This is a genomic window from Bacteroidales bacterium, assembly GCA_035299085.1.
Taxonomy (GTDB): Bacteria; Bacteroidota; Bacteroidia; order Bacteroidales; family UBA10428; genus UBA5072.
In genome coordinates, this window is record DATGXG010000048.1 from 57,672 (window position 1) to 173,014 (window position 115,343).

Here is a 115,343-nt window from a genome sequence, read left to right on the forward strand (position 1 = left end):
TTTCTTTTGCCTCCCCGGCTGTAAAATTGCGGCCGGTAAGAAGGTATTCGCTTATTTTACCAGGGCCTGTTTTAGCCGTGACATAGGGCATAATTGTGGCAGGCACCAATCCAAGCAATACTTCGGAAAAAGCAAAGACTGAATTATTTTCTGCAAGTACAATATCAGAAGCAGCAGCAAAGCCATTCCCGCCCCCCATGCAAAACCCGTGAACCTGGCTTATAATTATTTTCTTACTGTTGTAAATTTCATGAAAGCAGGATGCAAGTATCTCACATTCAACATAGTTCTCCTCGATTGACAAGCTCAACGAGTTTTGCATCCAGTTAAGATCGGCTCCTGAGCAAAATGAATTCCCTTTTCCGCGGATAGTAATGATTCGTATGGATGGAACGTTGTTCAGGTGAAGTATAGCCTGAAGAAATTGTGACAGCATTTCAATATTCAGTGCATTGTGTTTTTCAGGCCTGTTAAGCCATATAACAGCCGAATTTCCGCTTATTTCTGTGAGAACGGGAGTTTCTTTTACCATTTGACACAATTGTATTACATGCGATAGATCCCATTTTCAGGATCAGCGAATTTTTTGTTCATTGACATGGCGATGCCCAATCCAAGCACCTTCCTGATATCCACGGGATCGATGATCCCGTCATCCCACAACCGGGAGGTGCTGTAATAAGGAGATCCCTGCTTTTCGTAAGTTTCAAATATTGTGCTTCGTTTGGTTTCTGCCTGGAGTACTGCTGCAGAGCCATTATTGTGTTTTTCGCCTATAGTAACCAGCACATGCGCGGCCTGCTCGGCTCCCATCACTGAAATACGTGCACCCGGAAGCATGAATAAAAGCCGTGGGTTAAAGGCTCTGCCAGACATAGCATAATTCCCCGCCCCGAATGAACCGCCGGTGATTATTGTGAATTTAGGAACCACGGATGTAGCAACTGCATGTACCATTTTGGCACCGTCGCGGGCTATTCCGTTATGTTCAGCCTCCCTGCCCACCATAAATCCGGTGATATGCTGAAGAAAGACCATGGGAATCTTACGGTAATTGCAAAGTTCGATAAAATGTGTTCCTTTTAAGGCCGAGGATGCATGGATTACACCGTGGTTAGCGAGAATTCCGACTGTATAGCCCATTATCCGCGCAAATCCGGTGACCAGGGTTTGGCCATATTCCGTCTTGAATTCCTGGAAACGGCTTCCGTCTACAATCCGGGCAATGATCTCACGGGGATCAGGATTTTCCCTGACTGATTGAGGAAGAAGGCCATATAATTCGTGGGGGTCATATAAAGGTTCTTCAGGGGTAGCTTGCAGGTTGCTTTGCTTTTCAGGCCGGTGAAGCGTTTCAAAAATGTTCCTGCAAATATGGAGCGCATGCTCATCGTTGACTGCAAGATGGTCAGCCACACCCGAAATACCTGTGTGAACTGCAGCGCCACCCAATTCTTCAGCTGAAATTTCTTCACCTATTGCGGCACTAACAAGGGGCGGACCTCCTAAAAAAATAGTACCCTGGTTCCTGACGATGATCGTTTCTTCACACATGACGGGTATATAGGCCCCGCCTGCTGTGCAGGAGCCCAAAACAACAGCAACCTGTGGAATGGCGGCGGCAGAAAGAACCGACTGGTTATAAAAGATCCTTCCGAAATCATTCTTGTCGGCAAAAACCCTTGCCTGTTCAGGAAGATAAATACCACCCGAATCGACAAGATAAATACAGGGCAGGTTGTTTTCGAGTGCAATTTCCTGGGCCCGAAGGTGTTTTTTAATCGTTTCAGCCACATAAGTGCCGCCCTTGATGGTTGCATCATTCGCAATGATAACTGTTTCACGGCCGTGGATGATTCCAATGCCGGTTACAATGCCTGCACCAGGAAACTTATCTTCATATTGTCCGAAAGCCGCCAGAGGAGACAATTCCAGGAATGCGCCCGAGGTGTCGACAAGAAGGTCTATGCGTTGCCTTGCAGTTAGTTTTCCTTTTGATGTATGATTCCGGATGCGTTCAGGATCACCGCCACGGGTATACTTCCGGATGTACTGCCGGAGTTCGGCAACAGACGACTCATATGATTCCCTTCGGATCCTGAATTGTTCATTACCCGTTTTAATATTTGATTTGAGAACATCCAAGGTATTTCAATGCTTTGCAGATTAACACCATCCTTTAATAATTGTTCATAACGCAACCATTTGAATGTGTTTAACGTAAACGAGCTAAAAATCAAACATGTCCGGCAAACTGATCCAGAAACGCGGCCAGAAGAAGTACAATGTACCGGTCATTGGCCATTTCGGTGACAAAAGTGTGCGCTTTAAATCAATCCTTCAGGCTGAAAGGCTTGTCGGAATCAACTACAACCTGATTTTCGAGGCCTGCATCGGTAAGATTTACAGGGCCGGTAATGTTTACTGGGAATTTGAAAGAGGAAATCACTACATTAAATACAAGGCCTATTACTTAAGGGCCAAGGAAAAGATTAAAGAGCTGGAAGAGAAGCACGCAGGCTGAACGTCGGCCGTCATTGCGAGGAGCCACACATACCAATGAGTTTACCAAAATTTCAAGCGACGAAGCAATCTGCCTGAACAGGAAGGACGCTGCAAAGTGATACTTATTCCAATTATTTTTGTCTTGGTAATGTTCTGCCTGTGCTGACAGATTGCTTCGTCGCGATAGATTCTGCCATAATCATAATTTTTGTTTGCTCCTCGCAATGACGATTTTCATTTTTTCCTATATTTCGGCTACAAATTTTTCCAATGGGAATATCTCAACCGCCGGAATCCCAGATAACAGGGCAGCCACAGAACACATGGGTTTCAGAACCAAACCCAAAAGCGTATACCCCTTACCTGAAGAAAGCCTGGAAAATAGCAAAATGGAGCGCCATTGGTTTCTTCGGTTCAACCATCCTTGCAGTTCTTCTTTTCTCCTTTATCAATCCTCCCCTAACACCCCTGATGCTTCAAAGAGCGTTTGCAAAAGATTCCAAAGGTCATTTTGCCGGTATCCATAAAGACTGGGTTTCATACCGGCATATTTCTCCCAATATGATACAGGCGGTTGTAGCTTCGGAGGACAACCGGTTTACAGAGCACTTCGGAATCGATATGCAGGCTGTAGAAAAGGCTGTAGATTATAATAAAAGGCACAGGAGAAAGCATGGCGCCAGTACAATCAGCCAGCAGGTGGCTAAAAATGTATTCCTTTGGCCGGCACGGACCTGGATAAGGAAAGGATTTGAACTTTATTTCACGGTGATGATTGAAACCGTCTGGAGCAAAAAAAGGATAATGGTTGTATACCTCAACGTGGTTGAAACAGGCAATGGAGTATACGGCGTTGAAGCGGCCTCGCAAAAATACTTTCATAAACCGGCATCGCGTCTCACCCGGGGTGAGGCGGCCCTAATAGCCGCATCCCTGCCGAATCCGAGGAAAAGAAACCCCTCCCAGCCTTCGGCTTACATGCTCCGAAGGCAGGCGAAGATATTGGATATCATGAGAAAGATAGGGAAGGTGGAATTATAAAATACCACGTCATTGCGAGGAGCAAGAACAATTATTGATTATAGAATAGATTTTATGCGACGAAGCAATCTGCCCGAGCAGGTAAGACCTTGCAAAGAGAGATACTTCCGTTGTTTGTCTTTCTTGGTTAGGCCATTCCTGTGCCGGCAGATTGCTTCGTCGCGGCAACATCCTGCTATAATCAGAGTTATGGCTCGCTCCCCGCAATGACGAACTATTACATCAGCACTGCCTTCGCGAAATTCACACAGTTCTTTACTTCTTTCACAGCGTCTGACCAGGGTTTTACATCGTATTCAAGCTCTATATCACAGAATATGGGATATTTCTGTTTCTGTACAAATGTAAGTACTTCGGCAAGCGGCATTTGTCCCTGTCCCCAAACCTGGTTTGTATTCGCCGGATCAACATTCGGACCGGTCTTGTCTTTGATATGCAGGCTTACAATCCGGTCGTGGTATTTCTCAATAAATTCATTCGGATGTTTACCTGTCGAACCGAAATAATGTCCTGAATCAAAATTGAGCATGACACTGGGCGAAACGGCGAGGAAAGGATCCACGCTGAAGCCCGGAGTGGCAAACTGCATATGGTTATGAAAAATGGCATACAGGCCATGCTTTTCAGCAAACGGGGCGAGTTTTTTCACAGCTTCCTCGCCGATTTCTTCTGTTACCCCTTTGGCACCAATTGCCTTTGCGGCTTTAAAAGCATAATCGATTTCTTCATCACTCCATTTAGACGGCGAAAATTTGATGATATGAACGGATATTCCGGCATCATCAAATTTCTTTTTTACATCGGCATATTTACTGATCGGTAGTGCAAGCCGCCATGCTTTTACATCCTGGTTGTATTTCTCCATGGCTGCCTTTTGCTCGGGTGTCAGTTCAAATCTGCGTGGAGGAGGCGGAGGAGGCGCAGCAGGCTGAGGTGTTTTTGGCTGAACATCAGTTGCTGGTGCGGGTGGCGGAGGAGGCGGTGGAGGAGGCGCATTCCTGAAAAAGGACATCATCGGATTCTCCGGGGCACCAAGATATTCTTCCACATCGCCGCTCATCAGCTCGATCGTGCTGATGCCGGTTTCAGTGCAATATTTGATAATGTTGTCCACACCGCCGGGCATACTTCTCCAGCTATAGGTGATGGCGCCGATATTTACACCATTGAAATTTGAATCGGTCAATTGGAAAGATGAAGCGGGTGATTTACCCAGGGCACTTTTCAACGGAACCATTGAAAATGCAGCGACGGCAGCGGTACTTCCAATAAAGCGCCTGCGCGAAAACCCTTTGCTTTTGTTGATTTTGTTATCCATAATCGTTGATTTAGTTTTCAGAAGATTATTAAAATTAGGATAATTCAATTCGGAAAACAAACACAATCTACGAATAGGGAGAAAGTATGGATAAAAAGCCCGGACTGAAGTCCGGAGCAATTCATACGACACCGGTTAATTTTCGTATTACCGGGTTGAGCATTTGGGACATCCGGTGCAACCGGTTTTCTTCTTCGGGGAAAAACACATTGAATATACGCTGTAAAAGGTATACCCAGCTGAAACACAAACTGCTGTATAGGTAAGAATATCCTGTATCATGGCTCAGACAAATAAAACGGCAATGTTAAAAGTTATAAATGAGGCGATCCACGCCAGTGCGGTAGTCATGGTAAGCGAAAACAGCGGCCATTTCACCGATCCGGTTTCATTGTAAATTGCCGTAAGGGTGGCCAGGCAAGGAAAATAAAGCAATGTAAACACCAGGAATGAAAGGGTGGCTGGTATTGTGAATTCCCCTGAAGCGCTGATTCTCTGTTCAAGCGAAACAGACGAATTGGCATGATCGTCAGAATAAATCACACCCATTGTACTGACTACTATTTCTTTGGCAGCAATACCGGTAATCAGGCAGACGCCCATTTTCCAATCGAATCCCAGCGGGGCAATCACGGGTTGAACTGTTTTTCCGATTCGGGCAATATATGAATTCTGCACCGAAGAGGTTTGCTGTGCCTGTTTTTCTGTCTTCTGAACCGGAAAATAACCAAGTGCCCAAATTAAAACAGAGGCAATAAGAATGATTCCTCCCATTTTCCTGAGATATTGTGATGCCTTCATCCACATATGCTTTGTCACCGACCTGATTGTCGGCAATCTGTAGGGAGGAAGTTCCATTACAAACGGTGCATCGGAAGATTTAAAAAGAGTCTTTTTAAAAACAAGCGCGACACCCACAGCCATAATTATACCGATAAGGTAAATGGAAAACAGCAGGGTTCCCTTGAATGAAGGGAAAACGGCCCCTATGAGCAGTATGTAAACCGGCAATCGGGCACTGCACGACATAAACGGATTAATCAGGATAGTAAGCAGGCGATTGCTCCTGTTTTCGATTGTCCGCGTTGCCATGATGGCAGGAACGTTGCACCCGAATCCCATAATCAGGGGAATGAATGACTTGCCATGCAGGCCTATCTTATGCATCAGCTTATCGGTTATAAAAGCCGCCCGTGCCATATAACCGGTGTCTTCCATTATGGAAATAAAGAAAAACAGGATCAGAATATTTGGTAAAAACACAATTACGCCTCCCACACCACCGATTATCCCGTCAGTCAGCAGATCCTTGAATGACCCGGCCGCCATGTGTTCATTAATGAGTGAGGATAACAACGCCACGCCGTTTTCAATCCATTGCTGCGGATAAGCGCCCAAATTAAATGTAGCCGAAAACATAACCCACATAAACAACAGGAAAACCGGGAAACCCAGGTAACGGTTGGTCAGAAGGTTATCAATGCCGTCCGATACCTTGCGCCGGTTCAAAGTTCCTGGTTTATAGGTTTCCTTTAGTGCCCCTGAAATGAAACCATACCGGGCATCCGTAATCACACTTTCAACGGTATCGCTCATCAGGTGTTCAATCCTGGCGGATTCTTCGCGCGCTGTAATTGTAAGGGATTCATAAACCGGGCTGTTCATCATCAGGTCTTCAACATGACTGTCGCGCCCGAGAAGCCTAAGTGCCAGGAAACGTGGTGACAGGTTACCATCATAGCCGCCTGTCTTTCCGGAGTTGAGTTTACCGGTTATACGGGTGATGGACTGTTCTATTTCAGTGCCATAGTTGATTTTCACATATCGCTGAGAAGTTTCCCTGCCATTGTAAACATCAATCACCTTTCTGAACAGCTTGTTAATTCCCTTACCCCTGGCTCCGATTGTAGGGACAAACGGAATTCCGAGCATACTTCCCAGGGTGAGGTAATCAAAATGATCGTGAAGTTTCAGCAATTCATCGAACATATTTAGCGCCACAACCACTTTTACATTCATGTCGATCAGCTGGGTGGTGAGAAAAAGGTTCCTTTCAAGGTTTGCCGCATCGATTACATTTACAACGACATCGGGTTTGCTTTCGACGATGAATTCTCTCACAAATAATTCTTCAGGTGAATACGCCGAAACCGAGTAGGTTCCCGGAAGGTCAGTGAGGTGAATCACTGTGTCGTCAACCTTAAATGTTGCGGTTTTCGAACTTACAGTGACACCGGTATAGTTGCCGACATGCTCCCGCGATTTCGAAGCGTAATTATAAATAGTTGTTTTTCCTGAATTCGGGTTTCCGACCATGGCAACCCGGATAATCCTGTCTTGCCTGTTAATTTCAGGGGCTTCCTGCAAAAACTCAGGATGGATCTGCTCATCGTGAATTCCTTCGATTTTGTCGGTACTGACTTCAATAAGTGAGGCTTCATTCCTCCGCAAGGAAATATTATATCCAAGGATGCTGAATTCTATCGGGTCATTCAGCGGAGCATTTTTTACAACGGTAACTCTTTTCCCCTTCACAAAGCCCATTTCGCCGAGCCGCTGCCTGAACGCCCCTTTGCCTTTAACAAATATTATATAAACCGATTCACCTGTTTCAACTTCCGATAATTTCAAATGGCTGTTCATATAGAAAATTTCACGGTGTAATAATATTTATAATATGTGCCGTGAACAATACCAACATATTGTGAATTTATTTAAAGGGTAACAGGGAAATAAACCTCTTTTTTCCTTATTATTTCATTAAAATTCATATCTTTAATACTAGAGTTTCAGAAATGGAATGCTGCGATAACATATATGATAAAATCCAGGAACTGCTGGGCAGCATTCCCGGAAATGTCACCATTCTCGAAGAGCAGATTGATGCAGATATACAAACTGAATACTACGAATATTCAAAAAATATCGGGAAAAGTTTTGACAGGGATAAGGTATTAAAAGAAAAGGAAAATATATTTCTGAGCGATATTGATGAAGGGCAAAAGAAGCAGATGCTTGCCCAGTTGGCCTGTATTGACAGTGTTGAAGCTTACAGAACCCTTGAAAGGTATATCGAAAATAAAGAAACCGGCTTAAAGGATTGGGCTACACTGGCTTTTAAGGAAAGCAGGCTGTTGATAGAGAGCAAACTACTTGATGAGAACCAGGTGCTGATATCAACCGGTCTGGGCGGAAAAGGTCTCAGGCTGCGTTATTATACTGTGCTGTTATCCGAAGGACAAAAACCGTTTACTGTTTTTGAACAGGAAACGATTAAAAAGGAACTTGAATACTCTTTGAGAAAGTATGGAGGGGAGCCTGAAAAGATCAATTTCGACAGGGAACTCTGTAGCGTTCTTACAATAATACCTTTGCAGGCACCAGTTCAGCGGCTGTTTGATGAAATAGTAGCCGAGTGTAACCAATACGGGAATTTCCTTAATTCGGAATATATAATAACCAATGTCAGGGTATTCTCGAACCAGGAGATAAGGGAAATGATCAACCAGTAAATAAAAAAAACCCGGAGTGAATTACCCCGGGTTTATTTTTTAGCGTTTGAAATTTAATTCTGGATCTTTTCTTCATCAAATTCAACGCCTTCAAGATCGTCAAAATCAACGTTGGTGTAGTTGTCGGTTAATTCTTCGCCTTCCTGGCCATTACCATCGGTTTTAACGGTTTTAATAAATTCAATCACTTCCTGGAATCCTTCGGCGAATTTGTCGAAATCTTCTTTATACAGGAAAATTTTGTGTTTCTCAAAGAAAAAGCGTCCGTCTTTCTGAAACCGCTTCTTGCTTTCAGTAATCGTCAGGAAATAGTCATTTCTTCTGGTGGCCTTAACATCAAAAAAATAGGTTCTTTTTCCTGCTCTGACCGCCCTCGAGAATATTTCCCGGTGATCTGAATCTTCGGCGGTCCGGCTTTTTTCATTCCGATCTTCAATCATACGTCAGGGGTTTTTAGTAGAGTATTTTAGTCATTTCAAAAATAGGAAAATTTCCTTTGCAAGCTCAATAAGGACTGCGAAAAATTTGTTTTTTTAAGAAAATTGCGTTATATTATGAATTTTGCAATTTCATCTTCCTGATTTGAAAAAATGCATTTATTTTGCAATCTCAAATCAATTGATTTATTATAGCACCGGAAACACAGCACGTTCTTTATATATGATCAGCCGAAGGATTTTAAGAATTAAGATTTTACAGCTCCTGTACGCCTACTTCCAGGGAGCTGACTCTGCAATGGCAAAGTTTGAGAAAGAACTGTTTTTCAGTATACAGAAAACCTATGATCTATATCACTACCTTCTTTTGTTGATCATTGATGTTGCTGATTATGCAAACTCCCGTATTGAAATAGCCCTTCAGAAAAAAATTCCCACACGCGAGGACCTGAATCCCAATACCAAGTTCGTGGACAACCAGGTCATTCAGCAATTGCGGGTAAACAGGCAATTGAACCAATACCTGAATACAACCCGGCTTTCGTGGGTAAATTCACCAGAGCTTATAAAGAAACTTCATAACCGGATCAGGATGACTCAGTATTTCAAAGACTATATGGAACATCCCGAGAGAAGTTATGAAGAGGATAAGAAGCTCATCATTGAGATCTATACAGGTGAAATCATCAATACCGAGAGTATATACCAGACGCTTGAAGAACAAAGTATTTACTGGAACGACGAAGTGGAATTTGTGATCAGCATGATTGCAAAAACAATAAAGGATTTTAAGGAAGATGACCAGGAGACAGCGGAGTTGATGCAGTTATTCAAGAACGATGATGACCGCGATTTTGCCCGTGACCTGTTCAGGAAATCCGTTGTACATAAGGAAGAATATATTAAGCTTATTGAATCGTATACCGAAAACTGGGATGTGGAAAGGATAGCTTTCCTCGACATGCTGATTCTTGTCATGGCAATCACCGAAGCTGTGGCTTTCCCTTCCATACCTACGCGGGTTACAATTAATGAATATCTTGAAATCGCCAAATTCTACAGTACCGAAAAAAGCAGTGTTTTTATAAACGGCTTGCTTGATAAAATTTTCAAGCATCTGAAAGACAACCAGAAGATTGTTAAGACGGGACGGGGGCTGATTGGGGAAGTATGATGCCGTCATTGCGAGGAACGTGCCAAATCATTGATTATAAGACAATTTCATGTCGACGAAGCAATCTGCCTGAACAGGAAGGACGCTACGATGAAAAAGGTACCTGAATGCTGTTTTCTGGTGAAGTCCTGCATGTGCTGGCAGATTGCTTCGTCGCTTTAATTCCTGCTAAAATCAGAAATATTTTCTGCTCCTCGCAATGACGGGAAAAAATTCTAATTTTGCAGTGAATTCTTCTAATATTAAATAATAAAAAAGATCAAATGAGCAATTTTTTAAGTGTTGTTTTAATGGCTTCACCAAACGGCCAGGGTCAGTCGAATCCCTTATCTTCCCTGATTCCCCTTTTACTGATCATGGTTGTATTTTATTTTTTCCTGATCCGCCCCCAGATGAAAAGACAGAAAGAGCTGAAAAATTTCAGGGAGAGTCTTAAAAAGGGTGATCACATTATCACTGCAGGTGGTATATACGGTAAGATCAACAACATCCAGGATAACGTCATTACTATCGACGCCGGCAATAATGTGTTGCTGAAAGTGGATAAAAGCGCCGTTCTCAGAGACACCTCTGATGTTCAAAATCAGCAGCAATAATTGTTTGAATTAACAGCGTTTAAGGTATATTTGTTATATACTTTAAACGTCTGTTGTTGAGTGAAAGAACTAACATAAAGCTGTTGTCCGTATTTAAAAAATACATGCAACGCATTTCAGGGTCTTCTTTCATGCAGGAAAGGAGATTCATCACATTCTTCTTTTTTGTACTTCTTTCAGCTGCCTTCTGGTTTATCCGGTCACTGGGCGAACAATACGAATCCAGGATTGATTACCCTGTCCGTTATATCAATTTTCCTGAGGACAAGGTGCTTGTAGGGGATGTTCCATACAAACTTCATCTGACAGTAAGGGCAAAAGGCTTCAGCATTTTGCGCAGCAAACTCAACCTTGACCTGGTTCCTCTCAGGTTCGACATTAATTCGTTTTCACTTGACAGCAAAGGCGTGGATACTTTTTTTGTAGTTACTGAATCGGTTAAAGATATACTATCGGCTGAACTGAAGGAAATGACGATTCTGAATATTGCCCCGGATACCCTTTTCTTCAAATTAACAGGAATAGAAGTAAAGAAAGTGCCTGTAAGGCCTGTGCTGGCAATGAACAACAAGTTTTTCAGGCAGCAGTTCATGCTCAACGGCCGGATATCTGTTGATCCTGATTCGATTATCATAAGCGGACCGGCTCTAATAATTGACTCTGTCAATCATGTTGAAACTGTTCCTATCAGTTACACCAACCTGGCTGATACTGTTACAACCCGTGTAAATCTGAAGTCGCTGAATATGATTACTTTTTCTCAGCAGAAAGTGGCAGCCACCATTCCTGTTGACCGCTTTACAGAGGTTGAACAGAGGCTTACAATTGTTCCGGTGAACGTGCCTGATTCGCTGAATCTTATTGCCATACCGGGCCAGGTTTCGGCCACTTTCAGAATTACCCTGAGCAACTACAATAAAGTAATCAATATGCCGCTGGTTCCTATGGTCGATTATAAATCAATAACCGGGAACTCGCAGCCACGGCTCACTGTTTTTCTTGATGATACGCCGGATTATGTTATCAACCTGCGGTTTAACCCAAAAGCCACTGAGTTCATTATCACCCGAAAATGAGGAAAATTGGTGTCACCGGAGGTATAGGAAGCGGAAAATCATTGATTTGCAAAGTATTCTCCCGCTTCGGCATTCCTGTATATTATGCGGATGACGAAGCTAAAATTCTTTCGGATACTCATCCTGAAATAAGAAACACGCTGATTTCATGGTTTGGCAATGAAATTTATGCCGGTGATGTACTAAACCGTCCTATGCTGGCAGATATCATTTTTAAAGACAGAGAATGGCTGAGCCGGGTAAATGGTCTTATCCATCCCAGGGTTGCAGAGCATTTCAAATCGTGGTGCCTTAAATTTCAGGGTTCACCATATATTATTCATGAAAGCGCCATACTATTTGAAAGCGGTGCCTGGATGAATTTCGACGCCATTATCGGGGTAACGGCTACTGAAAGCACGCGATTAAAAAGAGTAATGAACAGGCCTCAGATGTCACCTGGAAAATTCAGGATGATCATGCAAAACCAGCTACCTGATAATGAACTGGCTGAAAGGTGCAATCATATAATTGTTAATGATGATCATACCCTTGTAATCCCGCAGGTGATGAAATTACACAAGACTTTCATTTCAGATTGAAACTATGAAAAAAATAAGCAAATGGATTGGTGCCGGTCTGGGCTGGACACTTGGCGGTCCTATCGGGGCGATCCTCGGATTTGCGTTCGGCTCCTATGTGGATAACTCCGATCCGGATACATACTACAGGAAGGAAACAAAGACAACAACAGGCGACTTTGTTGTAAGCCTCCTGGTTCTTATAGCTGCCGTAATGAAAGCTGACCAGAGGATCATGAAATCGGAGCTCGACTATGTGAAAAACCATCTTACCCGTTACTTTGGCGCCGAGGAAGCTGCCAACCAGATCCTGATGCTCAGGGATATTATAAAACAGGATATCCCGGTACGCGATGTAACCCGTCAAATCCATTCAAAAATGGATTATCCCTCGCGACTGCAACTGATGCACCTTATATACGGAATTGCATTGGCTGACGGCACTATTTCCGAATCCGAAACTATACAGCTTGAACAGATAGGTGCTGATCTTGAGATCAGCCAGGCTGATCTCAATTCGTTGAAAAATATGTTTGTGAAAACAACTGACTGGGCATATAATGTTCTTGAAGTTTCACCCTCTAATACAACTGAAGAAATTAAAACAAAGTACAGGCAAATGGCGCTTAAAAATCATCCCGATAAGGTTGCTTATCTCGGAGAGGAAGTGAGAAAACAGGCTGAATCCAAATTCGTAAAAATCCAGGAAGCCTGGGATGCCATAAAAAAAGAACGGAACATAAATTAACCTGACTTTTCATACTATCCCGGATTTAAACTTTTGATTATTTTTGCAGCACATTAAACACCAATTACAATGGATTTAAAGGAAATCATGTCGGTTTCAGGACACAGCGGCCTATTCAGATTTGTATCACAGGGACGGAACGGTATTATTGTTGAATCGTTTGCCGATAAAAAAAGGATGTTCGTGACTACTTCTCAAAAAGTAAGTTCATTGAATGATATTGCCATTTTTACTGACGGGGAAGAAGTTCCTCTGAAAAATGTGCTGAAAAACATTCATGAGATGCTGGCCGGTACGGATGCCCCTGATTCCAAATCATCACCTGATGAACTGAAAAAGTTTATGGAAAAGGCGCTTCCTAATTATGACCGGAACCGTGTTTATGTTTCCGACATAAAAAAACTGGTAAGCTGGTATAATACCCTTCTTTCTATGGATATGCTTAAGTTTGATGAAGAACCGGCTGAAGAAAAATCAGAGAACAAAAACCAGGTTGCTGAAAATCCGGAAAAGAAGGAAACCAAAAGCGTACCCGCAGAAAAAAAGACTCCTAAAAAAGCCAAAAAATAACGTCCGTTACCGGACAGATAGTGTTTGAATTCAGACACTTTCAATCTACTGAAACGTTACCCCTGATGCCTGTAATTATTTGTAATACAGGCATTTGGCGTCTTTGGCATACATTGTGATTCATAGGAATCAAATCTATAATTCTGATACCATGAATAAACAATTGAGCATCCGCGGTCTTAAAATTCTGATCGTTACAGCAATTGTTGCCGGTACTCTCAATTTCACACTCCAGGCTCAGAACACCCGCAACAATGAGCTGAATGCAGCACTTGCATCGCTGGAAGAATTTATTTCAAACAGCAGGCAATCTCTGAAGTATGTGGCACCTGTGGAAGATGTTACCCCTCAGGAAGAACAGGAAGCCTTTAAGAATCTCGAAGAAATAACGGCATCCATGAATACGGATATCATTTATAAAGCACCCGTTTCCGATGGTATTGAAAAATCAACTGAAAACCGGGCGCTTGCAGCTCTGCCCTTAAACAGGAAACCTGTAAAGATTGAAGTAAATAATTCCCGTGAACAATGGCTGATCAATGCCGGATATTATAAATCGAACCGTACACCGGCCTGGAATAAGATCAAAAACGTTCTTTCATCCAGACCTGATGACAAAGTTTATATGAATGCCCTGTAGACAAAAACCTTATTAAAAGTGCCAGAAATGCGAACAATTCCTGTTCGCATTTTTTATTTTCCACTATTTTTGTAAATACACTAATGAATACTGTCTTATGGAAAAAGGGCTGAGGAGCTTACTTTGTGCATTTATCCTTATCACCGGTACCAACCTTTTTTCTCAGCCACCCGACAGCCTGATACCGTTTGACCAGGCCTACAAAAGATCCTATTATACAACCCGTATTCAGAGTGCAGTGCCTGTTATAGACGGCAAACTGGACGATGCATGCTGGGCAAACGATGGAAAATGGTCTCAGAATTTCATCCAGAACACCCCTGTCGAAAGAGGAATACCGACCTATCCTACCCGCATCAAAATTCTTTTTGATGATAAGAATATCTATTTCGCTCTCAGGGCCTGGGATCCGGAACCAGGAAAAATTAACCGTTTTGTTAACAACAGGGATGACAATTCGGTAGGCGACCTGATCAGCGTTGCCTTTGACACTTACCATGATTACAGGGCTGCCACTGAGTTTAACATTAACGCCGGCGGTAATAAAACCGACCTGATCGTAACCGATAATCTCTCTGTTAATCTAAACTGGAACGCAGTATGGGAAGGAAAAACCGACATAAACGATTCTTCATGGACTGCTGAATACAGGATACCGCTGAACCAGCTAAGATATAATCACAGTGATACCGGCATGGTGTGGGGGCTTCATGTTCGCAGGATCATAAGGCGCACCCAGGAAGTCGACCAATGGAGCCTCATCCCCCGTAAAAACAGTGGCCATGTATATTCTTTCGGAACCATGTACGGTTTAAAAGGAGTTCAGAAACCAAGGCTGGTTGAATTTTTGCCCTATGCTTCTGCTAAAATAACAACCGAACCAGGCATTGCGGGTAGTCCTTATGCTACAGGATCACGATGGAACGGCAATGCAGGAATTGACGCAAAACTGGGTATCGGCGATTTCACCATGGATATTACAGTGAATCCGGATTTTGGCCAGATTGAAGCTGACCCATCCGTCATGAATCTGACAGCTTTCGAAACCTTCTATGAAGAAAAACGGCCGTTTTTCCTTGAAGGAAAGCATATTTTTGATTTTACAGCCGATCAGAATCTTATGTTTTATTCAAGGCGAATTGGTCATGCCCCTTCCTGGCAGCCTGGGGCTGATAACATCAATTCTTTTCAGAAGGTACCCGAATTCACCAATATAATCAATGCCGTTAAGCTGAGCGGTACTACCCGGAATGGCGTATCAATCGGGATTATGCAAAGTACAACGCAGGAAGAACGGGCCCGGTACACAAACAATGACATTGAGACCAGGCCGGCTGTTGAGCCTCTTACAAGTTATGTTGTCGGCAGGTTGCAGAAAGTTGCCGATAAGGGGAATACACAGGCAGGGGTTATGTTTACGTCTGTCAACCGGTTCATCAATGATGTGCAGCTTGAAATTCTGAATAAGAATGCCTTTGTGGGCGGGATCGACTTTCTGAAATACATGAGGAATCGTGAATACTTCATCGATTTCAAAGGAATGGTAAGTCATATCACCGGAGAACAGTCTGCCATGATGGCTCTTCAGCGGAATGCCCTTCACTATTTCCAGCGTCCGGATGCCCTCAATTACCTGGGCGTGGATTCAACAATCAGGTCGCTCACCGGCAGCGGCGGCTATATCAGTGCCGGTCGGCAGGGCAATAAAAAATTTATATTCTCTGAACGCGTTAGCTGGTCATCACCCGGTTTTGATCTGAATGATGCCGGATACCTATATATGGCCGACATTGTACTCAATTCGACAAAGCTTGCCTTCAGGCAGACTGATCCCGGTAAAATATTCCGGAATTACACGTTAACCATGGGACAGATGAACGGCTGGAATTATGGCGGAAGAACAACGTACAACGATTTGAATGTACAGTTCGTTTCAGTGTTCCATAATCGCTGGGAGCTTAGTTTCCAGGAAACATACGTTCTTTCTGAATTAGGAACACGGATGCTGAGGGGCGGACCGGCATTCCGCCTGTCACCTTACTGGAAAAGCGTTCTGATATTCAATACCGATAAATCAAAACGGGTAATGTTCAGGATTCAGAACACGAGCCTCATCAGTACGGATGGAATTACAAGGAGCAACATTGCCGAGCCTTCACTCACATTCAGGGTAGGAAACCACTTTTACATCTATGGCGAATTTGAGTACCAGTTTAATTCAGACAACTATCAATATGTAACTACATTGCCCGATGAAGAAGATTTTCAATATATAATGGCTCGTATACGTCAGAATACCTATAACTTTACCCTGAGAGTCAACTATAATATAACGCCCGATATTTCGATCCAGTATTACGGTAGTCCATTTATGTCGAGTGGCAGGTATAACGACTTCAAGTATGCGCTGAATGCAGCTTCAAAGAATGAAGAGGATAAAACAGCTCCCTATGCTTCAACCGGGTTGAATCCTGATTTCAGTTTCAGGGAATTCAGATCAAACCTTGTTGCACGCTGGGAATACAGGCCCGGATCAACGATTTACCTTGTATGGTCGAACCGCCGCCAGAACCGCGAGAACGCTTATCACCCGTCGCTCGGACATAACCTGAGTCAGATGTTCGATACCGACCCGGTAAATATTTTTATGGTTAAGATGAGCTTTTGGCTTGGATTGTGAGTAGGAAGTAGGCAGTAAGGAGTAAGGAGTATGGAGTATGGAGTATGGAGTATGGAGTAGTGAGCAAAGACCTGATTCAGAGTCGGAGTATGATGTTTGATGTTTGAAAGATTCTAAAAACCCAATACAATGAAAAAAACCGTTATTCTTTTCGTTCTGACAATATTCACACTGGTCCCCATGATGGCTCAGCGTGATACACAAAGCCTTTATGAGCACAAAGTTAAAGTGTACTCGAGAATGAGTAAAACCGGATGGATATTAACCGGAATTGGCAGTGGATTTGCCGTGGGCGGTGCTGTTGCGCTGGCTACCGTTCCGAATGAGTTTTGGCATGATGACGACGATTATTATGATGATTTTGATGGCGATTACTATGGTGAAGGAATACAAGCTGTTGCAGGCATTATCTCACTGGGTATTGGCATTGGCATGTTAACCGGTGGAATTGTTATGGGCAGCATAGGAACCCATAAAATGAAAGCCTACAAAAGCAAACTCGACAACATATCGTTCACACCGGTTGTAACACCCCGGGTCCAGGGATTTTCGCTGGTTTACCGGTTTTAGCTTGAACTGACGATATCAAAATTGAATGTTCCGTTTCCGCGGGTCATCATTACCCTGAGCCAGAGCGGAAGAATCATTTCCATGCCCCTTGAGGCGGATATATCACCCAGATCAACGATCTTTTCCTGTTTCCAGCCGAATTCAGACAGGAGTTGAACGACAGTAGATTTGGCGCTTACCGAATTCCCGCAAAGGAAAACATTGTGATTTCCGTCGGCTATCATTGAAGGATTGATCATTAATCCGCACCACATGGTATTCAGGGCTTTGACAACATTGAGCTTTGGAAACGAACGCTGTATTTCCTCGCCCAGCGATGTGGTGTTGCACATGGAAGGTATCAGTACCGGGGGCATACCCTTTGATGAGTCCAGGGGATTCGCTACGTCAATCAATACTTTGCTGTTCAGGGGTGCCACACCGGCCATTTTAAGAGCCGACAGGGATGCACTTCCGCTGGTAGCATTGATCACGATTTCGGCAAAAGCAGCAGCATCGGCATAGGTCGCTACCTTTATATCATTATTGGTCCTGTACCATTCTGAAAATGTCGGTCCCCCATAGGAATCCCGCGTATTCCGCGTCATGGTGTTTTCAACATTCCGGGTTCCTACAATTACCTGGTGTCCAAGTGTATGGAAACGTCCGGCCAGAGTCTGACCCACCACGCCAGTACCAAAAACTGCAATTTTCATAGATTAGGTTTTATGCCATACGAACACCCGAATGCCATATTAAGTTTAGCGGTTAGTAATTACAGCCGTGATCCTTGTATTCAGAATGGTTAAATAGTTAATTTTACCTAAAATTGCTTCAATTTGAAAAGGCTTTTCCATATTGCGGTTGCCCTGCTTTTCCTGGGCTCGTGCACATCATCGATATCTCCCCCGGTTAATGAACTTTACAGTGTTACCCGTGTTGTGGACGGGGATACGTTCTGGGCGTACAATCCGCAGGAAGGTGAAATTAAAATTCGCCTCATAGGCCTTGACGCGCCCGAAATTCATAAAACAGCCAAAAAAAATATCGGCTATTATGGAACAGAATCAACCCGTTATTTAGAGCAATTGGTAGGTGGCAAAAATGTAAGACTTGAATTCGATGCCGGAAAATATGACAGGTATAAACGGGTGCTCGCTTATGTATATCTCGAAGACGGTACGTTTGTGAATGCAGAATTGATCAGGCAGGGATATGCAACCGTCCTGACCGTTCCTCCCAATGTTAAATATGCAGATGAATTTGTAAAGCTTCAGAGAAAAGCCCGGAGAAGTGGCAGGGGTATGTGGGGAAAAAGTTGACGTTGATTAAAGTATTAAGGAGTATGTCTCTTTTAAAAAGAATATTTGGCAAGCCGGAGGGTAAGAATGAAAAGCTCGTTCCGGTTTCCCCGGTTCAACAGGATGGTCAGGAGGAAGACGACCCACGGTCGTTCCTTGATGTGATCAGCGATTTTGCCAGCCAGGTTAATGAAAGTAAGCATCAATCGTATGGCGGCGAAATGCACGGGGAACTGCCCGATCTTAAGGCGCATGATTTTCCTGAAGCGCTAATGCCGGAGGATACGATCAGAAAAATAAATGAACTTCGCCTGATCATCAGGTCTATTGAAAGCAGGCCTGTTTCCGATACTGAAATTACACTTTCTCGCCCGTATAAAATAAATTATACGGCAGAACTCAACCGGGCTCAGCTCGAAGCGGTGACTTCCATAAATGGTCCGGTGCTTGTAATTGCGGGTGCCGGGAGCGGTAAAACACGCGTTATCGTATACAGGGTTGCCTATATGATTGAAAACGGTGTTTTCCCCCAGGATATTCTATTATTGACCTTTACACGAAAAGCAGCCGCCGAAATGATTGGCCGTGTTCAGGAAATCCTTAAAGAGAACAGCGTTCAAAAGATCTTCGGAGGAACTTTCCATTCATTTTCAAATTATGTTCTCCGGAAGTACGCGAATATGCTTAACCTTTCATCAAACTTTACCATTATCGATACGGAAGATTCGGCAGACACTATTGATCTGATCAAAAGTGAACTGAAAATGGTAAAGAAAGACAAAGCTTTTCCGAAAAAACACCGGATACAGGATATCATTTCTTCATCAAGAAACAGGAATCTTACTATTCGTTATGTTATAGAAAATGAATTTTCAGGATTGAATGATTTTATACCGCAGATTGAACTGATTGCACAAGCCTATGAGAAATACAAAAAGATTTGCAATCTCTTCGATTACGATGACCTGATGGATGTTCTGCGTGATTCACTGCGGGATAACCTGCAGTTCAGGATAAAAATGCAGCAGGAATACAAGTATATTATGGTGGATGAATACCAGGATACAAATGTTGTGCAGAAGGAAATCGTTGAATTGTTGACCGGAAGGCAGCAGAATGTAATGATCGTGGGAGACGACGCCCAGAGTATATACTCGTTCAGGGGTGCCAATTATGAGAACATTTTGCGTTTTCCCCAACAGTATCCTGATTGCCGGGTGATAAAAATTGAGGAGAACTATCGCAGCAATCAGAACATTCTTGATTTTACGAACGATATTATCCGCAATGCCCACATCGGTTACAAGAAGAAGCTTTATTCAAGGATCGCCAGGCAGGGACTTCCTTTCGTAAAGAAATTCTATGATCAGCAAACCGAAGCTGATTATATTGTGACCAAAATTCTCGAATTCCGTGAAAAGGGAATCAGTCTGAACCAGGTCGCTGTTCTGGTAAGGGCCTTCTGGCATGCCCGCTATATTGAAATCGAGCTGAACCGAAGGGGAATTCCTTATGTGGCCGTCGGTGGTCTGGCTTTCAACGAAAGAAAGCATGTTAAGGATATCATTTCGTACCTGCGGATCGTTCAGAACCCTTATGACGCCGTTGCATGGCACAGGATCCTGAAATATCTGCCGGGAGTGGGACTTATAACAGCCAGGAAGATCATTGAAAGGATAAATGCCGAGAAACAGTTTACTATCAGTTCGTTTGAAAACAGCAAATTTGCCGAAGGCCTGAAGGAGCTCACCTCCATGCTCAATAAAGCATCAAGGCCGGAGTTATCAGTGTCTGCAAGAATTGAAATAATTAAAGAATATTACTCGCCTATATTGCAGGCCACTGAACATGATTACCAGGTGCGACTTCTCGATATCGATGTCCTGATTGACCTTTCGTTAAAATACGAATCACTGAACCGGTTCCTTACAGATTTTGCGCTGGATCCTCCGTCGAAGAAATTCGGCGACAGGTCTACTCCTCTCATTGATGAAACTGAGGACAAACCATTGACTATTTCAACAATTCATTCGGCCAAGGGGTTGGAATGGTATGCCGTCATCATTCCGCATGCGCTGGACGGGCTTCTGCCATCGGTGAGGGCGTTAAAGAATATTGAAGAGCTTGAAGAGGAAAGAAGGCTCTTTTATGTAGCCTGCAGCCGTGCAAAGCAGGAACTTCTTATCACCATGCCATCATATGTAGCCACTTACCAGGGCTTCCTCTCCTACCCCAGCCGGTTTCTGGTGGAGATTGAAAAAGGGAAGTATAGTTATGAGTAATGTGCTAATGAGTTAATGTGCCAATGTGCCAATTTGAAAATAGTGAGATATTAATTAGCACATTGGCACATTGGCACATTGGCAAATTAGCACATTATAATTAATTCGTATAAAACACAACTGCGGCCACGGCAACAGCAGTGAGAAACAATCCCATAGGCAACAGCAGTTTTAATTCGGTCATTGGCTTCAGGTCATGATTTTCAAAGCTTCGTTGCAGGTTTCTTAAACTCAGGAATAATCCGGTCAAAATTGCAATGGCCTGGATCCAGGGAATATATTGCGGTATGAGCTGATGCCAGGGTATGTTAGCTGTTCCGAAGAAATCCCATCCCCAGCCGAACGGATCCGAAAGTGACTGTTCAATAAAAGTAACATTCACAAAAAGCATAGGGATTACAAAAGAGATCCACAACATCAGTCCCAGTGGCAACAGCGATCCCGAAAAATGAAGAAAAGTGATCTTCCTGCCTGAATCTTTTTCAGACAATCGTATGCCTGCTTCAGCAGCCAGCCAAACAAGGGCCGGCACGATAAGCAATACGAACACCCACATGATTACTGAATAGATTCCGAAAAGATCCCAGTTCTTTTTATCGATAATATTGATGAAATCCCTTATGCCGGGCCAATGACCTTCATATAAAATACTGTATACAATCGAAAGGGCAAATATGGCTATAGTCTGCCAGGCCTGTGCAAGACTACGGGTTGACAACTCATTGGCAAAAGGCCTTGTGTAGATGGTCACATTATCATAGGCACAGCTTCTTGTACATTCCAGGCAAAGTCCGCAATCCGAGCCTTCTTCAATTTTTCCTGCATCCAGACCATATGGACATGCCCATCCGTAATCACTTCCGTTTTTGCATGATTTTTTCCTGCATTTGCTGCATACTGAACCCGACCTGGAATGCAGGACGATTTTACTGGTTCTGGAAAAAGGTCCTACAAAAACACTAACGGGACAAAGATACCGGCAAAAAGCGCGATGTTCCCAAATGAGTGCTAAAACCGTAGGAACAAGAAGAAGAAGGAACACAGTAACTCCTGAGGCAAAAGGTACTGCAACCAGGGTAGTTGAAAAGGTGGCAAAAACCATAAAGACGAAGAGCTTCGGCCATTCGTTGCTGAGCCGTTCAGGCCATTTGATCCATAACCCGTGCCTTTTGCCCTCATTTCCGTTATCGGGTCCGAAGAACGTATGCCTCTGAAACCAGTCGCCGAAAAACGGCAAAGGGCATATGGTACACCATATCCTGCCGAACAGAGGGGTCAGAACGGCAACAAGTACGAAAAGCCAGACAGCCCACATAAGAAGAACACCCAGGTTGCGCCCTGAAACCTTAGTCCCCAATGCCGTTGTCAATATCACTATGTAAATCATCACCATGGCCAGGATGGTCAGGATGAACTGGGGCCATCGTGATACGACCAGGTTACGTATGAATTTACTTTTCAGCAGGTCTCTGCCGTTATCAGTGCCGCCTGATACCAGTTTTAATGAAGGTTTTCTGAAAAAGCCGTATATCCATAAAAACAGGACAGCGGCAAGGCAGCCCAGGCTGAAGAGTAAAAGTGTATTCGGAAGAATAATGAGTTTTCCCTGTTCAAATGCATGCATAGGGCCACACCACACATGGCACCTGTAATTGCTGCGTGAAACAAGGTAATTTTGTATGCCCGGATGATGTGCAACAAGGATGACTTCTCTTGTATCAACCGGTGCCATGGAAGGATTGCTGACACTGAAAACAGAAACATCATCCCTGGAAGGACTTACCTTGGCATCCACGTCAAATTCTTCGAGATAGAAGGAGTGGCCGGTATCGCGGGTCTTAAAGTTCAGATGCAATGTATCACCCCTGTGACACCGAATAACGGATGGTTCCTTTCCATAGCGAAAACTGGTTACGGTAATGTGACGGCCTGCAGGTTGAACGGTGAAGAACTGGCCAATGAAAGCAACAAGAATACCAACAAGCGGAATGAAAAGTTTTTTCACCTGAAAATCATCTTTTGAGATTCCCATTGTTCAACCAAACAGTGACCCTGCTCATACGGTCATATGGAGGATAAGCATGCATACCGCCTGTCACGAAATCCATCAGTCCGTCCTTGTTAAAATCGGCCATTTCAAGAGTGATGACATGAGTAGGGTTATTGGTTATATCATGTTCTGTGAACTGCTGTTTCCCGTTATTCTCAAGCCAGATCATGCTCATGGATTCCGGCTTGTCCCAAAGGTTGAATGCACTTACGGCAAAGAGGTCAAGGTCGCCGTCCTGGTCGATATCGATAGGACGTGCATTATATGCGCCAATGAAATTGCACAGCCTGTGAAACTCGAATACCAGGTCTCCTTTATTTTCAAGCCATTGAACACCATGCCAGGGTCTTCCCTGAGGAGGTATATAATCGAATGCATCTCCGTTTGTATACAGGATATCAAGGTCATTGTCCCTGTCAAGATCGCTCAGATATATTCCGCTTGAACCGAAGTCTTCATTGCTGGATCCAAAAATAAGCTTCGTTGTAAAATTGCCTTTCCCGTCATTTACAAAAAGATAAATTTCCTCCCATTCCTGGCTTATGAGCGACAGAATATCAAGATCACCATCCTTATCTATATCGCTGAGTTCAACATTTATTCCGCCTGACAAGTGCTGCAGAATATGGCTTTCAAATTTCCAATTGCCAAGGTTCTCTATCCATCTTGTTTCTCCGTCATCGTAACCAAACTGTGCAACGGCAAGGTCCATATCACCGTCACCATCCAGGTCGCCTGCCCTTACATCGGAAACACGGGCAATTTTGTCGGCAACATTATGTTTGATAAAAGTGCAATCGCCTTTATTTTCGAGCACAAGCACAGTGCCGATCTTATCGTTGCTCGGGAAAAGCAATCCCAGCACAGCAACCATAATATCCTTGTCGCCGTCACCATCGAAATCTGATACCTGAACATGAGCGGGAGCTATAAAACCGGATGCAAGCACTTTTTCCTTATAGGTATTCAATGGATATTGCCTGATCCATGAAATCGTGTTGCTCAGAGCGTCGCATATAATGATATCCTGCAGACTGTCTCCATCAAGGTCAGTCACCGTGAGATTAGAAATCAGGGGTGGCTGAGTTATAGCGTCACCTACCGGCATAGGTTTCAGAAAATCGATCTTTGCACCTTTCGCGGTTTCAATATCTGCTTCTTTCTTCTGGCCTGTCCGGTTGGTAATCCTGTGTAAAACTTCTTTAACCGTAATACCGCTTCGTTTAGCCTGTAAATTAAGTATAACTACAGGTAAACCTATAATAATGGCAAGGACAAGAATAACGGAGATAATATTTTTAGTTATTGAATTCTTTCGGTTTGTAGTTTTATGTTTCGGCATGATTAATGGCATTAGTTTTTTATGCATCTGACCGATGCTCCATAGATTTTCTCGTATGTCATGAAATTGATATCACATTTCGGATAATTAAGAACCCTTAGCCATGCACTGATTTCATCATTGGAGGTAGATGACCACCAGTAACCGAAACTGCCTGAACCATAAAAAACACCTGACCTGTTCCGGCAACCCGAAGGCAATCCGTTAAAAGACCCCACTTTGTTTTCCTTGTCAAGCCTGTTATCGATTCTAAGTATCATAGCCGATTTTACACTACCACCCAACAAATTGATCATAGCCGTCCATTCATCATCGGTTGTAACATGCCAGCCCTTCGGGGCTAATCCACGGGGATCAGTAACGGCATACCAGTTATATAATAAACCCTGCTTATCCGCGTTTTTGTCATTGCCATCCGGATAGCACCATGCCGGTTTTCCCTGCATTCCGAAATTAACCCACTCCTCATCAGTTCGGGCAAACGGAATGTCATCCCCGTTCCTGAAATGCAAAACGCGGAGATTTTCAGCCATCCAGATCTGGTTGCCGATCTTTAGTTTTTCATATGAATTACCGTCTGAATCCTTTATTGTATGGCTGCATGATAATAGAAAAAGAACGGATGTAAAGCAACAGAAAGGAAAAAAAATAAACTTCATTTTAGGTTTTTCTCAGATTAACTTCAACTCAATATTTAAGGGAGAATGTAGATTCCATTCAGATTATCTTTTCTTTTATGTAAAAAACGGATGCTCACTCCAAAAGACACCGCTACCGGTTTACCGTTTATGGTTCCGGATTTCCATGAAGGCATTCCGGATAAGGCCCTGATGCACTCATCATCCATATCCTTCCTTACACTCCTTTTAATGCTGACCTCTTCAGGTTTGCCTTCGGATGAAATCACAAAACGGGCAATAACCCTGCCTTCATATCCCTCGTTTGCTGCAGATTTCGGATACCGGATTGTTTTCCTCAGATAGCTTTCAAAGGCATCCTGACCACCAGGGAATTCAGGCATATTTTCACAGAACATATAAACGGTGTCATTGGAATGTCCGTAAGTAGTGTCAATTATGAAGTCATCGGGAGCTTTAACAGTATCTGTAAGCGATATAGAATCGGAAACAACCAAAGATACAGATTTATCAGGGTTAGTTATACATGCACCTGCCAGATTGAACAGAATAATTGTAATTACGATTAATCGCATTTCGAAAAACTAAGAAATAGTACTTTTCAGATCAAAGCTAAAACGACTTTTCAATCAGGACACCAATAATCGACGAAACCCTAAAATGTGTGTACATAAAATTTAATTATATGTACCACCGGAAAACCTCATTATGTCATAATGATGAATTTTATGGCTGTTTTTTTAGTATTTTGTATCGCACTTTACAACCCAAAATTTCACATTATGAAAAAACTAAGTCTGCTGACCATTTGCATTTCCTTCATTTTCCTCTTTACAACCTGCGAAAAGGATAGCAACACAAAACCTTCTCAAAAAGAATCAAAGGTTTTTGATGTCACCTATACGGATAATACCGTTGTAATCGATAGCCTGGCGATTAATGATGTCCGGATCGATACTGCTGCTTACACCTATTACTTTGACAATAATGATCCCAACCTTGATAACCTGGAAACAGGCGATATTCTTATCCTTTACGGGGTGGCCCTGAGACGGGTGACTTCAATTGATATGATCGGAGATGAAACCCGTGTTGAAACCGAATATGCTTCACTGAATGAAGCAATCAAAGACGGAGAAATTTCGTGGAACAAAAAAATAAGTTTTAAGGACGGAGTTGTTCCCACAGTGATGATGGGCGGAAAACCGGTGCCCTTCAAGTCGACATCATCTGATGGTTATGAATTTGAATTTACATACGGCCAGTATGATTACAGTATAAAATTTGACTTTGCTGAATCGAGTGCGAATGTTGAATTTGGCATTACAAAAAAGCTTGTGAATCCGATTACAGCCAGGTTTACCGCCAAAGGTACAATTAACAACTTCAATTCTGAAACAGATATGAAGTTTGAAAACAGTACGCTTACTTCCTTTGATCAAAAGAATGCAAATATTTCCGGCGACCTTACATTGAATCTTACAGTGGCCGGATCGGGAAGTGATGCGCTCACTTTCGACTTTCCGGTCGTCCTTTTGAAATATCCTTTGATGGTTGGGCCTATACCTGTGGTGATTAACGTAAAAGTTCTGTTTGTGGTGAATTGCGTGGTTCCTGTAGACGGTTCATCGCAGGTTGAAGCCAAATTCAGTTACAATTCAACCACAGGAGTGAAATATAATGGCAGTGATGTAAGTGCCGATGCCACAATCGGTGATTATACAATTGGTAAGAAGCTGAACCAGACCGGTGCATCTTCAGCCATTGCAGCCAATTTCGGACTTGCATTTCCGAGGCTTGAACTGGAGTTGTTCGGGGAAGTAATTGTGCCTTATATCCAGACTGCTTTTCTGATCGGAGGAGACTATACTTTCACCCCGGCCTGCCAGCAGGCAAAGGCACAGTTCATAGGAGCGTGCGGGGTTGATTTATCCTTCCTTGGATTTGGCTACAGCGCCAAGAAAACACTGTGGCAGGAGGAAAAGATACTGCTGCAATCAGGGGATTGCGCGAAATAGTTAAAACCTGTAAACCAGCCCAAACCCGGCTGAAGTGCCATTATACCGGAGACCAGCTGAAAGCCCGTCCAGTTTCTTTTTATACTGGATTACCTTTCGTTTGCCTATTGATTTCAATATGGAGCCTCCGATTATCATGTCAATGCCGAAACCGGTTCCATATACACCTACATAATACAGAGGATCAGCGGTATAATCATATTCGTAACCATGTTCTACCGATAATATCGAATATATAGAGCCAATACCTACCAGGGTTGTAACTGTGCCGGCGAATTGCAGGACCGTGCCTGTTTTCTTCATTTTTGTATAAGACAGGATTTTATGCTGGTAAAGTACCTGTGGATCAGTGTTCCGCTCAACAACCTGGGCTTGAATCTCGGATGCAAAAACAAAAAGCAGAACTATAAAGAATAGAGGTTTAATAAAATGGGGTTTATAACCCGTTTTACGGATAAAACCGATAGCGGTTACAAGAGTATTTACGATTTACGATTTACGATTTACGATTTACGATTTACGATTTACGATTTACGATAAGAATGAGTGATTGGTGACTGGAGATTGGTGACTGGTGACTGGTGACTGGTGACTGGTGACTGTGTCCCTAACGTCCCTAAGGTCCCTGGACTGATCACAAATCAATGATTACCTTTTACTGACCATATCCTCATCTCTACCCCATCCGCATTACCTGTTGAAGAACTTACATTTACTGAATCAAGACTTTCACGGGGAAAAATAAGATCCGTAATCACGTACACGCCGCCATTAAAGAACAGTTCGGCAGAACACCGATCGATATACAGATCCAGGGTGAATAGCCCGGATCCGGTGCCTGTAAATACACTATGAACATTTGATGCAAAAAGTGTATCGAAATCCGAGATTCCTGCTGTTCTCCGGTCAAGCCACAACTCACCGGTGCCTGAATCAAAGCCTGCAATCAATTTCTGTCCTTTTTTGTTGGAAACGGTGAGTATGATTTGTTCCGGTTTATCGCCCCCGGCCTTCACACGTATGTGTGATGCCTGCAATTGCCGGTTCTCAATTACAAGGCTGTCAGCTTTTTCGAATTCCCTGACAGGTGCACTTTTCAGCAAATATTCATCTTTATTCAGTACAAGCGAAAGCTCCCTTGGAATGGTCATTGCACTTCTCCAAGGGTGTGTCGGAACTTTCTGTGCATAGGCCCAGTTGCTCATCCATCCCAGAAAGATCCTGCGGTCACCTGTATTCGACCATGTCACACCGGCATAATTGTCCATCCCGTAATCAACCCATTTTACATTGGATTCTTCCCATGTAAAACGGTGACCGTCAAAATTACCTATAAAGTATTGAGTTCCGGATCCGCCATTCGGAGCACCGGGATTAATGCTTACAAGCAGAACCCATTTTTTTACAGCTTCTTTACCGGCAACCGGTAATTCAAACAAATCGGGGCATTCCCACACACCGCCGTGTGCGCCGACTGCCTGGCCGAATTCACTTTCAAATTTCCAGTGAAGCAAATCAGGTGACGAATAAAATTGTACCCTGTCTGCAGCAGCAAGGGTCATAATCCAAACCTTTGAGGGTTCATACCAGGTAACCTTCGGATCACGGAAATCCCTGATCCCGGGATTGCGGACCACAGGATTGCCGGGGTACTTTGTCCATGTTCTTCCTTTATCGGTACTATAGGCCAGTCCCTGGTACTGAAAATCGTTCCTTCCTTCGTCGGCCAGCTTCTGATTATGATAGGCATAAATGGCAACCATAGCCGGGTTAAGGCTGTCGCCAAGCCCTGATGTATTCTGCAGGTCCATTACCGCACTACCGGAGAATATATAACCAAGACTGTCGGGATACAGTGCAATGGGTAAATGATTCCAGTGAACCATGTCGGTACTGACGGCATGTCCCCAGTGCATCGGTCCCCAAACAGTCGAATCGGGGTAGTACTGGTAGAACAAATGGTATTCGCCGTCATAATATACAAGGCCATTAGGGTCGTTCATCCAGCCTGAATCCGGGGTGAAATGATAAAGAGGACGGAACGGCTCGGAGGATGATGTAACTGAAAGCTGACGATTGCAGGCTGCCAGAACCAGGATTGAAAACAGGAGGATGGAAGACAGTTTCATAGTTTGTAGTTTATTAAAGTCCGTCATTGCGAGGAGCTTGAATCACAATGATTATGGTAATTAATAATCGCGACGAAGCAATCTGCCCGAACTGGAATGGCTTAGTAAAGACATTCTGTTCGCTGTTGTACTTTTTGTGATGTTCTGCCTGTGCCGGCAGATTGCTTCGTCGACAGATAATTCTGCTATAATCAATATTATGTTACGCTCCTCGCAATGACGTTCTTTTTATGCCAGCACCAAATCAATCCCCGCATCCCTGAATTCCCGAACATAGCTTTCATCCAGCCCGGTATCGGTTACAATGTGATGAATGTCGCAGGCCAGGCATATATTCGTTAGTTCAGCGCGGCCGAACTTGCTTGAATCCGTAACAATGTAAACCGCTGAAGACCGGTGAATAATATGTGCTGAAATTTCAGCCCTCAGAAGATCGCGCAGGGTAAATCCTGTTTTCTTCGTATAGCCGTCGATCCCGATAAATGCCTTATCAAAGTTAACATTGTCGATACACAGTTTGGTGATCTTGCCGACAAGGCTTTCACTTTCATGCTGGTATAGTCCGCCCATCAGCACTACCCTTGCCTTTCCTTTTTTTCTGAACTGCCTTGCAATAAAAACATTGGTGGTTATAATGGTAACATCCTTTCTTACAAGCTCCCTGGCAAGCAACGCATTTGTCGATCCTGATTCGATCAGTATGGTTTCACCGTCTTTTATCATATCGGCAATTTTTCTGGCGATCCGAAGCTTGTTTTCATAGTTCATACTCATCCGGGTTGAGATATCGTCGGCTTCACCGATTATCGCACCACCGTGAACCCGTTTCAGAAGTCCTTCTGATTCAAGAAAGTTCAGATCCTGCCTGATGGTGACAGAAGAAACATTCAGCGAAGCAGCCAGATCCTTGACTGAAATCTGGTTATCGCCGTCCATCATCCGGAGTATCCTGTTATGTCGTTCGCTCAGCATAATTCAAAAGCAAGTGAGGCTGCACCGATAACACCGACGTCAGGCCCTATTTGGGATACAGCGATTTCAAACGGGTCAAAAATCATATCCCTTGCCAGGTCATAGAAGGTTTTCTTTATATGCGACAGGTAAAAATCGCCCCAGCTGAGCAGTCCTCCTCCAAGAACAATCAGGGGAGGATTCAATGCCTGGAAGATATTGTAAAGGCCGATACCGACATACCGGGCGCTGTCGAGAACAATGGCTTCCGATACGGGATCATGGCAATCAAGGCCTTGTTTGATAAGCTTCCCGTCAACCTTTGACAAATCAAATCCTGCAGGCAAATTAAGTTTGGTATTCATGCCACTGCCTGTTTTCTTCCGGAACAGATGTGGTAGCGCCATACCGCAGGCAACAGCCATAAGGCACCCCCGGTTACCGCATGTACAGGTCAGTTCACTGTCAGGTTCCACGATTGTATGACCGAATTCGCCGGCTGTGCCTGTGAGTCCCCTGTAAAGCTTCCTGTTTATAATGATTCCGGCGCCAATTCCAGAGCTGATTGTCAGGAAGATCATGTCATCAAACCCTTTCCCGGCGCCAAACTTGTATTCACCGAATGCCTGTGCGTTGGCATCATTATCCAGAATAACAGGAACCTGAAAATGCTTTTGTACCGAATCCCGCAAGGGAAAATCCTTAAATCCTTTCAGGTTGGATGTAGTGATGATCACCCCGTCCCTGAACCTGATATGGCCTGCGCAGCCGATTCCTATTCCGATAAGATCGCTTTCGGTAAGGTGATTTTGTTCCAGGAGTCTTTTCACATTCCCTGCAATTTGTTCCACAAGCTGGTCTTCCTGTTTGGCAATATGATCACAGTCGATGCATTTGTCAATCAGGGTACCATCCTGTTTCACCAGCGCAGTGCAAAGTTTGGTGCCACCGATGTCGACTCCGCAAAGTATTTTTCGCATTGAATTATAAGGTTTGTTCAGTCCGGGCGATGATATCATCCTGCGTTTCAGGAGACAAGGTAGTAAAAAAGGCACAATATCCGGCTACCCTCACGATCAGGTCCCTGTACTTTTCCGGATCTTTTTTTGCAGCAAGCAATGTTTCTTTTGATACAATATTATATTGAACATGCCATCCCTTCAGATCAGCAAAGAAAGTGCGCAGCATGGCAACCAGTTTCTCACGGTCTGATTCATGCTGCAGGGACGAAGGCGTCAGCTTCTGGTTCAGCAGGACGCCACCCATTATTTTCTCCGTGGGAAGCTTTGAAACCGATTTGAATACTGCTGTGGGTCCCAGCAAGTCGGTGCCCGATGAAGGAGAACTCCCCTCTGCCACCGGGGTAAAAGCTTTACGGCCATCGGGAGTGGCAAACAGAACGGCCCCATTGGGAACATTCGCTGAAATACTTGAAGTGCCGGCATAATACCGACAACCAATAGGCCCGCGGTTAAACCGGGTTGTCCTGTATGATTCAAGCTCGTTGATAAATTCAAGATAGGCATCTCTCAGCAACAGATCTACGGTATCATCGTCATTGCCGTATTTGGGTGCAAAGTTGATCAGCATCTGCCGAATCTTCTCACCCTCTTTTCCATCAAAATTGCTTTCAATGGCCCACAAAAGCTGCTCATGGGTTAACCTTTTCTCTTCGAAAACCAGTTTTTTGATGGCAGCCATTGAATTACCAAGATTGGCGATACCAACCTGCAGACCCGAGACAAAATCATACTTCGATCCGCCTTCCTTGATTGTTTTTCCCCTGCCGATACAATCGTCAACAAAGGCCGAGCAAAGAATATCAGGCACATTTTCTTCGATGGCCGTATCTACAGCAGCATCGATTTCGATTGTTTTCCGCGCGTAATAACGGATTTGCTGTTGCCAGCATTTATAAAGTTCATCAAAGGTTTTAAAGTCCGAGAAATTACCGGTCGCCCGGTGAAACGTTTTGCCAGAATACCGGTCATGTCCGTTATACAGGCATGCAAGAAAAACCCTCATCAAATTCAGGAAACTCATGCCGGTGCACCGGTATCCCCACTTACCGGGCACTGCGATTTCAATGCATCCTATGGCCGAATAATTATAGGCATCGTTATGCTGCACTCCCAGCTTAATCAGTTCAGGAATCACAATTTCATCATTATTGAAAGCCGGCATCCCAAAACCCTTTTGAATGACCTTTATGCAGGCCATCATAAAATCCTGACTTATATTCTTATGGAACCGTACAGAAAGATTAGGTTGGGTTAACCTCATATGTCCCACCGACTCCAGTACCAGGTAACTAAGTTCGTTCACTGCATCGGTACCATCGGGTTTCTGACCTCCGATTGTAACATTCTGATAAAGCGGACCGCCTGCCGAAAATTGGGTATGTGACCAGGGTCTGATTTTATTGATGGACAAAAGTTTAATCCATGTATTTTCAAGCAATTCAAGAACAAATTCATCGGAAACCAACTGCAATTGCCTGTCCTTTTTGTAGAACGGATAAAGGTACTGGTCCAGTCGCCCCAGGGAAACCGAATGTCCGTTGCTTTCAATCTGTAAAACAAGCTGAACAAAATAAACAAGCTGAAGGGCCTGGTAAAAATCAGATGGCTTTTCTTTTGAAATAACCTCACAATTCCGGCTGATCAGGAGAAGCTCCTTTTTTCTTTCATAATTCGTTTCAGTCCTGCTTAATAATTCAGCCAGCCCTGAATATCGCATAATGAATGCACTGAAGGCCTTTAAGCTGATGGTGACTGCGGTATAGAAAAGATCTTTTCTTATCCCCTCCGGGGTAGTCCTGTTTATTTTTGAATGATGGTGCCTGATTTCATCAAGATATCCCCTGATGCCGGTTTCCAGGATTTTATAGAAATCCACTGCAATGTGAGCATCTCCCGATGTAAGGTTTCCGGTTGCCTTAATGATGGCGGCATCCTGGAGATCCCGCAATTCCTGCGACATCATTGCCCTGCCTTTATCATACAGGACTTTGCCTTTCCACCATGCTGCTATTTCAACGAGTTCTTTTTTGTGCTCTTCGGTTATAAAAAATGCGTCACCGGGCCTCGTATGAAGCGCGTCCTTTTCCTTTGGAAGCCAATCTACGGCATATTCAGGGAACACAGGGGCCGCCCTGTGTTGCGAAGACTGGTTTCCCACAATAAGCTCACCCTTGTCAATGAAGATTGTCATGTGCTTCAGCGTCTTTTCAAGGGCATACGCTCTTTTAATGATAACGGGTTGGTCCTCATGCTCACGGTAAGCTTCAGTATAAAACCTCGCTCTTTCAGTGCAAATGGAAGGTTTTGAACTCAAAACCTTTTCCCTGAGCGCTGAAATCCTTGCCGATAATTGTCCTTCAACAGGCATTTCAGCCACCGATCCTTGTCCTGATTCCTTTTGATTCTGCATATTTCAAATAATCGATTAATTCGTTTTGCTGAACTGCTTTTACATTCGAATACGCATAAGGCATGTCCAGCATTGTATATTTTTTAATCCCCAGGTTATGAAAGGGGATCAGGTGAATTTCCTGAAGAGTTGGAAATGAAGAGGTAAAATCAATGATTGAACTGATTTCATCAAAAGTATGATTAAACAGGGGTATAACAGGTATCCTGGCAATAAACGGAACACCGGCTTCGCTGAGTTTACAAAGATTTCCGGTGATAAGTGCAAGGTTGCCCCCTGTAAATTTCATGAATTTGGTTGCATCGGTATGTTTAATATCTACAAGCCAGGTATGGATAATGCCAATGTTTGGTTGTATTGCAGACCATTGAACATGCAATGTAGTCTCGACTGCAACGTCAATTTCTCTTCTCCTGAGCTCCTGAAGTAACTCTTTCAATGCAATTCCCTGGGCGAAAGGTTCGCCACCTGAAAGAGTCACACCGCCTCCGCTTTGACTATAGAACCTGCTGTCTTTTTCTATTTCAAGGATAAGTTCTTCTGTTGTTTTACTTTGACCGGCAACGGAAATCGCTCTTGACAGGCAAACATCGGTTAAAGCGGATGCGTCAAGTTCTGACCTTTCGATTTTCAGCGCATCATTAATAACTGTAATGGCCGGGCTAAACCGGAGACAATCTCCAAATCTTTGGCAAAGCTGAGAATCAAACATGATTTCAGGTTCAAACGATTGACTTTCGGGATTACTGCACCACTGGCATTGCAGTGTACATCCTTTATAAAAGATGATTGTCCTTATGCCGCCGCCGTCGTGTGTTGAAAACCGCTGAATGTTGAAGATCATTTTGTTAAATTGTCATGCCGACCCTGAGTTAAGTCGAAGGGAGTCCGATTTATTTATACGATGCAAAAATATATAGTTTCGTTTAAAGCACCTAATATTTTCATATGAAAGATATCATGTTTTCGTTTGGAGTTTTGGCAAGCGTAACTTCTTAAATATTAAATCAGTGTTCCTTGATCGGTGTTTGATTGGCTTCGCCGTTTGAAGGCTTCGCCGTTTGAAGCTTTGCTGTTTGAAGCTTCGGTGTTTGAAGCCTCGCTGTTTGAAGATTTCAAACGATTTCAAACGATTTCAAACTCCTTTCAAACTTTCAAACGATTTCAAATCCAGTATCCAGCATCCAGTATCTAATAATAATATTTATGGCCATAACTGAAATTGATTTGTTTCTAATACAATTTAAATTAGAATTGTCATGCCAAAACTGACATTTAATGATCTACCGGCTGCTGTGGAAGCGTTACTCCTGAGAATGGACATCCTTCATGACCTGGTCAAATCAACACGCGATACACTCGACAGTCTGATCCGGGAAGCAGGGGAATTGCCTGAAACTGCCGATCAAAAACCTGTACAAAATGTTCCGGACGAGAAATTACCTGAACGTGAGGGATTGCTTGATATCGGCAAAGCGGCCCGCTATCTGGGAATCTCAAATTCGACGCTATATATGGCCGTAGAAAGAAGGGCGATTGCACATTTCAGAAAACAGAACAGGCTGTATTTTAAAGTAGCTGATCTCGACGCTTACAAGCAAAGCCAAAAATCCGGGAAGAAGAAATCGGCCAAACCCATGCTTGATGAGCCTACCATGTTACTGGGTGATAATGATGAAAAGCTGATGTCAATGGAAGAGGCTACTGAGTATACGGGCATTTCGAAGACAAACCTTTACTCTTATGTAAAGATGAAGAAAGTGCCTTTCATCAAGAAAGGCAGAAGACTGTATTTTCCGGTTGTTGCACTGAACCAGCTCATGATCATGAGCACTGAAAAGCCTACCCGTCCAAGGGGAAGAAAAAAGAAGACTACGGCTACCGAGCCAAAAGAACCACCTGCCGGAAACCCTGACCCGGATTACGTTACGTTGAGGCAGGTTGTAAAAATGATAGGTAAACATCCGTCAACGGTATATTACCAGTTAAGAAAAATGAATGTTCCTGTAGTTGCCAGGCGCGGTAACCTGAGCTTTTATTCGCTGAGGGCTGTAAGGGAGGCTTTTCCGGAGACAGGATAACCGAGCCATTGGAAAAGTCTCGTCATTGCGAGGAGCGTGCTAATTTCTGATTATAGCATATTGTAAAGCGACGAAGCAAACTGCCCGGACAGGAAGGGCTTTACCAAGACAAAACGATTTCTGAATTGTCTTGGCTATGTCCTGCCTGTGCTAACAGATTGCTTCGTCGCTTAAAATTCTGTTATAATCAAATATTTGTCAAGCTCCTCGCAATGACGAGCTTCGTACCTACTCACTAATTACTTCGCCGGAGTAATCACAATATTCCTGAATTCAACGGGACCATGGTCACCCTGTAAAAGAATCGGACCGGGTTCACCTTCGTTACTGTCGATGGCTCCACCTGTAATACCCGGGATAATAGCATCAGTAATCGTCTTTTTGCCATTGGCAACAATGGTTACGCGACGACCGATAAGCGTAATATCGTATGTCTGCCACTCACCAGCTGGTAAAGCTGCATCCTGGTTAGGACTTACAAAACCGTAAATTCCTGCAAAAAGAATAGATGACGGTTCCTGTCCTTTGCTGTCAATAATCTGCAATTCATACCTTCCGCGAAGATAAATTCCGCTGTTGCTTCCCTGGGGAATCCGGAATTCAATATGAAGCTTGAAGTCCTTGAAGTTTTGTGTAGTGAGAATATTCGATCCTGATTTCGGGCTTTTCAGAACACCGTTTTCAATAACCCACTGGTTCTCGGGTTTCTGTGTTTTCCATCCGTCGAGATTCTTACCGTTGAAGATTTTAATGGGTTCACCCCATGCAGGTTCCTTTTCCCATGCCATGAAAGGAGCCCTGACACCGGTGAATGTACCCTGTCTGCCGTCGGGGTAAGTGATTGTACCGGTCAGCTTGTCGTTTTCAACAGTTCCTTCAAATACAAGGTCTTTCATTCCCATTTCCCACTGCGGGGGAATACTGAAATTTGCTTTGTTACCGTCAACATTTACAACAGCAATCGGACGTGCGCTTCCTTCACTGGATACAAAATGACCAACAAGGGTTTTAAAACCCGATAGCTTTACCTCGAGCCATGAAGGCACTACTTCATTCCCACGGGTAACCGTAAGATCCCAGTGACCGATGATCGGCTGTTTGTCGGCCTGGGCCTTCACTCCCAAACTTAAAGTCAAAAGGGACGCGGTTATCAACGAAAGTTTCAGACTGTAGCGGATACAGTGTGCAATTGATTTTATGTTTTTCATGCTAAAGCAATTTTTTATATTATCAAAAATAAGCATTCCGGCTTACAATTAGAATGATTTTGGTCTGATTGTCCGATCTATTTAAGCCGTTTCTCAAAACATACGCTGTTTTCCATGCCAATATACTGCCCATAATTAGGGATTTGCTGATAACCGCACTTTTTATAAAGGGCAATAGCATCCGGCTGCCTCCTGCCGGTTTCAAGCACACATTTCACATAAGAAAGTTCCCTTGCCCAGTTCTCAAGTTCAGTTACAATTAATTTGCCGATACCGTGATTGCGGATGTCGGGACTAACATACATTCTTTTGATTTCCATAGCCTCATCCGAGAACACCTTGATTGCTCCGCATCCCACTGGCTGACCCTTATGATAAGCCACCACTGCGTGCCTGATAAGATTTATCCTATTAAACGCATTATAAAAATCATGATCCCTGCCGTCGATAACGGCTAATTCCTTATCGAGAAAGGATACCATGGTTATGAAGTCGGTATGCCCTGAATCGCATCGGTTGATTGTAATCATAATGTGATTGTTGGTATGGTTTATAAAGGAAATGCCAGTGTGAATATTGTACCATTCGTATCTGAAACCACAGACAGGGTTCCATTGTGATTTTGCATGATCTGTTTGGATAAACTGAGACCAATTCCTGAACCGTTAGCTTTTGTAGTGAAAAAGGGCATGAAAATATCAGTAATGATTTCATCCGGTATCCCGGGGCCGTTATCTTCCACCCGGATAATCACATCAGTTTCCTGATAAAAAGCCGACAGGCGAATAGCTCCATCCCTGGAGTTCTCTAAAGCTTCGGTTGCGTTTTTGACCAGGTTGATCAATACCTGTTCAACCTGTGAAAAGTCGGCAGTCAACATGAGATCAGGAGGATTCACTTCCACTTGTATAAACTTATCACTAATTCCTGAATCCATAAGAAGTTTACAACTACTGAAAAGATTGGCTATCTTAAAAGGGCTGAATCGGGATTTTGGCAATGCGGTAAGGGTCCTGTAGGTATCCACAAAATCAAGCAGGCCCTTTCCTGTTTCTTCAATAGTATTGAGACCTTCAAGAGTTTTATTTATGATCCTCTCACTGATATCCCCGGGTTTTCTTATTTGGCCGTTTTCTTTAAAATATCCCGATATGACAGAGGTAAGTGAAGTAACGGGGCTTACCGAATTCATGATTTCATGAGTCAGCACACGGATAAGCCGTTGCCAGGAGTCGAGTTCTTTCCTGTCGAGCTCACGGGTAATATTTTCAAAGGAAATCAGTCTGATCACCCGGTTTTCAAATTTCAGTTCTGTTGCCCTGATGAGAATACTTTGAAGCTGGTCTTTTATTTTTATTTTATGCAGAATTTCATGGCCGGGTTGTATATTCTGAAGGATTTGGTACAAGTCAGGATCTTTAATTTTCAGAGTTCCGGGATGATTGACGTTTATAAACTCTTTTACGGCCCTGTTAAAGATGCCCGGATTCCCGTCATGGTCGAAAGACATAAGCCCTATGCTTACATGGTTCACAACGGTCTGCAGAAACTGTGCGCTTTTTTCATTTTCCATCCGGATTTGTTGAATGGTAGAATTCAATTCATTCAGTTTTTGCCTGAGTTTTTCAAAAGAATTGTTATCTGCCGGAAACCTGATCGAGGAATCATGATCATGTACTGACGAAAAGAATTTTATAAGGTCGGCATTAGTCCGGTTAACCACATTAATCAGAAGCAGTGCCTGAATGCCGATTAAGATCAGCATGCCAGCCAGCGTGTAATAGTAACCGTGTTCAATATTATGCACAATAACGGCCAGGATCATGCTTGATAGCACTATGAAAGCCACTCTGACCAGTATATTAATATAGAAGCTTTTTAAAACCATAGCTATTGTAAGTTATATTTTTGCATTTTGTTATACAGCGTCTGCCTTGCCAATCCTAATTCCTGTGAGGTTTTCAGAATATTGCCATGATTATTCTCGAGTGCTTTTTGTATGGCCTGTTTTTCGATATCGGCAAAGGTCAGGGGCTTACTTTGCTGATTGATCGGAAATACAGAGTGTGATAATAAAAAATCTTCAGGTGTGATGACATCCGAATCGCACAGGATCACGGCCTTTTCAACTGAATGTCTTAATTCCCTCACATTGCCGGGCCATTGATAACGCATCAGCTTATCCAGCGTTCTCTTTGTATATTTTAAATTGAATTTCTCATATTTCTGGGAATATTCCCTCAGGAAGTGTTCAGCAAGAAGGATGATATCCTCACCCCGCTCCCTTAAAGGGGGCAGGTCAATCACAATTGTATTGATCCGGTATAAAAGATCCTCCCTGAAGAGCCCTTTCGTCACCATATCATCAGGATTTTTATTGGTTGCACAAATAAGCCTTATATCAAAAGGTATGGGAACGGTTGAACCGACTTTGCAAATGATCCTGTTTTGCAAAGCAGTCAAGAGTTTTGCCTGCATGGAAAGCGACAGGTTCCCGATTTCATCAATGAAGAGAGTGCCGCCTGAAGCCGTTTCAATCCATCCGGTTTTGTCTTCACGTGCATCTGTAAAAGCGCCTTTTACATGGCCGAACATTTCACTTTCAAAGAGAGTCTCCGTTATCGTACCGGCGTCGATGCTTACAAACGATTCGTCCGAACGCCGTGAAAGATGATGGATTTCTTTAACCACAAGTTCCTTTCCGGTTCCGTTTTCGCCTGTCACCAGCACATTTGCTTCTGTGCGGGCGACTTTTTTTACGATCCGTAGTACTTCTTCCATGGCCCTTGATTTCCATACAAGCGTTCCGTACTGATTTATAATTCCCTTATTCAATTGTTTCTGCTTATCGCGAAGCTTTTTATTTTCAAATCGCGATTGCCTCAGCTTATAGGCAGCCTGAAGTGTAGTGATCAGTTTATGGTTGTCCCAGGGCTTCACCACAAAATCCACCGCACCTTCTTTAATAGCCCTGACTGCAAGGTCCACATCGGCATAAGCCGTAATCATAACCACCACGGCGGACGGATCATATTTCAGAATGGCATTAAGCCAGAAAATCCCCTCATTGCCGGTGTTCACACCGGCTGAAAAGTTCATATCCAGCAGGATTACATCGATTACATCCATTCTCAGATGCTGAAGGATAAGATTCGGATTTGAAACCCCGACAACCTTATCAAATTCAGGTTCCAGCAGTTGAATCAGGGCTTTAAGAACTTGTTTATGATCATCGGCGATCAACAGGCCACCTTTCATAATAGATTGTCTATTTTATGGACATTAATTTGTCCTTATTTTAGACAAATTTATGAATAAATTTATTTATGTTTCATTTAATCTCCTAGTTTTCAACTAAAATATATTATCGGAATAAGAATTGAAGTCACAATTGAAATCATTAATTTCAACAATATGCTTAAGACAACCGGTTTAACAAAAATCTTTCGAACGGATGAAGTGGAAACTACTGCACTCAACCGTGTAAACTTCCAGGCTCAGCAGGGAGAATTTGTAGCTGTTATGGGGCCTTCAGGTTGCGGAAAATCAACCCTTCTTAATATAATCGGCTTACTTGATGCTCCTTCAGGTGGCGAATATTATTTCATGGATAGAGATGTCTCTTCATACAGGGAGAACCAGCGTACAGATCTGCGAAAAGGTAACATAGGATTCATTTTTCAAAGTTTTAACCTGATTGATGAATTGACTGTCTTTGAAAACATTGAATTGCCGTTGCTTTATCTCAGAATTTCTGCAAAAGACCGCAAGAAAAAAATTGAAGCAGTTCTTGAAAGAATGCAATTGACGCCTCGCAAAAACCATTTTCCCCAGCAGTTATCGGGCGGACAGCAACAGCGGGTTGCAATAGCCAGAGCGGTGGTTACCAATCCCAAACTTATCCTTGCCGATGAGCCAACCGGAAATCTTGATTCTTCAAATGGAGAAGAGGTGTTAAAACTGCTGGAAGAATTGAATCATGACGGCACCACAGTAATTATGGTAACGCACTCTGCAGCCCATGCAGAAAGAGCACATCGCATTATTCAGCTTTTTGACGGGCATGTTGTTTCAGAAAACATTAAGAGTCAAATAATAATCCAGTAACTCAGCCGGAATGTTTAAAAACCTTCTTAAAATCGCGTTTCGTAATCTTACCCTGAGTCCGAAGTATTCAATATTAAATACAATAGGTTTGTCTATCGGAATGGCCTCTTCTATTTTAATTCTTTTATGGGTACAGGATGAATGGAGTTACGACAGACAATCTGGCAATGCCGGTAATGTATTCAGGGTAGTAGGTGACAGGGGCATTACCAATGGAGGATTAACCGCAATTACGCCTGCACCATTAGCAAAAGCTTTGAAAGAAGAATTTCCGGAGATTATAAGGGCCTCCAGATGTGGCATGGGCTCCCGGATTTCCTTTAAAACCGGTAATGAATTTATAGAAGAAACTGCTATGCCCGTTGATAATGAATTTTTAAAAATGTTCAATGTTGAATTTGAAGAAGGAGATATCAATAAGGCTTTAATCGAACCTAATTCTGTTGTACTTACCGAAAGAATAGCCAAAAAGTATTTTGGGAACGTGGATCCTGTGGGTAAAACGGTAAAATTGACTGAATCCGATGAGATTTATACAATTACAGGAATTATAAAGAATCCGCATAACAGTCACCTTAAGTATGACTTGTTGATCCCTGTAAAGCTTAATAAACAATTTGAAGACCTCAGCGGTGATATGCAGATAATGTGCTATAACTATATTGAGCTAAAAGCAGGCATAGACAGTAAATTTGTTGAGGAAAAAATCCGTGATTTTTTAATAACCCACTCCAGTAGAGTAACATTTAGAATTTCTCTTCAAAACATCAAAAAGATACATCTATTCTCTACCGGAAAATATAGTGAAGATATCGAAGGCCATGGCAGTATCTTTTATGTCAGAGTTTTAAGTCTCATATCGATCTTCATTCTCATTATCGCCTGCATTAACTTCATGAATCTGTTTTCAGCTCAATCCAAAAGAAGGGCAAAGGAAATTGGCCTGCGTAAAATATCAGGGGCCGGAAGGCAAAAAATTATTTTCCAATTCCTGGGGGAATCCTTTTTAATTGTTTTTATAGCTCATATAATTGCCATGATCTTGGTTGAGTTATTCTTGCCACAATTTAATAACCTGACCGATAAACACTTGATTATAAACTATAAAAGCGCTGGATCATACTCTATATTAATTACAGTTGTATTATTTAGTGGACTATTGGCAGGAAGTTACCCCGCTTTATACCTCTCATCATTAAACCCGTTGGTTTTAATGAAAGGTACAAATGCCAGGAAACCAGGTCATGCACCATTCAGACGTACACTGGTAATTCTCCAGTTTTCTATTTCAATTCTTCTTATTATTTGCACTTTAATCATTTACAATCAGTTCGACTTCATTCAAAACAGGAAACCCGGTTTTAACAAGGATGACATCGTTTATTTCACAACCCATCTTAACCCTGATGATCCTAAAATGGCAAGTCTCAAGAGAGAACTCGGCAATTTTCCGGATATTCTTAACATAAGTTTGGGCGATATTCCAATCAACGAAAAGTTTATAAGAAATACTGACGGCCTGAACTGGACCGGGCCTGAGAAAACCAGCGATATACGGTTTGATTTATTGAATGGTGATGCAGATTATGCATCAACATTCCAATTTAATTTAAAAGAAGGGCGTTTTTTTTCTTCTGAATTTCCAACGGATTCTTTTGCATTAGTAATTAATGAGCAGGCAGCAAAAATATTCGGTTTTATAGATCCGATAGGCAAAACAGTTACATGGTCCGATGGATCGAAATCAACAATTATAGGCGTTGTTGAAGATTTTAACTATAAATCAATGCATTATAAAATTGAACCGCTTCTTTTTACACTCAGAGCGGGGGCTTACTTCTTTATAAAAATAAGACCGGGCACTTCAGAAACAACCATTCCCTATATTAAAAAAATTTTCAACACATATAATTTCCCGTTTCGTTTAGATCTTCACTTTGTCTCTGAAGAGTATAACAATATGTACAGGAATGAGAAGCGAATTGGTAAAATACTGGGTTATTTCTCATTACTTGCAATAATAGTTTCATGCCTGGGACTTGTCGGATTGTCAGCCTTTATAGCCGAAAGCAGGACAAAAGAGATTGGAATCAGGAAAACGAATGGTGGAAAAACACAGGAAATATTCATATTACTCTCAAAACAATACCTTCTCTGGGTGAGTAGTTCCATTGCCATAGCAAGTCCGGTGGCGTGGTATTTCATGAATAAATGGCTGCAAAATTTCGCTTACCGGATTCAAATTCAATTGTGGATCTTTGTTTTAACCGGCATTTTTGTGATTATTCTGTCGTTTCTAACAGTGAGTATTCAATCGTACAGATCTGCCTGTAAAAATCCGGTCGATACACTTCGATATGAATAAGAACATCTGATAGAAATTCCTATGATTAAGAATTCTCTCAAAATAGCATTCCGGAATATCCGAAGGTACATGTTGCACTCTGTCCTGAACATCGCCGGAATGGCCATTGGCATGGCGGCTGCAATCCTGATCCTGCTATGGGTCAGGGATGAATTGAGTTACGACCGTGACTTACCGGAGGCTGGTAATATATACCGGCTCGTTGAAAAGGATACATCTTCACAGGGTTCCATGATGATTCCTGTTCCGGCTGCCCTTTCGGCCGCCATGAAACAGGAAATTCCTGAGATTATATACACAACTCGATATACGCCGTCACCGCTCTCCCTAAAAAAGGGCGATGAATATATTGAGGAATTGGTAGCTACAGTGGATAAGGATTTTCTGAAAATGTTCAACCTGCAATTTATCGATGGGGACATAAACACGGCTCTTGATGATCCCCATAGTATTATCCTTACCGAGGAAACGGCCATGAAATTCTTCGGAGATTTACATGCAGTGGGCAAAACAATTCCATCGAGGGGTTATGATGTAAAGGTTACAGGGGTTATCAAAGATATTCCGGCCAACAGGAACCTCCGGTTCAAATACCTGGTTCCACTGCAATGGCTCAGCGAACTAGGAGCTCACAGCAACTCCTGGCAAGAGCGGTTTTACACTTATGTACAAGTTAAAAAAGGAACCGATCCGAAAACAGTTGAAAGAAAGATTGCACAAATAGTCAAAACAAATGTTCCGGAGTCTCAATCGATCATATTCATGCAAAATGTTAAGAAAATTCATCTGTATTCTGCCGGAAAATACAACTATGATGTGAATGGTCTGGGCGATATTATTTATGTCAGGATACTGGCCCTGATAGCTGCTTTTATCCTGGTTATCGCATGCATCAATTTCATGAGCCTTTCAACCGCCCAATCTGTGCAACGTTCAAAAGAAACAGGCATCCGAAAAGTAACCGGTGCAGGTCGCGGGAAACTGATATTCCAATTTCTGGGTGAAGCCATGCTTATGGTTTTTACAGCCCATATTTTTGCCATGATCCTTGTAGAGCTTTTCCTTCCCGGTTTTAATACACTGACAGGCAAACAATTGTTTGTTCCATACCACAGTGCCGGGTTGTATTTGCAATTGATGGGACTGATCGTATTATGCGGTTTGCTGGCCGGTGGCTACCCTGCCCTGGTACTGTCAGCTGCCCGGCCGCTTGATGCAATCAGGGGAATAGTTAAAAAATCACCAACCAATATACGTTTCCGGAAACTGCTTGTAATCTTCCAGTTCACGATGTCGGTTGGCCTGATTATTTGCACGCTCGTTATCGGCCTCCAACTGAAATTTATGCAGAAAAAGGATATTGGTTATAACAGGGAAAATATCGGGTACTTTATGTTCCCTATTCGTCCCGGTGATCCGAAACTTGAGTCACTTAAAAAGGAACTGGCCGGTTACCCGTCAATACTCGGGGTTACAAAGGGGTTTAATCCTTCCAGTATAGAAGGTTATGTAAACGGGTTCAACTGGAACGGCAAAAAAGAAGGGAATGATATCTCTTTTTGTTTTGTGGGTGGTGATGCGGATTTTGCATCAACATTTGGTTTTAAAATAAAACAGGGACGGTTCTTTTCTCCTGAAATAAATACAGATTCATCAGCGGTAGTCATTAATGAAAAAGCATCCGAAATGATGGGTCTTGCCAATCCCCTGGGAGAGGTTATTACAACGCCATGGGGTGCCCGCCTCACGATAATCGGGATTATGAAAAATTTCAATTTTAAATCGCTCCGGTATGCGATTGAACCCCTGATTCTCCAGGTTGGCTCTTCTAATAGCTTTTTTGTAAGGATGAAACCCGGCAATCGGAAGTCAACCTTGGAATTCATTGATAAAACATTCAAATCGTTCAACCCCGGTCTGCCGATGGATTTTCATTTCATGGACAATGATTTTGAAAACATGTACATGACAGAACGAAGGATTGGCAAAATCTTCATGTATTTTTCCATGATGGCTGTTTTCATTTCCTGCCTGGGATTGATCGGGTTATCTTCTTTTATGAATGAACGGAGGACTAAGGAGATCGGTATCCGGAAAGTCAATGGCGCTAAAACGGTTGAAATATTCACATTATTATCCGGGGAATACCTGATATGGGTAATGATTTCTGTTTTCATTGCCGGCCCGGTTGCTTATTATGTCATGCATAAATGGCTGCAAAACTTTGCATTTCGCACCCATATCCCGTGGTGGGTTTTAGCTGTTAGCGGTTGCATTGCTCTGTTCATTGCTCTGGCAACAGTTAGCCTGCAATCATACCGTACTTCAGAAAAGAACCCCGTGGATGCGCTGAGGTATGAGTAACCTCCGTCATTGCGAGGAGCGTGAATTTACTTTGATTATGCCAAGATTTGATGCGACGAAGCAATCTGCCGGCACAGGAAAGGCGTTACCAAGACAGATGCCATAATGGCTCACTTGGCTAAGTTCTTCCTGTTCGGGCAGATTGCTTCGTCGACAATACATTCTGCCATAATCAATGTCCTGTCAAGCTTCTCGCAATGACGGTTGTTGTCACGCTCTTTCAACGTAGGCAGTGAACCTGAACACCTATGAATTGTTACATCTCCAAACCATAACTTATGCTTCCCAAAACCATTTCAATCCGGCCGTTCATCGGGGCAAAAGACTTTAACACTTCAAGATCATTCTACAGGGACCTGGGGTTTGACGAAACCAGGCTTTCCGAAAAAATGTCGGTTTATAAAGCCTCACAACTGGCCTTTTACCTGCAGGATGCCTATGAAAAAGACTGGATTGACAATACAATGATTTTTATGGAAGTGGAAGATGTAAACGCCTTCTGGTTTTATTTGAAATCTCTTGAATTAGAAAACACTTACAAGGATGTAAGGCTCACTCCGGTTAAATCATTTGACTGGGGCAGCGAATGTTACCTACATGATCCGTCGGGTATATTGTGGCATTTCGGAAGTTTTGCATTGTAAAATGCTCGTCATTGCGAGTAAGAACACCTTTTTAAGTTCACCCGGTGAAATGAAAACATATTTACACAGAGATTCACAGAGGTACCACAGAGGTTCACAGAGAAAAAATCTGTTTTCTCAGTGGTTCTCTGTGTCTGCTCTGTGGTTCTCTGTGTCTGCTTTTCGCAATGACGTGCCGCTTATTTCCCCGCACAACTCCAGAAACCTATCCTGCAACCCTTCATCATCCGCAAGCGGGTTATAATTGCGTTCTTTCTTATGAAAGAAATACCGGCCGCTCACAAGGGCTTCGGGTTCATTGCTTGTTGCAAGCCACACCTGGGTTTCGGCTCCTTTCATGAGATCATCGGGGGCACCGCTGCCACCCATTTTTGTAGGTACCCATCCAGGGTTTACCGCGTTGGCATAAACACCCGGCCACATGCGGGTCAAAGCTTTAGCCAGGAGAAGAACATGCAGTTTTGTGTCACTGTAAGTGAATCGCTCATTCTGGTACGATTGCCTGTCCATCCTGTCAGAACCCTGCATATGAAGCCCGGAACTCAGATAGATCAGCCTGTCAGGCCGATTGATAAGGCATGTCAGAATATACGGCGCCAGGCTGTTCACTGTAAAAACTCCGCTAGAAACCCTGTAAACTCCGGCATTATGAATAATCGCATTAAAATGCCCGGAAGCATTCGCCTGTCGCGCTATATCCTTTATTTCTTCAATCCTTGATAAATCACCCGTTACAACCCCTTCAGCGCCGGGAAGCGCTTCCAAAGCCTGTTCCCCCCTCATAGGGTTCCGGGCATGCAGCACAACAGAATGTCCCTGCGTGATGAGCATTTGAGCGGCTATTTTTCCCAGTCCGTCCGCGGCACCGGTAACCAATATTCTTGCCATAACCTGTTTATGGTATAACAATCAGGCAACCAATTGGGAAAACAATGTTTCAAGAACAGTTTCAAGATTTTCTGTAATTCCAGGGTGAGGCCTTGATGTTTGAATCGTAGCGCTCCTTACTGCAGTCAGCCACCTGAAGCGTTCTGCTTCATCAAGGCAGGCAATGGGACCTCCTTCTTTTTCTCCGGAAGCAATCTTCCTGAATCCTTCAAGGTTTTTTTCGATTTCTTCAAAATCGGCTTCCGATTTCAATGCCAGGATCTTTTCCTTATTCACCTTATACATCATGCGGATGAATTTCTCGCTCTTGCAATACAGGATTACGCCCGCATTTAAAAATTCTTCCCGTTCCACTGAAGGAACTACTCTTACAATGGCATATTCATATAAGAGCTTTTGCTGCATGGGCTTCTTTAATAAATTGTTTTGAATTTTGCAGACGGTGACTTAAAAAAGTGAAATAAGCTCTGCGCACCTGTTCAGGGCTTATGTTTTGCGACTCCCAGTTAATCCAACCGTCGGGTATGATCTGAACTATAGAATGAAGTACCTGATCATCGATGAACTGCCTGCACAGGGCATCGGCATCTTCCATCTGTGAGGCCAGGGACAGCAAAACATGGTCTTTAATATACTGAAAAGGTTCTGTGGCTTTGTTATGCCATCCGTCCCACCGGTAATGGTAATAGAGGCATGACCCGTGATCGATAAGCCACAATTCCTTGCTTGCCATCAGAAGGTTTGTGTTTTTAAATGAACGGTCAGGGTTTACAAGCAGGCTGTCGAGCCATACTATTATAGAAGCCAACAATGCATCGGGCTTATTCACTGCAGGATCAAAGGCAAAGGCCCCGGGTATGAATTTAAGTCCGAGATTCAATCCCTGGCTGGCCTTTAACAGGTCCTGTATTTCCTCATCGCCTTCTGTTCTACCAAAGCACTCATCCAATCCTGCAAAAACAATCTCGGGGACATTAAGACCCAATGCCCTGGCGATTTCCCCGCCCAATAATTCAGCTATCAGTGTTTTAACACCGTGACCGGTGCCTCTGAATTTAACTACATATTTATTGCCGTCATCGGCCTCGGCCAGTGCAGGCAGTGAACCGCCCTCCCGCAAAGGCTGCATGTACCGGGTAACAGTAACTGTTCTGATTGTACTCATGGGTACACAAAAATAGTATATTTGTCGCAATACCACATGTATGAAGAAATTGCTTTCAGGAGACGCTTTTGCAGTATTGCACATCAGGGATTTCAGGTTGTATTTGTCCTTGCGTATGCTGCTTACAATGGCAACGTTAATGCAGAGTGTCATTGTAGGCTGGCAGATTTATGATATCACACATAATGTGCTCTGGCTTGGCTTCATCGGTCTGACCGAGGTAATTCCCCAGGTGAGCATTTCCCTGTTTGCAGGCCATTTCACTGATATATGGAACCGGAGGAATATGGTCCGGTACACTACACTGATCGTAATTACCGGGGCTGCCATATTGCTCATTTATACGGCCAATGCTTCATTTTTCTATGAGCGGTATGGCGTTTTCCCTATTTTCATCAGCATTTTTCTCACGGGACTGGCAAGAGGTATAATGTCGCCCGCCCTGGTGGCCTTGCTTGGACAACTGGTTCCACGGAATCTTTACCCCAACGCTGCCACCTGGAACAGCGCAAACTGGCAGCTGGCAGCAGTGATGGGGCCTGCCATCGGCGGACTCATTTACGGGTATGCCGGCATCATTCCCGCTTATTCGGTTGTTCTTGTTTTTTATACAACGGCATTCTTTCTTGTGCTTCTGATCAGAAATCACAAACATGAAGTGATAGAAACCGGTGAGGGAATTATGGCGCGGATCATGTCGGGAATTGAATTTGTTTTCAGGACACCTGAATTACTGGGAGCTTTCGCCCTGGATATGTTTGCCGTGCTCTTTGGTGGTGCTGTGGCGATGCTTCCTGTATTTGCTTCGGATATTCTTAAAATCGGCCCGCAGGGACTTGGTATCCTTCGTGCATGTCCTGCAATCGGGGCCGTTATTACGGCTGTAATACTAATGTTCCATCCACCGCTTAAAGAAACCGGCAAAATTCTGTTCAGCGCTGTAGTGGGCTTTGGTTTGTGCATGATAGGGTTTGCATTATCCAAAAACTTCATTTTATCTGCGACCATTTTAATATTAAGCGGCGCATTCGATAACATCAGTGTCGTCATTCGCGGTACCATCCTGCAGTTATTTACGCCTGATCACATGAGGGGCCGGGTGGCTTCCGTAAACAGCATCTTCATCGGTTCATCCAATGAACTGGGCGCTTTCGAATCGGGTGTGGCTGCAAAACTGATGGGACTGGTACCTTCTGTGATATTTGGCGGTTGCATGACCCTGGCTGTGGTGGCCGTTACACTAAAACTTAACAAACCGCTGAAAAGTTTATCCCTTACACAAAAAATAGGGTAACCGTTATTTTTTTATATTTGAGGTACCCAACACCTTATCTGCTTATGAAAACCGTTTTGTTTATAGTTTATTGGTTAGTTGTAGCGTTTCAAAGCCTTTATTCACAGGAAAATTTCATTGAGGGTTATATCGTATCGACAAAAAACGATACCCTTTACGGAAAGATAGATTACCGTGAATGGTTGCAGAATCCGGAAAGGATAGATTTTTTGAACAGCAACAGTAAAATAACGGCATATTCACCTTACGATATTCTCGGATTTAATGTATCAGGTGAATCTTATAAAAGCGCCACAGTTAAAACAGAACAAAGCCCTGTTAATACCCAGGAATTAAACTTCAGTCCTGAACTCATTCTTAAAACCAAAACAGTGTTTCTCCTAAACCTGGTGGATGGAGAAAAGCAACTGTTCGTCTATCATGATTCCCTTGGTAAGGAGCATTTCTATATTCCGACTGATTCGGGAATGACCTTACTTATTTACAAAGTTTATTTGCATTCATATACAAAGTCGGAGTTGTTTACACTAAATATCGGCAGGACTGAACCGATCACCGACATCAGGATGGAAAACAAAACATACACCGGTCAGCTTGCAAAATACCTTGAAGATTGTCAACCTGTCTTCTCACAATTGTCAGCTGTCAGATACACTCAGAATGATATTACAGAATTGTTTAATCAATATAAAAAGTCATGTCATCCCGAACTGGCCATTCACCGTATAAAAAAAATTACCATTGAGTTTGGGTTTGTTACCGGTATCAGCCTGAATTCAATGAAATTCGGGAATAATGAAACGTACGCTTTTTCTAAAACATCCTATTCTTATTTCCCGAATATAGTTGCAGGGTTTAGTATTGACGCGCGATTACGTGGTAATTCAAATAAATGGTCCATCTATAATGAGGTTTTAGTTGCCCCGTATCATATTGAAGGTGAATATTTGAGTTATAGAAATAACGACTGGTATACACTTCATAAAACGGAAATCAGTGTACCTTATACCAGGATGAATAATATGCTTCGCTTCAGGTATCCGTTAAAAAAATTGTTTCTATCTGTCAATGCAGGCCTCTCAACCGGTTACGGCAGAATCAGGCATAATTCCTGGCAAAAAGACATAAAACAATATTCTATTGAAAAACAGGAGTTGGAAACAGCCATTCGATTCACCGATTCATTTGATCTAGGATTCAATGCGGGATTTGGATGCAGATACAGACGCTGGTCGATTGATGCAAGGTGGGAAAAAGGAGATGGAATGTCAACGCTGTCCGCTTTGAAATCTCATACTTTACGATATTATTTTTTATTAGGATATATCTTTTAATGAACCAAAAAATTGATTATGACCTTCAAATCAAGGACCCGGATATTCAATTTCCTGTTGGGATATCGGTTCTAGCGATTTGTTGAATCCATTCTACAGCATTTCCTGATCGTGCAATAATTTCCCCTTATAAATTATTCGCCTGTCTATGGCTGAATACCTTACATTTTTGGAAGCCTTTTTGTGATCATGACACGGATCTAATGAATTGTTTAACTAAAAAAACCAGTCATGACTTATAAAGATGATTTTCAGGAATGCATTATCGCCTGCCAGGAATGTGCTACGGCATGTACCCAGTGTGCTCTTGCCTGTTTGCATGAAGAAGCCGTACAGGAGATGACCCGTTGCATCGAGCTGAATATGGAATGTGCGGCAGTATGCCGTAGTGCGGCTGAACTGATGACACTTGACAGTGAATCGGCCCAGAGGATGTGCCAGATTTGTATGGATGTATGTAACCGGTGCGCGGATGAATGCGATCAGCATGCCGATATGGAGCATTGCCAGGAATGTGCCGATGAATGCCGGAATTGCGCTGAAGCCTGTGAAAAAATGGCAACAGTGGGAGTTCACTAGGCTGTAGTCTGTAGTCTGTTAGTCTGTAGTCGACATCAATAGCCCCGTGCCTTCAGGCCGGGGTTTTGTTTGCAGTTTTTACTATCTTCATACCAAAAAGATATGAAGTACCTGGTTATATTTCTTAGCGTTATCGCATTGTTTTCCGGTTGTTCAACTCCAACGCCACCGTTGAAACTTCATCCTGACAATCCCCACTATTTCCTGTTCAGGGGAAAACCTACAGTGCTTATAGGCTCGACCGAACACTATGGGGCTGTGCTAAACCTTGATTTCGATTATATAAAATACCTTGATGAAGTTGCAGCATCCGGGTTGAATATTACAAGAACTTTTTCAGGAATTTATCTTGAACCGCAGGGAGCATTTAATATTTCTCACAACTCCATGGCACCGGATACAGGAAGGTCAATCTGTCCATGGACCCGGAGTAATGAACCCGGATATGCTCTTGGCGGTAATAAATTTGACCTGGATCAATGGGATGAGGCTTATTTCAACCGGTTAAAAGACTTTATTTCAGAAGCTGGTAAAAGGAATATTATTGTAGAACTTGATTTGTTTTCGAATTTCTATGATACCATTCAGTGGAAACTGAGTCCGGTTAACTACCGCAATAATATCAACAGGCTTCCTGTAATTGATGATCAGAAAGAAGTTTTATCACTCCGTCATTCTGAACTTCTGGCCATTCAGGAGAAGATGGTTCGCAAAATTATTATGGAACTGAACGGGTTTGACAACCTTTATTACGAAGTATGCAATGAGCCGTATTTCGGCGATTTGCAGGCACTTCATGAATGGGAGAAACATATGACGGCTGTAGTTGTGGATGCCGAAAAAGATCTTCCGAACAAACACCTGATTTCAAATAATATCGGCAACGGCACTGTAAAAGTGGAAAAACCCAATGACGGCGTATCGATTCTCAATTTTCATTATGCCAAACCACCTGAATCGGTCGGTTTGAATTATCATTTTAATATTGCCATAGGAGATAACGAAACCGGTTTCAGGGGCATTGAGGATGTACATTACCGGACAGAGGCCTGGGAATTTATGACTGCCGGCGGTGCGTTGTATAATAACCTTGATTATTCCTTTACAGTGGGTCATGAGGACGGAACCTTTGAAGTAGTTCAGGGTCAGCCGGGTGGAGGTGGAAAGAATCTCAGAAACCAGCTGAAAATCATGGCCGGTGTTTTCAGCGAACTGGATTTCATAAATATGAAACCGGATTCTTCTGTTTTACAAAGCATTTCGGATTCAGGTTCAATACGGATACTGGCTGGAAAAAGCGAATACCTTGCATATATCCAGAACCCGGCTACGAAGCTGCAACCAGGCAAAACTGAATTTGTATTAAATCTGCCCAATGGGAATTACAACGGTCAATGGATTGACACCAAAACAGGACAGCGAAAAGATGTCCGAATTCCGGTGAATACTGATGAAGTAAATTTCACCACACCGGAATTTAAGGAGGATATTGCTCTGGTATTAAAGAGAATTTAATACTGAAAATTACAACCTGACAGCGTCCGGAGGACCTGTCAGCGTTGTTTCCAATGATACAATTATCTGTCTATAAACATTCAATTCATTTTTGCTTCTTTCTCAGATAATCAATAGATTTGAATTATCTAATTCTTTTCACATGAAAATCCTGAACCGGCATTACATATTGACGATTCTATGCCTGTTCGTTATTTCATCCGAAAAAGCAATTTCCCAGGATAAGGTAACAATCGACAGTTTGCTGACTGTTATCAATCATGCTACATCCGATTCGACTAAAATAAAATCGCTTCTTGATCTTTCAGCCATCTATTTCGCTTTCGATTATTCAAAAGCGCTTGAATACGCCGGTGAAGCAAAAAAGGCAGCCGCTGAAGCACGGTTAAAAAAATGGGAGTCAAAAGCCGACAATGCTTTCGGGAACGTATACATCTCAACAGGCGATTATAAACTGGCTTCACGCTATTATTTTGGTGCACTTCATTATTACGAAAGCATAAACGATTCTCTTAATATAATCAGGCTGCAGACTAACCTCGGAGCCTTGTACGACAGGCTTGAGGATTACGATAAAGCGTTGTCGTATTATTTCCGGGTACTTGAACTATTCAACCTGATAAAGAATCCAAATAAGAAAGAATACCCGCTTACATCGTTGTATAACAATATTGCCAATATCTACCAGACAAAAGGCGATACCACATCAGCGCTCCAGTATTACAGGAAATCTTTGCAGAAAGCCCGCGAAACAAATAATAAACCCGCACAGGGAATTGTATTGAATAACCTCGGGAAATTGTATTTAACCGACCTTAACCGGCCAAAAACGGCACTTCCCTATTTGATTGAAGGTTTGCAGGTGAGGGAATCAAACGGTGATAAAGCAGAAATCGCCCGTTCAATGATTATTTTATGCGATTATTACCTGAGACAGGGAAATGCGTCTGAGGCAGGTAAATATGCCCGTAAAATAATCGCCCTTGCCAGCGAAGTGGGTTCAATCGATCTTAAAAGCAAAGCATACCAACAGCTTTCCGCTGTTGAAGAAATGCAGGGCAATACAAAGGATGCGCTTGAGAATTATAAATTGTTCAAAGCCTATAGTGACAGCATCCAGAAGCAATATGCACGAAGTGAAATTGAGCGTCTCCAGATGCAATATGATTTCGAGAAGGCTGAAAAAATCAGGGAAGCCGATACGCGCCAGGCAAGGATACGTTACCTTGTAATCATCATTGCACTGGCAATCGGCCTGCTGGTTACGTTATTGATCACACGGATAATAAGTATCCGCGCTAAGGAAAACGATTTGAAACAAAAAGCCCTTGCCGGTGATATCGAAATCAAAAATAAAGAGCTTACCACCAATGTAATGTACCTGGTTAAGAAGAATGAACTGATTAACAGCATCGCAGAACGGTTGCTGAAGGTGAATCATCAGCTTCCTGTTGAAAGCCAGGCCGCCATTCATGATATCATCATCGAACTTGAGAAAGAAGGCGACAGCGACTCCTGGAAAGAATTTGAACTGCGTTTTAACCAGGTGCATCTTGAATTTTACAATAAACTCAGGCAGAAACATACAGGACTTACCCCTTCGGATGAAAAGCTTTGCGCCTTTCTGCGACTGAATATGAACACAAAAGAAATCGCAGCTATCACCAAACAACAAATTAAAACAATTGAAGTGGCAAGAGCAAGACTCAGAAAGAAACTCAATCTTACCAACTCAAGCGCTAACCTGGTTACCTACCTGATGAATCTGTGATTGCTAAGGTAATTTATAGGTGCTGAAATCCCTAGTTATAGAATTGTTAGGGTACTAATTCTTCGTTATAGTCATTTAGTATAGGCTTGTTTTTTCTTCTTTATAAGAGTAATCCTTTCCTTTGATTACCCAACTGCTTTTCTTTTACAATGAATGAATTTGATATAAACAGGAAACTGCTGGAAGACATGATCACGAGGCGGCAGAAACAAACCACCGCATTCCGGAAAATTCTTATGGAGATTCAGAAAAAGCTGCATGAACTTGAGAACAACATATCCTCAACAGAACCTAATGGCCCTCTTCACAAAAAATAACCTATTTCATATGAAAATTAACCGATCATCTCAAGGCAAAAGAGTTATTATCACGCTGGCGATCATAATGTTTTCGCTTGCCACTTTTGCCCAGGTAACGTTCAAAAACGGAGTACGCACCGGCCTCATCAAGGTGAAGTTTACCCCTGAAATGGCAGCAACTGTTTCGCAAAAAATGAAAACAGCCATGCATACAGAGGCTTATTCAACCGGGATCAGTACGTTTGATGCAGTAGCCCGAAGTGCAAAAGCTTCTAAAATGTACAGGCTGTTTGATTATGATCCGAATTTTGAATCAAAACTCCATAAACACGGATTGGATTTGTGGTATATAGTGGAGATAGACACGGCACAGGATCCGCGATCGGTGGCCATCCAGTTTAACTCACTAAAGGGGATTATCACTGCAGAACCGGAACATGAAAAGGTACTTGGTCCTTATTCAGTGATCAAATACAAAGCAGGAATAGCGACAAGTGATGCCCTGCCCTTCAACGATCCCCTTCTTAAAGACCAGTGGCATTATGATAATGCCGGGCAACTCGGCATCGGTGATGCGGATATAAACCTGTTCAACGCATGGAAGAAAGCAACGGGCAGGTCCGATATCATAGTTGCCGTGCATGACCAGGGAGTGGATGTAACGCACGAAGACCTGAAGGATAATATGTGGATTAACCAGTCTGAATACACAGGCACCAAAGGAGTTGACGATGATCAGAACGGTTATGTCGATGATATTTACGGATACAATTTTGCTTTGCGGAAAGGCGCTATCGATCCGGGATACCACGGGACACACGTAGCAGGGACTATTGCAGCCGTGAACAATAACGGTAAGGGAGTCTGCGGAATAGCGGGTGGAAACGGTACAGGTAACGGGGTGAAGATCATGTCGCTCCAGATTTTCGGAGGTGATGCACTGTATGAGAAGACTTATATTTATGCAGCCAATAATGGTGCTGTAATTTCACAGAACAGCTGGGGATACCAGGAACCGGGAGTTTTTGATGTATCCCTTCAGGACGCGATTGATTACTTTGTGGATGAAGCCGGTGACTACCCGGGCAGTCCCATGAAAGGCGGCATTGTCATATTTGCCGCAGGAAATTATAATATGGATGGGGAATGGTATCCGGGGTATTATGAAAATACCCTTTCCGTAGCCTCAATAGGTCCCGAATGGAAAAAAGCAAGCTATTCGAATTACGGAACCTGGGTTGACATATCGGCCCAGGGTGGCGATACGGAGGCCTACGGCTCAAAGGGCGGTGTGCTGAGCACTATTCCTGGAAACCAGTATGCTTACCTCGAGGGAACTTCAATGGCATGTCCCCATGTTTCCGGTATTGCCGCACTGGCACTGGCAAACAGTCCGAAACAAATCACTAATTCTGCCTTATGGAATTTACTGGTTACCGGAGTACGGGAAATAGAAGAATTCAATCCCGATTTCACCGGCAAACTGGGCAGCGGGGCAATAGATGCCGACCTTGTAACTCGTACCGACATGTCAAAAGCGCCTGCGGCAGTGACCGGCCTTGCTGTTGATGCCATGGCACAGGACCTTGCCATTTTATCATGGACTGTGCCTGCCGATGAGGATGACATTCAACCGCTGAGCTTTGAATTGTACTATTCAAATCAGCCCCTGGTAAAAGAAAACCTTGCAGCTGCACGCAAAATCGAGATACGGAATAACCGGAAAACCGGTGAAGCATTTACATATGAAATAAACAACCTATCTCCCCTTACTCAATACTATTTTGCACTTACCTCATCCGACAGGTGGGGAAATATTTCAGATATTTCCAATGTGGCAACCGGAACTACAAACCAGGGCCCATCCATCAATGTGGATGAAAACAGCCAGGCCATAGATCTTTCCATTGATGCTTCAAAGGCATCTGCCGCCACGTATGACATCACCATTCTGAATGAAGATATAGGGTTGCTCCGGTGGAAATATTTCATGAGACATAAAGAAGTCACAGCAGATGTTAATTCGGCTAAAATTCATTACCCGGTTTCAGGCACATTAAGTGCGAAACCTGTAATTGGAAGACTCACAGCAAATCCTTCACCTAAGGCTGTTAAAAATTCCGGTCCGGCAGTTTCAGCATTTACTTCTTCTGAAAAAGCCCTGGCTTCCTGGCCCACAAATATTATCGGGGAAACGGATATCCGATTGACTAATTCTGCTGCAGGAAAATTCTATATTTCTGAAGAAGAAGGCTTCAATCTCACGGGTGTAAGATTGTACCTCAAACATGATCCGGTTAACGGACCGGTGATCATTGAAATTTACAGGGGGAATCAGCTTCCTTCAAAGGAGAACCTTCTTCTTGTACAGGAATACACTAACTGGAATAATTCTGAAACCTTCGCTGACATAACCCTCCAGGAACAGCTTTTTTTCAATAAAGGAGAAAGCTTTTGGATCGTTTATCATGTTCCGGCCGGCAACCTTTTCCCGCTTGGAATCGGTTATGAAACGCAGGATGACGCTTCGGCAAACTGCCTGATCTCTTTTGATATGGGCAAAAAGTGGCAAAGCCTGGAGGAGGCTCTCGGATCAAAAGATTTTGCATATGTTATGGCTGCCAGAAGCGATTACGGATACCCGGGAAACTATATGACCCTGACACCTGATTCGGGAGATATTGAAGGAAACTCCCGTGATACCGTGTTGCTTTCAGTTGACGCATCCGCTCTCGTTAACGGTAGTTATTCCGCCAATGTAGTGCTCAGTTCAAATGATGCCGTAAAGCCTCAATTCAGGGTCCCGGTAACATTTACAGTTACAGGCCAGAAACCGCTGATTAAACCGTTGGATATTCAGGATTTTGGTCCTGTTTTCAGCGGAAAAACCAAAACCATTGATCTTTTAATCGAAAATACAGGGTATGGTAATTATACGGTTTCGGACTTCACAATTGACAATGCAGAATTTACATTGCCCGAAGGAAGTCCCTGGCAGGTAAAAGCCCGCTCTTCAGAATTGGTAAAAATTCAGTTTACTCCTGCCCATATCGGAAATTGCAACGGCTTGCTTCATGTAAGCAATGGTATAAACGCGTTTGACATTCCGCTGTTTGGTACCGGGATTGAAACATCAAAAATTGAAGTAAATCCGGCATTGCAATCGTTGAATGATGTTACAATCGGTGATACACTTCATGCACAGGTGACAGTTGCCAATACCGGCAAATACCCCCTTAAGTATTTCATTCCGGGCTTCGATACAAAGGATATCAGCACCAACTGGCCGGCCGCTTATCACAAGTATGGCTACAAACTTCGTTCAAACCGCGATGGAGAAACAGATCCTATTCCTTATGAATTTGAAGATATTTCTTCGACCGGAAAGAATATTACTTCTGAGATCAAATCGGAATATAATTATTATTCATTGAACCTCGGATTTGATTTCCCTTACTATAACCGGGTGATGCACACCATTTACATTGCCAACAAAGGATTTACCACATTTGACAACACAGTGAATCCCATTAACATACCGATACTAAACAATAGCTGGAGTCCCAAAGGTTACATTTCACCCCTGGGAGGCTATTTTAACTATGAATTTGTAAACGGACAGGTGTATTACAAGACGTATCCTGACCGTATCATCCTCCAGTACGACAAAGTGGGTGACGGGTACAATGGTACAGTCACTGCTCAAATGGTGATTCATTCCAACGGAAATATCAGGTTCTATTATGATGACATGGGATACGATGCCAATGGCCAGGGTTCACTTACCATTTTGATGGAGGACTATGATCAGACAGACGGGATCATGGTACATAACTGGTCAAATCCGGTTGAGTTGCACAGCGGGCTGGCGATTGGTTTTGATTACCCGGGTCCGGATATTATTACGGAAATTTCAAATGGCTCGGGCTTTGTAATGCCGGGGAACTCGGCAACAATCGACATAACCCTGTCGACAGCATCTCTTGTTGAAGGAACCGTGAACCGGTATCTCAATGTCATAAGCAATGATCCCTCGAATTCACAATGCAATCCGCTTGTCCGTATTAACATCACTAAAGGCGGGAATGCGTTGCCCGCAGTCTCGTCTGACACAATTAAATTCGGAGATGTATTCAAAGGCGACAGTAAATCGAGGACAATTACAGTTAAAAACAACGGGACAGCTTCCTGTACTGTAAATGCCTGTAACTGGACAAACGGAAAATTTTCAATTAGCGGAGTATTACCGGCAATCGTAAAACCCGGATTATACAGCACCTTCACCATCCATGTTCCATCTGTTAATTTAGGCCCTGTAGAAGATCATCTTGTCCTTTCTTATAATGACGGATCACACGACACCATTTACGTTAATGCCCGCATAGTTGAAGCTCCTGACATTCTTACGGACCTGTCGGCAATCCATGCCGGCCTGAACCGGGGTGAAACCGCTGAATATCCTTTCGGAATAAAAAATACAGGAGCCGGTGCACTGGAAGTAAGCGTTGTTGGAAAGGACTGGCTGTCATTCACTACTGAACAGAACCCGGACGCAACGGGATATGCTTTTGAAAAGAGCAATTCAGGCGGAGTGTACCAGTGGACTGATCTGTTTGAGAATGGTGGTATACACCTTCCAGTGGCCAAAGATCCGACAGATAAGGAACAGTTCTTCAAAAAAATCGGGCTTCCCTTTGCATTTGAGTTTTATGGCAAGCCATATGACTCACTTAAGATTGCTGAAAACGGAGTGGTAACTTTCGACCAGGATCCGGAAGTAAGCTTCTTCACCGACACCATTCCCACAACCATGTTCACCGGACCGTCGATTATGCCATGCTGGTCGTTTGGCGGATTCGACTTTGTTAATTACAATCCCGATGAAATCGGTATTTTTTATCAGGCAGACACGAACAAGGTAGTCATTGAATGGAGGTACATTCTTGATAATTTCGGAATGGGTGATCCTTTCTCATTTCAGCTTATGCTTTTCCGCAACGGAAGCATGAAATTCCTTTACAAGCCTGAATTGGGTAAAGTTGACGCCATAACAGGCTTTGGTGCTGTAGGTCTCCAGGAAAACAGCGGCAACGGTTTCATGATCAACGATCACATGGCACTTGATCATGGTGATGGTCTTGTCTTCACAGTGGTACCGGTACCCGGTTACCTTGTCGATCCCGGGGCTACATTGAACGGCACAATAACACTGGATGCCCGTGAAATTTTTGCCGGGAACCATATAGCGGATCTTCAGGTGATTTCTAATGTTCCTTCGAAAGAATCTCTTTTAAAGCCTGTTGATCTTACAGTAACAGGAAGCATAAGTCTGGAAATGCCCGATACAACAGATTTCGGAGAACAAATCACCTATTCGGACGAATCAGGAATTCACAATTATTTCACTGACCTGGTTATTAAAAATGACGGCGAAACTCCCCTTGAAATCACCAACATTTCAATGTCCGAAGAAACGCAGCCGCTTGCATTGATGCTTTGGACTGAGGGGAACGAATGGTTCCCGGGCTATTGGGATTACGTATTCAATATATTCTCACCCATGGCATGGGAAACACCGGTTTACAAATTGATGCCCGGAGACAAGCTGAATGCAAGGGCAGCTTTTTACCCTGAATCAGAAGGTGATTATATTAACGATGTAATCCTCACCACAAATGCCGGCGAAATGCGTTTTACGTTAAAGGGAAAAGCATTGGCAGCACCCGTTCTCGAAGTGGATCAGACACCGGTACAAATTACGATGATACAGCCAACCGAATCAGCTGATCAATCCATTGCCTTTAACAATATCGCAGGAGGATCAGAACTGAGCTACCGGATCGGAATAGAGTATTTCAGGCCTGTTGAGAATATAATACCTTATGAAAAATATGTTCAGGGCGATTCCATAACAAATCTGAAAGCAGTTCCCGCATTATCCTCACAATTGAAAGTTCCTGAAAGCGGTAATTACAACCGGACTTTGAAGTACACTGAAAAAACTTCTCCTGACGGATTCCTGGGTACAGGCGGAGTGGCACCCTTCTCACTTGCAGTTAAATTCAATGCCGGAACGAGCAGTTTCAACCTCAGCGATGTGGAAACATGGTTTAAACCTGAAACTACGGAATCAGGAACCATTGCGGCCGAGATCAGGGCCGGCGGAACCAATATTGTGAACTCAAAGGTGCTGGCACAGGGATCGGCTGTTTATACAAGCAGTGAAGAGGATAATACAGGGTATATACTTACAATACACATGGACGACACAGCATTTATTTATCCCGGCGAAGATTTCTACGTGATTATAACTTATCCTCTAGGCATTGCTCATCCGCAGGGATATGTAGATCGACAGGCGCAGATGGCAGGCCGTTACCTTTATTCGGATGAAGGAGCATGGTTTGACCTGCAGGATATTTATTCGTATAAAAAGTATGGATGGCTGATCCGGGCGCATGAAATGACACCGGTGGCCGGATCATGGCTGACTGTTGTTTCGGATACAACAGGAACCCTGACCATGGGTGAAACCGACAGTTTGAAACTTGTTGCTGACGGCCGGTTTGCACAACGGGGTACTCAGCATGCCAATGTGGTTTTCCGGTCGAATGATCCGTACCATGCCGAAGTAAAAGTGCCTGTTGAACTGCATCTGAATGATGCCCCACAGTTCTTTAACAGTCCCGGCCAGGTGTACATGAATGAAAATTCATCACGCACAATCAAAATTGATGTAGTGGATTTGGAGGGAAATGCATTCACCGTTAAGTCAAAGGAAAACTATGGCAATGCATCCATGTCGTTTGAAGACGGTGTTATGACCGTCCAGCTTAATGCATCTTACGGAGATGAAGGAGAACACGAATACACCTTTGTGGCTGAAGATGAACAAGGCGCCGCCAGGGAACATGTTTTAAAAGTAACAGTAGGTAATACAAACCAGGCACCTGTTTATATTGGTGCCGCAAATGCATTTAATTTCCATAAGACAAATGATGTAACTGAATTCTCAATTGAAAGCCTGTTTGCCGATCCCGACGGGGACCCGTTCACATTTACAGCCACAAGTGAGGATGAGTCACTAGCCAGAATTTATACTTCAGACGAGGGCATCATGGTTAAAACACTGGCAGTAGGTACAACATCCTTTACATTTACACTCACCGACAATCATGGAGCGGTGAATGTAGTGACAATGGAAGTCAGCGTGGATAATGCTTCGGCGGTTAATGATGTGACTGAAAAGCCGGTAATTATCTATCCGAATCCTTCAAAAGGATTGGCAACAATTGTGGCAAGAGATAAGGCCATAACGGGCATACGGATTTCAACCATACTTGGTGAAACCATACGGTTAATTCCGGCGGATAAGCAGGAAGAAGTTGAACTTGATCTGACTTCTCTTCCCCCAGGTACCTATATGATTGAGGTTTTGATGAATGAAAGAAGACATATAATGAGGATTGTCAAAGAATAGCAATAAACAGTAAGGCGCAGGGGCATCTGCGCCTTACTGTTTTCTAATATTTGCTATGAATGAATGGCCGGAGTGGTTTGGAAATCTAATTTAGAATTTTTCCCGCTAATTAAGAAAAGAGAATTGGAAGGGAGTTAAATGGGCATGAGATATAATTCATTAAATTTGAGAATCCTGATGCGTTGAATTAATCTATTCAGATGAACCGATACCAGGTTCTGCCGGTTGATGAGCGCTATAACGATACAATGATTGATATCGTAAGGAATTCTCCTATCCATGCCGGCGGAATGACTCTTTATTTTGATAAATCGCCGGATCTCTTCAGAACATCTGAATTAGCCTATTCCGGATGCAGACATCTTGGATTTTTCGCAGATAACGAATTGAAGGGATTTGCTTCGCTCGGATACCGGGAAGCCATCATAAACGGGCTGCTTCAGACGATATTTACTTTTTATAATTTCTATATTTTACCAGAGGCCAGGGGAATGCATTTTCCTGAAAAAGCAGCAAGAATTTTTTTACAGGAAGCATCTGAAAAAGCAAAATACGGCTATTACATTACAATGAAGGGAAACCGCAATGTTGAATCCTTTGTAATCAGGCAGAACCATCCCTGGAGCCCGCCGTACGGGATCGCGGATGAACTGGTTGTTAAATCGATCATTTTCTCATTTCCATTTAAGAATACAACCAAATATAAAGTCCGCAATGCAACAGCCAACGACATACCTGAAATCGTGCGGCTTTTAAACGGGGAACAGGGTCAAAGGGATTTCGGAAAAAGAACCAGTGAAGAAGAATTTGAGCATAGCCTGGAAAAAAGATCATTGAGTCCTGCGAACTACTATGTTGCCGAGAATAGTAAGGGTAATATAAAAGGAGTTTGCCTTGCGTGGGATTGTTCATCATTCAGACGGACCATAGTGGAACGGTTTTCATATAAGTTCTATCCTTTACTTTACACATACAGGTTACTTGCCCACATAATTCCCATGGCACCTTTTCCGCTTGCCGGTGAAAGATTCAATGAACTGACAATAACCGATTATGCTGCTGAAGACAGGGATATCAACGTGATGCATGCACTGCTTGCGGAGATTTATTACAGGAACCTGAACAGGAAGTATCATTTCATGAACTTTGCCAGTTGCCGGAATGATGATCTACTAAAAGCGGCTAAAGGGTTCCTGCACCTGGACATTATTTCGAATATTATCGTGTTCAATAACAATTCGGAACAGCCGGACTACACTATCCGGTTACCCTATATTGATATAGCCGGTCTCTGATATGATAACAGCCAGCAGACTCCCATTTTTTGATTGGTGCACCAGTAAAGAACTGATGGTTAAGGTGAGTGATCGGGTAAGCCTTAAGGTTTTCGCATTCATACCCGTTAACCTGAAGGGTAATTTTCCCTTTGTGATTGTTTCGGGACTTGCCACAATGATCGATAGTTTCCTTATTATTATCGGTGGCTTATCAAAGTTCCATCCTGTGTATTATGTTGAAACTAGGGACAAAACATCTTCAGTTATACAAGATGAGACCGATTATAGCATCCAGGCCATGGGGATGGATGTTTCTGAAGTAATTGAAATATTGAAATTTAAGGATAAGGAATACTACCTGCTCGGTTATTCGCTTGGTTCGGCAGTAATAGCCGATGCTTACAGGCATATGAAAAGTAAGCCGCGGCGTGTTATTTTCATGGAACCCACGGCGGAATTTAATTATCCGGGCTGGAGCCTTTTTGTAATAAGGCATCTCGGAACTTCTATATATTCAGTATTAAAACGGATTGCAAAATGGTATTTACTCAGGTTCGTTATTGATAAAAAACAGGACAGGCAAATGATGGTTATATCCTTTAATTCACTGGACCATGCTGATCCGGTAAAACTGAAGAATACAATACTTTCGGTGGCAGGTTATTCAATCTGGGACAGAATTACTGAAGTCAGGTGCCCTTCGCTCATTGTAGGCACAACCAAAGATGGGTTGCATAATGATGATCACCTAAAGAGAATGCTTAACTTGCTTGAAAAGGGGACTTACATTGATCTTGAAACAAACGAACGGACGCATAATGAAGATATGGTTGATGTAATTACCCGGTTTATCTCATCCATGCAATAGATGGTTCAAATCCGGATAAGATAGGTAGTATAAAACGGAAACCTATCTGTACCGGTATTAACCATAGACTTTTCTATAGTTTTATCTTTCCCGACCCCGCCTGTCAAGTGGTCTTTCTGCAAATACCGGTAACAGATCCGGGTGCCTGGCCGGCAAGTACTTTTGATTAATTCAATTGAATGAAAAAACTCTTCCGGATTCATCCAGTCGCCGAGGTTTGAAAAGTGAATTTTATTAAAAGAAGAGGTATTCTTATCCTTCATTACTTCCCGGAACGAAATATGCCTGAATTCAATGTTATCCCGGTTTTTCTGAAGACGGTTTTTATTGCGGGGTTGCAGGTAATCTGGGTATGAATCTTCGGTTATACATTTCCCCAAAAGGAAATACTGGAGGAAGTAATTTGAAGATGCCGGAGTGCCTGTGCAAAATTCACTGAACCGTCTGAAAAAGCGCTGGCCGGTATCTTCACCGGCATGGATCAGAGCCTGTTCACTCAGTCCGCGGTTTTTATATATCCTGGGATGAAAAGCAACCCTAAATAAAAGTTGAAGGATTTTGCGGGATGCTATTTTTTTGGAAAACAAACTTTCCTGTTCAACAAGCGAATTACATCGGATCAGTGCTTCGAGGTTTTTCCGGCCGATGATAATATGGCCGGCAAGGCGCATTTTCCTGATATATTTTTCAAACCGGCCTGTATTGACTGCTCCCTTTAAAATATAATTGATGTTCCTCTGCCAGAAATTTTCCTCGGCATCGCTCAGGAATGGCCTGATGTATTTCTCAAAAACAGTAATTCTCTCAGATTCTTTTAGTGGGGAATATCCCAGGAACCGGGCATTCAGGGGAAAATCCACATAAAGTGCAGTAATCCATTTCAGCCGGCATAACATGATCTGCGAAAGAGAGCTATCGATGGCTGTTATATGTATATTGCTATTCAGGCTTATCAATCCAAGAGGCACTTCGCCCCCGCTGGCAACCGAAAGAATATGATCACCATCATGAATATCCAGGACAGCCTGTTCGGTCAAAGGATCTTCCTGTGATAATCCAAAGTCAAAAAGGTTTTTCATGGATTAGATAAATGGCTGCTTTTATTTAGTCAGACTTTTAATTGGAGTCAGGAATATTTTCCTGAACTCCACTTCAGATCCTTCTGCCTGGATAGCAATTTGTCCCTTTTCTGCAGTACAGTTATAACCATAATTGACCGGGTCGCCGTTTACCCAGACCTTGATCTCCTTTCTAAAACATTCGATCACCATGGTATTCCATTCTCCGACAGGTTTTTCGGAATTATCGGTGAGGTTTTTAATATTCCTTAATTTGTCCTCGGTGCCTCCCCAGTTTTCTTTGGGACCGCGCCGTGCTTCCATATCGGGTGTGGTAATGTCTTCAATAATACACCAGAAATCTCCGGCATTCTGGTGTTCCATCTGGACTTCAATCGAAGCAGGAAACATCTTATACAAGGCTCGCGGGGTGGATGCATGTACAAGGACACCGCAGTTACCGGGTGCAGCAGCAAACCTGTATTCAACCTCAAGACGGTAGTTCGAATACACGGAGTCGGTGAGGAGATGTCCCCCGGGTGTACCTAAGCTTACAAGCATCCCGTTTCTGACAATAAAAGGCACGGTTGTATCCGGATTGCTATCCAGTGCAGGTACGTCTATGTGCCAACCGGAAAGGTCTTTACCGTTAAAGAGATTTTTGCCTGTGTCAGTATTTTTGCAGGAAAGGAATAGTGGTAATACGATCAGCAATAGAAACCAAAATGCTTTCATGTTATGATTGTTTGACTGTGAAGTTAACAAAAGGAATTGGCAGGTCAAAGGGGTTCAGCGAACCCGATGAGAATTCCTTCAGGTCCCCGGATGTAGCAGAGCCTGTAAGTATTCTCGTATTGAACTACCTCACCCACCAACTCTGCACCATGTTTCCGGAGACGGCTCAACACATCATCAATGTCGGACACCGCGAACATAACCCGGAGATAGCCCAGCGCATTAACAGGAGCATTCCTGTGGTCGCCGATAACAGGAGGATTGATAAAACGGGAGAGTTCAAGCCGGCTGTGCCCGTCAGGTGTGACCATCATGGCAATCTCGACGCACTGTTGTTTGATTCCGGTGACCTTCCCGGCCCATTCTCCTTCAATAACCATGCGTCCTTCGAGTAACATACCCAGTTCGGTAAAAAAGGACACAGCTTTATCGAGGGATTCAACCACGATGCCTGTATTGTCCATTCGAAGGAGTTTACTTTCTGTCACTATCTTATCTTTTATGAAAGATAAAACATCAATGACATCAAAAAGGTTGTTTATACCTGCTTTTCTAGTCCCGTTGCTTAACAGTTATAGGTTGAAACTTACTATCCTGAGAGCCAACTGAAAGTTCGCCGATGATTGCCCTGATTTGCAGCGAGTAGTTCATTCACCTCACCAGGGTCATTGTGCGTTTATAGGGTTTTTCTCCAAAGCCGAGATCTGCCCTTGGAGGTAAATAAGAAGTACTAAAGATGATCTGTACCTCCACATCATGTATTCCCAGTTGCAAACCTCCCGGTTTTTTCACCTGCAGGATGGCTGTATTCAGACTGCTCCATTGCACATCGGGATAATCCGCGAAACTATCCTGGGCATATTGTTTTCCGTCAATCAGCCATGTAATCTGATCGCCTTCAAATTTTTCACCGTCAACGATAACCGTTGTAGGCCTGAGTTGGGGAAGCCACACACCCCTATAGTAGGTTAACCTTATAGGTACCTGGAAACCGCTGATGGTATTGCTCTCTTTTATATTGCGGAATCCCCTGGCTTGTATATTCGGATATTCTAACATTTCTTTTAATTTTTAAGTTAAATTCTGAATTTTGAACCTATACCTCACCCAGCAGCCGCTTCATCATGACATGCTGCCTGCGTACCTGGTCAGAAGCATGATCAGGGATACTGCCTGTTCCCCCTTCATAGTCCTCAAACTCACTTAGAAGATACCCTTCCCATTTTTGGTCAACCAGAATTTTAATGATTTCGTCATAAGGAATATTTTCTTCAGTCAGGTCGTCCTTCATATGACTGAATTTGGCGTGGCAGCAATAGGTGTATTTAAGATACGGTATCATTTCTTCAGGTGTGCTTGGAGTGAACTTCATACCTGGAATTGCCATCGGTTTTTTATTAAACACACTGAAATCAATATTAATACCGAAATTCCTGGTACCTGTTTTCTCAATGAAGTTAATATAATCATCTACCATTTTAGATTTCAGGGCAGTCGGTACATGTATTTCGGGACACATTCTGAAATCATATTCCTCAGCAACGGGTAATGCCATTTTAATGAACTCCTGCCAATTTTCAACCGGTTAAAGGGTTTCATCAATCACTCCCAGTTTGGTACGGCCAACTTTGAATCCCAGGCGGTGAGCCAATTTTATGTCACGAACAAGCATATCAAACGATTCCTGGGTAGAGAGCAGTCGGCCGGGTTGACGGCGGGAGTCTACCCAGTGACCGTATTCAGCAGGCACAATGCTGTACTTGTTCAGCATGGTGAACCACCACTCCACCCACTCGTCGGTTGGATGCGGATAATTGGGAATATGACCATTGGCAAGGATTTCAACACCCTCAGCTTCCATATCATTCATATCAATGAAGCAATCCTCCATGGTCATGCTTACGCCATACATTCCTGTATAGCTGTAGATGGAAACTCCACGTTTGGGTTTTCCGTTGAATTCTGCCTTTGGAGCCGAATATCGGGTAGCAGGGGATTTACTTTCACGTTCTGCCGCAAACAAGCCTGAGGATGGTATTGCCGAAATAGCAGCAGCACCTGCAGCAGTTTTCAGGAAATCTTTTCTGTTTATTTTCATCATACCTTTTATTAATGTTTGAGGACACAGGATGAATGGTGAAACAAATGGTATGGGTAATGCAGCATTGTTTCTAAGTATCTCAAATTTAAAATAAGTGACGAAGAAGAAATTATCAAATAGGCACAATTATTTATCAAAACAGGCAAAACAATCATATCAATCTTTATTAATTTGGCATTATCCGAAAAAAGGAAATAATGATTCCGACTTACGATCCGTTGATGCTTGAGTCAAATTTGTTTCGTACATGGGGCGAAGTGGTAAAACCTTACATCCACCATTTCTCAAAAGTATTTCATATAAACAGGATCGAAGATTTTATCAGGAATGTTCCCGCCGGGGTCGACAATACACCTTACAGGCTGACGGTTTGCCAGTTCGTTTTTTTAACTGCTGGAAAATGTACGACAAGTAAGGGCCTTTCAAAGTTTGAATTTGAAAGAAATACCTTTTTCATTGTTCCTGCCTATGAGATCAAAAGTCATGATAATATGAGTTCGGATGCCTGCGGTTATTTCTGTTATTTTAACCCGGAATTGGTATTGTTACATTCAGGAATAAGCGATTCTTTGACTGAAATTCCTTTCTTAACCATTAATGGAAATCCGGAAATTCACGTAAGCACCCAGGCAAAGGATAGTATAGAAACGATCCTGAACAGGTTGGAAATGGAGTACGCAAAAGGGAAAGATTGCCGGCAAGAGGTGTTGCAGGCGTATCTCAGGGCCTTGTTCGTAGAATTAAGACCGTTTGCAGCGACCGGACACATGAATAAGGGAAATGATAATTATCGTTTAACCGAGCAGTTTTGCCGTGATTTGAGCCTGCACATATACGAATATCATCATATTGATGATTATGCAGCTAAATTAAAAATATCAACAAACCGTCTGAATAAAATTACGAAGGAGGTCACGGGAAAAAGTGCTGTTGATCTGCTACATGATATGATCCTGCTTGAGGCCAAAGTACTTTTGAGGCAAACTTCTCTGAGCATTTCCGAAATCACATACAAACTGGGGCAAAAACACGTAAGCAATTTTACGCGGTTTTTCAGGCATAAAACCGGTTATGCCCCGGGGGAATATCGGAATGAAGGGGCTGACGACTGGAGGTGATGCTTACTATCCGAAGAACCAACTGTAAGTTCGCCGATGATTGCCACATTCCCGATTGCCTCAACAGCCTCAAGTCTGATATACCTGGCAGTCTGAGGTGTAAATTGCGCATGCTTTACCGATTGGTCAGGGGACCAGTTGCCGCTTGAAACGAATGAAAAATCTTTTCCATTGCTGCTCACCGATATCCTGTAAGAGGTTATGTTGCCGGTTGTATTGCCGGGTTCCCGACGGGGTAGATACAACAGCAAATCTATATGGCTGTATATTTTACCGAGGTCAAGAGTTATCGACTGGGGCATGACGGCATCAGAAACCCAGAGAGTCTGGTACCGCGGGCCCTGTGCTCCGTCGTTTAATCCATCAATAGCTAATAATGCGTTGCCGCTGGTTGCTGAGGATGAAACAGGTGTAATTGGATGGTTTACAACAGGAGGCTGTGCGGGCAGCGGAGGTCGCGACAAATCGGGTTTCCATGCCTTTCCGATTTCGGCAAGCCTGTCAACAATGGCCTTATCAAAAACACCGTTTCGATTGGGCGGGCAGTTTAATATAAAGTTTGTATACAGCGGTTCCAGCCGGTTAAGGTGAGCAAGGATGTCGTCCAGGCTTTTCAGTTTCATAATATCAGTTGAAGATGCATCCCAGAACCAGTCGTTTGAAATGGTTTGTCCCTGGCTGGCCGCAAGGGTATTGCCATCGGGAGCGACAATTTTAATGGGCTCCTCGAAATATATGATATCCACATCCCATGGGATGCCTCCGTTATGGTCAATGACCAGGCAGTTTGGCTGAAGTTTTTTTATAAGTCCACGGATTTCCTGGTAAGGGATCTGTTTATGGCCCATTTTCCACATATAGCCATCCATCACAAAAATGGGGATTTCACCGTATTTTCCGCCAAGGAGCTCGGTAATCTGTCCCAATATATAAGGCTTAACTTTTGGCCAGTCGATGCTGTCGGATTTATCATAAGGACCGCCGATGCCATTGGCAACGTCCCAGATAGAAAAGTACAAACCCGGGAGAATTCCTTCAGAGCGGAAGGCATCAACATATTCGCGAACCACATCACGATCGGGGACTGAGCTCTGAGCTATGGTATATGGTTCTTTTCCGTTAGGTGGTGTTTGTTTGGATGGCCATAAAGCAAATCCGTCATGATGTTTCGTGGTCAGCAGGGCAAATTTGATGCCTGCGGATTTGGCAGACCTTGCCCATTGCCTGCAGTCAAGGTCAACCGGGTTGAAAATCTTTGGATCCACGCGGTCATTGCCCCAGCCAGGGTGATAGGTATTGATATTGAAGTGGATGAACATGCCGAACCGCATATCCACAAATTCGCTCTGAAGCTGCTGAAGCGGTTTGGTTTGGGCATCCGCAGGCCTGTAAAAGAATGCCACAACAAAAATTAAAACAATAGGAGCTAGTAGTTTTTTCATCTGAAATTTGCTGTTTTATTAACTTCTTTAGTCGTTGTTCCTTGTTCAGTGTACTCCTTACTCACTTAACTCATGAATTGGCGTTAAGAAGATTTTTCTGAACTCCACTTCGGAACCTTCAGCCTGGATGGCTATATGGCCCCTGTCTGCCGTGCAGTTGTAGCCATAATTCACAAGATCCCCGTTAACCCATACCTTGATCTCCTTTCCGACACATTCGATCACCATCGTGTTCCATTCTCCCAAAGGCTTTTCAGAGTTGTCTGTAAGATTCTTTATATTGCGGAGCTTATCCTCGGTACCGCCCCAGTTCTCTTTGGGACCACGGCGTGCTTCCATATTAGGTGTAGTAATATCTTCGATGATGCACCAGAAATCACCGGCATTCTGGTGTTCCATCTGGACTTCAATGGAAACAGGGAACATTTTATATAAGGCTCTTGGTGTGGATGCATGTACAAGAATTCAGACAGTGTTACATTTAATTTGGCTTAATAGGCTATAATATAAGTGAAGATATCCATTCCTGCTGTTAAAAACACGGTTAATTACATGAAGTTTGGAACAGCAGATAACTTTACAATTAATGAAGTGTTTTATCCGCTATGGAACCTGTTCAGCAAAAATGAAGTTTTATGAATACAACGAAAATATGGGCAAACCTGGGTGTAGAGGATTTGGATCGCACAACTGATTTCTATACAAAAATTGGATTTATACCTAACGGAAGGTCCGAGGAATTAACAAGCTTCCGGGTTGGAGAAGAAGAATTTGTTATCCATTTCTTTTTGAAAAATATTCTTAAACATGGGATCGGGGGTGAAATTGCCGATCTTAAAAATGGGAATGAAGTGATTTTTTCTCTTTCAGCGGATACTAAAGAAGAAGTTAATAACTGGGAATCCGAAGTCAGGAAGGCAGGTGGAAACCTGATATCCACTGCAGCAGAATTCGGCGAGGGTTATTATGGTTTTGTTTTCGCCGATCCTGATGGACACAGGTTTAATATTTTTTATATGTGATGAAGGAACGCTCCTGACCGTTATGGTTAGTTCTATGGATTTTTGTTAACTTTAATTGCCATTCTTCAGAAAATCAGTTTGGAATAATAAACTACTATGTCGTATTATAAAATCTGTACGTTTCGGTTATGAAACCACCCTTGAAAAAGATTTACGGGATGATTTTTTTATTGACTTTGATTCAAAGTCTCTATGCGCAAAAATTCACCAATTATACGGTAGCTTCCACTTCAGGCCAGCTGTCAAACAACTATATATTAGAAATTGAAACGGACAGAAAAGGGAACATATGGTTTGGTACCGGGGAAGGAGTTACAAAATTCGATGGAACAAACTGGATAACCTATAATGTGGATTCAGGGCTGATTGCAAAAAATGTGCAAGCTATTAAGGAGGATATTCATGGTAATATATGGGTTGGGACAGCCGACCTGGAAAATGAAACAGGTGGAGTCTCCAGGTTTAATGGCCATCAGTGGATCAGTTATGATACGGATAGTTTGGTCAGTTATTATGTCGATGTCATTCAAAGTGACTCAGCGGGTAATCTATACTTTGGTTCAAGCGCCGTCTTTTATGATATGATTTTTGAGCTTCCGGAAGGTGGTATCACAAAATTTGACGGGAATAGCTGGACAACGATTCTGAAAAAAGAGAATTTCCTCTTCAGGGGCCTTGATATTAGTCGGGAAGGCAGTATCTGGATTGGCAGCAGCCTGGTCCGGGATGTATTTGCTGATACTATTCCGCCACCTTCCATCAGTGTAATTAGTATTAACCGGAATGATACAAATGAATTTACGCCGGCAGACGGATTACAGCGTGAAATAATCAATTCTCTGCTGATTGATAAATCGGGCAGCATTTGGATAGCAACGGACAAAGGTGTGTCGGTATTTGATGGAATTAACTGGACTACATATACCGATGAAGATGGCCTTGCCAATAATTTTGTATTGGATATAGCCATCGATAGTGCAGGAAACAAGTGGTTTGGCACGTTTGACGGTGTCTCGGAGTTCGACGGCACCAGCTGGACGAATTACACTATGCAGGATGGCCTGGCAGGCAATTTGGTTATGTCAATCGCAGTGGATTTAAAAGGAAACAAGTGGTTTGGAACCGGGGATGGTATTTCGGAAATGAAGGCAGACATAGTTTCATCCGCAACAGGTAAAACAGAAACGGATTCTGTTTTTTTATACCCAAATCCTGTTACCGACAACCTTACTATTTTGATACCCGGCATAAGCAAAGAAGCATCCCTGTCTATTTTCGGCCTGAACGGCATTGAAATCTACTCATCAAAGATTTTTACAACTTATATCAACATCAGCACAAGTCAATTTCCTTCAGGATTCTACTTAATCCGGGTGGTAACAGATAATGGAGTTATCACCAGGCAGTTTTTAAAGAAGTGATACCTGGGGACAGAACAAAATGAAAATTATTATGTTAAAGCACCTGCGTTAGGTAAATGCATTATAAATTAAATGTATAACAGTTATGAAAAAATTAAATTGCAGAGATGTAGGGTTTGACTGCCCTGGTGTTATCAGAGCTGATTCAGTAGAAGAAGTATTATCACAGGCAGCTCAACATGCCCTGAAAGTTCATGGTGTCAAAGTGACAAAAGAAATGGTTGCACAAATCAAACCGCTTATCACAGAAGAAGCAAAAGTGTAAAAACCACATTTTGTCCGGATTCTTTTGTTTGGGCCGCTCCGCCTTTTCAAGCGAGCACAAAATGTAGAACGGTCCAAATAATTACCCGGTATTCATTCAGTAATTTCCGAAACTGCCATAGCAAATAATTCTAACGCAAATCTTCAGAGTTTTATTAATCTGGTATTGACAACCAGTTTATCCTTGTTAAATTCAATCATCAGGGAATAAATCATGCGAACATGATATGGAACTGAAACGAAGTTCGGACGAGGCTCTGCCTCGTTCGGACTATTTTTACAGGCTCTTGCCTGTTATCCCGGATTTGTTCAGAGTCATTTCACATTTAGTGCAGTATACATTATAACTTGTCATTAGGTCAGCAAAAAAACCTTTAGAAATGGCGACTAAACTCATCCATTTTTGTTAATTCAAATTAATAAATGATATTTAATTAGATCATGCTTATGAGAAAAAAATATTTGAGAAAAATTAGTGTGGTTCTTTATCTCAGTCATTTGCACATTACCGGCAAGCGTTTTATTTGCTCAAACGGCAAATTCTGAAGAGGAAAAGGCGATTAAGGATGTTCTGGGTCGATTTTATGAGGGTTGGAATACTCATGATGTGGACAAGATGATCTCGGTTTATGCCGAAGACATAGACCATATTAATACACATGCTCAATGGCATAAGGGAAAGGCAGCTATTAAAGACGATCTCATTCAATTTCATTCAGGGCCGGGGAAAAATAGCTATAAAACCTACACCATTGAAAAAATAAGGTTTATCAAGCCTGATGTTGCAGTAGTTCAAGTACGCTCAATAAGTTCTGTGGGCAATATAGGAACATACGTCATGAGTAAGGAAAAAGGTAAATGGCTGGTAGTGAGTTTCACAAACGTAGAATACCAACTTCAGTAGGTGATTTGAAAAGGTGAAAATTGATTACTTGCTTCGCTTCGGGACGAGCGCCCTATTTTCATTCGAGCATGATATGGGTTGTAACGAAGTTCGGACGAGGCTCTGCCTCGTTCGGCCTATTCTTACAGGCTCCGCCTGTTGACGGTTATTATTAGATTCAATCCATACTTTTCAACTTTTTTTTCATTCTTAATCAAAAATTATATCTTTGCACTCCTCAAAACCGGAAAAACACGCCAAATACGTGCCATAAGGTTTTGAAAAGTTCCGTAACTATTTGATGGCGAGGTAGCTCAGCTGGTTAGAGCGCATGATTCATAATCATGAGGTCGGCGGTTCAATCCCGCCTCTCGCTACGCCGAAATTAAGCATGCACCCGGCCTTTGGCCGGGTTTTTTTATGCCCCTGCGGCATTGAAAAGCTCGCTTTTCATATGCCTCAGGGGCATAAAAAAATAACCCGAAGGGTGCATGCTTAATTTCGGCGTTAAGCACCCCCTAACCGGTGATCACGAAGTAATCCCGACTCTTTAGCAGTTAAGTAATAAGGAATTTAAGGCCTGAGAGATTTGGTGCATGCTTAATTTCGGCGTTAAGCACCCCCTCACCGGTGATCACGAAGTAATCCCGCCTCTTAGCAATTAAGTAATAAGGAATTCAAGGCCTAAGGGATTGAGAAGGATTAAGCCGGTTAGCCATGGAGTGGCGATATCTTTGTAGTATTTTTATGTTTAGAAGCGCCGGAGCCACGCTAGTGGCGACATCTTAAGATTTCGCCACTAGCGTGGCTCTGTGTTTGGAAAACCTTACTACTACAAAGATATCGCCACTAACGTGGCTATTGCTTAAACCTTCGGTTTAAGCCTCTTGTAAACCTAATAAGTAGCAATTTGGCCAGGGCTGATCAGCTTATGCTCTTTATATGACATGACAAATCATTGGGTATCAATTTAAATTATTATTTTTGAATTATAACCCGTTAAGAAAATGAGCAAACAACAGCAAATATCAAATATACCTGATGAACTAATAATGAACAAGGTATTGCTTATTAGAGGATTTAAGGTAATGATTGATAGTGATCTAGCTGAACTTTATGGTGTTACAACAAAAAGACTAAATGAACAGGTAAAGCGCAATAATAAACGCTTCCCGATTGATTTTATGTTTCAGTTAACAGATGAAGAAAAACAACAGGTGGTCGCAAATTGCGACCACCTGCAAGGTCTTAAGTTCTCACCTTATCTCCCTTATGTTTTTACTGAACATGGCGCAGTAATGCTTGCCAGTGTTTTGAATAGTGAACGAGCTATCCAGGTAAATCTACAAATAGTTCGAGTTTTTATTAAGATGCGTGAAATGTTGGCTACGCATAAAGATATCCTGAGAAAATTGGATGAAATTGAAAGAAATTATACTGACCATGACGAAAAAATCATGCGCATATTTGATTATATGCGACAGCTGGAACAAGCCCGGCAAGAGGAATCGGAATTAAGAACCAGACCAAGAATCGGGTATAAAAGAAACAATGAAGATTAAGATTTCACCCAATCTTCCAGTCCATGAAAAGTAAATTGTTTTTCCGAACGCCTCTCACCACCCCCTCACCGGTGATCACGAAGTAATCCCGACCTTTAGCAATTAAGTAATAAGGAATTTAAGGCCTAAGAGATTTTGGTGCATGCTTAATTTCGGCGTTACCTCTCTATACCGGTGATCACGCAGTAATCACACTTCTAATGTTACTTCCATGGAAATCAGGCAGAGCCTGATGGCATAATCCGACCGAGGTGGAACCTCGGCCGAACTTCGGAAAAAAAATAACCCAAAGGGTGTATGCTTAATTTCGGCGTTAAGCACCCCCTTATCAGTGATCACGAAGTAATCCCGCCACTATAGCATCTTCCTTGGAAATCAGGCAGAGCCTGATGGCATATTCAGAACAAGGCAGAGCCTCGTCCGAACTTCGTATTTAAATAAAATTGTGTAAATTGCTAATGAGAATTCTTTGACAGAAGATTGAAACCAAACTAAAAACCTAAATCCCGGTTCTCATGAAAACCTTTGCTAAACTTTTTGCCCTCTTCATCCTGACTGGGATTCTTATGAATTGCAGGCAACAACCCAAAGAATACCAGGTATTTGCTTTATATTTCTGTAATGAAGGAACGTCGCTCGCCAAAGAGGCTATAATCGGCTACAATGGAAATGATAGCGTGGAATGGCCTAATTATTTCTGGCTTCTCAAAGATCCTGATGGCCGTAATATCCTTGTAGACGCAGGTTGGATCGATTCAACACATGTCACCAGGAAATTCATCAGGCCGGATTCCGTTTTGCTTCAGCTGAATATAGGTCCCCAGGAAATATCAGATATCATTATAACCCATCCGCATTATGATCATATCGGCGGAATCAGTCTCTTCCCAAATGCCCGGGTATGGATGAACCAGGATGAGTATGAATATTTCGTCGGGCCTGCATGGAAGGAAGGAGGCGATTCGACAGGATTTACAAGGCAGGATGTAATCAATATTGAAACCATTAAGAAACAGGGCAGACTTAAGCTGGTGAAGGGAGATGACATAGAAATCATGCCGGGAATTAAAGCATATACGGGTTCTACGCATACCCATGAAGACATGTACCTTTTAATTAATCCGAATTCAGAAAGAAACAAAATTCTTCTTGCATCGGATGCCGTTTGGTTTTATATAAACCTGGAGAAAGAGCTACCAGTCTCCTTATGTGCCGATACTGCAAAATATGTGAACGCAATGAGAAGAATGAAAACCCTTGTTTCTGATCAGAATCTTATTATCCCCGGGCATGATATCGGTGTAATGTCAAGATTTCCCAGTGTGAACGATCGAATTGTCAGGATTAAGCAAGGTAAGCAACAAAATCCTTGATCCCGGGAGTTTTCATAACCCCTGTCCACCCGACACCTCTATTCGCTGACCGTTTATCCAGTAAGCCTCCGGCGTGCATAAAAAAGCCACCACGCCCCCGATATCATCGGGCAATCCTACCCTGCCAAGGGCAGTTATACTGGCTATCCGGGCATTGATCTCTTTGTTGTCTCGCGTTCTGCCACCCCCGAAATCGGTTTCAATGGCGCCCGGTGCAACCACATTTACCCGGATGCGTCGCTCGCCAAGTTCTTTTGCCAGGTAACGGGTAAGTGTTTCAACCGCGGCTTTTGCCGAGCCGTATACCGATGACCCGGGCATGGTCACACGCGCAAGGCCTGAAGAAATATTGATGATTCCACCGCCGTCATTAATGAATGGGAGAGCTTTCTGGGTCAGGAAAAAGACTCCTTTATAATGAATATTGATAATGGCATCAAACTGGTCTTCGCTTGTTTCAGTAACAGGCTTATATAATGCAGTTCCGGCATTATTGATCAGAAAGTCGAATTTGGGTTGTCCGTATGCTGATTGCAGGTAATCAGCAACCTCTTTAATAAAACCATCAAACCATTTCACATGGCTTGTATCCAGCTGAAAAGCCCTTGCTTTTTGACCTGTAGATTGTATTTCGGCAACAACGCTGTCTGCAGCCTCTTTATTCGTATTGTAAGTAATCACTACATCCAGTCCCCTGCGGGCGATGGCCAAAGCCGTATTTTTACCAAGTCCCCGGCTACCCCCGGTAATCAGTGCGATTTTTTTGTTATTCATTAATGAATTGTTTTAATTGACAACAAAACATTTGAATATTGGTTTCCGGCTGAATTTAAGCCTATTCAATAAGAATTTTAAAATGGCTGCAGAATTTGTCTGAATATACATTTAGCAGATAAATACCCCTGGGAAACCGTGAGACATTGATTTCTATCCGGGATTGATCAAAATCCGGCTGATTGGTACACATAATCTTTCCGGCCAAATCCATAATTTCAATAAAAATTCCATGCTGTGCCTGCTCCTTAAAATTAATGAAAACCGATCTGCTCGCCGGATTTGGGAATATCAGAACCTTACCAGTATCTTTATCATCATTTATGTCAGAAATCTGATCCTTTGTCTTAAATTTCCACAAACCGCTGAAGACTGTTGTGTCACCATCGGTTACGCTTACTCTCCAGTAATATACCGAATCATAATTCAAACCATTTAAATTATAAGTGGTATCATTTGTCTCCACTTTATTGATAAGATTTAAGGAGTCATTGCCGAGATATAGATAATATACTAAATTGTCCGAATCCGGATCAGAACACGTCCAGGCCAGAGTAACATCCGGATCACAATCCTGAGTATTATTTTCAGGGTAAATAAGTATCGGAATGGATGGACTTGAATTTTTCTTTGTTTTGAAATCCCAAACTGGTCCGTATCTGGAGGTGTACCGGTCGGTTACCTTTACCTGCCAAAAATAGGTAGTATTATAACTGAGATTTTGAACCGAATAGTTTTTATCAGTTGAATTTTCAGCTAAAACCTTCAGACTGTCACGTTGATTCCCAAAAAGTACCTCATATTTCAGGGTATCACCATCTGCATCTGAAGTCATCCAGGACAAACTTACATTTTTATTGATTCCTGTTGATTGCTGAACCGGGTAAATGCATTCGGGAACCGTCGGCGGTGTATTAGGCTTGGTTGAAGACCAATAGCTTTCACCCTCATCGTTGATGGCCTTTACCCGCCAGCAATAAGGATCCACTATCCCGGACGTATTAAAAACGAGTTTTGTATCCGATGTTAATGTATCCAAGACCAAAGAATCGAAGCTGTCATCGCGGGAAAGCTGAAACCGGTAATTTACAGCGTTCTCTTCGGTTTCCCACAAAAAAATGGAGTCATCCACCGATGGCAACAATTCAGGCTTAAAATTCATTGAAATTATTCTTGTTTTCATTTCACCTAAGCCGCGTGTTGCATCTGCAAACGATTTAAAGAGCGTTTTCAGGCCCGTTTGTTCGTACTGCTGCATCAGGTAATTAAAATAGGCGAACTCCACATCAGTCAAAGGCCGGTCAAACATTACAATCATGCCGGCATGGAATTTCTTTTGGGTGTTGGGAAATTCGGGATTACGTTTACCTTGAGAATTAATAATATCCTGAATTGTCTTTGTTGATATGCCACCGATTGAAGAAAAAATGGCAGTGCCCCATCCGTAATAAGCAAAATTTGGGTCTTTGAGCGATTTAAATGGTTTATTCAACTCATTCGCCGGTTTTAAACCCATCAGATACAATTCAAGATCATTAAAATAGTTACAAGTATCGGTTTGCGGCAGGTACGTACACTTGTAATAATTATCACCGATGTAGCTGATATCACTGAAAATTCCCCAGGCAACTCCAAACCCTGATGAGTTGCCTTCAACTGCTCCCCAATGGCCTATGCCAAAATATAAACTATCGTTTAAAAAAACGGCCCACCTGTGTAAAATCTCATGGTTGAGAAGTCCAAGACTTCCTATAGGAAATATTTGGATAATGGATTGAAGTCCCCCATGACTTCCGTAATAATTACTATGATCATACAGATCCATACCAATTCCTGAAACAGAATTTGAGACAGTCGATGAAAAACCTGCCACCGACTCATTAATATTCCTTGCCAGAATCAGAAAATCCCTGTTATCCTCAAAGTATTTGTAATATAATTGGATGTTCCTTTCAATATTGAGCCCCTGATTCAGAATAGCCACCACGTAATCCGTATTGTCAATATTAACATCCACAACGGACCTGCTGATGTCAGGTATGGCTATAACAGCCGGATCAATAATGCCAAAAGTCATACGCATATTCATATAACCCTTTACCTTACTGCTATCGTTATAGATATACAATATATCGTTACCCGATACTGAAATAGGTGTGATTCCATAAACCTGAAACAGAGAAAAGTCCACGTTAATCAGAATGCTGTCTGAAGTATATTTTCCGTCATTTGCGGTTGCATCACCATTTAAACCATCATCTGTCAATATTAAACTGAATTCATGATCAACAGTGACCACCATATGGATTTCAGCCACATTCGTATCATAACAGTTTAAAATGATCCTTGTATAATCCTGGTTGTTCCTTATTACTAATGGTTGAAAATAGCCTTCTTGCGAAATTCCATACTGCTCAACACAGCAAGAAAGAATTAACAGAAGAACAATCCGGCTAACCATGTTCTTATTACTTAAATAAAGGGTTTAGGTAAAAATAAGGATATAATTTTCGGATAATTTACGGATAATTTACGGATAATTTACGGATTTTACTATTATCTACCATTAACAAAAAAATCCTTAATCAAAACTATAACAGATAATTACCAACCTAGATATCCCAATTTTGTTCACGGATTAAGCTTAAATTAGCATATCAAAACTCCATACATGAAAAAAAGATCAATCCCGCCTCTATGGTATCTTCCATGGAAATCAGGCAGAGCCTGATGGCATAATCCGACCGAGGTGGAACCTCGGCCGAACTTCGACACATTGAAATAAAACTCTTGTCTTTTCTCTTTGTTAATGCCAGTAATAAACCCTAATTCAATTAAAAATGCCGGCAATTGCAGCAACAGGTATCCGAAAATCGTTCGGGAAAAAAATTGTTCTCGACGGAATTGATTTAAGCATACGTAAAGGCACTATTCACGCTGTTTTAGGCCCCAACGGTTCCGGGAAAACAACCCTGATTAAGATACTGTCGACCCTGCTCAAAGCCGATGAAGGACAAATCATCCTGGCTTCCTGCGATGTAAACAAGGAACCTGAAAAGGTCAGAGAGCACATCAGTCTAATCGGTCAAAATGCTTCCGTGGATGAGGAACTTACAGGCTTTGAAAATCTGTTCCTCATTGCACGTTTGATGGGTTATAAATCCAGTGAAGCCCGCCAAAGAGCAAGTCAATTGTTGACTGCTTTTGAACTCAGGGAAGCATCGAACCGGTTGGTAAAGAAATACTCGGGTGGTATGCGCAGGAGATTGGATATTGCTGCCAGCATTGTCAAAATAACTGAAATTATTTTTCTAGATGAACCTACGACAGGGTTGGATCCCCGGAGCCGTAATGCATTGTGGAATGTGATCCGGAACCTGGCAAGAAAAGGATCAACTATACTTCTTACCACACAATACCTGGATGAAGCCGAGCAATTAGCGGATAAAATAACGGTTATTGATCATGGAAAGGTAATCTCGGAAGGAACAACCAATGAGCTAAAAGCCTCCGTAGGCAATAACCTGCTGCATGTTCATCTCGACGGTCTCAATGCAGAACACTACGAATCTGTTTTAGCCAACATGGAAAAAATTGCCGGTAAATTCACTCATGAACAGAAAAAGCTGTCTTTTCCTGTTACCGGACAAAAGCATGCCATACAAATACTTGAAAAGCTGGATCAAAACGAGGTGCCTGTTGCAGCTTTCAATCTTTCACGACCGGATTTGAACGAGGTATTCCTTTCCCTGACGGGAAAGCCCGGAAGAGAAGACAATTCAGATTCTTTGGAAAAAACAGAAGAATCGGTGGCTGAAATATCGGCAAATGAAATTCTCGATCATTCTTTACCTGAAAAGTATACCGGATTCTTCGGTAACAAATTCATGTTTGGATGGAGAAACCTCATTAAAATTAAACATATTCCCGAGCAGTTTGTGGATGCACTAATCACGCCCGTCATGTTCACGTTTATGTTTACGTATATTTTCGGAGGTGCACTTGCAGGATCAGTGACCAATTACCTGCAGTTTCTCATTCCGGGTATCCTGGTTCAGACATTGACTTTTAACAGTATGTATGCCGGTATAAATATCAACAACGATATTTCAAAAGGCATATTTGACCGGTTCCGCTCAATGCCCATCTGGTTACCTGCTCCACTTTCGGGTATATTCATCGGTGATTTCATCAGGCACCTGGTTTCAGGTACACTTGTTTTTGTATTCGGAATTATTTTAGGTTTCAGGCCCGATGCCGGAGTCGGATCGATAGCTGCATCCTTTGCCATTATGGTTTTCTTTGCGCTGAGCCTTTCCTGGTTTTTCTTAATTATGGGACTCACCATGAGAAGTGTTTCGGCGGTCATGTCATTTGGATGGATCATACTTATGCCCCTCGTTTTCATGTCGAATATTTTTGCCGATCCTGCAACCATGCCTGGTTGGCTGCAGTCGTTTATTTCGTGGAATCCGCTCGCATGGCAGGTGGATGCGGTAAGAGGATTGCTTAGCGGAAACAGCTCGTGGCCTGTTATTCTCAAAGCAATAGGTGCGTCTGCATTGTTAACGGCCATTTTGTTTCCGATAACCGTATGGATCTATAAAAAGGAAAGGTAATTCTTTTAAACTGACAGCCATGGCATTAAAAAGCATAAATCCATTTACCAACCAGGTAATCGGCGAATATGAAGAGTTTTCAGATGAGAAGGTTGAAATGGCTCTGAATCTAACTGTTTCCGCTTTTGAAGAATGGAAAAACTCATATATGGATCTCCGGAAATCACTTATGATTCAGGCTTCAAAAATTCTAATTGAAAACAAGGACGAATATGCCCGTTCGATCACCTCCGAAATGGGCAAACCTATCAGGGAATCTATCGCAGAAATTGAGAAATGCAGCTGGGTTTGTCAATATTATGCAGAGAATGCCGCCGATTTCCTCAGGCCTGAGATCATTCTCACCGATGCAACCGAAAGCTTTATCCATTATGAACCGCTTGGGCCGATCCTGGGCATAATGCCATGGAATTTTCCTTTCTGGCAGGTCTTTCGTTTTGCTGTGCCTACCATCATGGCCGGCAACACCGTGTTGCTGAAACATGCTTCGAATGTGCAACTATGTGCAAAAAATATTGAAAGTATTTTTCTCAAAGCCGGATTTCCGAAGGGTATATTTCAAAACCTGGTCATCGGATCCTCACGAATTGAAAAGGTTATCGAAAGTGATACAGTGAAGGCTGTTTCTCTCACCGGGAGTGAGGCTGCCGGAAGTAAAGTGGCGGAATGCGCCGGAAGGAAAATTAAAAAATCATTGCTCGAACTGGGTGGCAGTAACTCTTTCGTGGTACTTGATGATGCTGACCTGGATAATGCAGTTGAAACCGGGGTAAAAGCCCGGATGCAGAATGCCGGGCAAAGCTGTATAGCGGCCAAAAGGTTCATCATTCACGAAAAAATAGCCGATCAGTTTATTTCAATGTTCGATAATAAATTGCAGGGCTTGCGTACCGGTGATCCCGCTGAAAAGGATACAGAAATCGGACCATTATCGTCCGTTCAACAGGCAGAAACTGTTTGGAAACAGATAAGCCGATCGGTTGAGATGGGCGCACGGATCATAAGAGGAGGCCGGCCTGAAGGGGCCTTTTACCCCCCTACCCTTCTTGTTAATGTCAGGCCCGGTATGCCGGTGTTTGACGAAGAAGTTTTTGGTCCTGTCGCACCGGTCATTATTTCCAGGGACGAACAGGAGGCTGTTAATCTGTCAAACCTGTCTGATTTCGGATTGGGTGTTTCGCTGTTCACCGGCAATTATGAAAAGGCCATGTCATTAATCCCACTGTTCAATGAAGGTTCTGTATTTATCAACGCCATGGTGAAATCGGACCCCAGGCTTCCTTTTGGTGGAATCAAAAAATCAGGCTATGGAAGGGAGCTTTCGCAGCAGGGAATACGGGAGTTTGTAAATGTAAAAACGGTATATATAAAAAAACTGAACAATAACTTCTAATTCAATTTTCATCAGGCAGAATCTGCAGCAGAGTCAGCCAATTAGCAACTTGATATTCCGGGCTTTTTCTGTTGTAAAAAGCGGTGCCCCGTATGTTGACTAACCCAAATTCGCCACCTGATTTTTTTTGCTAAAACTCTCCCTTGTCTCACAACCGTCGCAATCCGTGCCGTGCGTCCCGGTTTTCCGCGCCATCCGTGGACAACCGCCCCGCATGGCAAGCTTTGAATGTCGTTTGTGCTTAAATTTGCAGCGTTGATTTATTCTTTAAAAATCGTTCACAAGGCTTCACAAAGATCACGAAGACTAAATGAGCCACTAGTAGCGGCAAATAAAAATATTTTTCAACCGGGGGTTACTTTTTAACGGTTCGAAGTATTAAGAAGTACCCGCATCTATTAGAAAATTTTCCCATTCATGAATCCGATTTTTCATTATCTTTAAGAATCCTTTAAGATACTGCCAGTCAATGCAAAGCGTAGCAAAAGCGCAAAGGTAGACGAAATCGGGTGGCTGGCGGTTGGTGTTGATATAGAAGGTATATGAATCCGTCTTCTTAATCCAAATGGACACAAATGTTTTAACGTCGGAATAGAAAACATAAAGTCATTGCATGAGATGAATTTAGTCAGTACCCATATAGAGGAGACATAGGCACTTAGCAGACAAAGTTCGTATATGCTAATGTTAGCAACCATTTTAAATGACACAAATACATGAGATATTTACAAGGATTAATAATAAGTATTTTGATTTTTGGATGTCAATCGAAGACCACAAAATTGTCATTGGATTCAAAAGATTCACAAATCAAAACCACAACAGACAATTTTAGCGATAGATTAATGATTACTGGTGATTTTAACGGTGATGAAAGTATTGACACCTTAAAAGAATCATTTATTAGTTCAATTGACGGAAAAGAGACCAACAAATATTCTGATATTGAATATGATAGTTTGGTTGCATTGACAATTAAGAAAAAACCGATTTGTCGTTTGATTTCAAATAGCCTAACACCTTTGATTGTAAATAAGGATAAATATCAGCTATTTGGATTAGCATTTTTAAAAAATGAAGGCGATTTAGACAATGATGGTTCTGACGAATTGGGATTAATAGTTGATTGGGCTGATTGGTCAAATGTAAACTATTATCAGATTCTTTCTTACAAAAACAGTAATTGGACTGAGTTATTTAATTTTGAGATTCGAGACTTCGATATTGCAGATTTGAAGGAAAATAAAGACTCAAAAGGGCTTTTATATCGTGATGAAAATGGTGATTTGATAGCGAAGACTTGGGAAAATGGCGAACAAATTGATAAAAAAATTGATATGAAAAAATAAAAAGCGGTTGCCAACACGCGGTATAGCCAATAAGGGTTTCAGAGGTACGCGAAGGTTTATAGCCCGTTTCAATGCTTCGTGTAACTTGATAGTGAATCGCTCGCAATCTATTACAGGTCATACCGCCAACCGTTGCCAGCAAGCTTAAAAGACACTGCACATGAAAAGTCATGAATCGATAAAAAATATTACGATTGCTTCGATTAAAAGACATTCGATTGACATAAATCAGTGGTATAAGACAAAAATTCCTTTTTCTGATAATCTGAAATTTTTTGATAGATTGGATGACGAACTTCCTATTGTAGAATTTATACTAAATAAAAGCAACTGGACAATTATTACAACAAAAAGAATTGTCGGACAGATTGATGGGAAGCAAAATCAGATTGAATTTATCGACCTTGATGACGTTGTTTATGGTGACTACAAGAATATAAAAATAAACACTACAATTTTTAGGACAATAGATATATATGGTGAAAGTTTGGATTTTCTAATGGAAACTGGGAAACCATCGATAGCATTTATTTATTCAATAAATCCAATTCATAGATTATATCGTAATGAACAAGAACCAAATATGATTGATAGAGACGATGATTTTATTGCAATTCTAACTTATAAGTCAACAGAACAAGGGGGAAGAAAAACACCAGCTCATTCAGGTTATCGCCCACAAGTAAAATTTAATTTTGAAGAAATGCAAACCTCAGGACAACAAACTTTTATCGGCAAGGATATTGTTTATCCTGGAGATACTGTTGAAGCAAGAATTAAAATTTTATCAGTTGACCATTTTACAAACAGCTTGACTGAAGGAATGGATTTCGAATTTAAAGAAGGTGATAAAATTATTGGAACGGGTATAATTAAAGAAATATTAAATGATAAATTAAAAAAAGCCAGCTGGCAACACATGGTATAGTGCATGCGGGTTTCAGTGGTTTACAAGCGTTGGTAGCTCGTTAAAAAGGTCTGTGTAAACTGATTGGAAATAGCATAGTATTCCTGCACGACACCATACCATCAAAAGTATGCAAATCAAAGCCCAAACGACATTCAAAGCTTGCCATGCGGGTCGGTTGGCTCCCGACAATGTCGGGACGGAAAACCGGGGCGCACGGCCCGGATTGCGACGGTTGTGCGACAAGGGCGAGCCCGGTTTTCTTCCCTGTCTGCCTCTGGCAGGATCCGAGGTGTTTTTTCTGGTACTCTTTTGTGTGGCAGACAAAAGAGTACAATCACGAAGACGAAATGAGCCACTACGTATCGGCATAATAAAAATATTTTTCAACCGGGGGTTACTTTTTAACGGTTCGAAGTATTAAGTAGTACCCGCATCTATAAGAAAATTTACCTATTCATGAATCTGATTTTTCACTATCTTTCAGAATCCTTTAAGAAACTGCCAGTCAATACAAAGCGGAGCAAAAGGGTAAAGGTAGAGGAAATCGTGTGACTGGAGGTCGGTGTTGATATAGAGGGTAAATGAATCAGTCTTCTTTATCCAACAATACGCTACTGTTTTAGCGTCGGAATAGAAAATATATAGTCATTGCATTAGCTGGATTTACAATTTAGTAAGTACTCATATAGAGGAGACATTTGCACTTTGGCGGACAAAGTTCGTATATAATAATGTTGGCAACAAGCCGAAGAAAGGACACTGCAACCTATCAGATTGAATGTGAAATTTAAAACCTAATAATATGACACTACTTGAATCAATAAAAAAACTTGTCGATAATGTTTCGATAACTGACAGACAAGAAGAAAATATAAAAAATTCATTATCAAATTTGGAAAGTCATTTGAAAGATGAGGAAAGCAATCTATATGTTAATGAATGTTTCACAAATGGTTCATGGGAAAGAGATACAATAATTCGACCTTTGAACGATGTTGATTTATTTGCCGTTTTGGATTTTGAGGAGTGGAAAGATGAATACGGTAATAAACCAAATCCTCAAAGTGTATTGACCAAAATTAAAAACTATCTAAACAAGCAAAATGATTATAAGGATAAAGTAAAACAAGACAGACCTTGTGTCACGATTCATTTAAGCGACAAAGATTTTGACGTTTTACCAAGTTTTGAGATTCTAGGAGGAGGTTACTATATTCCAAATTACGATTTAGAATCATGGACTACTTCATATCCAAAGATGTTGACTAAAGACCTTGATGATACTCACAGAGTAAGAGATTATAAACTAAAACAAATAATCAGAGTAGTTAAATATTGGAATCGAGATTTTAATACCAAAACAATTCCTTCTTACCATATTGAGGAAATTGCAATAAATATTTTCAAAATTAACAACTTTACAAATTTTGAGGAAGGTATAAGAAAATGGTTTAATAATGTTGAATACAATATGCTTTCAAGTAAATTTAAATCAAATGATGAATATGAAACATCCTTAATAAAAGTAAAAAAGGTAAAGGACAAATTGAACGAAGCATATAAGTTTTATTCAGAAAAAAACGAAGTTGAAGCCAAAAAAATATGGAAAGAGGTCTTTGGTAAGGAGTTTCCAACAGTAGATGAAGATGAAGCAAAAAATATTTCAAAATCACTGACCGAAGGCACTCTGAAATATTCTAGTATTGCAGGAATTTCCACCTCAGTTGGAAGCAGTTTATCGGCATCTAAAGGTTTTTATGGAGATGAAGTTCTTTAATAAACAAAAGCCAAATGTATCAGCACAAATTGGGGCTATAAAGTCAAAATACCCTCAATTTAAGGCAAAGCATTTGTCTAATGATAAAGTAACATTTGTAGGTGATTTATTGATTAAGCCAGAATTGCCAGTTTATACAGTTAGTGTGGAATATAGGGGGGCGTTGTCGCCAAAAGTTCATGTGATTGAACCTAAACTTGTTGAAAATCCACCACATTTTTATAAAAATACAGAAAGTCTCTGCTTATACCATTCTGATGATTTTAAATGGGATTCTCGAAAACTTATCGCAAAGGAAATAATGTCTTGGACAATAGCTTGGTTATATTTTTACGAAGCCTGGTTGCAAACAGGTAAGTGGTTTGGACCCGAATCGCATCATGCATCAAATACAATTAAAGAAGATAAAGATGACTAGAATAGTACCATTTGATAGCAATTACACTACTGTAAGTAAATTTGAAAAGGCTGCTTTTTATTGCCTTCTATTTTCTGCGTTTGCAATCATTTACCTGTGGCTAATTCCGAAAATTGAACCACTAATTCAATTTAAAATTAGTTCAAAAACAATTCTTGATTTAGTAAAAGTGCTAAGTTATGTTTCAATGATTGGATATATCGGACTTTCAAGTGTCGCAAAATATTTATTTTATTCGGCGGAAAAAGTAAAGCGTGGTGATTTGATTGATAATTCTTTTGGAACATGTTATTCAGATTGTAATTCTGAAGGATACTATAATAATGATGAAATTCCTCATGGAGTGAAGAAATTAGCGATAAATACGTATGAAAGTAGTTTTCATACAGAACAGACGCTGAGAAAAATGCTGTTTAAATACGCTATGAAAATGCTCTTATTCTCAATCCCTTTTTTGATTTCGATTTTTTCGATAGGAGGTAGTGATATTGTAAGATTGCTTTTTGAAATTAGTATTCCGCTGATTATGTTGTCTCAATTCTTTATTTTAATAGTTTACTATACAGGAGTTAAAGGTGTTAATGATTGTTTTAAAATTGAGTTAACCAATATCGGTAGCAAGACTGTTGAAGTTAAAGATAATGCCAAATTGTTGAAACCTGTTTTAGATTACTACAATATAAAATCATGGGCTACAACAAATCTTGATAGCACTATCTTTAAAAAGCATAACGATCAAATTTCTTCACAATGGATTAAAAGAAAAGAAAAACTAAATAACGAATGATAAAAACGTCCAGTTGCCAACAACGTGTATAAAACATTTGGCATTCAGTTGGTTATCAAGCGTTCCTGCTCGTATCAAAAGTAGTTGTAACTTAATAAGGAATCGCTTCGAAATGCCAAACGTTTCATACACGCAACGTTGTGGGTAATTCTGAGAAAAAGACATTCACCACATATGTTTTTGACAATTTGTGAAGAAACCACAATTTTAATTATCTTTATTAAGCTTCATATTAAAAAAATCATTCAATATGCAATTTAGAATCAAAAAGGAACTTAAAGAAGGCAGATATTATGTAATAATTGAATTATCAGAATTTACAGAATCTGACAAAGAAAAATTTAAAATATTTGGTGAGCCAACCATAGTTATCAAAACTGAAACGGGCAAGGATTCAAAATCAAGAGTGACCAGATTCCCTTCTATTTCTCCGTATGGTTTTTATAAACAAGAAGAAGCTGATCAGTATGTAGAAAATCTAAAAATTCAAATAAAAGAATTAAGAGAGAGATGGGATAATCTTAAAGACACTTGGTCAAATGAAGAAATTATTTAAACCTAATAGGAATGACATTCCTTTATATTGTACTACCTTATTATTCCTTGTCGTTCTTATACTTTGGTTTTTTCCAAATATACTTGGATTAATTAGTGAAAGATATTCACTTGCTCAATACAGATCTGATTTAAAAGATTTGGCTCAACTATTTTACATACTTGTAACTTTTTGGCTTGTTATGGTTACTAGAAAAATGGCTGAAGTAAGTTTAAATTCACAGAAAGCCATGAATCGGCCTGAGGTCTTATGTGAGTTATTTATCAGTTCTGAGAAACCAGCAATTATGCATTTTAATGGAATAAAAAATATGGAATTAAGAAATACTTCTGATTCTGAATATGATGAAGAGCTGCAAGGTGCAAATGTGTTCTTAATTATTAAAAATCGATATAACGGTGGCAAGGCTATAAATCTTACAACAGACTCATACTTTGAAGCAAAAAATCCAGAAAGAATTCTACTTCCTAGAAAAATTGAGATTGATTATATAGCAGAGGGTGATTGCGTTGCATTTTATTTATATAGATATGAAAGACCAAGTTCTGAAAACTGTTCATTAAAACTGGTAAATTGTTTGCTTTCATTTACAACGCCTTTTAATGAAGCTTCTAAAGATCAATACATAGAAATTTCTTATAATAATAACAATCCAATATTAGCGACAGGAAATCATGTTGGTGCAATTAAGCTTGATGGTGGAATAAGGACGAATAATTAGAACTACCCACAACATTGTTCTAAGGCAAAACAAGCAAAAAAATCAGGCGGTAAATTTGTGAAGGTCAACATACGGAGTACCTTTTTTCCAATAGATAAAGTCCTGAATATCTGTTTGCTAATTGAACCAAAACATGTAAAAAACTTCAACACAATGTTCACCAGTGCTTCACAATGATCACGAAGATGAAATGAGCCACTACGTATCATCAAAATAAAAATATTTTTCAACCGAGGGTTACTTTTTAACGGTTCGAAGTATTAAGGAGTACCCGCATAAATATGAAAATTATCCAAGGGTGTTATAGTTTGGCCAAAGGGGCGCTATTGCAGCGCCCTTTTTCTGGCCAGGTAATAAATCGATTACATACAGTTTCAAAAGTCGAACATTCATTCATGAATCCGATTTTTCACTATCTTTCAGAATCCTTTAAGACACTGCCAGTCAATACAAAGCGGAGCAAAAGGGCAAAGGTAGAGGAAATCGGGTGGCTGGCGATCAGTGTTGATATAGAAGGTATATGAATCAATCTTCTTAATCCAAATGGACACTACTGTTTTAGCGTCGGAATAGAAAAAATGAAGTCATTGCATGAGATGGATCTACAATTTAGTCAGTACTCATATAGAGGAGACACATGTACTTAGCCGGACAAAGTTTGTATATACTAATTCTGTAAACCATTCTAAAAATAACTAGATATGATTCAACTAAAATTAGGGAGTATTTTCGACGAAAAATGTGATCTTCTAATAATTCCATGCAATTCTGAAGGAGGCGTAACAAGGTGGGTTTTTGACAATCTTAAAACAAATGGAATTCAAGGGCCTAAGAACTCTATCCCATTTGGAAAAGTACAATATATAGAAACCAGGCTGAGTCTGGAAAATGCTGAATTTGTTGGTTTTGCAGCATCTGTGGAAGCCACTAATAATAATTCAAATATTGAAGCAATAGAAAGTATTTCTGAAGATATAATTAGTTTCAGTATTTCAAAAAAACTTAGAAAAATCAATCTTCCGCTTTTAGGTACAGGGGCGGGGAAATTATCTTCATTATCTGTATTCAAGTCATATATAGAAAAGTTTTCTAGCAGAAACTCAGAATCATTAGAGTTTATAATATATACACCTTCAAGGGAGGTTTATAATAATCTCAAATCTGGTTTTGAGGCTAATACTGATAAAGTAAATGGTAATAAAACTAAGAACCCTAGAGTTTTCATTAGTTATGCTGGAGATGACAAAGATAATGCCTTGTGGGTAAAGAATTTAGTCGTAAAACTACGTAAAAATGGGATTGATGCAAGAATTGATGCATTTCATCTTAAGCCAGGAGTTGATTTACCTCAATGGATGACAAACGAATTAATTCTTGCAGACAAAGTTATCTTGATTTGTGATTACAACTACATGATAAAAGCTGACATAAGAAAAGGGGGGGTTGGTTGGGAAACTATGATAATTCAAGGAGATATGCTTAGTCAAGGTGATTCAAAAACAAAATATATTGCTTTAATTCGAGAGAAATCTGTGGATAAAGCTTTACCAATATATATGAAATCAAAATTAGCTGTTAATTGGGGTAAAAATCCAGAAATCTCAGATGCAGATTTTGAACAATTAGTATTATCATTATTTGATTGTGATATTGAGCCTGAATTGGGTCCAATTCCTCAATACGTCAAGGATAAACTGAAGAATAGTACATAAGAACGGTTTACAACAAACGGCATAACCTATTGCTGGTAAGCGGTTTGCGTATCTTTGTTCTTCTGAGTAACTTAGTAGTACCTAAATAAGTAATCGCACGGACAACGCAACGAGGTCATCCCGTAGACGTTATTGCGGCAATGCTAAAAAACACTACTACACTGATAATTAAATACTAAAAACAAGAAAATGGAAGCAGGAAAAAGAACAATTAATGATATTTTTAATGGTAATAAAATATTAGAAATACCTTTCTTTCAGAGATCTTATGTTTGGGATACTCTCCAATGGGATAGATTTATAAATGATATGGAGTATGTTTCACACAACAATAGACCTTATTTTCTTGGCTCTGTTATTTTGAAACAGCAATTAACAGATTCACAACAAAGTATTGGAGATAAGCGGACAGTTATTGATGGACAGCAAAGATTGACAACATTGTGTATATTTTTTAAGGTCTTAAGTTTGAGAACACAAAACTCATACCTATCAAGTCTCTTTAGACTGCCAATGAAAAATAATGAAATAGCTCTATATCATAACCATATTGACGTTCTGGCCTTCAATAAAATACTAAGCCTAGAGAATGAAGAAAAGTTAGATTCCGATGACAATATCACAAAAGCATATAACTATTTTGTTGAAAATATTGCTGTTGAAAAGCTAAATTTTCAAAATATACTTACAAATATTATGTTTGTTGGTATCGACTTAGGAGTTAGCGATGATGAGCAACAAATATTTGATACAATAAACTCACTTGGAGTTAAACTAACAACAGCAGAACTACTAAAGAACTATTTCTTTAGTAGAGATGATATTCAATCATATAAGGAGAATTGGCAATGCATTTTTGAAAAAGATAATGAGACAAAGGATTTTTGGGATACTGAAGTAATCGCTGGTAGATTGCAACGAAATTTTATTGATTTGTTTTTCTATTCATTTTTACAAATAAAAATTCAGGATAGCACTTTAAAAGTTAAAACGAATGATAAGCTTGAATTTTCGAAGGTTGAAGGATTATTTGAATCATATAAGCGATTTATTAAAGATTACAATATAGAAAAGCAAAGTATTATTTCAGAAATAAAAGAGTATGCCAAGATTTTCCAAGATAATTTTAATACTGAATGTGTAGGTAATGAATTAACTGAAAAAAGTGGTATTGAGCGTATAAATGCCATTATTTGGGGTTTAGAAAATACTACTTTAATTCCCTACATTTTATTTGTTCTTAAAAATGTCACAGACACAATTGAAAGAGATAAAATCTTTGACTATATAGAATCATACATATTACGAAGAATGATTTGTCGTTCAAATAATAAAAATTACAATCAACTGTTCTCAGAGAGTTTAATCTCAAATAGTATCCTATCAAAAGATAGATTAAAAGCATTTATTGATGGCCGTTCAGATAAAGTAAATAGTATGCCGTCAGACTCTGAACTTAAAGACGGATTTAATAAATCCAAGCTTATCAATAAGCAATCAACTGGAATACTTTACTTTATTGAAACTAAAATTAGAAACCGACAATTACATTCAACATCACTATTAGGTTTAAATAGGTATAGTTTAGAACATATATTGCCAAAAAAATGGGAGCGTAATTGGGGTAAATTAGCAAGCCAAGAAGATAAATTTGAAAGAAATAGAATATTATTGACATTAGGTAATTTGACAATTATTCCCTCCTCTCTAAATTCTTCGATAAGTAATAGTAACTGGAATATTAAGAAGAATGGGGCTGGTGATAAAAAAGGCCTAAAGCATTATGCAATTGGCTTAGATACTTTTAGCCAATATTTGACTTCACCAAATTGGGATGAACAAACGATTAAAAATAGAGCTGATTTTTTATATGATAAAGCAAAGGATATTTGGAAAAATTAAAAAGCACAGCCGCCAACAAACGGTCATACGTAATTACCGTGTGGAGGGGCTACTAATGCATGTTCACTTGGCAAACTAAAGGATAACACGACAAGTGAGCGCACAGAAACGACGTTGGCAGCAATTGTGGTAACTTAGAAACATTATTTCATCAAAATATGAAAATAATTAGAGTAAAAGGGATTGAAGATTTCATTAAAAAAACCCAAAAGGACTGGCATCAGATTAACACTTGGGTTTTTCGCGGGGTTCATGATGCAAGTTTTACGTTAAGACCATCAATTGGAAGATATCCACGAAAAGATAAGGAGGACGAATCATTTATTCTAAATGTAGAAAGGAATCTTCTTCGTAATTTTCAAAGACAGTCAATGGCATATACAAGCATCAAGCCGATTGGCGACCTTGATTGGATGTGTCTTGCCAGACACCATGGACTTTCAACAAGATTATTGGATTGGACATATAACCCACTTGTTGCATTATATTTTGCTGCGTATCCAGACACAGATACAGATTTTGCAGTTTATATCTATTGGATAAATACATGGATGGGTGATCCATGGAAATTGACCCTTGAAAAAATTCAAAAACTTAAAGAATCGCACTTACTTGAACCACGACTTATTTCTCCAAGGTTAGTTAACCAATCTTCAATATTTCTGGTATGTCATGCTCCTTGGAAGGATTTTGATGCAAAGTATAATAATATCAGAAAGTACATTTTTCCTTATAGTGAAAGAGCCAAAATAAGACATTACTTAAACATGTTAGGTATCAATCAGAATTTTATTACGCCTGGATTAGATGGGATTAGCAATGTATTAAATGATAAGTACTTAATGCAGAATAAATTTTCATTTCCATTACCACCTCCATCCATGAAAATAAAAAGAATTCTTGACAGGCTAAACAGGGATACGAAAGATGAAAAAAGCTAAACAATATTCATAACAAATTTTTGATACAACTGCTGCCAACAAATGGTATAGTGCATGCGGGTTTCAAAGGTTTGCAGGGTTCGTGTCACGTAAAAAAAGCGCTGTAAACTGATAGGGAATCGTCTGGTAATCCCGCACGACACCATACCATAAAACGTTAATGATTTTACAAAAATTGACGGAATATTTTGTCGATTTAAGGATGATTCTTATTTATGTGCAATTTCATTTAGAGACCCTAAAGACATTAACAAAAATAAGGGCGTAGTATTTAGAGATGGTATGGCTGAAGGCTTTTTTGGTTATTACAAAAGTATAATTGAAAAATACAGTTAAAAAATTACGTTGCCTAACATTGTTCTACGGCAAAACCAAATTTTTAACAAAAAATATCATGCGGAAAATTTGTGAAGGTCAAAATATGAAGTACCTCTTTTGACAACAAAAAAAGTCAGGGATATCAGTTTACTATTTGATCCAAAATACAAATAAAATGTAACACAAAGTTCACCAGGGCTTCACAATGATCACGAAGACGAAATGAGCCACTATGAATCGGAATAATAAAAATATTTTTCAACCGGGGGTTACTTTTTAACGGTTCGAAGTATTAAGGAGTACCCGCATCTATAAGAAAATTTTCTTCATGAATCTGATTTTTCACTATCTTTCAGAATCCTTTAAGATACTGCCAGTCAATACAAAGCGGAGCAAAAGGGCAAAGGTAGAGGAAATCGGGTGGCTGGTGGTTGGTGTTGATATAGAGGGTAAATGAATCTCTTCTTAATCCATATGGACACTTTTGGCGGCTATGGAGTCATCCCGCCTGCACTTAATGGTTCAATAGTGAGTAGTCATTACTTCCTTTATAAAATTGATGAAACTAAACTTCATGCAAAATTTTTAGAATATTGTTTGAAGCAACCTTGGTTTCTTGAACAAGTTGAAGCGAAAGTATCAACCAACTACGCATCAATAAGACCACAACAAGTTTTATCATATCAAATTCCATTTTCAGATTTATCAGAACAGAAAGAAATAGTTTTCAAATTGGGGCAAATTCAAAATATTACAAGCCAACATGCCGAAGTACTGAAAGAAATAGTAGAACTTCTACCTTCAATTATTAACGAAGCATTTAAAAGTTAGAAATGAGTGAGTACTAAAAAGAATTAACAATATTGATGCCTTAGTTTAAAGCCAAAACATTTAAAAATGAACTTTAAAACCAATCCGATATGGAATTACATCAACTAATCCTTCACAAACTTTTGAAGGAACAAAATGGAGTAGCAAAACTTGAATTGAGAATGATACCGTATATCATTTCGGAAACTGAAAAAGAGTTTATTTCTGAATCAAAGGAGGTTTACTATCACAAGTCTAATCCAAATTTTGGCATCTTTGAAAGTAGTGCAGTCAGTTATCCATATCAAACATTGGTTAAAAATTATCTTGATGGTAAAACTGATTTTCTGCAATTCACAACAGAAGCAATGAAACATTTTCTTTCAGTGATTCAGAAAGAACAGCAAGCAACAGGTGGTAATGTAATTTTTGCTCATTACACGGTGAATAATGAAGAATTTATTTTAGTGATGATGTTGAATAGCAAAAAGCGATTTAATGTCAATGCTCAATTAGGAATTTACGATGTGTTGGTTTTGGACATTGAAAAACTTGACTTAGCAAACACATTGAACATTACAAAATGGAAAAACAATGAGGACACATACTTATCTTTTGCAAAGGGAAGAAAAGAAATTTCAAAGTATTTCAGACACTTCATTGGTTGCACTGACCAGACAACTGCAAAGCAATCTTCAAAGAATTTGAAAGTTGCTTTGTTGGATTACATTGGAGAACTTGATTTAGACAACAACGAAAAAGAAGATATTAGAAATCGTGTATTCAATTATTGTGTTGAGAAAATAAAAACGAGAGAAGATATTTCGTTAAGTCATATTTCAAGTATGATTGACGAGGATAATCCCGAATTATTCCAACAATATGCTGCCAGTGAAAAGTACGGAGTGAGTGCTTATGTGAAAGGACACAGACAAACCTTGAAAAGTTTGAAATTCTATGTTTATCGAAGTAAAAAACTTACAATTGAATTCGACAGTTCATTAATAAATGATAGCATTTTTTACAACGAAAACAAAAATGAATTGAGAATTAAAAATGTTCCGGATGAGTTAAAGAAACAACTCACCAACACTGAAGATGAGGGATAGTTATGTTAGATGATTTTATTTATATCAGGAAAAAGATAAAACCCGTTTCAATTTCAGTTAATGAAATTGTCGGAATACTTACACCTGATGCAAACGAAATTCAAAATCTAAAAAACTTATTTATAGGCAAATGTCTTGAAGAATTTGTTTTGGTTGATGGAAAAAATAAATCCATTGAACAAATATCAGATGGACAAGAAATCCAAATTCAACTTTTTCCTCTCAAACTTTCAAACGAGAAATATTATGAAACACTTGAAGAACTTTTAAGGTTTTCTAGTCAAGAGTATCCTGATAATCGCTTCTATGTTCATTCATTAGAGTTTGATTCAAAGCATAGTGCAAAACCAAAGGAGATTCAAAACTTTGAAGCGACTACACAGCTTATTAATTTCCTCATTGGCATTTCAGATTACCAAAAAGAAAGAGAACTTGTTTTCTTTCAGGCAAAGCAACTTGTATTGACTACCGACTATGATATTGTAGACTTAACAGAACTTAAAGATGTTAGTGCTTTGATAACTCACATATCAGATTCTGCAGATAAAGAAGAACGTAAAATAATTTTTATCAACGAATTGATTTCTTCTTTAATGAAGATTCCAGAAATGAAAAATAGGTTTAAGCATCTTCTTAAAAACTTTGAAGATCTTTTTGTAAATTACAAAAAGAGCCACAGTTTATATCTTGAAAAATACTCTTACACTAAATTCAAATCTGAAATTGACAAAGAGATTATTGATTATAGTAAGAAGCTTCAATCAGTTATAAATGATGCACAAAGTAAGTTGGTTGCTATTCCAGTTGCATTTCTAATAATCATTGGACAGTTTGATTTGACGGGGGAGAAAATCTATTTCAATATTGCTTTAATTCTAAGTGCATTAGTGTTTAGTATTTTATTAGAGGTTTTACTTCGCAACCAGTTTTCAGCTTTAGAATTTATTTCAGACGATGTAACGAGATTTGAAAGTTCAGTTGATGAAAAGAAGATTGCACTTTTAGGTGATGACTTCACTACTACATTTGCTAAAATCAGAACACTATACAGGCAACAGAAATGTTACTTGAACATTATTCGTGTTTTGGTTTGGCTTTCAACAGTTTTTGCAATCGGACTTTTTATGCTTTCCTTAGCTAACAATACTTTGATTTGTATTTTTAAATCCTTTCTCGGTTTTTAAAAAATGGCACAAATAAATTTATCTTTTGAATATTACGATACAGAACAGCAATGCTTGTTTCAAGGTTTTCCAAATGCTAAAACATTGAATAAATTTGTTCAAAATGGCATGAGTATTTCTAGTGATGAATTTCTTGCATACATGATGTTCACAGAACAAATGGATAGAAACGGTTTCAGAACTTACAATGATTTGCAAGAAAGAATTCAAAAGAGATTGGGCGACATTGACGATTACCTTACATTCAATAACGGAAGTGTTCAAGCAAGAATAATTGGTAACGACATGATGCAAGTTGGATTTACAGAACGAATCGGTGTTGCACTTGGCTTATGTGTAGTAAATAAAATACACGATTTGACTGCTGCTGATTGGAAAAAAATTTCCACATCCCCTGGAAGGAAAGGGCATCCGACGTTCGATTTTGAAATTTCAATTGCATCAACAGGAACAAATTATATTCAAGTAGAAAACAAAGGAAGCACAATCACAGACAATTCAGTACGAAACAATTCGGTGCAAGCCCACTATACAAGAATTGAAAACAAAAAAGCAAATGTAAGAAAAGAAGAAGTGAATAGGCAAATTCCAATTCATCAAAAGTTGTTTTACGGAACAATAGGTGTGTTAGATAACAGACCAAACAGCATTGCAAAAGTTTGGTTAGTTGACCCACCTGCAGTAGATATAGAAATGAATCCAGAGAAATACAAATTACTTGCACGACTTCATTATTACTTGGATGAGTTTAGAAATATCGGTGTGAGAGAAAAGATAACAAAAGCGTTGGAGAAAAGGATTAAACTTATTGAAGAAGCCCAAAATTACTTAGAGTTAGACAACAAACCTTTAGAGGGTAACTTTTCAAAACAAGGAGCATTTTATCTTTACATGGATGGTAAAATGTTTGCAGCGGTTAATACTAATGAAGCGTTTGGTAGAATCTTTATTGCAGAAATCAAACAAAGAAAACTCGCTTACCTTATAGCATTTTCTAAAACAATTATGAGATACATTGTAAAACAGGACTTCAAATCAATCCTTAGTTACAGTTATAATCCTCACTTCATTAACGAAAGTGTTCAAGTTTTGATGCGGTTAGGTGAAAAGGAAAATGAAGAAACTAAGTTGCCTGTCAACTTGAAGTTTGTTTTTAATGAACGGAGAAAATATTTTAAGGCAACCTATTTTGGAAAAATACGCCACTCAACTGACGGAAGAATTTTTGGCTTACTGAATGAAGAACCAATAATTGTCAATGAGAAATCTTCTTAAACTTCACGAAGCAGTTGCGGTTGTTTTGTTAAGCAAACCAGACAGGACAGCAACCTTTCAGGCCATTGCTGAAGAGGTTGATAGAAGAAATTTATTTCCATTAAGAAAAGGAGGAATCACTTTAGCGGAACAAATAAAATTGCGGACATCAATATCATCAAGCAAATACAAACAATGGTTTGAGTTTATGAAACCAGATAAGATAAAACTAAAATGAAAGCCGACGCATTTGCAAGCACATTGACAAAGCCCCACGAGCTAATGCTTAAACCGAATCATTGTCAAAGAGCAAGCAAAGCAGACCAACCACAAGAAATTGGAAACTATAGATCGACAATGGTTTACAGAATATGAAGACAGAACACTAGGCAGTAACATTGTTCTAAGGCAAACCAAAATTTAGCAAGTTATTATCACGCGACAAATTCGTGGATGTCGACATACGGTTTGCCCCTTTCAACAACAGAGAAAGCCCTGAATAGTATTTTATTCGGTAGTCAACGCCTTTGTCAACGCCCTTTTTGAGTAATACAGAAGATTTTCCCGTTTCCCGATAACCGGCAGGTTAATAAAAGCCTGGTACGCCCCTATTTGCACTTATAATGCGATTGGCTGAAGCACGGTTTTTTCCCAATTTTCGTATTTAGATTTCAATTGGTTGAAAATTTCCGGTTTGGCGGCTTTTAAATCGCTCTTTTCACCGGGATCATCGAACAGGTTAAACAGGTACTCCCCTTTTTCATCCTGTATATATTTCCATTCCCCCGATCGGATTGCTTTTTGCCTTGTCCGTTGAAATGTCCGCCAATATAGAGTCCTGTCAATTACTTTACCCGGAGAAATCATAACCGGCATCAGGTCCATTCCGTCAAAAGGAAAGTCAGGAGGTGGCTGAACACCTGCTGCAGATAAAATGGTTGCAGTCCAATCCATTGTCACTATAACCTGCTCTGAAACGCCACCGGCCTTAATCGTACCGGTCCACCTGGCAAAGGCAGGAACTTTAATGCCACCTTCCCATAAAGTACCTTTCGATTTCATTAATCCGGCATTATCCGAAAACCTTTCACCCCCATTATCATTTGTAAAGATTACCAGTGTGCGTCCGGATAATTCTCCATCCAAAGCCTTAATGATATTTCCAACTCCTTCATCCAGGCTTTTCATCATCTGAGCATAAATTTCAGGAGATCCTCCGTCCCTGAAATCAACAGAATCAGGATAAGGCCTGGCATCCGGACCTTGCCACGGCCAGTGAGGAGCATTATAAGTGATGACCAGAAAAAATGGTTTATCATGCTTTCCCTTTATAAATGAAATTGCTTTTTGCGTAAATAATTCGGTCAGATAACCATCCATTTCAACCAATTGATCGTTTTCATACAAATCAGGATTCCCGTTATCCCCTTTGTGTGATATATAATCTGCAGCACCGGTACGAATGCCAAAAAAATAATCAAATCCGTTTTTAAGAGGACTATGTTGCGGAAGAACTCCAAGATGCCATTTCCCGACCAATGCAGTTTGATAACCTCCGGATTTTAAGAGTGAGGCTATTGACGGATAATCAGCAGTTAATCCATATTCTCTGTCTTTTTCGGAAGAGGTAAGCGGTTCCAATAAACCAACAGGAGTTCTGGCAGGATAGCGCCCTGTCATAAATGCTGTACGGGTTGGGGTACAAAGCGGTCCTGCCGAATAAGCATTAATAAATTTAACTCCCTGTTTGGCAAGATCATCCAGATGTGTTGTTTGATAGTCTTTTCGGCCATATCCGCTGAGATCTCCATAGCCCATATCATCGGTCATTATATAAATGATATTGGGACGGGAAGGCTGAGAAGACAAATCAGACCAGGAAAATGACAGAACTAAAGAGAAGAGAATTATGATTCTCTCATAAGAAGTACAGTTTAAGTTGAACATAGTAGTTTTTTTAGACGTTGGTGATCCGGTTCATCTAAACAATTGCTATTCAACTATGTTCGATTTAGGCCGAACGAGGCAGAGCCGCGTCCGAACTTCTGGAAAATTACAATTCCCTTATCCAGATATTCCTAAAGGTGGTGGGATTGCCGTGCTGCTGCAATTGTATCGGGCCATCACCATGTTCTTTAATGATGTATTGCGGGATACCCGGGAAAACAGTAGGACCCTGAATTTCTACATTATTCTGGATTAAAACACCATTGTATAAAACCGTTATTCTCGGAGGGGTGAAATAGGTATGATCATCCTTAAATCGTGGCGCTGTATAAATAATATCGTATGACTGCCATTCACCTTCTTTACTGGCCGGATTTACAAGCGGGGCATATTGCATGTAAACCGCACCGGCCTGCCCGTTGCGGTATGTGCGGTTGCTATAGCTGTCGAGTATCTGAACCTCATAATTTCCCTGGATGATCACACCGCTGTTTCCCCTGTCCTGACCGGTTACAGTAGCAGGCAAACCCACAGGAGTTTTCCATTCAATATGTAACTGGAAATCCCTGAATGTACGCTTGGTTTGTGCTGTGCCGGATGAAGCCTGAGGCTGCATACCGCCATCCTTAATTACCCATGAAATCGGTTTTTTCCCGCCCGGGCCGCCCATTCCCCAGGTGATTTCTTCCCATTCGTCAAGGTTTTTACCGTCGAATAAAACAATGGCATCTGAAGGAGGCGCATCATCCACCTGTCCCGCTTCAATTTTCTTTACTTCCGGTTCCATGATGTGCTTGACATTAGTAAAGAAAATATTCTGCTGCATGGGAGTCAGTGAATCGAACTTCTGCATAAATTTTTTTACAATGGCCTCTTGCTCGGCATAATTGAAGGGCATTTGCACTTTAGGCTTTTCGTTTTGAGCGTTGATTAACATGCACCACAGTGCAAATAACAGAAAAGTTACCAGGTGTTTCATTTTATATTGAATTAGATAATGAGTTCAATCCAAGGAATCAGACCTATAAAGTTATAGATTTTAACAGTCTTTCCAACAAGCCAAAATTTACATACCTTTCGGAGGCATTTAAATTTACACAGAATGAAATCTTTTTCAATTGCTCTTTTTACGGTGTTGTTTCTTTTAATCAAGCCTTTGGAGGCTCAGACCTTCCAGAAAACATCATCCGGTGTTAAAACCACCATCCATTCCGTTCAGATCGAGGTCCGGTTTTACACACCCTCTATTGTGAGGATCATAAAGTATCCTGAAGGGAGATCACCGGAGAAACAAAGTCTGTCGGTTGTAAAGACACCTCAGGCCGTTGCGTTCAGCGCCAATAAACAAGGTGAGAAACTTGTTATTAAAAGCGATCATCTCATTGTTTCAGTCAGCCTCAGCAACGGAGATATCCGTTTCGAAAGTGAAGGCAGACCATTGATAAATGAAAAACAATCCGGTGCATCATTTACCGATTTTAATGATGCCGGTGAAAAGACATATTCGGTTTCACAAGCCTTCCTTCTGGATAAGGATGAGTTCATTTATGGCCTTGGCCAGCAACAGCAGGGCCGTATGTCACAGAGGGGTGTAAAGCTCCATATGATCCAGGGTAATACGGATGATTACATTCCATTCTTTTTGTCTTCAAAAGGATATGGCCTATTCTGGGATAATTACTCCCCCACGGTTTTTGAAGACAATCCTGAAACCACAAGTTTTACATCTGAATCAGGTGATTGCATCGACTATTACGTGATGTATGGCGGCAATGCCGATAAGGTAATTGCCTGCATGCGTGAATTAACCGGCCAGGCTCCCATGTTTCCGTTATGGACATATGGCTTCTTTCAAAGCAAGGAACGATACAAAAGCCAGGATGAATCACTTGATGTGGTGAAAAAATACAGGGAACTGCAGGTGCCGCTTGACGGCATTATCCAGGACTGGCAGTACTGGGGCAGCAATTATCTCTGGAATGCCATGGATTTCCTTAATGCCGGTTTTTATGATCCACAGAAAATGATAAGGGATGTGCATACCAACAATGCCCACATGCTTATTTCAATATGGAACAGCTTCGGCCCCATGACCAAGCAATACAGGGAACTTGAAAAGATAAATGCACTTTTCAATATCGAAACATGGCCCCAGTCGGGTTCCGAAAAATGGCCACCCAGGCTCGATTATCCTTCAGGAGTAAGGGTTTATGATGCTTACAATCCGGCTGCACGCGATATATACTGGAATTACCTGAATAACGGCATCTTTTCATTAGGCATGGATGGATGGTGGATCGATTCATCAGAACCCGACCATTTCAATCCCAAGCCTTCCGATTATGATACAAAGACATACCTTGGCTCATTCAGGAAGGTTCGGAATGCTTATCCACTGATGACGGTGGGTGGAGTATCCGATCATCAGAAAGCAGTTTCCAGGGATAAGAGGGTATTTATTCTTACCCGTTCCGCTTTCGCCGGTCAACAGCGCTATGGGGCGAATACATGGTCAGGCGATGTGATAGCTTCATGGGAAGCATTGAGAAACCAGATTTCAGCAGGATTGAATTTTTCACTTTGTGGTATTCCTTACTGGAACTGCGATTTAGGAGGTTTCTTCCTGTGGAATTTCAAGAACCCTCTTCAAAACCCCGATTACAGGGAACTCCATGTAAGATGGGTTGAGTTCGGTACATTTATTCCCATGATGCGTTCGCATGGAGAAGGGGCGCCCCGGGAGATTTACCAGTTCGGCATAAAGGGAAACCCTATTTACGACGCTATCGAAAAGTATATCAAACTGCGATATAAACTGCTGCCCTATATTTATTCAACATCATGGAATGTTACGGCCAGCCAGGGCAGTATGATGCGTGCGCTTGTAATGGATTTCGCTGCAGATAAAGACGCCCTGAACATAAATGATGAGTATATGTTCGGAAAATCGTTATTGGTAAGTCCTGTAACCAATCCCATGTATTGGAAAAACCAGGTTCAGGGAAAAGACACGGTGAAAGTTGAAGATTTCGGTTCGGTAAAAACAAAAGAGGTTTACCTGCCCAAAGGAACCGAATGGTATGACTTCTGGACCGGTGAGAGGTTAGCAGGCGGACAAACGTATAAGAAAGAAACGCCCCTTGATATTATACCTGTTTTTGTAAAAGCCGGTTCTATTCTGCCAATAGGACCCGAAGTACAGTATGCCACAGAAAAAAAATGGGACAATCTTGAGATCCGGGTGTACAGAGGTGCCAATGGCGAATTCACTCTTTACGAAGATGAGAACGACAACTACAATTATGAAAAAGGCAAGTATTCCACCATTACATTCACCTGGAATGAAAACAAAAAAGAATTGATAATCGGAAAGCGCAAAGGTGATTTCCAGGGCATGCTGACGACAAGGAAGTTTAATATCATTTCTGTAGACAAGAAGAAAGGAACCGGCTCTGATTTATCAGTGAAATACGACAGGGTTGTGGATTATGCAGGAGAGAAAATTGTGATTCGGCTTTAAAACTGATACTGGATATTGGATGCTTGATACTGGAGTCCTGCGGGCACGTTGCTTGCCATGAATTATAAAACCGGCATAAATGCCGGTTTTTTGACGAAATGTGCATGAGTGTTATAGCCCCGGCATGAATGCCGGGGCAATTGTTGAAACCTATAATTCCCTTATCCAGATATTCCTGAAAGTTGTTGGATTACCATGCTGCTGCAACTGGATGGGACCATCGCCATGTTCCTTTACCGGATACTGCGGGATACCGGGGAAAACAGTTGGGCCTTGTATTTCAACGTTATTCTGAACCAATACACCATTGTAAAAAACAGTGATTCTTGGGGGTGTGAAAAAAGTTTTGTCGTCTTTAAACCGGGGCGCGGTATAAATAATATCATACGACTGCCATTCACCCTCTTTCCTGGCCGGATTCACTAGCGGGGCATACTGCATATAAACAGCACCTGCCTGCCCGTTCCGGTACGTTCTGTTATTATAACTGTCAAGTATCTGAACTTCATAATTTCCCTGGATAATAACCCCGCTGTTACCTCTATCCTGACCTGCCACTGTTGCGGGCAAACCTACCGGGGTTTTCCATTCAATATGCAACTGGAAATCCCTGAATGAACGCTTCGTTTGCGCTGTGCCTGATGATGGCAAGGGTTGCATGCCCCCGTCTTTTATAACCCAGGAAATCGGTTTCTTCCCGCCGGGACCACCCATACCCCATGTCATTTCTTCCCATTCGTCGAGGTTGCTGCCATTGAAAAGAATGATGGCATCAGAAGGCGGGTCATCATCTACTTTACCCGGTTCAATTTTCACAACCTCAGGTTCCATGATATGTTTTACATTGGTAAAAAAAATGTTTTGCTGCATGGGAGTAAGCGAATCGAATTTCTGCGTAAATTTTTTCACTATGGCTTCCTGCTCAGCATAATTAAAGGGCATTTGTTGTTTTGGCTTTTCATTTTGTGCGTTAACAACCATACATAATACTGCGAACAACAGCGAAATAAATACTTGTTTCATTTTTAGGTGAATTACATTATTACTTTTTTTGAATCACTATAAAGTTATTGATTTTGAAGTCTGTTATATTTTTAATCTGTCCTATTTTTTACTTATCTTTCGAATAAACCAAAATAACTATTTAGGATTAACCATGGAATACCCTTTCAGACAATAAACTGGTATTATGAAGAATATATTATTGTGTCTCAAAAGACATTCACTTTTAATTTTAATAATTCTTGTCTTTCTCCTTTTAAAGATCAGTTATTTGAAATTACCTTTTTTTTGGGATGAAGCCTGGTCATATGCCGTTGCCGTTTTTGACATGAATAAGCATGGGCTTGCTTTTTTCCCGGGACAAGGAAATACTGAACTTACACGAGGCCACCCGCTTTTATTCTATTTTCTGTCGGCTTTATGGGTAAAATTATTTGGCGAAAGTATTTTCCTTATCCATCTGTTCAGTTTACTCATTTCATGTGTACTTCTCGTTGCTGTATTTTTTTTAGTTAAGAAACTTGATAAAAAAGAGAGTGCCTTAATTATAGTGACACTGCTTGTTTTGCAACCCATTTTTTTTGTGCAGAGTAGTTTATTGCTACCTGAAATAATGCTGACGCTCTGGATAATCCTTATGCTTCATTCCTATGTTCAAAAGAATTGGAAGCTTTATATACTTTTCTCCTCATTACTGGTTTTAACCAAAGAAACCGGAATTGTTGCAATAGCTTCAATACTTATTGACAGGATATTATTGGAATATCTTTTCAGCAAGCCCACCAGGTCGTTTGAATTAAAAAAAACTCTTCAGCAATTAGTCATTCTCATTATACCGCTCGGGCTTTTTGCTGTCTTTATGATAATACAAAGAATCAGATCAGGTTGGTTTTTGTTTCCCGAACACACAAATTTCATGGTATTTGACGTTTCTGAAATTAAAAACAACCTTGTATTAATCAAGGAAATATTTTTCGCGGACGGCAGAAAGTACTTATTTGTTCTTTCATTGATGTGCATCAGCTTTTTATTGGGAAGAAAAAAACTGGATGTACAAACCAGTCGGTTCATTGCTTTATGCTGGTTGTTTATTCTTCTCTATTTATTGTTCTGTTCAATGAACTTCTTTGCTTCAAGATATCTTCTGACTGCAGTTGTCATATTTATTATTGCAAGTATATTACCGATAGTTAAAAGTCTTGATAATACCCTGATGAAAATAGGTTTTACACTGCTTTTCGGACTTATATTTATGTATTACACTTTTTTTAAAGAACCCGTAGCACAGGATGTTTCGATTGGTTATAAAAACAATATCTTGCTTCACCAACAGGCAATTCATTTCGCAGAGGATCTGAATCTGAGTAATCAAAAAATCTATTCAACCTTTCTCATGCAGTATTATATGGGAATTCCTGAGTTAGGGTATTTAAAAAATAAAAAACCTTACATTCTCAGGAATAAATCAGACATTTATGATATGTATATATTTTGCAGTAATGAAAAGGATACGTTGTATAATGAAATCGCAACCAACCCGGAATATAAACTATTGAAACGGTTTGCAAACAATAAAGATTGGATTGAATTCTACAGAAAACAAATAGACCCTAAATAACATCTGAATAAGCATCTTTTTATAAATGAAAAACGGTATTCCTTTTCAGACAATCAGCTGGCCGGACATAGCAAAAGACGAGTTTAAAGGTGAAACTGGCGTTGCATACTGGCAAACCAAATTATTTGATGGCCTGCGTATACGAATTGTTGAGTATTCACCCGGCTATCTTGCCGATCACTGGTGCCGGAAGGGCCATATCGTTCATTGTCTTGAAGGAGAGTTTGTAAGCGAATTGCAGGATGGACGTGAAATCCTTTTAACCAAAGGGATGACTTATGTGGTTTCAGATGAGTTAAGTTCTCACCGGTCGAAGACAACAAACGGCGTTAAACTTTTAATAGTTGACGGGGATTTTCTGAAATGATAAGCAACAGGCAAAGGATATTTGAAATAGTCATGGTAATACTTACCGGATTGGGGAAACTGATTTTTGTTGATTTCCTTAATCTGAAATTTGTGTACATCATTACCACCATTGCTTTCTGGAGCACTTACTTTGTTTATCGTGTATCTAAAAATAAAAAGCTGATCAACTACTGGGGCCTGTCCTTCTCAACGATCTCAGGCACTATGAAAATATTAGCCATTCCCGGGTTAATAATTCTTATAGGGTTAATTATTTATGGAATTTTCACCATTCACTTCAGCTGGAATATCCTTTTTGTATTAATTACTTATCCGATCTGGGGCCTTGTTCAACAGTTTCTGATGATGAGTTTATTTGCAGGAAATTTAAAAGATTATGAGGGTAAGAATATCAATACTGCCTTCATTGTAATTATTACTTCCTTCCTGTTTTCAATTGTTCATTATCCCTCATTTGCGTTGATTGCCGTTACATTTGCAATGGCAATTATCTATTCTCTGATCTTTTTATCAAAGCGAAACATATTACCACTGGGAATATTCCATGGAGTGCTGGGTGCATTATTTTATTACGTGGTTCTTCAAAGGGATGCATGGCTAGAATTTTTTTCAATTCTCAATAAATAAAGTTACAGCGGTAAATTTGACAATTTTACGGAGGAAACATTTGATGAATTATAAAAGAAATTTAACAGCATTCAATCATATTAATACGACGCTGACAGGTCTGCGACGCTGTCAGGTCTTAAATCTGAACAAATGAAAATTGATCACATAGCGCTCTGGGTTGACGATCTTGAAAAGATGCGCCTGTTTTATTTGAAGTATTTTGATGCCGTCAGCAGTGAGAAATATACAAATGATAAAAAAGGGTTTTCATCTTATTTCTTAACTTTCAAAGACGGAGAAACACGCCTTGAAATCATGAACAGGACAGACATTGTTGACGAGCCGGTTAAAAGGGGATTTATGAAAGGCTTCGCTCATCTTTCGTTTTCTGTGGGAAGTAAGGAGCTTGTAAACCAATTAACCGAAAAACTTCGTGCCGATCATTTTACAATTGCCGGGGAACCCCGTACGACAGGAGACGGATATTATGAGAGCGTGGTGTTGGATCCGGAAGGGAATTGGGTGGAGATAACGATATGATATATCATGCATAGTTACAAAATACACTTATCAGAGATATTTTATTAATATGCTATTTAACTGTCAGTTACGTTTAGACGAAGTCAAAGACTTCGCCTGGCACATTTTTAAACACCGACGCTGTCAGGTCTGCGACGCTGACAAGTCTTGCTTCATTGTTCCCGCGCCGGCATGAAGTTTTAACATATCACAGGCATAATCCATTGCTTGCTGAAGGTGTTCCGTTCCCGCGAACGCATAGATAACCCAGAGAATATGAGTTGTTTCAGGTCGAATAGAAGTACGTTCCTCGTCGCTCGTCGGATTGCCGATCGGGCCTTTTGAATCGCGCAAAACAGGCAGGTTTTCTATATTCAGCAGCCCGCGCCCGATGCCGTTATATATTTCATCTGCACGACCCATACTCAGTTCAACCGTACCTTCAATATAAGCAGCATCAAAGCCGCCAATTGAAAAACCGGTTTTCAGCGATACCAGGTTAATAATATCCACAAGTGTATTGATCTGATACAAATCCTGACCTTTCACAATACGGCGCATAAGGGCTTCTGCACTGGGCCGATACCGGCTCGGATCTTTGCCGCATAAGGAATACATTTTTCTGGTGGCAGCAACCTGTGGCTGATCTTTTATCGCTTCAAATGACAGTGATTGTCTTATATGGGTAGTACTGTTTTGGATTTCGTTCCACAATTCAGCATTGTAACTGCTGTTCGTGACCTTGCCTTCAATTATACCCAGAGTAACCAGGGGATTTAAATCCCTGATGACCTTACCGATCTTTACTTCGATGGAATTCATATTTCATCCTGTGAAAAGTTAAAAATACGAAATCCTCCTGTAAATAAAATCAGGCAAGCGTTATACTGTCGTCAAGATAAACATCCTGAACAGTATTCAATAATCCGACGCCCTCGTTAAAAGGCCGCTGAAAAGCTTTCCTTCCCAGTATCAAACCCATACCTCCTGCTCTTTTATTTACTACAGCCGTTACAACAGCCTCCTGCAAATCGCTTTTTCCAAGACTCTCTCCACCGCTGTTAATCAGTCCAACGCGACCGCTATAGCAGTTCAACACCTGGTACCTGGTAAGATCAATGGGATGATCGGTTGTGAGTTTTTCATATACCAGCTTATTTGTCTTTCCCTGATTTGTGGCCAGGAAGCCGCCATTATTCACAGGCAGCTTCTGTTTTATTATGTCGGCCTGGATGGTTACACCGAGGTGATTAGCCTGTCCTGTTAAATCAGCCGATGTATGATAATCTTTCCCGCCTGTTTTAAAAGCATTGTTCCGGGTGTAACACCAGAGGATGGTTGCCATGCCCATATCATGCGCCAGTTGGAAGGCAGTTGATACTTCCTGCAATTGTCTTGTACTTTCTTCACTGCCCCAGTAAACAGTGGCTCCTATTGCAACAGCCCCCATTTCCCATGCGCTTTTAACAGTGCCATAAAGAACCTGGTCATAGCGGTTGGGCATGCTCAGCAGCTCATTGTGATTGATTTTTACTATGAAGGGAATTTTGTGGGCATATTTACGACTCATTATGCCAAGAACGCCGTATGTGGATGCCACAGCATTACATCCTCCTTCGATAGCCAGCTTTATGATGTTCTCAGGGTCAAAATAAATCGGGTTTACTGCAAATGCAGATCCTGCGCTGTGTTCAACACCCTGATCGACCGGCAGAATACTGCAGAAACCGGTATTCGAGAGCCGTCCATGCTGAAGCAACGCCTGAAGGCTGCGCAGTACCTGGTTATTGCGGTTGCTGTTCATCCAGATTTCATCAACGTGATTACCTGAGGGAGTATGAATTACAGTACTGTCGATCGTATTGCAGGTATGGTTAAGAAGTCCGTCTGCCTTTTCCCCGAGTATCTCAATTATCTTGCTGTTTGCCATGGTTTTGTTTTATATAAGGAAACATAATAAAGGAGGGATGGTTTAAGCGGGATGCTGGATACTGATAAAGATCGTCATTGCGAGGAGCGTGAATCGACAATGATTATAGAAATAATTAATTGCGACGAAGCAATCTACCCGAACAGGAACGGCGCTTCAAAGAGTCACTTTATGTAAATAAAGTCTGTCTTGGCAAGGCTCATCCTGTGCGGTCAGATTGCTTCGTCGCGATACATTTTGGTATAATCAATTATAATTCATGCTCCTCGCAATGACGGATTACCTAAGTTAATTTATTGTTAATATAAGCCAATGCCGAACAATCAATTCCAATTCTGTTTAATTTCATTGCATCAAACGCAAAACAGAATTTACTACCTTTCACATTATTTAATAAACCTATTCAACATATCCAAAACATTATGAACACCAATAGTCGCAGGTCTTTCCTTAAAAACAGCTTTATAGGCATATCCGGCACGGCACTGATTCCTTCAATAACCGCATCTGCCGGCGTGAAAACAATAAATGAACTTCCGGTCCGCAAGCTCGGTAAAACCGGGATTCAGGTTCCGCTGATCAGCATGGGGACAAGTGGCGCCTCAAGTACTGGATTTATAAAAGCAGCCTATGATGCCGGAATCAGGTTATTCTTTTCTGCAACCTATTATGGTGAGGGGAATAATGAAATCCTTGTCGGCCAGGCCCTGAAAGACATACCCCGGAGCAGCTACATGGTTGGAACTGCTGCATCACCCGATGGTATGGATATGCGTTCAGGTACCCTTTCTGCTGCTTTTACCAGTGAAGGATATATTAAGAAAGCAGAAGAAAGCCTTAAACGTTTTGGCATGGAACAAATCGACTTTGTGCTTCTTCCTTTCGCCGGCAAAAAAGAAACCGTTCTGCATGAAGGGGTTTTGAAAGCCTTTGAGCAGCTTAAAAAGCAGGGTAAGGTAAAGTATGTGGGAATCGCTTCGCATTCCGACAGCATTGAGGCATTGGACGCAGCGGCTTCATCGGATATCTACGATGTAGCCATGATTGGTTACAATTTCAAGAGTCCGGATCTTGAAGCCTATAACCAGGCCATTAAGCGGGCTGCCAAAGCAGGGATCGGGATTGTTGGCATGAAAACTACTGCAGGTGCAGGAAGGAATAAAACAGGTCCGGCTGTTAATGTGACGGCAGCCCTGAAATGGGTTTTAAAAAATGAGGATATTACAAGCATTGTCTCCGGTATGTCATCGTTGGATGAACTTCAGAAGAACATGGCCATGCTGAAGAACCTGAACATGACCGAACAGGAAATCAACGACCTGAAACTGGCTTCAGTTGAAATGAATAAGGGACTGTATTGCAGGCAGTGTAAGGAATGCATTCCACAGTGTCCGAATGAGCTGGATATTCCCACTCTCATGAGAAGCTACATGTATGCTTACGGCTATAAAAACAGGGAACAGGCCTGGTATACGCTGGCAGACGCCGGAATTAAAGGCAATCCCTGCAGTTCTTGCGACGGCTGTAATGTGAATTGCAGCAGTGGATTTGATGTAAAAGAGAGGATTACCGATATCGCCAGGCTAAGTGATGTGCCGGTGGAGTTTGTGAGGGCGTGAATATTGAACGTCATTGCGAGCCTTCGATTCCTGCGAAGACGAAGCAATCTGCCCGAACAGGCAGGACCTTATCAGGAGATATACATCGGTACCTATTTCTTTTGGCAAGGGTTTTCCTGTGCTGACAGATTGCTTCGTCGACTAAATATACTGGTATAATCAGAGTTATTTCTGGCTCCTCGCAATGACGGGCTTTTGGCTACGGTTTATCCACAAGAACCTTCCACTCTCCGTTCTTCTGCTTCTTCCAGGTGGCGAGGTAAATGCCGTGTGATTCGACAATTCCCCCGTTGCCTGGCATGCGGGTTGTCCATTTTCCGTAGGTGGAACCCAGATCCCCTGATACGTCTGCTCCCTCAGCATGCCAAGTGCACAGGAAACCGGGCTGATTCATCAGGCCTTTCCAATAGTTTTCCAGATTTGCATGGCCTTTTATTATAAGGGTTCCGTTTACTGCAAATCCCATACTGTCATAGAAAGCAGCCATTTTCACAGGATCATTTGATGAACAGGCAAGTTGCCAAAGGCTATCGGCTTCCAGTAACCTGGCGATATCTGGATTTACAATTTCCGGAGCTTTTTTACATGAAGTAATCAAAGCCAGCAGGCAGATTAGAGTGTACCATTTCATGAGAAGTGAAATTGAGATTACACTTAAAAGTACAATTAATTTTCGTTATACAAAACCGAACGGAATACCGGCTCTTCGCAACATAACATCGGATATATTTGTTATACACATGGTTGCCAGCCGGCCTCGTTAACAGAAATATTCAATTCAATTATGCATCAACCAAACCATAAGTCATATGCCCTGATAACCGGTGCCAGCAGGGGACTGGGAAAAGAGATTGCCGAAGAACTGGCTATGAGAGGGATTAACCTTCTGCTGGTTTCACTCAAAAATGAAGGACTTGCTGATCTCGGGCATCAATTATCTAAAAGAAATAAAATAGAAGTAAAACATATTGAAGCAGATCTTTGTGAATCAAACACCGTATTTCATATAGCGGAATGGGCTAAGGCAGCGGGACCTGTCAGCATACTTGTGAACAATGCCGGTATGGGCGGCACATATGCTTTTGAACAGGCGCCGGTTGAATATATTGACAATATCATCCAGCTTAACATCAGGGCCACGTCCCTCCTCACCCGGTTAATGCTGCCTGTTCTGAAATGCCAGCCCAGTGCTTATATATTGAATGTATCGAGTCTTGCTTCCTTTTCACCTGTGGCTTATAAAACCGTGTATCCGGCATCCAAAGCGTTTATATGGTCGTTTTCAAGAGGACTTTATGAAGAGCTTAAAAATACAAGTGTTTTTGTAAGTGTTGTTCATCCGGGACCTATGCGCACAAATGCCGATGTTACAAACCGCATTGCAAGTCAAAGTCTGGTTGGCCGGCTTGGAGTTATGTCAACCCGTGAAACAGCCACGATTGCTGTAAACAAGCTTTTCGCAAGAAGAACACTTATAATTCCGGGCTTTTTTAATAAAGTTAACTGGCTGATGACAAAGATTTTCCCCCTGTGGTTGAGGCTTATTGTTCTATCTAAGGTGATGAAAAAGGAAATCCGGCCATTCAGTGTTATAATAAACCGGACACCGGTCAAACATAATCTTTAACTTTACCGGAAATACAGCCTATTATGAAAAAGAGCGCCGGAATCCTTGTTTACAGGTTAAAAAAGGATAAACCTGAGGTTTTGCTTGTACATCCGGGAGGGCCTTTTTACAAAAACAAAGATATCAGCACATGGACTATCCCAAAGGGAGAATTCGACGATAACGAAGATGCTTTTGAAGCTGCAAAGCGTGAATTTCTTGAAGAAACCGGTTATGAAATTGAGGGAAATTACATTCAGCTGTCGCCTGTAAAACAGAACGGCGGAAAATGGGTGCATGCCT

Annotated in this window: 102 protein-coding genes and 1 tRNA gene (2 of these 103 cut by a window edge); 64 read left to right on the top strand and 39 right to left on the bottom strand. The window is 41.3% G+C overall.

The features are described from left to right. A protein-coding gene (locus VK179_15995; GenBank protein ID HLO60253.1) for an enoyl-CoA hydratase-related protein crosses the window boundary here: on the bottom strand, nucleotides 1–532 show its 5' portion. Its footprint begins 266 nt before the window's first position; only the first 532 of its 798 coding nucleotides appear in the window; it begins with the start codon at nucleotides 530–532; the stop codon falls past the left edge of the window. 14 nt (nucleotides 533–546) lie between these two features. Further along, nucleotides 547–2,145 (bottom strand): carboxyl transferase domain-containing protein, encoded by a 1,599-nt coding sequence (locus tag VK179_16000; protein HLO60254.1) that lies wholly within the window; start codon nucleotides 2,143–2,145, stop codon nucleotides 547–549. A gap of 97 nt (nucleotides 2,146–2,242) precedes the next feature. Between VK179_16000 and VK179_16005 the strand changes: the two genes are divergently transcribed. Further along, nucleotides 2,243–2,524, top strand: coding sequence for a hypothetical protein (locus VK179_16005; protein HLO60255.1), 282 nt, complete (start codon nucleotides 2,243–2,245; stop codon nucleotides 2,522–2,524). Nucleotides 2,525–2,775: 251 nt separating this feature from the next. Continuing rightward, nucleotides 2,776–3,546 (top strand): monofunctional biosynthetic peptidoglycan transglycosylase, encoded by a 771-nt coding sequence (gene mtgA, locus VK179_16010; GenBank protein HLO60256.1) that lies wholly within the window; start codon nucleotides 2,776–2,778, stop codon nucleotides 3,544–3,546. Nucleotides 3,547–3,763: 217 nt separating this feature from the next. On the opposite strand, the gene VK179_16015 is transcribed toward mtgA, so the two are convergent. Then, complete coding sequence (locus VK179_16015; protein ID HLO60257.1) at nucleotides 3,764–4,864, bottom strand: sugar phosphate isomerase/epimerase; 1,101 nt, start codon at nucleotides 4,862–4,864, stop codon at nucleotides 3,764–3,766. Nucleotides 4,865–5,149: 285 nt separating this feature from the next. Then, nucleotides 5,150–7,507: a ferrous iron transport protein B gene (feoB, locus tag VK179_16020; GenBank protein ID HLO60258.1), complete on the bottom strand. Its 2,358-nt coding sequence runs from the start codon at nucleotides 7,505–7,507 to the stop codon at nucleotides 5,150–5,152. Between the two features lie 152 nt (nucleotides 7,508–7,659). On the opposite strand from feoB, the gene VK179_16025 reads away from it, so the two are divergent. After that, nucleotides 7,660–8,376, top strand: coding sequence for a hypothetical protein (locus VK179_16025; protein ID HLO60259.1), 717 nt, complete (start codon nucleotides 7,660–7,662; stop codon nucleotides 8,374–8,376). Nucleotides 8,377–8,429: 53 nt separating this feature from the next. Here the strand turns inward: VK179_16025 and VK179_16030 are convergent, their stop codons facing one another. After that, the gene (locus tag VK179_16030; GenBank protein HLO60260.1) at nucleotides 8,430–8,816 is read right to left on the bottom strand and encodes a DUF3276 family protein; all 387 of its coding nucleotides are present in this window, start codon (nucleotides 8,814–8,816) and stop codon (nucleotides 8,430–8,432) included. A gap of 220 nt (nucleotides 8,817–9,036) precedes the next feature. Here VK179_16030 and nusB point away from each other — a divergent pair, with 220 nt between their 5' ends. The 9 genes from nusB to VK179_16075 all read left to right on the top strand — a co-directional run bounded on the left by nusB (nucleotide 9,037) and on the right by VK179_16075 (nucleotide 17,427). Then, nucleotides 9,037–9,987: a transcription antitermination factor NusB gene (gene nusB, locus VK179_16035; protein HLO60261.1), complete on the top strand. Its 951-nt coding sequence runs from the start codon at nucleotides 9,037–9,039 to the stop codon at nucleotides 9,985–9,987. 263 nt (nucleotides 9,988–10,250) lie between these two features. Beyond that, nucleotides 10,251–10,583, top strand: a complete 333-nt coding sequence (yajC, locus tag VK179_16040; protein ID HLO60262.1) for a preprotein translocase subunit YajC — start codon at nucleotides 10,251–10,253, stop codon at nucleotides 10,581–10,583. 104 nt (nucleotides 10,584–10,687) lie between these two features. Beyond that, nucleotides 10,688–11,659, top strand: coding sequence for a hypothetical protein (locus tag VK179_16045; protein HLO60263.1), 972 nt, complete (start codon nucleotides 10,688–10,690; stop codon nucleotides 11,657–11,659). After that, nucleotides 11,656–12,240 carry a dephospho-CoA kinase gene (gene coaE, locus VK179_16050; GenBank protein ID HLO60264.1) on the top strand — a complete coding sequence of 195 codons (585 nt, stop codon included), beginning with the start codon at nucleotides 11,656–11,658 and terminating at the stop codon, nucleotides 12,238–12,240. Before VK179_16045 ends, coaE begins: the two co-directional genes overlap by 4 nt. Before the next feature lie 4 nt (nucleotides 12,241–12,244). Then, nucleotides 12,245–12,967 (top strand): TerB family tellurite resistance protein, encoded by a 723-nt coding sequence (locus VK179_16055; GenBank protein ID HLO60265.1) that lies wholly within the window; start codon nucleotides 12,245–12,247, stop codon nucleotides 12,965–12,967. 69 nt (nucleotides 12,968–13,036) lie between these two features. Then, nucleotides 13,037–13,537: a DUF5606 domain-containing protein gene (locus VK179_16060; GenBank protein HLO60266.1), complete on the top strand. Its 501-nt coding sequence runs from the start codon at nucleotides 13,037–13,039 to the stop codon at nucleotides 13,535–13,537. Nucleotides 13,538–13,688: 151 nt separating this feature from the next. Continuing rightward, complete coding sequence (locus tag VK179_16065) at nucleotides 13,689–14,177, top strand: hypothetical protein (GenBank protein HLO60267.1); 489 nt, start codon at nucleotides 13,689–13,691, stop codon at nucleotides 14,175–14,177. Between the two features lie 97 nt (nucleotides 14,178–14,274). Continuing rightward, the gene (locus VK179_16070) at nucleotides 14,275–16,857 is read left to right on the top strand and encodes a DUF5916 domain-containing protein (GenBank protein HLO60268.1); all 2,583 of its coding nucleotides are present in this window, start codon (nucleotides 14,275–14,277) and stop codon (nucleotides 16,855–16,857) included. Between the two features lie 129 nt (nucleotides 16,858–16,986). After that, on the top strand, nucleotides 16,987–17,427 hold the full coding sequence (locus VK179_16075; GenBank protein ID HLO60269.1) for a hypothetical protein: 441 nt from the start codon (nucleotides 16,987–16,989) through the stop codon (nucleotides 17,425–17,427). On the opposite strand, the gene VK179_16080 is transcribed toward VK179_16075, so the two are convergent. Continuing rightward, entirely contained in the window at nucleotides 17,424–18,122 is a 699-nt protein-coding gene (locus VK179_16080; GenBank protein ID HLO60270.1) for an NAD(P)-binding domain-containing protein, read from the bottom strand. The two genes, VK179_16075 and VK179_16080, sit on opposite strands and share 4 nt — an antisense overlap. A 123-nt stretch (nucleotides 18,123–18,245) precedes the next feature. Here VK179_16080 and VK179_16085 point away from each other — a divergent pair, with 123 nt between their 5' ends. Further along, complete coding sequence (locus VK179_16085; GenBank protein ID HLO60271.1) at nucleotides 18,246–18,728, top strand: thermonuclease family protein; 483 nt, start codon at nucleotides 18,246–18,248, stop codon at nucleotides 18,726–18,728. 23 nt (nucleotides 18,729–18,751) lie between these two features. Beyond that, on the top strand, nucleotides 18,752–20,989 hold the full coding sequence (locus tag VK179_16090; GenBank protein ID HLO60272.1) for an ATP-dependent helicase: 2,238 nt from the start codon (nucleotides 18,752–18,754) through the stop codon (nucleotides 20,987–20,989). A gap of 100 nt (nucleotides 20,990–21,089) precedes the next feature. Here the strand turns inward: VK179_16090 and VK179_16095 are convergent, their stop codons facing one another. Genes VK179_16095 through VK179_16110 form a run of 4 tightly spaced genes read right to left on the bottom strand, consistent with a single transcriptional unit; the run spans nucleotide 21,090 to nucleotide 25,594 of the window. Further along, nucleotides 21,090–22,994, bottom strand: coding sequence for a 4Fe-4S binding protein (locus tag VK179_16095; protein HLO60273.1), 1,905 nt, complete (start codon nucleotides 22,992–22,994; stop codon nucleotides 21,090–21,092). Nucleotides 22,995–23,001: 7 nt separating this feature from the next. Then, entirely contained in the window at nucleotides 23,002–24,381 is a 1,380-nt protein-coding gene (locus VK179_16100; protein HLO60274.1) for a VCBS repeat-containing protein, read from the bottom strand. 11 nt (nucleotides 24,382–24,392) lie between these two features. Continuing rightward, on the bottom strand, nucleotides 24,393–25,040 hold the full coding sequence (locus VK179_16105) for a fibrobacter succinogenes major paralogous domain-containing protein (protein HLO60275.1): 648 nt from the start codon (nucleotides 25,038–25,040) through the stop codon (nucleotides 24,393–24,395). A 35-nt stretch (nucleotides 25,041–25,075) separates the two neighbouring features. After that, nucleotides 25,076–25,594, bottom strand: coding sequence for an energy transducer TonB (locus VK179_16110; protein ID HLO60276.1), 519 nt, complete (start codon nucleotides 25,592–25,594; stop codon nucleotides 25,076–25,078). Between the two features lie 207 nt (nucleotides 25,595–25,801). Between VK179_16110 and VK179_16115 the strand changes: the two genes are divergently transcribed. Then, nucleotides 25,802–27,037, top strand: coding sequence for a hypothetical protein (locus VK179_16115; protein ID HLO60277.1), 1,236 nt, complete (start codon nucleotides 25,802–25,804; stop codon nucleotides 27,035–27,037). Here VK179_16115 and VK179_16120 read toward each other — a convergent pair whose 3' ends face one another. The 6 genes from VK179_16120 to VK179_16145 form a co-directional block, all read right to left on the bottom strand. Next, a complete protein-coding gene (locus VK179_16120; GenBank protein ID HLO60278.1) occupies nucleotides 27,038–27,340 on the bottom strand; it encodes a hypothetical protein in 303 nt (100 codons plus the stop codon). A 338-nt stretch (nucleotides 27,341–27,678) separates the two neighbouring features. Then, on the bottom strand, nucleotides 27,679–29,166 hold the full coding sequence (locus VK179_16125) for a glycoside hydrolase family 32 protein (protein HLO60279.1): 1,488 nt from the start codon (nucleotides 29,164–29,166) through the stop codon (nucleotides 27,679–27,681). A 228-nt stretch (nucleotides 29,167–29,394) separates the two neighbouring features. Next, complete coding sequence (locus tag VK179_16130) at nucleotides 29,395–30,138, bottom strand: DeoR/GlpR family DNA-binding transcription regulator (protein ID HLO60280.1); 744 nt, start codon at nucleotides 30,136–30,138, stop codon at nucleotides 29,395–29,397. Continuing rightward, complete coding sequence (locus VK179_16135; GenBank protein HLO60281.1) at nucleotides 30,132–31,097, bottom strand: ROK family protein; 966 nt, start codon at nucleotides 31,095–31,097, stop codon at nucleotides 30,132–30,134. Before VK179_16135 ends, VK179_16130 begins: the two co-directional genes overlap by 7 nt. Nucleotides 31,098–31,101: 4 nt before the next feature. Further along, nucleotides 31,102–33,549: a glycyl radical protein gene (locus tag VK179_16140; GenBank protein HLO60282.1), complete on the bottom strand. Its 2,448-nt coding sequence runs from the start codon at nucleotides 33,547–33,549 to the stop codon at nucleotides 31,102–31,104. Further along, the gene (locus VK179_16145) at nucleotides 33,509–34,393 is read right to left on the bottom strand and encodes a glycyl-radical enzyme activating protein (protein ID HLO60283.1); all 885 of its coding nucleotides are present in this window, start codon (nucleotides 34,391–34,393) and stop codon (nucleotides 33,509–33,511) included. The genes VK179_16140 and VK179_16145 overlap by 41 nt, the downstream gene beginning before the upstream one ends. Before the next feature lie 415 nt (nucleotides 34,394–34,808). Here VK179_16145 and VK179_16150 point away from each other — a divergent pair, with 415 nt between their 5' ends. Continuing rightward, the gene (locus VK179_16150) at nucleotides 34,809–35,630 is read left to right on the top strand and encodes a helix-turn-helix domain-containing protein (GenBank protein ID HLO60284.1); all 822 of its coding nucleotides are present in this window, start codon (nucleotides 34,809–34,811) and stop codon (nucleotides 35,628–35,630) included. 239 nt (nucleotides 35,631–35,869) lie between these two features. Here VK179_16150 and VK179_16155 read toward each other — a convergent pair whose 3' ends face one another. From VK179_16155 to VK179_16170, 4 genes are all read right to left on the bottom strand, one after another. Continuing rightward, nucleotides 35,870–36,838, bottom strand: a complete 969-nt coding sequence (locus VK179_16155; GenBank protein HLO60285.1) for a DUF1080 domain-containing protein — start codon at nucleotides 36,836–36,838, stop codon at nucleotides 35,870–35,872. A 77-nt stretch (nucleotides 36,839–36,915) separates the two neighbouring features. Beyond that, entirely contained in the window at nucleotides 36,916–37,368 is a 453-nt protein-coding gene (locus tag VK179_16160) for a GNAT family N-acetyltransferase (GenBank protein ID HLO60286.1), read from the bottom strand. Nucleotides 37,369–37,388: 20 nt separating this feature from the next. Next, a complete protein-coding gene (locus VK179_16165; protein ID HLO60287.1) occupies nucleotides 37,389–38,726 on the bottom strand; it encodes an ATP-binding protein in 1,338 nt (445 codons plus the stop codon). 2 nt (nucleotides 38,727–38,728) lie between these two features. Then, a complete protein-coding gene (locus tag VK179_16170; protein ID HLO60288.1) occupies nucleotides 38,729–40,096 on the bottom strand; it encodes a sigma-54 dependent transcriptional regulator in 1,368 nt (455 codons plus the stop codon). A gap of 156 nt (nucleotides 40,097–40,252) precedes the next feature. Between VK179_16170 and VK179_16175 the strand changes: the two genes are divergently transcribed. From VK179_16175 to VK179_16190, 4 genes are all read left to right on the top strand, one after another. Next, complete coding sequence (locus VK179_16175) at nucleotides 40,253–40,945, top strand: ABC transporter ATP-binding protein (GenBank protein ID HLO60289.1); 693 nt, start codon at nucleotides 40,253–40,255, stop codon at nucleotides 40,943–40,945. Between the two features lie 10 nt (nucleotides 40,946–40,955). After that, entirely contained in the window at nucleotides 40,956–43,310 is a 2,355-nt protein-coding gene (locus tag VK179_16180; protein ID HLO60290.1) for an ABC transporter permease, read from the top strand. Between the two features lie 21 nt (nucleotides 43,311–43,331). Then, nucleotides 43,332–45,674 (top strand): ABC transporter permease, encoded by a 2,343-nt coding sequence (locus tag VK179_16185; protein ID HLO60291.1) that lies wholly within the window; start codon nucleotides 43,332–43,334, stop codon nucleotides 45,672–45,674. Between the two features lie 278 nt (nucleotides 45,675–45,952). Beyond that, nucleotides 45,953–46,318, top strand: coding sequence for a hypothetical protein (locus VK179_16190; GenBank protein ID HLO60292.1), 366 nt, complete (start codon nucleotides 45,953–45,955; stop codon nucleotides 46,316–46,318). A gap of 117 nt (nucleotides 46,319–46,435) precedes the next feature. Here the strand turns inward: VK179_16190 and VK179_16195 are convergent, their stop codons facing one another. The 3 genes from VK179_16195 to VK179_16205 are packed head-to-tail and all read right to left on the bottom strand — an operon-like array spanning nucleotide 46,436 to nucleotide 48,371. Then, nucleotides 46,436–47,206, bottom strand: coding sequence for an SDR family NAD(P)-dependent oxidoreductase (locus VK179_16195; GenBank protein ID HLO60293.1), 771 nt, complete (start codon nucleotides 47,204–47,206; stop codon nucleotides 46,436–46,438). Nucleotides 47,207–47,227: 21 nt separating this feature from the next. Next, nucleotides 47,228–47,611: a DUF3037 domain-containing protein gene (locus VK179_16200; protein ID HLO60294.1), complete on the bottom strand. Its 384-nt coding sequence runs from the start codon at nucleotides 47,609–47,611 to the stop codon at nucleotides 47,228–47,230. Continuing rightward, nucleotides 47,589–48,371, bottom strand: a complete 783-nt coding sequence (locus VK179_16205) for a HipA family kinase (protein HLO60295.1) — start codon at nucleotides 48,369–48,371, stop codon at nucleotides 47,589–47,591. Before VK179_16205 ends, VK179_16200 begins: the two co-directional genes overlap by 23 nt. Nucleotides 48,372–48,411: 40 nt before the next feature. On the opposite strand from VK179_16205, the gene VK179_16210 reads away from it, so the two are divergent. The 9 genes from VK179_16210 to VK179_16250 all read left to right on the top strand — a co-directional run bounded on the left by VK179_16210 (nucleotide 48,412) and on the right by VK179_16250 (nucleotide 64,788). Further along, nucleotides 48,412–49,665, top strand: coding sequence for an MFS transporter (locus VK179_16210; GenBank protein ID HLO60296.1), 1,254 nt, complete (start codon nucleotides 48,412–48,414; stop codon nucleotides 49,663–49,665). A gap of 44 nt (nucleotides 49,666–49,709) precedes the next feature. Then, nucleotides 49,710–50,999: a hypothetical protein gene (locus VK179_16215; GenBank protein ID HLO60297.1), complete on the top strand. Its 1,290-nt coding sequence runs from the start codon at nucleotides 49,710–49,712 to the stop codon at nucleotides 50,997–50,999. 231 nt (nucleotides 51,000–51,230) lie between these two features. Next, entirely contained in the window at nucleotides 51,231–51,578 is a 348-nt protein-coding gene (locus VK179_16220; protein HLO60298.1) for a four-helix bundle copper-binding protein, read from the top strand. Nucleotides 51,579–51,680: 102 nt separating this feature from the next. Next, on the top strand, nucleotides 51,681–53,093 hold the full coding sequence (locus tag VK179_16225) for a hypothetical protein (GenBank protein HLO60299.1): 1,413 nt from the start codon (nucleotides 51,681–51,683) through the stop codon (nucleotides 53,091–53,093). 142 nt (nucleotides 53,094–53,235) lie between these two features. Continuing rightward, nucleotides 53,236–54,864 carry a tetratricopeptide repeat protein gene (locus VK179_16230; protein ID HLO60300.1) on the top strand — a complete coding sequence of 543 codons (1,629 nt, stop codon included), beginning with the start codon at nucleotides 53,236–53,238 and terminating at the stop codon, nucleotides 54,862–54,864. 149 nt (nucleotides 54,865–55,013) lie between these two features. Further along, nucleotides 55,014–55,181: a hypothetical protein gene (locus VK179_16235; protein HLO60301.1), complete on the top strand. Its 168-nt coding sequence runs from the start codon at nucleotides 55,014–55,016 to the stop codon at nucleotides 55,179–55,181. A 10-nt stretch (nucleotides 55,182–55,191) separates the two neighbouring features. After that, nucleotides 55,192–62,643 carry a S8 family serine peptidase gene (locus tag VK179_16240; protein HLO60302.1) on the top strand — a complete coding sequence of 2,484 codons (7,452 nt, stop codon included), beginning with the start codon at nucleotides 55,192–55,194 and terminating at the stop codon, nucleotides 62,641–62,643. Nucleotides 62,644–62,843: 200 nt separating this feature from the next. Beyond that, the gene (locus VK179_16245) at nucleotides 62,844–63,938 is read left to right on the top strand and encodes a hypothetical protein (GenBank protein ID HLO60303.1); all 1,095 of its coding nucleotides are present in this window, start codon (nucleotides 62,844–62,846) and stop codon (nucleotides 63,936–63,938) included. 1 nt (nucleotide 63,939) lies between these two features. Then, nucleotides 63,940–64,788, top strand: coding sequence for a hypothetical protein (locus tag VK179_16250; GenBank protein ID HLO60304.1), 849 nt, complete (start codon nucleotides 63,940–63,942; stop codon nucleotides 64,786–64,788). 5 nt (nucleotides 64,789–64,793) lie between these two features. On the opposite strand, the gene VK179_16255 is transcribed toward VK179_16250, so the two are convergent. The 6 genes from VK179_16255 to VK179_16280 form a co-directional block, all read right to left on the bottom strand. Then, nucleotides 64,794–65,867: a DUF3419 family protein gene (locus VK179_16255; GenBank protein ID HLO60305.1), complete on the bottom strand. Its 1,074-nt coding sequence runs from the start codon at nucleotides 65,865–65,867 to the stop codon at nucleotides 64,794–64,796. A 21-nt stretch (nucleotides 65,868–65,888) separates the two neighbouring features. After that, the gene (locus tag VK179_16260; GenBank protein HLO60306.1) at nucleotides 65,889–66,581 is read right to left on the bottom strand and encodes a DUF1080 domain-containing protein; all 693 of its coding nucleotides are present in this window, start codon (nucleotides 66,579–66,581) and stop codon (nucleotides 65,889–65,891) included. 44 nt (nucleotides 66,582–66,625) lie between these two features. Continuing rightward, nucleotides 66,626–67,045 (bottom strand): VOC family protein, encoded by a 420-nt coding sequence (locus VK179_16265; GenBank protein HLO60307.1) that lies wholly within the window; start codon nucleotides 67,043–67,045, stop codon nucleotides 66,626–66,628. A gap of 187 nt (nucleotides 67,046–67,232) precedes the next feature. Next, nucleotides 67,233–67,640: a DUF6379 domain-containing protein gene (locus VK179_16270; GenBank protein HLO60308.1), complete on the bottom strand. Its 408-nt coding sequence runs from the start codon at nucleotides 67,638–67,640 to the stop codon at nucleotides 67,233–67,235. A 37-nt stretch (nucleotides 67,641–67,677) separates the two neighbouring features. After that, the gene (locus VK179_16275) at nucleotides 67,678–68,136 is read right to left on the bottom strand and encodes a hypothetical protein (GenBank protein HLO60309.1); all 459 of its coding nucleotides are present in this window, start codon (nucleotides 68,134–68,136) and stop codon (nucleotides 67,678–67,680) included. A gap of 30 nt (nucleotides 68,137–68,166) precedes the next feature. Next, the gene (locus VK179_16280) at nucleotides 68,167–68,679 is read right to left on the bottom strand and encodes a hypothetical protein (GenBank protein HLO60310.1); all 513 of its coding nucleotides are present in this window, start codon (nucleotides 68,677–68,679) and stop codon (nucleotides 68,167–68,169) included. A gap of 200 nt (nucleotides 68,680–68,879) precedes the next feature. On the opposite strand from VK179_16280, the gene VK179_16285 reads away from it, so the two are divergent. Continuing rightward, on the top strand, nucleotides 68,880–69,800 hold the full coding sequence (locus tag VK179_16285; protein ID HLO60311.1) for a helix-turn-helix domain-containing protein: 921 nt from the start codon (nucleotides 68,880–68,882) through the stop codon (nucleotides 69,798–69,800). On the opposite strand, the gene VK179_16290 is transcribed toward VK179_16285, so the two are convergent. Together VK179_16290 and VK179_16295 are read right to left on the bottom strand one after the other, a co-directional pair. Next, nucleotides 69,752–71,242: an alpha-L-fucosidase gene (locus VK179_16290; GenBank protein ID HLO60312.1), complete on the bottom strand. Its 1,491-nt coding sequence runs from the start codon at nucleotides 71,240–71,242 to the stop codon at nucleotides 69,752–69,754. The genes VK179_16285 and VK179_16290 overlap by 49 nt on opposite strands. 57 nt (nucleotides 71,243–71,299) lie before the next feature. Beyond that, on the bottom strand, nucleotides 71,300–71,707 hold the full coding sequence (locus VK179_16295) for a DUF1080 domain-containing protein (GenBank protein HLO60313.1): 408 nt from the start codon (nucleotides 71,705–71,707) through the stop codon (nucleotides 71,300–71,302). A gap of 170 nt (nucleotides 71,708–71,877) precedes the next feature. Here VK179_16295 and VK179_16300 point away from each other — a divergent pair, with 170 nt between their 5' ends. The 7 genes from VK179_16300 to VK179_16330 all read left to right on the top strand — a co-directional run bounded on the left by VK179_16300 (nucleotide 71,878) and on the right by VK179_16330 (nucleotide 77,767). Next, nucleotides 71,878–72,264, top strand: coding sequence for a VOC family protein (locus tag VK179_16300; protein ID HLO60314.1), 387 nt, complete (start codon nucleotides 71,878–71,880; stop codon nucleotides 72,262–72,264). A gap of 128 nt (nucleotides 72,265–72,392) precedes the next feature. After that, entirely contained in the window at nucleotides 72,393–73,685 is a 1,293-nt protein-coding gene (locus VK179_16305; GenBank protein HLO60315.1) for a two-component regulator propeller domain-containing protein, read from the top strand. 85 nt (nucleotides 73,686–73,770) lie between these two features. After that, nucleotides 73,771–73,950 carry a DUF1059 domain-containing protein gene (locus VK179_16310; protein ID HLO60316.1) on the top strand — a complete coding sequence of 60 codons (180 nt, stop codon included), beginning with the start codon at nucleotides 73,771–73,773 and terminating at the stop codon, nucleotides 73,948–73,950. A gap of 474 nt (nucleotides 73,951–74,424) precedes the next feature. Continuing rightward, entirely contained in the window at nucleotides 74,425–74,853 is a 429-nt protein-coding gene (locus VK179_16315; GenBank protein ID HLO60317.1) for an SgcJ/EcaC family oxidoreductase, read from the top strand. Between the two features lie 282 nt (nucleotides 74,854–75,135). After that, a tRNA-Met gene (locus VK179_16320) sits at nucleotides 75,136–75,209 on the top strand. A 630-nt stretch (nucleotides 75,210–75,839) separates the two neighbouring features. Then, a complete protein-coding gene (locus tag VK179_16325) occupies nucleotides 75,840–76,394 on the top strand; it encodes an ORF6N domain-containing protein (GenBank protein ID HLO60318.1) in 555 nt (184 codons plus the stop codon). A gap of 515 nt (nucleotides 76,395–76,909) precedes the next feature. Then, the gene (locus tag VK179_16330; GenBank protein ID HLO60319.1) at nucleotides 76,910–77,767 is read left to right on the top strand and encodes an N-acyl homoserine lactonase family protein; all 858 of its coding nucleotides are present in this window, start codon (nucleotides 76,910–76,912) and stop codon (nucleotides 77,765–77,767) included. A 12-nt stretch (nucleotides 77,768–77,779) separates the two neighbouring features. Here the strand turns inward: VK179_16330 and VK179_16335 are convergent, their stop codons facing one another. Both VK179_16335 and VK179_16340 read right to left on the bottom strand, forming a co-directional pair. Continuing rightward, entirely contained in the window at nucleotides 77,780–78,541 is a 762-nt protein-coding gene (locus VK179_16335) for an SDR family oxidoreductase (protein ID HLO60320.1), read from the bottom strand. A 61-nt stretch (nucleotides 78,542–78,602) separates the two neighbouring features. Next, a complete protein-coding gene (locus tag VK179_16340; protein ID HLO60321.1) occupies nucleotides 78,603–81,002 on the bottom strand; it encodes a T9SS type A sorting domain-containing protein in 2,400 nt (799 codons plus the stop codon). Between the two features lie 379 nt (nucleotides 81,003–81,381). On the opposite strand from VK179_16340, the gene VK179_16345 reads away from it, so the two are divergent. The 19 genes from VK179_16345 to VK179_16435 all read left to right on the top strand — a co-directional run bounded on the left by VK179_16345 (nucleotide 81,382) and on the right by VK179_16435 (nucleotide 100,539). Beyond that, the gene (locus tag VK179_16345) at nucleotides 81,382–83,160 is read left to right on the top strand and encodes an ATP-binding cassette domain-containing protein (protein HLO60322.1); all 1,779 of its coding nucleotides are present in this window, start codon (nucleotides 81,382–81,384) and stop codon (nucleotides 83,158–83,160) included. Between the two features lie 19 nt (nucleotides 83,161–83,179). Next, entirely contained in the window at nucleotides 83,180–84,553 is a 1,374-nt protein-coding gene (locus VK179_16350; protein ID HLO60323.1) for an NAD-dependent succinate-semialdehyde dehydrogenase, read from the top strand. Nucleotides 84,554–85,269: 716 nt separating this feature from the next. Then, the gene (locus VK179_16355) at nucleotides 85,270–85,902 is read left to right on the top strand and encodes a hypothetical protein (GenBank protein HLO60324.1); all 633 of its coding nucleotides are present in this window, start codon (nucleotides 85,270–85,272) and stop codon (nucleotides 85,900–85,902) included. Between the two features lie 160 nt (nucleotides 85,903–86,062). Continuing rightward, complete coding sequence (locus tag VK179_16360; GenBank protein HLO60325.1) at nucleotides 86,063–86,830, top strand: hypothetical protein; 768 nt, start codon at nucleotides 86,063–86,065, stop codon at nucleotides 86,828–86,830. Between the two features lie 784 nt (nucleotides 86,831–87,614). Then, nucleotides 87,615–88,589, top strand: coding sequence for a hypothetical protein (locus tag VK179_16365; GenBank protein ID HLO60326.1), 975 nt, complete (start codon nucleotides 87,615–87,617; stop codon nucleotides 88,587–88,589). Next, entirely contained in the window at nucleotides 88,570–89,007 is a 438-nt protein-coding gene (locus VK179_16370) for a hypothetical protein (GenBank protein ID HLO60327.1), read from the top strand. The genes VK179_16365 and VK179_16370 overlap by 20 nt, the downstream gene beginning before the upstream one ends. Beyond that, nucleotides 89,000–89,794, top strand: a complete 795-nt coding sequence (locus VK179_16375) for a hypothetical protein (protein HLO60328.1) — start codon at nucleotides 89,000–89,002, stop codon at nucleotides 89,792–89,794. Before VK179_16370 ends, VK179_16375 begins: the two co-directional genes overlap by 8 nt. A 250-nt stretch (nucleotides 89,795–90,044) precedes the next feature. Beyond that, entirely contained in the window at nucleotides 90,045–90,350 is a 306-nt protein-coding gene (locus VK179_16380; protein HLO60329.1) for a hypothetical protein, read from the top strand. After that, entirely contained in the window at nucleotides 90,334–91,071 is a 738-nt protein-coding gene (locus tag VK179_16385; protein ID HLO60330.1) for a hypothetical protein, read from the top strand. The genes VK179_16380 and VK179_16385 overlap by 17 nt, the downstream gene beginning before the upstream one ends. A 395-nt stretch (nucleotides 91,072–91,466) precedes the next feature. Next, nucleotides 91,467–91,595 (top strand): hypothetical protein, encoded by a 129-nt coding sequence (locus VK179_16390; GenBank protein HLO60331.1) that lies wholly within the window; start codon nucleotides 91,467–91,469, stop codon nucleotides 91,593–91,595. 177 nt (nucleotides 91,596–91,772) lie between these two features. Next, nucleotides 91,773–92,783: a toll/interleukin-1 receptor domain-containing protein gene (locus VK179_16395; GenBank protein HLO60332.1), complete on the top strand. Its 1,011-nt coding sequence runs from the start codon at nucleotides 91,773–91,775 to the stop codon at nucleotides 92,781–92,783. 189 nt (nucleotides 92,784–92,972) lie between these two features. Next, nucleotides 92,973–94,685, top strand: coding sequence for a DUF262 domain-containing protein (locus VK179_16400; protein ID HLO60333.1), 1,713 nt, complete (start codon nucleotides 92,973–92,975; stop codon nucleotides 94,683–94,685). Between the two features lie 158 nt (nucleotides 94,686–94,843). Then, nucleotides 94,844–95,626, top strand: coding sequence for an FRG domain-containing protein (locus VK179_16405; protein ID HLO60334.1), 783 nt, complete (start codon nucleotides 94,844–94,846; stop codon nucleotides 95,624–95,626). Between the two features lie 646 nt (nucleotides 95,627–96,272). Beyond that, on the top strand, nucleotides 96,273–96,401 hold the full coding sequence (locus VK179_16410; GenBank protein ID HLO60335.1) for a hypothetical protein: 129 nt from the start codon (nucleotides 96,273–96,275) through the stop codon (nucleotides 96,399–96,401). A gap of 17 nt (nucleotides 96,402–96,418) precedes the next feature. Next, the gene (locus VK179_16415; GenBank protein HLO60336.1) at nucleotides 96,419–96,775 is read left to right on the top strand and encodes a restriction endonuclease subunit S; all 357 of its coding nucleotides are present in this window, start codon (nucleotides 96,419–96,421) and stop codon (nucleotides 96,773–96,775) included. An 89-nt stretch (nucleotides 96,776–96,864) separates the two neighbouring features. Beyond that, a complete protein-coding gene (locus VK179_16420; protein ID HLO60337.1) occupies nucleotides 96,865–97,863 on the top strand; it encodes a nucleoid-associated protein in 999 nt (332 codons plus the stop codon). A 2-nt stretch (nucleotides 97,864–97,865) separates the two neighbouring features. Beyond that, entirely contained in the window at nucleotides 97,866–99,047 is a 1,182-nt protein-coding gene (locus tag VK179_16425; protein HLO60338.1) for a hypothetical protein, read from the top strand. A gap of 3 nt (nucleotides 99,048–99,050) precedes the next feature. Then, complete coding sequence (locus tag VK179_16430) at nucleotides 99,051–100,322, top strand: hypothetical protein (protein ID HLO60339.1); 1,272 nt, start codon at nucleotides 99,051–99,053, stop codon at nucleotides 100,320–100,322. Beyond that, nucleotides 100,306–100,539: a hypothetical protein gene (locus VK179_16435; GenBank protein ID HLO60340.1), complete on the top strand. Its 234-nt coding sequence runs from the start codon at nucleotides 100,306–100,308 to the stop codon at nucleotides 100,537–100,539. Before VK179_16430 ends, VK179_16435 begins: the two co-directional genes overlap by 17 nt. Before the next feature lie 380 nt (nucleotides 100,540–100,919). On the opposite strand, the gene VK179_16440 is transcribed toward VK179_16435, so the two are convergent. Together VK179_16440 and VK179_16445 are read right to left on the bottom strand one after the other, a co-directional pair. After that, nucleotides 100,920–102,248, bottom strand: coding sequence for a sulfatase-like hydrolase/transferase (locus VK179_16440; GenBank protein HLO60341.1), 1,329 nt, complete (start codon nucleotides 102,246–102,248; stop codon nucleotides 100,920–100,922). Nucleotides 102,249–102,354: 106 nt separating this feature from the next. Further along, nucleotides 102,355–103,227: a DUF1080 domain-containing protein gene (locus VK179_16445; protein ID HLO60342.1), complete on the bottom strand. Its 873-nt coding sequence runs from the start codon at nucleotides 103,225–103,227 to the stop codon at nucleotides 102,355–102,357. A 123-nt stretch (nucleotides 103,228–103,350) separates the two neighbouring features. Here VK179_16445 and VK179_16450 point away from each other — a divergent pair, with 123 nt between their 5' ends. Beyond that, a complete protein-coding gene (locus VK179_16450; protein HLO60343.1) occupies nucleotides 103,351–105,768 on the top strand; it encodes a TIM-barrel domain-containing protein in 2,418 nt (805 codons plus the stop codon). Between the two features lie 150 nt (nucleotides 105,769–105,918). Here VK179_16450 and VK179_16455 read toward each other — a convergent pair whose 3' ends face one another. Next, entirely contained in the window at nucleotides 105,919–106,791 is an 873-nt protein-coding gene (locus VK179_16455) for a DUF1080 domain-containing protein (GenBank protein ID HLO60344.1), read from the bottom strand. A gap of 250 nt (nucleotides 106,792–107,041) precedes the next feature. Between VK179_16455 and VK179_16460 the strand changes: the two genes are divergently transcribed. The 4 genes from VK179_16460 (at nucleotide 107,042) to VK179_16475 (ending at nucleotide 109,906) form a co-directional block, all read left to right on the top strand. After that, the gene (locus VK179_16460; protein HLO60345.1) at nucleotides 107,042–108,388 is read left to right on the top strand and encodes a glycosyltransferase family 39 protein; all 1,347 of its coding nucleotides are present in this window, start codon (nucleotides 107,042–107,044) and stop codon (nucleotides 108,386–108,388) included. A 25-nt stretch (nucleotides 108,389–108,413) separates the two neighbouring features. Further along, the gene (locus VK179_16465) at nucleotides 108,414–108,755 is read left to right on the top strand and encodes a DHCW motif cupin fold protein (GenBank protein HLO60346.1); all 342 of its coding nucleotides are present in this window, start codon (nucleotides 108,414–108,416) and stop codon (nucleotides 108,753–108,755) included. Between the two features lie 32 nt (nucleotides 108,756–108,787). Further along, the gene (locus VK179_16470) at nucleotides 108,788–109,384 is read left to right on the top strand and encodes a CPBP family glutamic-type intramembrane protease (protein ID HLO60347.1); all 597 of its coding nucleotides are present in this window, start codon (nucleotides 108,788–108,790) and stop codon (nucleotides 109,382–109,384) included. A 132-nt stretch (nucleotides 109,385–109,516) separates the two neighbouring features. Continuing rightward, nucleotides 109,517–109,906 (top strand): VOC family protein, encoded by a 390-nt coding sequence (locus VK179_16475; protein ID HLO60348.1) that lies wholly within the window; start codon nucleotides 109,517–109,519, stop codon nucleotides 109,904–109,906. Between the two features lie 123 nt (nucleotides 109,907–110,029). On the opposite strand, the gene VK179_16480 is transcribed toward VK179_16475, so the two are convergent. Continuing rightward, nucleotides 110,030–110,707 carry a phenylalanine--tRNA ligase beta subunit-related protein gene (locus VK179_16480; GenBank protein HLO60349.1) on the bottom strand — a complete coding sequence of 226 codons (678 nt, stop codon included), beginning with the start codon at nucleotides 110,705–110,707 and terminating at the stop codon, nucleotides 110,030–110,032. 49 nt (nucleotides 110,708–110,756) lie between these two features. Next, on the bottom strand, nucleotides 110,757–111,815 hold the full coding sequence (locus VK179_16485; protein HLO60350.1) for a class I fructose-bisphosphate aldolase: 1,059 nt from the start codon (nucleotides 111,813–111,815) through the stop codon (nucleotides 110,757–110,759). Nucleotides 111,816–112,237: 422 nt separating this feature from the next. On the opposite strand from VK179_16485, the gene VK179_16490 reads away from it, so the two are divergent. After that, a complete protein-coding gene (locus VK179_16490; GenBank protein ID HLO60351.1) occupies nucleotides 112,238–113,434 on the top strand; it encodes an aldo/keto reductase in 1,197 nt (398 codons plus the stop codon). 199 nt (nucleotides 113,435–113,633) lie between these two features. On the opposite strand, the gene VK179_16495 is transcribed toward VK179_16490, so the two are convergent. Further along, entirely contained in the window at nucleotides 113,634–114,065 is a 432-nt protein-coding gene (locus tag VK179_16495; protein ID HLO60352.1) for a nuclear transport factor 2 family protein, read from the bottom strand. A 153-nt stretch (nucleotides 114,066–114,218) separates the two neighbouring features. On the opposite strand from VK179_16495, the gene VK179_16500 reads away from it, so the two are divergent. Together VK179_16500 and VK179_16505 are read left to right on the top strand one after the other, a co-directional pair. Then, the gene (locus VK179_16500) at nucleotides 114,219–115,061 is read left to right on the top strand and encodes an SDR family NAD(P)-dependent oxidoreductase (protein HLO60353.1); all 843 of its coding nucleotides are present in this window, start codon (nucleotides 114,219–114,221) and stop codon (nucleotides 115,059–115,061) included. A 23-nt stretch (nucleotides 115,062–115,084) separates the two neighbouring features. Further along, nucleotides 115,085–115,343: the 5' portion of an NUDIX domain-containing protein gene (locus tag VK179_16505; GenBank protein HLO60354.1), read on the top strand. The gene runs 212 nt beyond the window's last position; the window shows 259 of its 471 coding nt (coding positions 1–259); the start codon lies at nucleotides 115,085–115,087; the stop codon falls past the right edge of the window.

What these genes read in the sequence shown, in the direction of transcription:
- mtgA (HLO60256.1), top strand. Translation starts at nt 2,776, where the DNA reads ATGGGAATATCTCAACCGCCGGAATCCCAGATAACAGGGCAGCCACAG.
- VK179_16120 (HLO60278.1), bottom strand. Translation starts at nt 27,340, where the DNA reads ATGAAGAAAACAGGCACGGTCCTGCAATTCGCCGGCACAGTTACAACC.
- VK179_16140 (HLO60282.1), bottom strand. Translation starts at nt 33,549, where the DNA reads ATGCAGAATCAAAAGGAATCAGGACAAGGATCGGTGGCTGAAATGCCT.
- VK179_16200 (HLO60294.1), bottom strand. Translation starts at nt 47,611, where the DNA reads ATGCAGCAAAAGCTCTTATATGAATATGCCATTGTAAGAGTAGTTCCT.
- VK179_16405 (HLO60334.1), top strand. Translation starts at nt 94,844, where the DNA reads ATGAAAATAATTAGAGTAAAAGGGATTGAAGATTTCATTAAAAAAACC.
- VK179_16425 (HLO60338.1), top strand. Translation starts at nt 97,866, where the DNA reads ATGTTAGATGATTTTATTTATATCAGGAAAAAGATAAAACCCGTTTCA.
- VK179_16255 (HLO60305.1), bottom strand. Translation starts at nt 65,867, where the DNA reads ATGAAAAACCTTTTTGACTTTGGATTATCACAGGAAGATCCTTTGACC.
- VK179_16485 (HLO60350.1), bottom strand. Translation starts at nt 111,815, where the DNA reads ATGGCAAACAGCAAGATAATTGAGATACTCGGGGAAAAGGCAGACGGA.
- VK179_16400 (HLO60333.1), top strand. Translation starts at nt 92,973, where the DNA reads ATGGAAGCAGGAAAAAGAACAATTAATGATATTTTTAATGGTAATAAA.
- VK179_16330 (HLO60319.1), top strand. Translation starts at nt 76,910, where the DNA reads ATGAAAACCTTTGCTAAACTTTTTGCCCTCTTCATCCTGACTGGGATT.
- VK179_16165 (HLO60287.1), bottom strand. Translation starts at nt 38,726, where the DNA reads ATGGTTTTAAAAAGCTTCTATATTAATATACTGGTCAGAGTGGCTTTC.
- coaE (HLO60264.1), top strand. Translation starts at nt 11,656, where the DNA reads ATGAGGAAAATTGGTGTCACCGGAGGTATAGGAAGCGGAAAATCATTG.
- VK179_16335 (HLO60320.1), bottom strand. Translation starts at nt 78,541, where the DNA reads ATGAATAACAAAAAAATCGCACTGATTACCGGGGGTAGCCGGGGACTT.
- VK179_16475 (HLO60348.1), top strand. Translation starts at nt 109,517, where the DNA reads ATGAAAATTGATCACATAGCGCTCTGGGTTGACGATCTTGAAAAGATG.
- VK179_16100 (HLO60274.1), bottom strand. Translation starts at nt 24,381, where the DNA reads ATGCCGAAACATAAAACTACAAACCGAAAGAATTCAATAACTAAAAAT.
- VK179_16205 (HLO60295.1), bottom strand. Translation starts at nt 48,371, where the DNA reads ATGAGTACAATCAGAACAGTTACTGTTACCCGGTACATGCAGCCTTTG.
- VK179_16370 (HLO60327.1), top strand. Translation starts at nt 88,570, where the DNA reads ATGGAGATGAAGTTCTTTAATAAACAAAAGCCAAATGTATCAGCACAA.
- VK179_16450 (HLO60343.1), top strand. Translation starts at nt 103,351, where the DNA reads ATGAAATCTTTTTCAATTGCTCTTTTTACGGTGTTGTTTCTTTTAATC.
- VK179_16075 (HLO60269.1), top strand. Translation starts at nt 16,987, where the DNA reads ATGAAAAAAACCGTTATTCTTTTCGTTCTGACAATATTCACACTGGTC.
- VK179_16220 (HLO60298.1), top strand. Translation starts at nt 51,231, where the DNA reads ATGACTTATAAAGATGATTTTCAGGAATGCATTATCGCCTGCCAGGAA.
- VK179_16110 (HLO60276.1), bottom strand. Translation starts at nt 25,594, where the DNA reads ATGCGATTAATCGTAATTACAATTATTCTGTTCAATCTGGCAGGTGCA.
- VK179_16490 (HLO60351.1), top strand. Translation starts at nt 112,238, where the DNA reads ATGAACACCAATAGTCGCAGGTCTTTCCTTAAAAACAGCTTTATAGGC.
- yajC (HLO60262.1), top strand. Translation starts at nt 10,251, where the DNA reads ATGAGCAATTTTTTAAGTGTTGTTTTAATGGCTTCACCAAACGGCCAG.
- VK179_16270 (HLO60308.1), bottom strand. Translation starts at nt 67,640, where the DNA reads ATGTTAGAATATCCGAATATACAAGCCAGGGGATTCCGCAATATAAAA.
- VK179_16065 (HLO60267.1), top strand. Translation starts at nt 13,689, where the DNA reads ATGAATAAACAATTGAGCATCCGCGGTCTTAAAATTCTGATCGTTACA.
- VK179_16395 (HLO60332.1), top strand. Translation starts at nt 91,773, where the DNA reads ATGATTCAACTAAAATTAGGGAGTATTTTCGACGAAAAATGTGATCTT.
- VK179_16105 (HLO60275.1), bottom strand. Translation starts at nt 25,040, where the DNA reads ATGAAGTTTATTTTTTTTCCTTTCTGTTGCTTTACATCCGTTCTTTTT.
- VK179_16210 (HLO60296.1), top strand. Translation starts at nt 48,412, where the DNA reads ATGAAGAAATTGCTTTCAGGAGACGCTTTTGCAGTATTGCACATCAGG.
- VK179_16420 (HLO60337.1), top strand. Translation starts at nt 96,865, where the DNA reads ATGGAATTACATCAACTAATCCTTCACAAACTTTTGAAGGAACAAAAT.
- VK179_16250 (HLO60304.1), top strand. Translation starts at nt 63,940, where the DNA reads ATGATAACAGCCAGCAGACTCCCATTTTTTGATTGGTGCACCAGTAAA.
- VK179_16230 (HLO60300.1), top strand. Translation starts at nt 53,236, where the DNA reads ATGAAAATCCTGAACCGGCATTACATATTGACGATTCTATGCCTGTTC.
- VK179_16160 (HLO60286.1), bottom strand. Translation starts at nt 37,368, where the DNA reads ATGATTACAATCAACCGATGCGATTCAGGGCATACCGACTTCATAACC.
- VK179_16240 (HLO60302.1), top strand. Translation starts at nt 55,192, where the DNA reads ATGAAAATTAACCGATCATCTCAAGGCAAAAGAGTTATTATCACGCTG.
- VK179_16455 (HLO60344.1), bottom strand. Translation starts at nt 106,791, where the DNA reads ATGAAACAAGTATTTATTTCGCTGTTGTTCGCAGTATTATGTATGGTT.
- VK179_16310 (HLO60316.1), top strand. Translation starts at nt 73,771, where the DNA reads ATGAAAAAATTAAATTGCAGAGATGTAGGGTTTGACTGCCCTGGTGTT.
- VK179_16360 (HLO60325.1), top strand. Translation starts at nt 86,063, where the DNA reads ATGAAAAGTCATGAATCGATAAAAAATATTACGATTGCTTCGATTAAA.
- VK179_16300 (HLO60314.1), top strand. Translation starts at nt 71,878, where the DNA reads ATGAATACAACGAAAATATGGGCAAACCTGGGTGTAGAGGATTTGGAT.
- VK179_16390 (HLO60331.1), top strand. Translation starts at nt 91,467, where the DNA reads ATGAATCCGATTTTTCACTATCTTTCAGAATCCTTTAAGACACTGCCA.
- VK179_16380 (HLO60329.1), top strand. Translation starts at nt 90,045, where the DNA reads ATGCAATTTAGAATCAAAAAGGAACTTAAAGAAGGCAGATATTATGTA.
- VK179_16325 (HLO60318.1), top strand. Translation starts at nt 75,840, where the DNA reads ATGAGCAAACAACAGCAAATATCAAATATACCTGATGAACTAATAATG.
- VK179_16260 (HLO60306.1), bottom strand. Translation starts at nt 66,581, where the DNA reads ATGAAAGCATTTTGGTTTCTATTGCTGATCGTATTACCACTATTCCTT.
- VK179_16130 (HLO60280.1), bottom strand. Translation starts at nt 30,138, where the DNA reads ATGCTGAGCGAACGACATAACAGGATACTCCGGATGATGGACGGCGAT.
- VK179_16045 (HLO60263.1), top strand. Translation starts at nt 10,688, where the DNA reads ATGCAACGCATTTCAGGGTCTTCTTTCATGCAGGAAAGGAGATTCATC.
- VK179_16015 (HLO60257.1), bottom strand. Translation starts at nt 4,864, where the DNA reads ATGGATAACAAAATCAACAAAAGCAAAGGGTTTTCGCGCAGGCGCTTT.
- VK179_16060 (HLO60266.1), top strand. Translation starts at nt 13,037, where the DNA reads ATGGATTTAAAGGAAATCATGTCGGTTTCAGGACACAGCGGCCTATTC.
- VK179_16350 (HLO60323.1), top strand. Translation starts at nt 83,180, where the DNA reads ATGGCATTAAAAAGCATAAATCCATTTACCAACCAGGTAATCGGCGAA.
- VK179_16345 (HLO60322.1), top strand. Translation starts at nt 81,382, where the DNA reads ATGCCGGCAATTGCAGCAACAGGTATCCGAAAATCGTTCGGGAAAAAA.
- VK179_16190 (HLO60292.1), top strand. Translation starts at nt 45,953, where the DNA reads ATGCTTCCCAAAACCATTTCAATCCGGCCGTTCATCGGGGCAAAAGAC.
- VK179_16280 (HLO60310.1), bottom strand. Translation starts at nt 68,679, where the DNA reads ATGAAAATAAACAGAAAAGATTTCCTGAAAACTGCTGCAGGTGCTGCT.
- VK179_16155 (HLO60285.1), bottom strand. Translation starts at nt 36,838, where the DNA reads ATGAAAAACATAAAATCAATTGCACACTGTATCCGCTACAGTCTGAAA.
- VK179_16025 (HLO60259.1), top strand. Translation starts at nt 7,660, where the DNA reads ATGGAATGCTGCGATAACATATATGATAAAATCCAGGAACTGCTGGGC.
- VK179_16500 (HLO60353.1), top strand. Translation starts at nt 114,219, where the DNA reads ATGCATCAACCAAACCATAAGTCATATGCCCTGATAACCGGTGCCAGC.
- VK179_16185 (HLO60291.1), top strand. Translation starts at nt 43,332, where the DNA reads ATGATTAAGAATTCTCTCAAAATAGCATTCCGGAATATCCGAAGGTAC.
- VK179_16375 (HLO60328.1), top strand. Translation starts at nt 89,000, where the DNA reads ATGACTAGAATAGTACCATTTGATAGCAATTACACTACTGTAAGTAAA.
- VK179_16365 (HLO60326.1), top strand. Translation starts at nt 87,615, where the DNA reads ATGACACTACTTGAATCAATAAAAAAACTTGTCGATAATGTTTCGATA.
- VK179_16245 (HLO60303.1), top strand. Translation starts at nt 62,844, where the DNA reads ATGAACCGATACCAGGTTCTGCCGGTTGATGAGCGCTATAACGATACA.
- VK179_16445 (HLO60342.1), bottom strand. Translation starts at nt 103,227, where the DNA reads ATGAAACACCTGGTAACTTTTCTGTTATTTGCACTGTGGTGCATGTTA.
- VK179_16495 (HLO60352.1), bottom strand. Translation starts at nt 114,065, where the DNA reads ATGAAATGGTACACTCTAATCTGCCTGCTGGCTTTGATTACTTCATGT.
- feoB (HLO60258.1), bottom strand. Translation starts at nt 7,507, where the DNA reads ATGAACAGCCATTTGAAATTATCGGAAGTTGAAACAGGTGAATCGGTT.
- VK179_16145 (HLO60283.1), bottom strand. Translation starts at nt 34,393, where the DNA reads ATGATCTTCAACATTCAGCGGTTTTCAACACACGACGGCGGCGGCATA.
- VK179_16235 (HLO60301.1), top strand. Translation starts at nt 55,014, where the DNA reads ATGAATGAATTTGATATAAACAGGAAACTGCTGGAAGACATGATCACG.
- VK179_16175 (HLO60289.1), top strand. Translation starts at nt 40,253, where the DNA reads ATGCTTAAGACAACCGGTTTAACAAAAATCTTTCGAACGGATGAAGTG.
- VK179_16030 (HLO60260.1), bottom strand. Translation starts at nt 8,816, where the DNA reads ATGATTGAAGATCGGAATGAAAAAAGCCGGACCGCCGAAGATTCAGAT.
- VK179_16090 (HLO60272.1), top strand. Translation starts at nt 18,752, where the DNA reads ATGTCTCTTTTAAAAAGAATATTTGGCAAGCCGGAGGGTAAGAATGAA.
- VK179_16170 (HLO60288.1), bottom strand. Translation starts at nt 40,096, where the DNA reads ATGAAAGGTGGCCTGTTGATCGCCGATGATCATAAACAAGTTCTTAAA.
- VK179_16135 (HLO60281.1), bottom strand. Translation starts at nt 31,097, where the DNA reads ATGCGAAAAATACTTTGCGGAGTCGACATCGGTGGCACCAAACTTTGC.
- VK179_16285 (HLO60311.1), top strand. Translation starts at nt 68,880, where the DNA reads ATGATTCCGACTTACGATCCGTTGATGCTTGAGTCAAATTTGTTTCGT.
- VK179_16115 (HLO60277.1), top strand. Translation starts at nt 25,802, where the DNA reads ATGAAAAAACTAAGTCTGCTGACCATTTGCATTTCCTTCATTTTCCTC.
- VK179_16125 (HLO60279.1), bottom strand. Translation starts at nt 29,166, where the DNA reads ATGAAACTGTCTTCCATCCTCCTGTTTTCAATCCTGGTTCTGGCAGCC.
- VK179_16265 (HLO60307.1), bottom strand. Translation starts at nt 67,045, where the DNA reads ATGGACAATACAGGCATCGTGGTTGAATCCCTCGATAAAGCTGTGTCC.
- VK179_16470 (HLO60347.1), top strand. Translation starts at nt 108,788, where the DNA reads ATGGTAATACTTACCGGATTGGGGAAACTGATTTTTGTTGATTTCCTT.
- VK179_16465 (HLO60346.1), top strand. Translation starts at nt 108,414, where the DNA reads ATGAAAAACGGTATTCCTTTTCAGACAATCAGCTGGCCGGACATAGCA.
- VK179_16070 (HLO60268.1), top strand. Translation starts at nt 14,275, where the DNA reads ATGGAAAAAGGGCTGAGGAGCTTACTTTGTGCATTTATCCTTATCACC.
- VK179_16410 (HLO60335.1), top strand. Translation starts at nt 96,273, where the DNA reads ATGAATCTGATTTTTCACTATCTTTCAGAATCCTTTAAGATACTGCCA.
- VK179_16385 (HLO60330.1), top strand. Translation starts at nt 90,334, where the DNA reads ATGAAGAAATTATTTAAACCTAATAGGAATGACATTCCTTTATATTGT.
- VK179_16290 (HLO60312.1), bottom strand. Translation starts at nt 71,242, where the DNA reads ATGAAAAAACTACTAGCTCCTATTGTTTTAATTTTTGTTGTGGCATTC.
- VK179_16415 (HLO60336.1), top strand. Translation starts at nt 96,419, where the DNA reads ATGGACACTTTTGGCGGCTATGGAGTCATCCCGCCTGCACTTAATGGT.
- VK179_16150 (HLO60284.1), top strand. Translation starts at nt 34,809, where the DNA reads ATGCCAAAACTGACATTTAATGATCTACCGGCTGCTGTGGAAGCGTTA.
- VK179_16080 (HLO60270.1), bottom strand. Translation starts at nt 18,122, where the DNA reads ATGAAAATTGCAGTTTTTGGTACTGGCGTGGTGGGTCAGACTCTGGCC.
- VK179_16215 (HLO60297.1), top strand. Translation starts at nt 49,710, where the DNA reads ATGAAAACCGTTTTGTTTATAGTTTATTGGTTAGTTGTAGCGTTTCAA.
- VK179_16180 (HLO60290.1), top strand. Translation starts at nt 40,956, where the DNA reads ATGTTTAAAAACCTTCTTAAAATCGCGTTTCGTAATCTTACCCTGAGT.
- VK179_16305 (HLO60315.1), top strand. Translation starts at nt 72,393, where the DNA reads ATGAAACCACCCTTGAAAAAGATTTACGGGATGATTTTTTTATTGACT.
- VK179_16225 (HLO60299.1), top strand. Translation starts at nt 51,681, where the DNA reads ATGAAGTACCTGGTTATATTTCTTAGCGTTATCGCATTGTTTTCCGGT.
- VK179_16480 (HLO60349.1), bottom strand. Translation starts at nt 110,707, where the DNA reads ATGAATTCCATCGAAGTAAAGATCGGTAAGGTCATCAGGGATTTAAAT.
- VK179_16355 (HLO60324.1), top strand. Translation starts at nt 85,270, where the DNA reads ATGAGATATTTACAAGGATTAATAATAAGTATTTTGATTTTTGGATGT.
- VK179_16275 (HLO60309.1), bottom strand. Translation starts at nt 68,136, where the DNA reads ATGGCATTACCCGTTGCTGAGGAATATGATTTCAGAATGTGTCCCGAA.
- VK179_16055 (HLO60265.1), top strand. Translation starts at nt 12,245, where the DNA reads ATGAAAAAAATAAGCAAATGGATTGGTGCCGGTCTGGGCTGGACACTT.
- VK179_16340 (HLO60321.1), bottom strand. Translation starts at nt 81,002, where the DNA reads ATGGTTAGCCGGATTGTTCTTCTGTTAATTCTTTCTTGCTGTGTTGAG.
- VK179_16430 (HLO60339.1), top strand. Translation starts at nt 99,051, where the DNA reads ATGGCACAAATAAATTTATCTTTTGAATATTACGATACAGAACAGCAA.
- VK179_16435 (HLO60340.1), top strand. Translation starts at nt 100,306, where the DNA reads ATGAGAAATCTTCTTAAACTTCACGAAGCAGTTGCGGTTGTTTTGTTA.
- VK179_16440 (HLO60341.1), bottom strand. Translation starts at nt 102,248, where the DNA reads ATGTTCAACTTAAACTGTACTTCTTATGAGAGAATCATAATTCTCTTC.
- nusB (HLO60261.1), top strand. Translation starts at nt 9,037, where the DNA reads ATGATCAGCCGAAGGATTTTAAGAATTAAGATTTTACAGCTCCTGTAC.
- VK179_16005 (HLO60255.1), top strand. Translation starts at nt 2,243, where the DNA reads ATGTCCGGCAAACTGATCCAGAAACGCGGCCAGAAGAAGTACAATGTA.
- VK179_16195 (HLO60293.1), bottom strand. Translation starts at nt 47,206, where the DNA reads ATGGCAAGAATATTGGTTACCGGTGCCGCGGACGGACTGGGAAAAATA.